The organism is Kitasatospora sp. NPDC056138, from assembly GCF_042264695.1.
Taxonomy (GTDB): domain Bacteria; phylum Actinomycetota; class Actinomycetes; order Streptomycetales; family Streptomycetaceae; genus Kitasatospora.
Map to the genome: position 1 here is coordinate 1 of NZ_JBHJVK010000011.1, position 115343 is coordinate 115343.

At 72.1% G+C, this 115343-nt stretch carries 98 protein-coding genes, 1 rRNA gene, 2 pseudogenes and 1 riboswitch (1 of these 102 running past the window's edge); of the genes and pseudogenes, 58 read left to right on the forward strand and 43 right to left on the reverse strand.

Annotated features, from left to right (window positions below):
• The 12 genes from rrf to ACFC1R_RS10265 all read left to right on the forward strand — a co-directional run.
• A 5S ribosomal RNA gene (gene rrf, locus ACFC1R_RS10210) occupies positions 1–93 on the forward strand; the annotation flags it as partial.
• A gap of 95 nt (positions 94–188) precedes the next feature.
• On the forward strand, positions 189–800 hold the full coding sequence (locus ACFC1R_RS10215) for a CDP-alcohol phosphatidyltransferase family protein (RefSeq protein WP_375935731.1): 612 nt from the start codon (positions 189–191) through the stop codon (positions 798–800).
• Positions 801–1007: 207 nt separating this feature from the next.
• A complete protein-coding gene (locus tag ACFC1R_RS10220; RefSeq protein ID WP_375935734.1) occupies positions 1008–3503 on the forward strand; it encodes a sugar phosphate nucleotidyltransferase in 2496 nt (831 codons plus the stop codon).
• A gap of 171 nt (positions 3504–3674) precedes the next feature.
• Positions 3675–4724, forward strand: coding sequence for a DUF881 domain-containing protein (locus tag ACFC1R_RS10225; protein WP_375935737.1), 1050 nt, complete (start codon positions 3675–3677; stop codon positions 4722–4724).
• Positions 4721–5053, forward strand: coding sequence for a small basic family protein (locus tag ACFC1R_RS10230; RefSeq protein WP_045304011.1), 333 nt, complete (start codon positions 4721–4723; stop codon positions 5051–5053). The genes ACFC1R_RS10225 and ACFC1R_RS10230 overlap by 4 nt, the downstream gene beginning before the upstream one ends.
• 11 nt (positions 5054–5064) lie before the next feature.
• Positions 5065–6018: a DUF881 domain-containing protein gene (locus ACFC1R_RS10235; protein ID WP_375935740.1), complete on the forward strand. Its 954-nt coding sequence runs from the start codon at positions 5065–5067 to the stop codon at positions 6016–6018.
• A 181-nt stretch (positions 6019–6199) separates the two neighbouring features.
• Positions 6200–7063 carry an FHA domain-containing protein gene (locus tag ACFC1R_RS10240; RefSeq protein ID WP_375935742.1) on the forward strand — a complete coding sequence of 288 codons (864 nt, stop codon included), beginning with the start codon at positions 6200–6202 and terminating at the stop codon, positions 7061–7063.
• A gap of 81 nt (positions 7064–7144) precedes the next feature.
• Positions 7145–7894, forward strand: a complete 750-nt coding sequence (locus ACFC1R_RS10245; protein ID WP_375936064.1) for a MerR family transcriptional regulator — start codon at positions 7145–7147, stop codon at positions 7892–7894.
• A 129-nt stretch (positions 7895–8023) separates the two neighbouring features.
• Entirely contained in the window at positions 8024–8497 is a 474-nt protein-coding gene (locus ACFC1R_RS10250) for a bifunctional nuclease family protein (RefSeq protein ID WP_045304014.1), read from the forward strand.
• A gap of 250 nt (positions 8498–8747) precedes the next feature.
• Complete coding sequence (locus ACFC1R_RS10255) at positions 8748–9437, forward strand: MerR family transcriptional regulator (RefSeq protein ID WP_375935744.1); 690 nt, start codon at positions 8748–8750, stop codon at positions 9435–9437.
• A 94-nt stretch (positions 9438–9531) separates the two neighbouring features.
• On the forward strand, positions 9532–10239 hold the full coding sequence (locus tag ACFC1R_RS10260) for a vancomycin high temperature exclusion protein (RefSeq protein ID WP_375935746.1): 708 nt from the start codon (positions 9532–9534) through the stop codon (positions 10237–10239).
• Between the two features lie 87 nt (positions 10240–10326).
• Entirely contained in the window at positions 10327–11739 is a 1413-nt protein-coding gene (locus ACFC1R_RS10265; RefSeq protein WP_375935748.1) for a DNA polymerase IV, read from the forward strand.
• A 169-nt stretch (positions 11740–11908) separates the two neighbouring features.
• Here ACFC1R_RS10265 and ACFC1R_RS10270 read toward each other — a convergent pair whose 3' ends face one another.
• Together ACFC1R_RS10270 and ACFC1R_RS10275 are read right to left on the reverse strand one after the other, a co-directional pair.
• Positions 11909–13390, reverse strand: a complete 1482-nt coding sequence (locus ACFC1R_RS10270; protein ID WP_375935750.1) for an MFS transporter — start codon at positions 13388–13390, stop codon at positions 11909–11911.
• Between the two features lie 188 nt (positions 13391–13578).
• On the reverse strand, positions 13579–14736 hold the full coding sequence (locus ACFC1R_RS10275) for a DUF2382 domain-containing protein (protein ID WP_375935751.1): 1158 nt from the start codon (positions 14734–14736) through the stop codon (positions 13579–13581).
• Positions 14737–14958: 222 nt separating this feature from the next.
• A riboswitch (glycine riboswitch) is annotated at positions 14959–15066 on the forward strand.
• A 234-nt stretch (positions 15067–15300) separates the two neighbouring features.
• On the opposite strand from ACFC1R_RS10275, the gene gcvP reads away from it, so the two are divergent.
• Positions 15301–18174, forward strand: a complete 2874-nt coding sequence (gene gcvP / locus ACFC1R_RS10280; RefSeq protein WP_375935753.1) for an aminomethyl-transferring glycine dehydrogenase — start codon at positions 15301–15303, stop codon at positions 18172–18174.
• Between the two features lie 84 nt (positions 18175–18258).
• Here the strand turns inward: gcvP and ACFC1R_RS10285 are convergent, their stop codons facing one another.
• Both ACFC1R_RS10285 and ACFC1R_RS10290 read right to left on the reverse strand, forming a co-directional pair.
• Positions 18259–18447: a DUF5999 family protein gene (locus ACFC1R_RS10285; protein ID WP_375935755.1), complete on the reverse strand. Its 189-nt coding sequence runs from the start codon at positions 18445–18447 to the stop codon at positions 18259–18261.
• A 325-nt stretch (positions 18448–18772) separates the two neighbouring features.
• Positions 18773–19372, reverse strand: coding sequence for a hypothetical protein (locus ACFC1R_RS10290; protein ID WP_375935757.1), 600 nt, complete (start codon positions 19370–19372; stop codon positions 18773–18775).
• A gap of 348 nt (positions 19373–19720) precedes the next feature.
• Here ACFC1R_RS10290 and ACFC1R_RS10295 point away from each other — a divergent pair, with 348 nt between their 5' ends.
• From ACFC1R_RS10295 to ACFC1R_RS10305, 3 genes are all read left to right on the forward strand, one after another.
• The gene (locus ACFC1R_RS10295; RefSeq protein WP_375935759.1) at positions 19721–21220 is read left to right on the forward strand and encodes a glutamate-cysteine ligase family protein; all 1500 of its coding nucleotides are present in this window, start codon (positions 19721–19723) and stop codon (positions 21218–21220) included.
• A 167-nt stretch (positions 21221–21387) separates the two neighbouring features.
• Positions 21388–22182 (forward strand): CPBP family intramembrane glutamic endopeptidase, encoded by a 795-nt coding sequence (locus tag ACFC1R_RS10300; protein ID WP_375935761.1) that lies wholly within the window; start codon positions 21388–21390, stop codon positions 22180–22182.
• A gap of 160 nt (positions 22183–22342) precedes the next feature.
• The gene (locus tag ACFC1R_RS10305) at positions 22343–23782 is read left to right on the forward strand and encodes a S28 family serine protease (RefSeq protein ID WP_375935763.1); all 1440 of its coding nucleotides are present in this window, start codon (positions 22343–22345) and stop codon (positions 23780–23782) included.
• A gap of 102 nt (positions 23783–23884) precedes the next feature.
• On the opposite strand, the gene ACFC1R_RS10310 is transcribed toward ACFC1R_RS10305, so the two are convergent.
• The 7 genes from ACFC1R_RS10310 to ACFC1R_RS10340 form a co-directional block, all read right to left on the reverse strand.
• Positions 23885–24721: a PhzF family phenazine biosynthesis protein gene (locus ACFC1R_RS10310; protein ID WP_375935765.1), complete on the reverse strand. Its 837-nt coding sequence runs from the start codon at positions 24719–24721 to the stop codon at positions 23885–23887.
• Positions 24722–24800: 79 nt separating this feature from the next.
• Positions 24801–25316 carry an HAD domain-containing protein gene (locus tag ACFC1R_RS10315; RefSeq protein ID WP_375935767.1) on the reverse strand — a complete coding sequence of 172 codons (516 nt, stop codon included), beginning with the start codon at positions 25314–25316 and terminating at the stop codon, positions 24801–24803.
• Between the two features lie 93 nt (positions 25317–25409).
• Positions 25410–26675, reverse strand: a complete 1266-nt coding sequence (locus ACFC1R_RS10320) for an MFS transporter (protein ID WP_375935769.1) — start codon at positions 26673–26675, stop codon at positions 25410–25412.
• An 85-nt stretch (positions 26676–26760) separates the two neighbouring features.
• Positions 26761–27453: a dienelactone hydrolase family protein gene (locus ACFC1R_RS10325; RefSeq protein WP_375935771.1), complete on the reverse strand. Its 693-nt coding sequence runs from the start codon at positions 27451–27453 to the stop codon at positions 26761–26763.
• A gap of 183 nt (positions 27454–27636) precedes the next feature.
• A complete protein-coding gene (locus tag ACFC1R_RS10330) occupies positions 27637–28971 on the reverse strand; it encodes a sugar porter family MFS transporter (protein ID WP_375935772.1) in 1335 nt (444 codons plus the stop codon).
• Positions 28972–29197: 226 nt separating this feature from the next.
• Positions 29198–29830 carry an FMN-binding negative transcriptional regulator gene (locus ACFC1R_RS10335; protein ID WP_375935774.1) on the reverse strand — a complete coding sequence of 211 codons (633 nt, stop codon included), beginning with the start codon at positions 29828–29830 and terminating at the stop codon, positions 29198–29200.
• Positions 29831–29845: 15 nt separating this feature from the next.
• A complete protein-coding gene (locus tag ACFC1R_RS10340; protein WP_375935776.1) occupies positions 29846–30511 on the reverse strand; it encodes a pyridoxamine 5'-phosphate oxidase family protein in 666 nt (221 codons plus the stop codon).
• Positions 30512–30546: 35 nt separating this feature from the next.
• On the opposite strand from ACFC1R_RS10340, the gene ACFC1R_RS10345 reads away from it, so the two are divergent.
• Together ACFC1R_RS10345 and ACFC1R_RS10350 are read left to right on the forward strand one after the other, a co-directional pair.
• A complete protein-coding gene (locus tag ACFC1R_RS10345) occupies positions 30547–31884 on the forward strand; it encodes an aminotransferase class I/II-fold pyridoxal phosphate-dependent enzyme (protein ID WP_375935779.1) in 1338 nt (445 codons plus the stop codon).
• 188 nt (positions 31885–32072) lie between these two features.
• On the forward strand, positions 32073–33242 hold the full coding sequence (locus ACFC1R_RS10350; protein WP_375935781.1) for a GDSL-type esterase/lipase family protein: 1170 nt from the start codon (positions 32073–32075) through the stop codon (positions 33240–33242).
• 6 nt (positions 33243–33248) lie between these two features.
• Here ACFC1R_RS10350 and ACFC1R_RS10355 read toward each other — a convergent pair whose 3' ends face one another.
• Both ACFC1R_RS10355 and ACFC1R_RS10360 read right to left on the reverse strand, forming a co-directional pair.
• The gene (locus ACFC1R_RS10355) at positions 33249–34652 is read right to left on the reverse strand and encodes a glycoside hydrolase family 47 protein (RefSeq protein WP_375935783.1); all 1404 of its coding nucleotides are present in this window, start codon (positions 34650–34652) and stop codon (positions 33249–33251) included.
• A gap of 175 nt (positions 34653–34827) precedes the next feature.
• Positions 34828–36186: an NAD(P)/FAD-dependent oxidoreductase gene (locus tag ACFC1R_RS10360; protein ID WP_375935784.1), complete on the reverse strand. Its 1359-nt coding sequence runs from the start codon at positions 36184–36186 to the stop codon at positions 34828–34830.
• 139 nt (positions 36187–36325) lie between these two features.
• On the opposite strand from ACFC1R_RS10360, the gene ACFC1R_RS10365 reads away from it, so the two are divergent.
• The 5 genes from ACFC1R_RS10365 (at position 36326) to ACFC1R_RS10385 (ending at position 40637) form a co-directional block, all read left to right on the forward strand.
• Positions 36326–37081, forward strand: a complete 756-nt coding sequence (locus tag ACFC1R_RS10365) for a HipA family kinase (RefSeq protein ID WP_375935786.1) — start codon at positions 36326–36328, stop codon at positions 37079–37081.
• Entirely contained in the window at positions 37078–37530 is a 453-nt protein-coding gene (locus ACFC1R_RS10370) for a DUF3037 domain-containing protein (RefSeq protein ID WP_375935789.1), read from the forward strand. Before ACFC1R_RS10365 ends, ACFC1R_RS10370 begins: the two co-directional genes overlap by 4 nt.
• A 196-nt stretch (positions 37531–37726) precedes the next feature.
• Positions 37727–38167: a MarR family winged helix-turn-helix transcriptional regulator gene (locus ACFC1R_RS10375; protein WP_375935792.1), complete on the forward strand. Its 441-nt coding sequence runs from the start codon at positions 37727–37729 to the stop codon at positions 38165–38167.
• Positions 38168–38493: 326 nt separating this feature from the next.
• Entirely contained in the window at positions 38494–39924 is a 1431-nt protein-coding gene (purB, locus tag ACFC1R_RS10380) for an adenylosuccinate lyase (protein ID WP_375935795.1), read from the forward strand.
• A 218-nt stretch (positions 39925–40142) separates the two neighbouring features.
• Positions 40143–40637, forward strand: coding sequence for a hypothetical protein (locus ACFC1R_RS10385; protein WP_375935798.1), 495 nt, complete (start codon positions 40143–40145; stop codon positions 40635–40637).
• 78 nt (positions 40638–40715) lie between these two features.
• Here ACFC1R_RS10385 and ACFC1R_RS10390 read toward each other — a convergent pair whose 3' ends face one another.
• Complete coding sequence (locus ACFC1R_RS10390) at positions 40716–42203, reverse strand: MFS transporter (protein WP_375935801.1); 1488 nt, start codon at positions 42201–42203, stop codon at positions 40716–40718.
• A gap of 166 nt (positions 42204–42369) precedes the next feature.
• Between ACFC1R_RS10390 and ACFC1R_RS10395 the strand changes: the two genes are divergently transcribed.
• Positions 42370–43176, forward strand: coding sequence for a trypsin-like serine protease (locus tag ACFC1R_RS10395; protein ID WP_375935804.1), 807 nt, complete (start codon positions 42370–42372; stop codon positions 43174–43176).
• Between the two features lie 263 nt (positions 43177–43439).
• Here the strand turns inward: ACFC1R_RS10395 and ACFC1R_RS10400 are convergent, their stop codons facing one another.
• Together ACFC1R_RS10400 and ACFC1R_RS10405 are read right to left on the reverse strand one after the other, a co-directional pair.
• Positions 43440–43901 (reverse strand): helix-turn-helix domain-containing protein, encoded by a 462-nt coding sequence (locus ACFC1R_RS10400; RefSeq protein WP_375935807.1) that lies wholly within the window; start codon positions 43899–43901, stop codon positions 43440–43442.
• A 393-nt stretch (positions 43902–44294) separates the two neighbouring features.
• Positions 44295–45089: a tyrosine-protein phosphatase gene (locus ACFC1R_RS10405; protein ID WP_375935810.1), complete on the reverse strand. Its 795-nt coding sequence runs from the start codon at positions 45087–45089 to the stop codon at positions 44295–44297.
• A gap of 335 nt (positions 45090–45424) precedes the next feature.
• On the opposite strand from ACFC1R_RS10405, the gene ACFC1R_RS10410 reads away from it, so the two are divergent.
• Positions 45425–45991 (forward strand): DJ-1/PfpI family protein, encoded by a 567-nt coding sequence (locus tag ACFC1R_RS10410; RefSeq protein ID WP_375935813.1) that lies wholly within the window; start codon positions 45425–45427, stop codon positions 45989–45991.
• Between the two features lie 217 nt (positions 45992–46208).
• On the forward strand, positions 46209–46874 hold the full coding sequence (locus ACFC1R_RS10415) for an SDR family oxidoreductase (protein WP_375935816.1): 666 nt from the start codon (positions 46209–46211) through the stop codon (positions 46872–46874).
• 22 nt (positions 46875–46896) lie between these two features.
• Here ACFC1R_RS10415 and ACFC1R_RS10420 read toward each other — a convergent pair whose 3' ends face one another.
• The 5 genes from ACFC1R_RS10420 to ACFC1R_RS10440 all read right to left on the reverse strand — a co-directional run bounded on the left by ACFC1R_RS10420 (position 46897) and on the right by ACFC1R_RS10440 (position 53075).
• Positions 46897–48369, reverse strand: a complete 1473-nt coding sequence (locus ACFC1R_RS10420) for an MFS transporter (RefSeq protein ID WP_375935819.1) — start codon at positions 48367–48369, stop codon at positions 46897–46899.
• Positions 48370–48598: 229 nt separating this feature from the next.
• On the reverse strand, positions 48599–49114 hold the full coding sequence (locus ACFC1R_RS10425; protein ID WP_375935822.1) for a DinB family protein: 516 nt from the start codon (positions 49112–49114) through the stop codon (positions 48599–48601).
• Positions 49115–49291: 177 nt separating this feature from the next.
• Complete coding sequence (locus ACFC1R_RS10430; RefSeq protein ID WP_375935825.1) at positions 49292–50320, reverse strand: AI-2E family transporter; 1029 nt, start codon at positions 50318–50320, stop codon at positions 49292–49294.
• A gap of 448 nt (positions 50321–50768) precedes the next feature.
• Positions 50769–51662, reverse strand: coding sequence for a polysaccharide deacetylase family protein (locus ACFC1R_RS10435; RefSeq protein WP_375935828.1), 894 nt, complete (start codon positions 51660–51662; stop codon positions 50769–50771).
• A gap of 222 nt (positions 51663–51884) precedes the next feature.
• Complete coding sequence (locus tag ACFC1R_RS10440) at positions 51885–53075, reverse strand: glutamate--cysteine ligase (protein ID WP_375935830.1); 1191 nt, start codon at positions 53073–53075, stop codon at positions 51885–51887.
• 711 nt (positions 53076–53786) lie between these two features.
• On the opposite strand from ACFC1R_RS10440, the gene ACFC1R_RS10445 reads away from it, so the two are divergent.
• On the forward strand, positions 53787–55487 hold the full coding sequence (locus ACFC1R_RS10445; RefSeq protein ID WP_375935833.1) for a cytochrome bc complex cytochrome b subunit: 1701 nt from the start codon (positions 53787–53789) through the stop codon (positions 55485–55487).
• 115 nt (positions 55488–55602) lie between these two features.
• On the opposite strand, the gene ACFC1R_RS10450 is transcribed toward ACFC1R_RS10445, so the two are convergent.
• Positions 55603–56202, reverse strand: coding sequence for a ferritin-like domain-containing protein (locus ACFC1R_RS10450; protein WP_375935836.1), 600 nt, complete (start codon positions 56200–56202; stop codon positions 55603–55605).
• 323 nt (positions 56203–56525) lie between these two features.
• On the opposite strand from ACFC1R_RS10450, the gene ACFC1R_RS10455 reads away from it, so the two are divergent.
• On the forward strand, positions 56526–57092 hold the full coding sequence (locus tag ACFC1R_RS10455; RefSeq protein WP_375935839.1) for a type 1 glutamine amidotransferase domain-containing protein: 567 nt from the start codon (positions 56526–56528) through the stop codon (positions 57090–57092).
• A gap of 136 nt (positions 57093–57228) precedes the next feature.
• On the opposite strand, the gene ACFC1R_RS10460 is transcribed toward ACFC1R_RS10455, so the two are convergent.
• On the reverse strand, positions 57229–57666 hold the full coding sequence (locus ACFC1R_RS10460; protein ID WP_375935842.1) for a MarR family winged helix-turn-helix transcriptional regulator: 438 nt from the start codon (positions 57664–57666) through the stop codon (positions 57229–57231).
• 73 nt (positions 57667–57739) lie between these two features.
• Here ACFC1R_RS10460 and ACFC1R_RS10465 point away from each other — a divergent pair, with 73 nt between their 5' ends.
• Complete coding sequence (locus tag ACFC1R_RS10465; protein ID WP_375935845.1) at positions 57740–58144, forward strand: VOC family protein; 405 nt, start codon at positions 57740–57742, stop codon at positions 58142–58144.
• A 356-nt stretch (positions 58145–58500) separates the two neighbouring features.
• On the forward strand, positions 58501–59217 hold the full coding sequence (locus tag ACFC1R_RS10470; RefSeq protein WP_375935848.1) for a 4'-phosphopantetheinyl transferase family protein: 717 nt from the start codon (positions 58501–58503) through the stop codon (positions 59215–59217).
• A 183-nt stretch (positions 59218–59400) separates the two neighbouring features.
• Here the strand turns inward: ACFC1R_RS10470 and ACFC1R_RS10475 are convergent, their stop codons facing one another.
• From ACFC1R_RS10475 to ACFC1R_RS10485, 3 genes and pseudogenes are all read right to left on the reverse strand, one after another.
• The gene (locus ACFC1R_RS10475; protein ID WP_375935851.1) at positions 59401–60327 is read right to left on the reverse strand and encodes a 1-phosphofructokinase family hexose kinase; all 927 of its coding nucleotides are present in this window, start codon (positions 60325–60327) and stop codon (positions 59401–59403) included.
• Positions 60328–60471: 144 nt separating this feature from the next.
• A pseudogene (locus tag ACFC1R_RS10480) lies at positions 60472–60693 on the reverse strand (aldo/keto reductase); the annotation flags it as partial.
• 22 nt (positions 60694–60715) lie between these two features.
• A complete protein-coding gene (locus ACFC1R_RS10485) occupies positions 60716–61921 on the reverse strand; it encodes a helix-turn-helix domain-containing protein (RefSeq protein WP_375935854.1) in 1206 nt (401 codons plus the stop codon).
• Positions 61922–62414: 493 nt separating this feature from the next.
• Between ACFC1R_RS10485 and ACFC1R_RS10490 the strand changes: the two genes are divergently transcribed.
• The 16 genes from ACFC1R_RS10490 (at position 62415) to ACFC1R_RS10565 (ending at position 78042) form a co-directional block, all read left to right on the forward strand.
• Complete coding sequence (locus tag ACFC1R_RS10490) at positions 62415–63038, forward strand: hypothetical protein (protein WP_375935857.1); 624 nt, start codon at positions 62415–62417, stop codon at positions 63036–63038.
• Positions 63039–63456: 418 nt separating this feature from the next.
• A complete protein-coding gene (locus ACFC1R_RS10495) occupies positions 63457–65049 on the forward strand; it encodes a DUF6801 domain-containing protein (RefSeq protein WP_375935860.1) in 1593 nt (530 codons plus the stop codon).
• A gap of 13 nt (positions 65050–65062) precedes the next feature.
• Positions 65063–66025 (forward strand): ABC transporter ATP-binding protein, encoded by a 963-nt coding sequence (locus ACFC1R_RS10500; protein ID WP_375935863.1) that lies wholly within the window; start codon positions 65063–65065, stop codon positions 66023–66025.
• Positions 66022–66804 (forward strand): MlaE family ABC transporter permease, encoded by a 783-nt coding sequence (locus ACFC1R_RS10505; RefSeq protein WP_375935866.1) that lies wholly within the window; start codon positions 66022–66024, stop codon positions 66802–66804. The genes ACFC1R_RS10500 and ACFC1R_RS10505 overlap by 4 nt, the downstream gene beginning before the upstream one ends.
• Before the next feature lie 4 nt (positions 66805–66808).
• Positions 66809–67651: an MlaE family ABC transporter permease gene (locus ACFC1R_RS10510; protein ID WP_375935869.1), complete on the forward strand. Its 843-nt coding sequence runs from the start codon at positions 66809–66811 to the stop codon at positions 67649–67651.
• A complete protein-coding gene (locus ACFC1R_RS10515; RefSeq protein WP_375935871.1) occupies positions 67648–68889 on the forward strand; it encodes an MCE family protein in 1242 nt (413 codons plus the stop codon). Before ACFC1R_RS10510 ends, ACFC1R_RS10515 begins: the two co-directional genes overlap by 4 nt.
• Positions 68886–69917, forward strand: a complete 1032-nt coding sequence (locus tag ACFC1R_RS10520; protein ID WP_375935874.1) for an MCE family protein — start codon at positions 68886–68888, stop codon at positions 69915–69917. Before ACFC1R_RS10515 ends, ACFC1R_RS10520 begins: the two co-directional genes overlap by 4 nt.
• Positions 69914–70942: an MCE family protein gene (locus ACFC1R_RS10525; RefSeq protein WP_375935877.1), complete on the forward strand. Its 1029-nt coding sequence runs from the start codon at positions 69914–69916 to the stop codon at positions 70940–70942. Before ACFC1R_RS10520 ends, ACFC1R_RS10525 begins: the two co-directional genes overlap by 4 nt.
• Positions 70942–71991 (forward strand): MCE family protein, encoded by a 1050-nt coding sequence (locus ACFC1R_RS10530; protein WP_375935879.1) that lies wholly within the window; start codon positions 70942–70944, stop codon positions 71989–71991. The genes ACFC1R_RS10525 and ACFC1R_RS10530 overlap by 1 nt, the downstream gene beginning before the upstream one ends.
• On the forward strand, positions 71988–73181 hold the full coding sequence (locus ACFC1R_RS10535) for an MCE family protein (RefSeq protein WP_375935882.1): 1194 nt from the start codon (positions 71988–71990) through the stop codon (positions 73179–73181). The genes ACFC1R_RS10530 and ACFC1R_RS10535 overlap by 4 nt, the downstream gene beginning before the upstream one ends.
• Entirely contained in the window at positions 73181–74464 is a 1284-nt protein-coding gene (locus ACFC1R_RS10540; protein WP_375935885.1) for an MlaD family protein, read from the forward strand. Before ACFC1R_RS10535 ends, ACFC1R_RS10540 begins: the two co-directional genes overlap by 1 nt.
• Positions 74461–74973, forward strand: a complete 513-nt coding sequence (locus ACFC1R_RS10545; protein WP_375935888.1) for a hypothetical protein — start codon at positions 74461–74463, stop codon at positions 74971–74973. The genes ACFC1R_RS10540 and ACFC1R_RS10545 overlap by 4 nt, the downstream gene beginning before the upstream one ends.
• A 17-nt stretch (positions 74974–74990) precedes the next feature.
• Positions 74991–75677, forward strand: coding sequence for a hypothetical protein (locus tag ACFC1R_RS10550; RefSeq protein WP_375935890.1), 687 nt, complete (start codon positions 74991–74993; stop codon positions 75675–75677).
• Between the two features lie 23 nt (positions 75678–75700).
• Positions 75701–76243: a nuclear transport factor 2 family protein gene (locus ACFC1R_RS10555; protein WP_375935893.1), complete on the forward strand. Its 543-nt coding sequence runs from the start codon at positions 75701–75703 to the stop codon at positions 76241–76243.
• A 52-nt stretch (positions 76244–76295) separates the two neighbouring features.
• Positions 76296–77087, forward strand: coding sequence for a hypothetical protein (locus ACFC1R_RS10560; protein WP_375935895.1), 792 nt, complete (start codon positions 76296–76298; stop codon positions 77085–77087).
• 211 nt (positions 77088–77298) lie between these two features.
• On the forward strand, positions 77299–78042 hold the full coding sequence (locus ACFC1R_RS10565) for an SDR family oxidoreductase (RefSeq protein WP_375935898.1): 744 nt from the start codon (positions 77299–77301) through the stop codon (positions 78040–78042).
• A gap of 302 nt (positions 78043–78344) precedes the next feature.
• Here the strand turns inward: ACFC1R_RS10565 and ACFC1R_RS10570 are convergent, their stop codons facing one another.
• Positions 78345–79508 (reverse strand): DUF418 domain-containing protein, encoded by a 1164-nt coding sequence (locus ACFC1R_RS10570; protein WP_375935901.1) that lies wholly within the window; start codon positions 79506–79508, stop codon positions 78345–78347.
• A 196-nt stretch (positions 79509–79704) separates the two neighbouring features.
• Between ACFC1R_RS10570 and ACFC1R_RS10575 the strand changes: the two genes are divergently transcribed.
• The 3 genes and pseudogenes from ACFC1R_RS10575 to ACFC1R_RS10585 all read left to right on the forward strand — a co-directional run bounded on the left by ACFC1R_RS10575 (position 79705) and on the right by ACFC1R_RS10585 (position 82512).
• Entirely contained in the window at positions 79705–81726 is a 2022-nt protein-coding gene (locus tag ACFC1R_RS10575; protein WP_375935904.1) for an FAD-dependent oxidoreductase, read from the forward strand.
• Positions 81727–81786: 60 nt separating this feature from the next.
• Positions 81787–82116, forward strand: a pseudogene (locus ACFC1R_RS10580) (PadR family transcriptional regulator); the annotation flags it as partial.
• A gap of 153 nt (positions 82117–82269) precedes the next feature.
• The gene (locus ACFC1R_RS10585; RefSeq protein ID WP_375936067.1) at positions 82270–82512 is read left to right on the forward strand and encodes a hypothetical protein; all 243 of its coding nucleotides are present in this window, start codon (positions 82270–82272) and stop codon (positions 82510–82512) included.
• 40 nt (positions 82513–82552) lie between these two features.
• On the opposite strand, the gene ACFC1R_RS10590 is transcribed toward ACFC1R_RS10585, so the two are convergent.
• A complete protein-coding gene (locus tag ACFC1R_RS10590) occupies positions 82553–83734 on the reverse strand; it encodes an alpha/beta hydrolase (protein ID WP_375935907.1) in 1182 nt (393 codons plus the stop codon).
• Between the two features lie 594 nt (positions 83735–84328).
• Between ACFC1R_RS10590 and ACFC1R_RS10595 the strand changes: the two genes are divergently transcribed.
• Positions 84329–84763: a hypothetical protein gene (locus ACFC1R_RS10595; protein WP_375935910.1), complete on the forward strand. Its 435-nt coding sequence runs from the start codon at positions 84329–84331 to the stop codon at positions 84761–84763.
• A gap of 75 nt (positions 84764–84838) precedes the next feature.
• On the opposite strand, the gene ACFC1R_RS10600 is transcribed toward ACFC1R_RS10595, so the two are convergent.
• Positions 84839–85114, reverse strand: a complete 276-nt coding sequence (locus ACFC1R_RS10600) for a hypothetical protein (protein WP_375935913.1) — start codon at positions 85112–85114, stop codon at positions 84839–84841.
• A 369-nt stretch (positions 85115–85483) separates the two neighbouring features.
• Entirely contained in the window at positions 85484–86374 is an 891-nt protein-coding gene (locus ACFC1R_RS10605) for a LysR family transcriptional regulator (protein ID WP_375935916.1), read from the reverse strand.
• A 1473-nt stretch (positions 86375–87847) separates the two neighbouring features.
• Here ACFC1R_RS10605 and efeO point away from each other — a divergent pair.
• The 4 genes from efeO (at position 87848) to atpF (ending at position 92043) form a co-directional block, all read left to right on the forward strand.
• Complete coding sequence (efeO, locus tag ACFC1R_RS10610; protein WP_375935918.1) at positions 87848–88987, forward strand: iron uptake system protein EfeO; 1140 nt, start codon at positions 87848–87850, stop codon at positions 88985–88987.
• Positions 88988–89042: 55 nt separating this feature from the next.
• Positions 89043–90377 (forward strand): iron uptake transporter deferrochelatase/peroxidase subunit, encoded by a 1335-nt coding sequence (gene efeB, locus ACFC1R_RS10615; RefSeq protein WP_375935921.1) that lies wholly within the window; start codon positions 89043–89045, stop codon positions 90375–90377.
• 34 nt (positions 90378–90411) lie between these two features.
• Entirely contained in the window at positions 90412–91272 is an 861-nt protein-coding gene (gene efeU, locus ACFC1R_RS10620) for an iron uptake transporter permease EfeU (protein WP_375935924.1), read from the forward strand.
• A gap of 261 nt (positions 91273–91533) precedes the next feature.
• The gene (gene atpF, locus ACFC1R_RS10625; RefSeq protein WP_375935927.1) at positions 91534–92043 is read left to right on the forward strand and encodes a F0F1 ATP synthase subunit B; all 510 of its coding nucleotides are present in this window, start codon (positions 91534–91536) and stop codon (positions 92041–92043) included.
• A 284-nt stretch (positions 92044–92327) separates the two neighbouring features.
• Here atpF and ACFC1R_RS10630 read toward each other — a convergent pair whose 3' ends face one another.
• The 7 genes from ACFC1R_RS10630 to ACFC1R_RS10660 all read right to left on the reverse strand — a co-directional run bounded on the left by ACFC1R_RS10630 (position 92328) and on the right by ACFC1R_RS10660 (position 104069).
• Positions 92328–92942 (reverse strand): GNAT family N-acetyltransferase, encoded by a 615-nt coding sequence (locus ACFC1R_RS10630; protein ID WP_375935930.1) that lies wholly within the window; start codon positions 92940–92942, stop codon positions 92328–92330.
• A 394-nt stretch (positions 92943–93336) separates the two neighbouring features.
• On the reverse strand, positions 93337–93573 hold the full coding sequence (locus ACFC1R_RS10635; RefSeq protein WP_375935933.1) for a DUF6296 family protein: 237 nt from the start codon (positions 93571–93573) through the stop codon (positions 93337–93339).
• A gap of 62 nt (positions 93574–93635) precedes the next feature.
• Positions 93636–94574 carry a hypothetical protein gene (locus tag ACFC1R_RS10640; protein ID WP_375935936.1) on the reverse strand — a complete coding sequence of 313 codons (939 nt, stop codon included), beginning with the start codon at positions 94572–94574 and terminating at the stop codon, positions 93636–93638.
• Positions 94571–98809, reverse strand: coding sequence for an NEW3 domain-containing protein (locus ACFC1R_RS10645; RefSeq protein WP_375935938.1), 4239 nt, complete (start codon positions 98807–98809; stop codon positions 94571–94573). Before ACFC1R_RS10645 ends, ACFC1R_RS10640 begins: the two co-directional genes overlap by 4 nt.
• A 150-nt stretch (positions 98810–98959) precedes the next feature.
• Complete coding sequence (locus ACFC1R_RS10650; protein ID WP_375935941.1) at positions 98960–101476, reverse strand: discoidin domain-containing protein; 2517 nt, start codon at positions 101474–101476, stop codon at positions 98960–98962.
• A gap of 218 nt (positions 101477–101694) precedes the next feature.
• The gene (locus ACFC1R_RS10655) at positions 101695–102969 is read right to left on the reverse strand and encodes a glycosyl hydrolase (protein WP_375935944.1); all 1275 of its coding nucleotides are present in this window, start codon (positions 102967–102969) and stop codon (positions 101695–101697) included.
• A 62-nt stretch (positions 102970–103031) separates the two neighbouring features.
• Positions 103032–104069 carry a LacI family DNA-binding transcriptional regulator gene (locus tag ACFC1R_RS10660; RefSeq protein WP_375935947.1) on the reverse strand — a complete coding sequence of 346 codons (1038 nt, stop codon included), beginning with the start codon at positions 104067–104069 and terminating at the stop codon, positions 103032–103034.
• 223 nt (positions 104070–104292) lie between these two features.
• Between ACFC1R_RS10660 and ACFC1R_RS10665 the strand changes: the two genes are divergently transcribed.
• The 3 genes from ACFC1R_RS10665 (at position 104293) to ACFC1R_RS10675 (ending at position 107516) form a co-directional block, all read left to right on the forward strand.
• A complete protein-coding gene (locus ACFC1R_RS10665; protein ID WP_375935950.1) occupies positions 104293–105582 on the forward strand; it encodes an ABC transporter substrate-binding protein in 1290 nt (429 codons plus the stop codon).
• Positions 105583–105595: 13 nt separating this feature from the next.
• Positions 105596–106468, forward strand: coding sequence for a carbohydrate ABC transporter permease (locus tag ACFC1R_RS10670; protein ID WP_375935953.1), 873 nt, complete (start codon positions 105596–105598; stop codon positions 106466–106468).
• A 247-nt stretch (positions 106469–106715) separates the two neighbouring features.
• Positions 106716–107516 (forward strand): carbohydrate ABC transporter permease, encoded by an 801-nt coding sequence (locus tag ACFC1R_RS10675; RefSeq protein ID WP_375935956.1) that lies wholly within the window; start codon positions 106716–106718, stop codon positions 107514–107516.
• A gap of 45 nt (positions 107517–107561) precedes the next feature.
• Here ACFC1R_RS10675 and ACFC1R_RS10680 read toward each other — a convergent pair whose 3' ends face one another.
• The 4 genes from ACFC1R_RS10680 to ACFC1R_RS10695 form a co-directional block, all read right to left on the reverse strand.
• Positions 107562–108635 (reverse strand): hypothetical protein, encoded by a 1074-nt coding sequence (locus ACFC1R_RS10680; RefSeq protein ID WP_375935959.1) that lies wholly within the window; start codon positions 108633–108635, stop codon positions 107562–107564.
• 50 nt (positions 108636–108685) lie between these two features.
• The gene (locus tag ACFC1R_RS10685; protein ID WP_375935962.1) at positions 108686–109057 is read right to left on the reverse strand and encodes a hypothetical protein; all 372 of its coding nucleotides are present in this window, start codon (positions 109055–109057) and stop codon (positions 108686–108688) included.
• Positions 109058–109103: 46 nt separating this feature from the next.
• Positions 109104–110750, reverse strand: coding sequence for a zinc ribbon domain-containing protein (locus tag ACFC1R_RS10690; protein ID WP_375935965.1), 1647 nt, complete (start codon positions 110748–110750; stop codon positions 109104–109106).
• A 276-nt stretch (positions 110751–111026) separates the two neighbouring features.
• On the reverse strand, positions 111027–111932 hold the full coding sequence (locus ACFC1R_RS10695; protein WP_375935968.1) for a LysR family transcriptional regulator: 906 nt from the start codon (positions 111930–111932) through the stop codon (positions 111027–111029).
• 115 nt (positions 111933–112047) lie between these two features.
• Here ACFC1R_RS10695 and ACFC1R_RS10700 point away from each other — a divergent pair, with 115 nt between their 5' ends.
• Complete coding sequence (locus tag ACFC1R_RS10700) at positions 112048–113544, forward strand: MFS transporter (RefSeq protein WP_375935971.1); 1497 nt, start codon at positions 112048–112050, stop codon at positions 113542–113544.
• Positions 113545–113551: 7 nt separating this feature from the next.
• On the opposite strand, the gene ACFC1R_RS10705 is transcribed toward ACFC1R_RS10700, so the two are convergent.
• Positions 113552–114319 carry a lactate utilization protein C gene (locus tag ACFC1R_RS10705; protein ID WP_375935974.1) on the reverse strand — a complete coding sequence of 256 codons (768 nt, stop codon included), beginning with the start codon at positions 114317–114319 and terminating at the stop codon, positions 113552–113554.
• Positions 114316–115343, reverse strand: the 3' portion of a protein-coding gene (locus ACFC1R_RS10710) for a lactate utilization protein B (RefSeq protein WP_375935977.1). The gene runs 460 nt beyond the window's last position; only the last 1028 of its 1488 coding nucleotides appear in the window; its start codon lies off the right edge, out of view; its stop codon occupies positions 114316–114318. The genes ACFC1R_RS10705 and ACFC1R_RS10710 overlap by 4 nt, the downstream gene beginning before the upstream one ends.

Here is a 115343-nt window from a genome sequence, read left to right on the forward strand (position 1 = left end):
ACGCCCGGTTACATTCCGAACCCGGAAGCTAAGCCTCAAAGCGCCGATGGTACTGCAGGGGGGACCCTGTGGGAGAGTAGGACGCCGCCGAACAAATTTTGGAGAAAGCCCCCTCCCGGGTTCGGGAGGGGGCTTCTCTGTTGTAGGGTCAATGCCGCACAGTTGTCGTACCGTCAGGAGGCCCCCCGGTGGAGGTCCAGGAGACGCGCGTTCAGACCGACCGCGTCCTCACCATTCCCAACCTGCTCAGTATGGGGCGGTTGGTCGGGGTGCCGATCTTCCTGTGGCTGATTCTCTGGCCGGTGTTCGGGGGCCCGAGGAACGACGGCTGGGCGATCGTCGTGCTGATGCTGAGTGGGATCAGCGACTATCTTGACGGGAAGTTGGCCCGGCGGTGGGGGCAGATCAGTCGGCTCGGGCAGATTCTGGACCCGGCGGCGGACCGGCTGTACGTGGTCTCGACGTTGGTCGGGCTGACCTGGCGCGGAATCCTGCCCTGGTGGGTGACGGCAATTCTGGCGGCGCGTGAGCTGTTCATCGCTTCGCTGCTGCCGATTCTCAATCGGCATGGCTACGGCCCGCTGCAGACCAGCTTTCTCGGGAAAGCCGCGACCTTCAATCTGATGTACGCGTTCCCGCTGCTGCTGCTCGGTGACGGTACGACCTGGCTCGCGACGCCGGCCGAGATCGTCAGCTGGGCTTTTATCTGGTGGGGTACGACGCTCTACTGGTGGGCCGCCATCATGTACGCCGTACAGGCCAGGCAGATCGTCAAAGCGGATGCTGCGGCGACGGGCTGACACCGCTCCGGCGGCGCATACTGACGGTGTGGTGGACTTGCCCAACCGAGATGTATGCGAGCCGGGACATACGTGTGAGGCATGCCGTGCAGTTGAGACCAGGCACACGCCATCGCGGTGAGTCGGACGTAACCATCCGGGTAGACATGCTCTGAAACGGTTTGATGGATCCCAGGGTCCACCACCGCGAAGGAGGACGCACCCGTAATGAAAGCCGTTGTGATGGCAGGGGGCGAAGGCACCCGCCTCCGGCCGATGACGTCGAGCATGCCAAAGCCGCTGCTGCCGGTCGTCAACAGGCCGATCATGGAACACGTGTTGCGGTTGCTGAAGCGGCACGGCCTTACCGACACCGTTGTGACCGTGCAGTTCCTGGCCTCGTTGGTGAAGAACTATTTCGGTGACGGTGAAGAGTTGGGTATGCACCTCACCTATGCCAACGAGGAGGTCCCCCTCGGTACGGCAGGAAGTGTCAAGAACGCCGAGGACGCACTCCGGGACGACTCGTTCCTGGTGATCTCCGGGGATGCACTCACCGACTTCGACCTCACCGAGCTGATCGCCTTCCACCGTCGCAAGGGCGCGATGGTCACCGTCTGTCTGACCAGGGTGCCCAATCCCCTCGAGTTCGGGATCACCATCACCGACGAGAGCGGGCGGGTCGAGCGTTTCCTGGAGAAGCCGACCTGGGGGCAGGTCTTCTCCGACACCGTGAACACCGGCATCTACGTGATGGAGCCGGAGGTCTTCGACTACGTCGCGGCCGGCGAGTCGGTGGACTGGTCCAGTGACGTCTTCCCGCAACTGCTCAAGGAGGGGAAGCCGGTCTTCGGCTATGTCGCCGAGGGTTACTGGGAGGACGTGGGCACGCACGACAGCTACGGCAAGGCCCAGGCGGACGTCCTGGAGGGCAAGGTCGACGTCGAGCTGGACGGCTTCGAGATCTCGCCCGGTGTCTGGGTGGCCGAGGGCGCCGAGGTGGACCCGGAGGCCGTCCTGCGCGGGCCGCTGTACATCGGCGACTACGCCAAGGTGGAGGCCGGCGTCGAGCTGCGTGAACACACCGTGCTGGGCAGCAACGTGGTCGTGAAGCGCGGGGCGTTCCTGCACAAGGCGGTCATCCACGACAACGTCTACATCGGGCCGCAGTGCAACCTGCGTGGCTGTGTGGTGGGCAAGAACACCGATGTGATGCGGGCGGCCCGGATCGAGGACGGGGCGGTGATCGGGGACGAGTGCCTGATCGGCGAGGAGTCGATCATCTCGGGCAACGTCCGGGTGTACCCGTTCAAGACGATCGAGGCCGGTGCCTTCGTCAACACCTCGGTGATCTGGGAATCCCGCGGCCAGGAGCACCTGTTCGGGGTGCGCGGTGTCTCCGGGATCCTCAACGTCGAGATCACACCGGAGCTGGCCGTGCGGCTGGCCGGGGCGTACGCGACGACGCTCAAGAAGGGGGCCACCGTCACCATTGCGCGTGACCACTCGCGTGGTGCGCGTGCGCTCAAACGGGCGATGATCTCGGCGCTGCAGACCAGCGCGATCGACGTCCGCGACCTGGAGAACGTCCCGATGCCGGTGGCCCGCCAGCACACCGCGCGCGGCGGCGCGGGCGGGATCTTCCTGCGGACCACCCCAGGGGTGCCGGACTCGCTGGACATCCTCTTCTTCGACGAGCGCGGGGCGGACCTCTCCCAGGCCGGGCAGCGCAAGCTCGACCGGGTGTACGCGCGGCAGGAGTACCGACGGGCTTTCCCGGGCGAGATCGGTGATCTGACCTTTCCGTCCAGCGTGTTCGACTCCTACGCGGGGAACCTGCTCAGGGCCGTGGACACCACCGGCGTGCGCGAGGCGGGGCTGAAGGTGGTGGTCGACGCCGCGCACGGCAGCGCGGCGCTGGTGCTGCCCAGCATTCTCGGCCGGCTCGGCGTCGAGGCACTGACGGTCAGCACCGGTCTGGACGAGGCCAGGCCGACCGAGGACGCCGAGGAACGGCGGGCGGGGCTGGCCAGGCTCGGTGAGCTGGTGTCCTCCTCGAAGGCGGCCTTCGGGGTGCGCTTCGATCCGGTCGGCGAGCGGGTGGCCTTCGTGGACGAGCTCGGTCGGGTGATCGAGGACGACCGGGCACTGCTGGTGCTGCTGGACCTGGTCGCGGCCGAGCGGCGGAGCGGCCAGGTGGCGCTCCCGGTGACCACGACCCGGATCGCCGAACAGGTGGCGGCGTACCACGGCACCCAGGTCTGCTGGACGACCACCTCGCCGGACGACCTGGCCAAGGCGGCCGCGGCCGAGGGCACGGTCTTCGGCGGTGACGGTCGGGGCGGCTTCGTGGTCCCGGAGTTCAGCGGTGTGCTGGACGGTGCGGCGGCCTTCGTCCGGCTGGTGGGTCTGGTGGCCCGTACCCAGCTGACGCTCAGCCAGATCGACGCTCGGATTCCGCAAGCGCACATCCAGCGGCGTGACATCGCCACGCCGTGGGCGGCCAAGGGCATGGTGATGCGTTCGGTGGTGGAGGCGGCCGGCAACCGCAGGCTGGACACCACGGACGGGGTCCGGGTGGTGGAGCCGGACGGGCGCTGGACCCTGGTGCTGCCGGATCCGGCCGAGGCGGTCACCCACCTCTGGGCGGAGGGCCCGGACGATGGGGCCACCGAGCAGTTGCTGGAGGAGTGGGCCGCCGTGGTGGACGGCGCTGGACGCTAGCGCAGCGGCCGGTTTCCGGGGTCGAGGGGGCCGGAAGGCTCCCCCGGCCCCGGCAGGCCGTTCAAGGCGTGCTGGAGGGCTCTCGCAGGTGCCCGTGGGCTGCCGGGTGGGTGTCGGGCAGTAGTAGGGGCTGTGCATTCGGCGGATCCACGACGTGGGACGATGTACCGCATGCCAGCACCGACGACGCCGAGTGACCGGGACAGACGCTTTGCGCGCCCCGACGCCTCGATGTCCCTGCTGACCAATGTGATGGACCACAGCCTGGACGACGGCTACGCCGAGGCGGCCAGGGCGCGGGGCGCCGAGGGTTCCAGCAGGCTGCCCGCCTCCGTGCGCGGACGCCTGACGCTGGCGCTGGGCCTGGCCCTGGCCGCGACGGTGGTCACGGTGGGTGCGGTCAACAACGAGGAGGCGGCGCCGACCCTGGCCAAGGAGCGGGACGCGCTGGTCCACCGGGTGAACGACGCCACCGGCGGAGCCGACAAGCTGCAGAAGCAGATCGAGAGCCTGCGGGACAAGGTCGAGCAGGCTCAGGACCATGCCCTGAGGTCGCAGGGCGACGGCGGACTCGCCGCGGTCGCCGGACAGGCGGGCACGGGCGAGGTGTCCGGTCCCGGAGTGAAGCTGGTGATCGAGGACGCCTCGGGCACCGGAGCCGGCGGCTCGGTCAACAACCCGCGTCAGGCCGACGGCTTCCAGAACAGTGGGCGGCTGAAGGACCGTGACCTCCAGCTGGTCGTCAACGGGCTCTGGAGTTCCGGTGCGGAGGGCGTCGCGATCAACGGGCAGCGGCTCACCGTGCTGTCGGCGATCCGGGCGGCGGGCGACGCCGTCCTGGTGGACAACCGGCCGCTGGTGCCGCCCTACACGGTGCTGGCGATCGGGGACGGGCAGCGGTTCGCCACGGCTTTCCAGAACGCGGAGGCCGGGCACTACCTGCGACTGATCCAGGACAGCTACGGGATCAAGTCCAACCTCTCCGTCCAGAAGAAGGTCACGCTGCCGGGGGCGCTGGGCATCACGCTGCGGTATGCGCAGCCGCTCACCACGACTCCCGTGCCCGCGCCCTCGGCGTCCGCCTCCGCCGCTGTCCCGGCGTCCGCCTCGCCGTCGTCGTCCGGTTCGTCCAGGCCGAGCGCCTCGCCGAAGCCCAGCGGGTCGTCCAAGTCCAGCAAGAGTCCGTCCACCCCCACAGGGACAGGAGCAGCTACACCGTGATTGCCGTACTTGGTCTCGTGATCGGGGTGGTCGTCGGCCTCTTCGTACAGCCCGAAGTGCCGGACGCCGTCGTGCCCTATCTGCCGATCGCGGTGGTGGCGGCCCTGGACGCGGTGTTCGGCGGCGTGCGGGCGATGCTGGACGGGATCTTCGACGACAAGGTCTTCGTGGTCTCCTTCCTGTCGAACGTCGTGGTCGCGGCGCTGATCGTCTTCCTGGGTGACAAGCTCGGGGTCGGTTCGCAGCTCTCCACGGGTGTGGTGGTCGTGCTCGGCATCCGGATCTTCTCCAATGCCGCCGCGATCCGACGGCACGTCTTCCGGGCCTGAGAGGGGGAGGGATGAGCGAGGACGGAAAGAAGGAGCCGGAGGCTGCGCAGCCCCAGCCCCAGCCCCAGCCCCAGCCCCAGCCCCAGCCGGAGCCCCAGCCGGAGCCCGAGCCGCAGCCGGAGCAGTCGGAGCAGCCTGAGCGCGAGGTTGAGGCCCTGTCGGGCGCCGGCCTGCCGTCGGCGGGGGAGGTGGCCCGGGAGAGCGGCCCGGACGAGGTGCAGGCTCGCCCGGCCACCCCGCCTGCGGACGCCAGAAGACGGCTGAAGGCGGCGCTGTGGCCGCCGCGCCTCTCGCGGGGGCAGCTGGTGGTGGCGGTGCTGCTGTTCTCGCTCGGCCTGGCGCTGGCGATCCAGGTGCGCTCGACCAGTGACCACAGCCAGCTCCGTGGTGCCCGTCAGGAGGATTTGGTCCGTATCCTCGACGAACTGGACAGCCGTCAGCAGCGTCTCCAGCAGGAGAAGACGCAGCTTGAGCAGTCCCTCACCCAGTTGGAGAACAGTTCCAACCAGGCGAAGGAGGCTCAGGAGCAGACCAGGAAGAAGGCGACGGAGCTCGGAGTGCTCGCCGGCACCGTCAAAGCCACAGGTCCGGGCATCGTACTGACGGTCGATGATCCCCAAGGGCAGGTGAAGGCGGATATGCTGCTGGACACCCTGCAGGAACTTCGAGCGGCAGGGGCGGAGGCGATTCAGATCAACGATGTGCGCGTGGTGGCCGGCACCTACTTCACCGATGCGTCGGCGGGTGGGGTGCAGATCGACGGTAGGAAGGTCTCGCAGCCGTTCCGTTTCACCGTGATCGGGAACCCGCAGGATCTGACGCCTGCCCTCAACATTCCGGGTGGCGTGGTGCGCACCCTGGAGAAGCAGCAGGCGCAGGCCACGATCGCCGCGCAGCAGTCGGTGACGGTGGATGCACTCGTCACCCCGAAGACCTCCCAGTACGCCACGCCGGCGGCCAAGTGACGGCACGAATGCCGTACGGTCCGTCAGCCGTTCTGCGCCCTTGGCAGCGGGTGCACGGCAACTTTCGGCGACAATGGGACGTACCACTCGATCGGCACCGGCCGGGTGCCGGGTCAGCTGCCTGTCCGAGCCTCTCACCCTGCCCCGCGGGCGGGTCTGTCACACGCAAGGAGATTCGCCCGTGAGTCTGTTCTCGAAGCTGTTCGGTCGTAACAAGCACCGGGCCGCGGCCGCTGAGGCGCCCACGGCGCGTCACCGCATGTCCGACGACGACGCCGGGGTCCCCGGGATGCGGCCCGTCCCCGGGCAGGACCAGTACGCCGAGCGTCCGCTGTTCCGCGACGGTGGCGGCAATCAGGAGGGCTACGGCGCGTCGGTTGATTCCTCGGGCGCCACGCGCATAGGTTTCCAGTCGGGACCCTCAACCTCTGATGGAGGGTTTGCTCCGGATCCGTACGCCGGGCACGCCCCGTCGGGCGTGCCGAGCCAGGAGGCTGTGAACATGACTGCCGGTGCTCTTCCCTGTCCCCGGTGCGGGAACCAGAATCCGCCGGCGGCCCGCTTCTGCAACAACTGCGGTACGGCGCTGCGCGGCGGGCTGCTGCCCGAGGGCGCGGCGGAGACCACGTCGACCATCTCGATCTCCGGCCTGGAGTCGTACGACCCCACCGCCACCGGGACGGGTGCCACGCCGGCGCTCTCGGTCGAGGTGCTCTCCGCGATCGACGCGCTGCCGCCGGGCTCGGCCCTGCTGATCGTGCAGCGCGGCCCGAACTCCGGGAGCCGTTTCCTGCTCGACTCCGACGTCACCACGGCGGGCCGCCACCCGGAGGGTGACATCTTCCTGGACGACGTCACCGTCTCCCGTCGGCACGTCGAGTTCCGCCGGACGCAGGGCGGGTTCGCGGTGGCCGACGTGGGCAGCCTCAACGGCACCTACGTCAACCGGGAGCGGATCGACGAGGTGTCGCTCAACAACGGTGACGAGGTGCAGATCGGGAAGTACCGGCTGGTGTTCTTCGCCAGCCCGCAGCGGGGGTACTGAACACACCGGGGGTACTGAACACGACGTCGGCAGGAGCCCCGAGTGACCGCGCATACCCCTTCATCCGTCGAGGCCGTCTCCGTGCCCGGTTCGCGTCGAGCGGTCGGGGTACGGCGGCGCGGTGACGAACTGCTGAGTATCGGTGCGGTGCTGACCTTCCTTCGGGACGACTTCCCGGAGGTCACCATCTCCAAGATCCGCTTCCTGGAGGCGGAGGGGCTGGTGGAGCCGCAGCGGACGCCCTCGGGCTACCGCAAGTTCAGTCCGTCCGACGTCGAGCGGTTGGCGTACGTGCTGCGGATGCAGCGCGATCACTACCTGCCGCTGCGGGTGATCCGGGAGCACCTCGACGCGATGGAGCGCGGCGAGGCGCCCCCGGCCCTGCCGGCTCCGGAGGCCCGGCCCGGTCCGCTGGATGAGGCGGACCGGGAGCTGGTGGCGGCCTCCGGCGCGGCGCCCGGGGTCCGGCTCGGCCGGGCCGAGCTGCTGGCGGCGGCGGAGGCGGGCGAGCCCGAGCTGACGGAGTGGGAGTCTTACGGGCTGGTCGCCGCGGGGCCGGACGGCGGGTACGACGGGGAGGCCCTGCAGGTCGCCCGGCTGGTCGCGGAGCTCGGCCGGTACGGTCTGGAGCCGCGCCATCTGCGTGCCATGAAGGCGGCGGCGGACCGGGAGGTGGCGCTGGTCGACCAGGTGGTCGCACCGCTGCGGCGGCACCGGAACCCGCAGACCCGGGCCCATGCCGAGGCCACCGCGCGCGAGCTGGCCACCCTGTCGGTGCGGCTGCACGCCGCCATGGTGCAGGCGGGACTGAAGGCTAGGCCGGGCCAGTGAGTGCCCGGTGGGCCGGCAGTGCTGCCCGGCCGCCGAAACCCGCCGCCCGGGGGCGTGCGGCTGTCCGCCCGGGAGTGCCCCGACCGGCTGCGCTTTCATATCCGGGGCAGGGGTCATAGGGTTGCCACTGTGAATGAGCTCGACGTCGTGGGTGTCCGGGTGGAGATGCCTTCCAACCAGCCGATCGTGCTGCTTCGGGAGGTAGGGGGAGATCGGTACCTGCCGATCTGGATCGGTCCTGGCGAGGCGACCGCGATCGCTTTCGCCCAGCAGGGCATGACACCGGTGCGGCCGCTGACTCATGACCTGTTCAAGGATGTGCTGGACGCGCTCGGCCAGCAGCTCACCGAGGTGCGGATCAGTGACCTCAGGGAGGGCGTGTTCTACGCCGAGCTGGTGTTCTCCGGTGGTGTCGAGGTCAGTGCGCGCCCGTCGGACGCGATAGCCCTCGCGCTGCGGACCGGTACGCCGATCTACGGGAGCGAGGAGGTGCTCGCCGAGGCGGGTATCGCGATCCCGGACGAGCAGGAGGACGAGGTGGAGAAGTTCCGCGAGTTCCTCGACCAGGTCTCGCCGGAGGACTTCGGCGGTGGCCAGCAGTAGGGCTCCGTCGCGGCTCCGCCGCAGGTCGGTGGAACCATCGGGTGCCGGCCGCAAGTCGGGCTTTGCCAAAGGGCGTCGACCTACCCACACTTAGGGTACGAAAAACCACTCCACCGAGTGACATCGGTGGTGAGCCTCGGCGTGGCGATCGTTGACGGGTCACTGGCGACTGCCTACCGTCAGAAGTGGCTCCGGTGAGTTACTCCAGCCGGGGCCGGACGGCCCACAGGACGAGCGGACGGAGGTTGGCATGAGCGGCTTGGGCGACGAAGCAGCCGTTGGAGGCCCGTGCTCCGTGCACGTCCCGCGCTCCGGGCGGAAGCTGCTGCTGGAGCGGGCCTGGGAGGCCGCGGGCGTCGATCAGCAGGAGCGCGAGCTGCCGAGGGTCGGACGCTTTCCGGCCGTGCAGCCCGGGCAGCCCGCGATCGAGCGGCTGGCGCCGACCTCCGAGCTGGTGGGCTACCGGGGGCCGACGGCCTGCGCCGCCGCCGGGATCACCTACCGGCAGTTGGACTACTGGGCCCGTACCGGGCTGCTGGAACCCAGCGTGCGCAGCGCCTACGCGGCCAGTGCGCACCGGCTCTACAGCTTCCGCGACGTCCTGCTGCTCAAGATCGTCAAGCGTCTGCTGGACGCCGGCGTCTCGCTCCAGAACATCCGGGTCGCCGTCACCCATCTGCAGCGCGCCGAGGTCGCCGACCTGGCCGGGCTGACCCTGATGTGCGACGGCGCCACGGTGTACGAGTGCACCTCGCCGCAGCAGGTGGTGGACCTGCTGAAGGGCGGTCAGGGAGTCTTCGGCATCGCGGTCGGCGCGGTCTGGCACGATCTGGAGGCGACGCTCGGGCGGCTGCACGCCGAGCGGGCGGACACCGGTGAGACGCTGATCGGGCACGACCCGGGGGACGAGCTGGCCCAGCGCCGCAACCGCGCCGGCTGACCGGCGGACGGATTCGAACGAGGGCCCGGACGGGAGGAACCGTCCGGGCCCTCGGCGTCGTCCGGGCAGGTGGAACGATCAAGAGGGGGATCCAGTGGGACGGAAGTCGCGGCCACGACTGCGCCTGCCCCGGGTGCGCCTGCCCCGGACGAGACGGGCTCAGCGGCGAACCTTCCAGGCGGTCACGCTGCTCAGCGTGCTGGCGCTGGCGCCGAGCGGCTGGCTCTGGCTGAGCGAGGAGGGCCGGGTCGGCACCGTGCAGAGTGCGCCGAGCGCGCCCGTCGCCGTGGTCTTCGGGGCCGGGCTGTTCGACGGCGAGCCGTCGCCCTACCTCGCGCACCGGCTGGACGCGGCGCTGGCGCTCTATCAGGACCGCAAGGTGGAGGCGATCCTGGTGACCGGTGACAACAGCCGGAACTCCTACAACGAGCCCGACGCGATGCGCCGCTACCTGGTCGGCCACGGGGTGCCCGACATCCGGGTGGTGGAGGACTACGCGGGCTTCGACACCTGGGACTCCTGCACCCGGGCCAGGCGGATCTTCGGGGTGGACCGGGCGGTGCTGGTCAGCCAGGGCTTCCACGTGCGCCGGGCGCTGGCGCTCTGCCGGGCCGCGGGCATCGAGTCGTACGCCGTCGGGGTGCCCGAACCGGCCGATGCGACCTGGTACTACGGGGGTCTGCGGGAGATCCCCGGCGCGGGCAAGGCGGCGCTGAACGCGTGGTTGCGGCCCGACCCGCAGTTCCTGGGCGCCCGGGAGACCGGGATCGCCCGTGCGCTGGCGGACGCGGGCGGCCACTGACCGTGCGGTCGGCCGGCGGCGACGGCCGAGCGGGGTGGGACGGGTCGCCGAACCGGAATTGTCAGACCCCTGCGAGATGATCAGCAGGTGCGGACAGTGCCGAGCATCATCCACCTCGACATGGACGCCTTCTTCGCCGCGGTGGAGCAGGCGGCCAAGCCCAGCCTGCGCGGCAAACCCGTGGTGGTCGGCGGTCTGGGCGGTCGCGGGGTGGTGTCCACCGCCTCGTACGAAGCGCGGCGGTTCGGGGTGCACTCGGCGATGCCGATGGCGCAGGCCCGGCGGCTCTGCCCGAACGCGGCGTTCCTGGCCGGCCGCTTCCCCGCCTACCGCGAGGTGAGCGACATCGTCATGGGCCTGCTGCGGGAGCTGTCGCCGCTGGTGGAGCCGCTCAGCCTGGACGAGGCGTTCGTGGACCTGGAGGCGGGGCCGTACGGGCCCGCGCTGGCGGCTGCGGGCCCGCAGGAGGGTGCGCAGCTGGTGCTGGCGATCGCGGAGGACCTGCGCGCGGACATCCGGGCGCGGACGGCGCTGACCGGTTCGGTCGGCGCGGCCGGGTCGAAGCTGATGGCGAAGATCGCCTCCGAGCAGGCCAAGCCGGACGGCCTGGTGCTGATCGGGATCGGGTCCGAGCGAGCGGTGCTGAGCCCGCTGCCGGTCCGGGCGCTGCCCGGTGTCGGCCCGGCCACCGAGCAGGTGCTGCGGCGGGCCGGGCTGCTCACGGTGGCGGATCTGGCGGACGCGGGGGAGGGCGAGCTGGTCCAGCTGCTCGGCCGCGCGCACGGGGCGGGGCTGTACGCGACGTCCACCGGTCTGGACGAGCGCCCGGTGGTACCGGACCGGGACGCCAAGTCGGTCTCGGTGGAGGACACCTTCGAAGTGGACCTGGCGGACCGGGACCACATCCTGCACCAGGTCGACGTGCTGTCGGCGCGGTGCGTGCAGCGCCTGCACGCGGCGGGCCGCTCCGGCCGGACGGTCGTGTTGAAGGTGCGCCGTTTCGACTTCTCGACCCTCACCAGGTCCGAGACCCTGCGGGCGCCGACCGACGACGAGGCCGTGATCGCCGAGACGGCGCGGCGGCTGGCGGCGCAGGTGGACACCACGGGCGGGGTGCGGCTGCTCGGCGTCGGCGTCTCCCAGCTGGCCGACTACACCCAGGAGGATCTCTTCGCACAGGCGGCGGCTGAGGCACAGGCGGCGGCCAGGGCCGGGGCGGCCGTCGAGGAGGGGGAGAGCGCCACCGAGCGGGAGGGGCCGCCGGAGCCCGAGCCGACACTGGTGCGTGCGGGGGCCGTCGAGCCGCCGGCCGTCCGGCACTGGCGGCCCGGGCAGGACGTGACGCACGCCCAGTACGGTCCCGGCTGGGTGCAGGGCAGCGGCGTGGGCCGGGTCACCGTACGGTTCGAGACTCCGTACAGCCTGCCGGGCCGGGTCCGGACTTTCGCGATCGACGACCCGGAGCTGGAGGCGGCCGATCCGCTGCCGTTGCGGGCGTAGCGGCGTTCCGTGCCGCCGGCTGGAAAAACGTTGTGGCCCTGTACCCGGAGCTTGTCCGGGTACAGGGCCACTTGTCGAGCTGGGCCTCGGGCGGGTCGCGATGCCCTCACCGCCCGCCGGGGCCCAGTTCCCTCGCGCCCTGTCCCTGAGCGCGAGGTCAGGCGCCTCGTCAGGCGCCGGTCTTGGCCAGCTCCGAGTCGGAGCTGTTCGCCACCGGAACGGCGGTGGCGGGCTTGACGCGACGGATCGCGAACGGCACCACGGCGGCCACCAGGCACATCGCGGCGGCGACCCAGAAGGCGTGCTTGTAGGCGTCCAGGGTGGGCAGCTGGATCGGCATCGGGATCGGGAACTTGATGGTGTCGCCGGTCAGGATCGCGCCCATGACGGCGGTGCCGATGGCGCCACCGACGGTGCGCAGCACGGCGTTCATGCCGTTGGCGATACCGCTCTGCTCGGCCGGGACGGCGCCGTTGATGTAGGCGGGCATCGCAGCGTAGGCGAGGCCGACGCCGAGGCCGAAGACGGCCGAGGCGAGGTAGATGTCACCCTCCGCGCTGTGGCGGACGGCCAGGTAGGCCATCGAGACGGCGCCGAGCAGGCCACCGAGCACCAGCGGCAGGCGCGGGCCGCTGCGGGCGATCAGCAGGGCGCCGACCGGGGCGGCGACCATCGAGCCGAGGGCGGACGGCAGCAGCATCACGCCGGCGTGCAGCACGGTGGCGGTGAAGCCGTAGTGGGCGAACTTCTCGGGGGTCTGGGCGAAGTTGCTGATCACCATGAAGGAGCCGTACATCCCGAAGCCGATGAGCAGGCCGGAGATGTTGGTGAAGGCGACGGCCGGGCGGGCCATCATCTTCATGTCCACCAGCGGGTGGCTGACCTTGACCTCGATGACGCCCCAGATCAGGGCGACCACGGCCGCGACGGCGAACAGGCCGAGCGTCTTGGTGGAGGTCCAGCCCCAGTGGTTGCCCTGGCTGACGGCGATCAGCAGGGCGGAGAGCCAGCCGGCCAGGGTGAGCGCGCCGAGCGGGTCGGCGCCGCCCTCCTTGTCCACGACCGGGTCCTTGGGGACGCGCAGGGCGACCAGGGCGACCGCGATGAGACCGAAGATCAGGCCCATCCAGAAGATGGACTTGTAGCTCCAGTGCTCCAGCAGCAGGCCGGTGGCGACCAGGCCGAGGCCCGAGCCGACGCCCATCGAGGCGGAGATCGCGGCGACGCCGCCGGTGACCTTCTCCTTGGGGAGCTCGTCACGGACGATGCTGATCGCCAGCGGGAGCACGCCACCGCCGGCGCCCTGCAGGACGCGGGCGACGACCAGCCAGCCGAAGGAGTGGGTGCCGACCGCGAGGGCGGAACCCGCGACCAGGCCGGCCAGCGAGATCAGCAGCATCGGCTTGCGACCGCGCAGGTCGCCGAAGCGGCCGAGCAGCGGGGTCAGGACGGCGGCGGAGAGCAGGTTGGCCGTCATCAGCCAGGTGATGTTGGAGCCGGCGACGTGCAGCTCCTTGGCCAGCGACGGCAGGATCGGGACGACCGCGGTCTGCACCACGCTGAACGCCAGCATCGCCAGGATCAGAGCGGGTAGCACCCGTGCGCTGCTCGGCTTCTCGGCCGCGGAGCTGGGCTGTGGTGCCTCACTCACGGTTCTTCCTCCAGTTCAGGTGCCCCGGGCAATCTGTTGCGAGGGGCGAAAGTCAACGAACTGAAGTAACGATGCCGGTAGATACTTCACTATGTCAAATATCTATCGGTGAAAATTAGGCAAAACGATGCCCCCGGAGCCGTCTCGGGGCGGAACCGGGGGCAGCTGCGTACCCGAACCGGCCGGGCTCACGCCTGGCGCAGCGGCTCGGGACGGGCGGGCGGCGGTGCCGACGGTGCGGCGGCCGGTGCGGCGGGGGAGTCCGTGCCGGTGCTGTCGTGGACCTCGACCTGCTCCCGGCGCAGCTCCTCGCGGACCACCTCCTCCTCGGTGTACCGCTCGACCACCAGGCGCACCCGCTCGATCGGGGCCAGGTACTTGCGCACCACCGGCCGCTCCTCGCGCAGCGTCACCTCCTCGACCGCCTCGGCGATCTCCTGGTCGCTCAGTGCGGCCCGCTCGGACTCCGGGACCGGGATCCGTTCGACCCGCACCCGCTCGCGGACCACCGGCACCCGGCGCTCGACCGACTCGGTGGTCACGTACTTGCGCAACCGTGCGGTGCCGAGGACGTGCCACTCGGTGCTGATGTCGAGGCGCTCCTCGCGGCAGGTGATCTCGACCGGTCCGGCCGGCGCGCTGTCGGCCGCGGTCCGCGAGGTCGGCCGGTCCACGGTGGGCTGGTTGACGGTCCGCCCGTTGGCCTCGGTGGCCCTGGGGGCGGGCTTGTCCAGCGCCGTGGGGTTCTTGGTGTGCTCGGTGAGCGGCGGGTTCGGGCCTGCCAGTGGCGCGGCGAACGCGGTCGACGTGCTCTCCGGGGCGGGGTGTGCGGCCGGGGGGGCCGGGGCCGGGTGTGCGGCAGGGCCGGCTGGGGCGGGCTGGGTGGCCGCGTCGGGCCGGGTGACCGGGGCGGCCGGGGGGACCGGGCCGGTCCGGGCGGCCGCAGGACGCGGGCCGGTCGCCGGGACGGCGCCGAAGTCCAGGTCGGCGGCCTTAGAGGTGCCGTTGGCGGTTGCCGCCACCGGGGGAGCGCCCGCCGTGTCCAGGCCGTAGTAGCGGTAGAGCTGGAGTTCCTGTGCGGGCGAGAGGTGCTGTCCGACGCCGAAGTCGGGCGAGTCCTTGATCAGTGACTTGTCGTACGGGACCTTGAGTTCCTCGCCCGAGAACTCGCTGGTGGTCAGCGGGACGAAGGCGTCCCGGCCGAAGATCCCGGTCCGCACCGCGGCCCACTCGGGCTCGCCGGTCGCGTCGTCGAGATAGACCTCGTCGACCGTGCCGATCTTGTCACCGTTCCGGTCGACCGCCTTGTGCCCGATCAGGTCCCGCGGATCGATATCGGTCTGCACGCTGTCCTCCAGTGCACGTGCTCCTGGGACGTTCCGTCAGGGGGCGGTCGGAGGAGCTGTCCATCCGCCACTTCACACGAAAAGCCATCAATCGGGCAGCGGCTACCCGGAGGCACCCGTACGGGAGCGGGCGGGTCGTGCGGGGTCGTTCGCATCCGTTCGGATCGGTCCGGTCCGGCCAGTGATCCGGAGGGCTTCCGCTGGTACCCTGGGCGCGACCGCCGAGCCTGCTCGGGAGAGTCCCCGACCCACCGTGAACTGCGGGAACAGGGGCGCCGAAGGAGCAAACCCTCCCCGGAATCTCTCAGGCATCCGTACCGTGTGGGCTAGGTCACTCTGGAAAGCAGGGCAGGGCTGTTGGCGCGGGAGCCGGCGGCACCACCCTCACCGACGGTGCAAGCCGATGGATGCCCCCGGGCCTCCCGCGCGGCGAAGCTCTCAGGTCCCGATGACAGAGGGGGAGGCCTGTCGGGTTCGCGCGCACTCGGCCCACCGCTCCCACAGCGGCGGAGCCCTACGGCGTGCGTACCCCCGCCGGTCCGTGACCAGGAGGCCTCGACCCCCATGAACGCCCAGCCGACGCTCGCCGAGCTTGAGCAGGCCAGCCCCTTCGAGACCCGCCACATCGGCCCCGACGCCGCCGCCCAGGACAAGATGCTGGCGCAGGTCGGCTACGGCTCGCTGGACGAGCTGTCCGACGCCGCCGTGCCGGACGCCATCCGCAGCCTCACCGCGCTCGGTCTGCCGGCCGGCCGCAGCGAGGCCCAGGTGCTCGCCGAGCTCCGTGAACTCGCCTCGCGCAACCAGGTGCTGCAGCCGATGATCGGCCTCGGCTACTACGGCACCTTCACCCCGCCGGTGATCCTGCGCAACGTGCTGGAGAACCCGGCCTGGTACACCGCCTACACCCCGTACCAGCCGGAGATCTCCCAGGGCCGCCTGGAGGCGCTGCTCAACTTCCAGACCCTGGTCTCCGACCTGACCGGGCTGGCCACCTCCGGCTCCTCGCTGCTGGACGAGGGCACCGCCGCCGCCGAGGCGATGGCGCTGGCCCGCCGGGTCACCAAGGTCAAGGGCGGCGTCTTCCTGGTCGACGCCGAGACCCTGCCGCAGACCATCGCGGTGATCAACACCCGCGCGGTGCCGACCGGTGTCGAGGTGGTCGTCGCCGACCTGTCCGGGGGCATCCCGGCCGAGATCGCCGAGCGCGGCGTCTTCGGTGTGCTGCTCCAGTACCCCGGTGCCTCCGGTGTCGTCCGCGACCTCACCCCGGTGATCGAGCAGGCGCACGGCCTGGGCGCGGTCGTCGCCGTCGCCGCCGACCTGCTCGCGCTCACCCTGCTGAAGTCCCCCGGCTCGCTGGGCGCCGACATCGCCTGCGGCACCTCGCAGCGCTTCGGTGTGCCGATGGGCTTCGGCGGTCCGCACGCCGGCTACCTGGCCGTGCGCGCCGAGTACGCCCGCAACCTGCCCGGCCGCCTGGTCGGCGTCTCGGTGGACGCCGACGGCAACCGGGCCTACCGCCTGGCGCTGCAGACCCGCGAGCAGCACATCCGCCGAGAGAAGGCGACCAGCAACATCTGCACCGCCCAGGTGCTGCTGGCCGTGATGGCCTCGATGTACGCGGTGTACCACGGCCCCGACGGCCTGGCCGACATCGCCCGCCGTACCCACCGCTGTGCCGCCGCCCTGGCCGAGGGCCTGAAGGCCGGGGGCGTCGAGCTGGCGCACGCCGAGTTCTTCGACACCGTGACCGCCCGCGTCCCGGGCCGGGCCACCGCGGTGGTCGACGCCGCCCGTGTCAACGGCATCAACCTGTTCCAGGTCGACGCCGACACCGTCTCGATCTCCTGTGACGAGACCACCACCCGCGAGCACCTGGCCGCGGTCCTCGCCGCCTTCGGCGTCGAGGGCGTCGAGCTGGACGAGAGCGCCGACGCGCTGCCCGCCGCGCTGCTGCGCGAGGACGAGTACCTCACCCACCCGGTCTTCCACAGCCACCGCTCGGAGACCGCGATGCTGCGCTACCTGCGCCGCCTCTCGGACCGGGACTACGCGCTGGACCGCGGCATGATCCCGCTGGGCTCCTGCACCATGAAGCTCAACGCCACCACCGAGATGGAGCCGGTGACCTGGCCGGAGTTCGGCCAGCTGCACCCGTTCGCGCCGATCGACCAGGCGGAGGGCTTCCTCACCCTGATCCGCCAGCTGGAGCAGCAGCTGGTGGAGGTGACCGGCTACGACGCCGTCTCCATCCAGCCGAACGCAGGGTCCCAGGGCGAGCTGGCCGGTCTGCTGGCGGTGCGCGCCTACCACCAGGCCAACGGTGACACCCAGCGCGACGTCTGCCTGATCCCGTCCTCCGCACACGGCACCAACGCGGCCTCGGCCGTGATGGCCGGGATGCGCGTGGTCGTGGTCAAGACCCTGGTCGACGGCGACGTGGACGTCGACGACCTGAAGGCCAAGATCGAGCAGCACCGCGACCAGCTCTCGGTGCTGATGGTCACCTACCCGTCCACCCACGGCGTGTACGAGACCCAGATCACCGACATCTGCGCCATGGTGCACGAGGCCGGCGGCCAGGTGTACGTCGACGGCGCCAACCTGAACGCCCTGGTCGGCCTCGCCAAGCCGGGCAAGTTCGGCGCGGACGTCTCGCACCTGAACCTGCACAAGACCTTCTGCATCCCGCACGGCGGCGGCGGTCCGGGCGTCGGCCCGGTCGCGGTGCGCGCGCACCTCGCGCCGTACCTGCCGAACCACCCGCTGCAGGCGGAGGCGGGCCCGGCCACCGGTGTCGGCCCGATCTCGGCCGCGCCCTGGGGCTCGGCGGCGATCCTGCCGATCTCCTGGTCGTACGTGCGGCTGATGGGCGGCGAGGGCCTCAAGCGCGCCACCCAGGTCGCGGTGCTGAACGCCAACTACATCGCCAAGCGCCTGGCCCCGCACTTCCCGGTGCTCTACACCGGTCCCGGCGGGCTGGTCGCGCACGAGTGCATCATCGACCTGCGGCCGCTCAGCAAGGAGACGGGCGTGACGGTGGACGACATCGCCAAGCGCCTGATCGACTACGGCTTCCACGCCCCGACCATGTCCTTCCCGGTGGCCGGCACGTTGATGATCGAGCCCACCGAGTCCGAGGACCTGTACGAGATCGACCGCTTCTGCGAGGCGATGATCGAGATCCGCGCTGAGATCGACAAGGTCGGCTCGGGCGAGTGGTCGGCCGAGGACAACCCGCTGCGGAACGCCCCGCACACCGCCGCCAACCTGGCCGGTGACTGGGCGCACCCGTACTCCCGCCAGGAGGCGGTCTTCCCGGCGGGCGTCAACCCGGCCGACAAGTACTGGCCGCCGGTGAGCCGGATCGACGGCGCGTACGGCGACCGCAACCTGGTCTGCTCCTGCCCGCCGCTGGACGAGTACGGCGCCTGAGCCCGGACACCGGCGAGGGCCCTTGGGAGGAACGTTCCTCCCAAGGGCCCTCGCCCTGTTCCGGGACGGTGCTCAGGGGATTGCTCAGGCCGCGGCCAGGGCCCGGTGCGGCGCGATCACCTGCCCGTCGGGCAGCAGCTCACCGGTGTCCTCGAAGACCAGGACGCCGTTGCAGAGCAGGCTCCACCCCTGCTCGGGGTGGCAGGCCAGCGGGACGGCCGCCTCACGGTCGGCGGACTCCGCTGACGGGCACTCAGGACGGTGCTGGCACATGACTCGTACCCTCGCTTCGCTCACGACGATCCGGGCCCGCCGCACGGCCACCCCCCTTGGGCGTCCGCCCTGCCGACCGGATCTCCTGCCGGCCCCGGCTCAAGTGTGAACCGGCGCTTCGGTGGGTAGGACTGGTGCCCTCTCCACCCTGGTTCCCAGTGTCGGCATCCCGGGGCCATTGCGCAGCGATTTGGTGACATGCGCCACAACTGGCTGCTCCACATCACCCGTTCAGGGGGAGAAGTCCTCTCCGTACAGCCCGACGGGCCATCCGGGCACTGACTCGGTCGAGTCAGGCCGAGATGGCCCGTTCGGGTGATTCGACTCAGGAGATCCCGGCCGTCAGCCGCGCGGGGACCGCCGCGCGCTCCAGCATCGCCAGCAGCTCGACGGCCGGGTAGACCCGGTGCGCGGTCACGCCGCACGGCGCGGGTGCCAGCGGGATCAGCAGATCGGTCGTCGGGCCCGGCTCGGGGTGGTGCAGCCAGAGCGCGGTGGCGTAGTGCCCGGGCATCGACAGCAGCCGCGGCTGGTGCCGCGACCGCGAGGACTGGGCGAGCTGCCAGGCCTGCCGCAGCGCCCGGACCGTGGAGTCCAGGTAGGGCCCCGCGGTGAAGTGGGAGAAGGCGTGGCCGTCCGCCGTCTCGATCACCTCGGCGGCCGCCGCCACCTCGGCCGCGGGCTCCGCCGAGAGCGTCGCCGATCCGCGCTTGATCAGGAAACGCCATCCGGTGCGCCGGGCGCCGGCCAGCCCGCCGCCCGGCCCCTCCAGGACGTGCACCGCGAGCGGATGGGAGGGCAGCAGCGGGCCGGCGGCGCCGCGCAGGGCGCCGGCGGCGGGCTGGCACAGCGCGGCCTCGGAGTCGAGCGCGGCGAGGACCGCGCGCAGGGCGCTGGGCGGGGGCTGGGGCGTCTGCATAGTCATGGCGGGTCGCCTCTCCGTGCTAGATCGGCGTGCGAGTGCGGCATACCGGCGTGGCGTTGGTGTGACGGGACCTGGCCGTGTCCGGTTGGGCATGATCGCGGTGCGGGCGCGGAACCTGCCGACGATGGAATTCGGAGCGGCATGGCACCGGGTAGGAGCGCAGTGCGAATTCTACTCGAACAGGTGCGCAGGGTGACCTTCTTATCACGTTCCGTGGCCCGTGGCAAGCTGGGAGATGGCTGACGGTCCGTCAGGAACCGTGCCTCGTCAACCTGTTCGGGTGAGCGGCTATCGATCTTCCGGCTGGGCATGATGCAGGGACGATCGACCAAAGGTGAAGGGGCACCCATGGGCGAGAAGGTCGTGGCGACTCGGGCGGAGCTGGCCGACCGGCAGCTGTACCGCCGGAAGCTGCAGTCCTGTCTGGACGCGCTGGAGCGGATGCTGCGGGAGGAACGCTTCGACCGGCCCAAGGCCATGATGGGCCTGGAGATCGAGCTCAACCTGGCCGACGAGCAGGGCAGCCCGCTGATGTACAACGAGGAGGTGCTCGGCTCGATCGCCTCCAGCGACTTCCAGACCGAGCTCGGCCAGTTCAACATCGAGGTCAACATCACGCCGCACCGGCTGAGCGGCCATGTCCTGGAGGACCTGCGGGAGGAGCTCGACACCTGCCTGCGGTACGCCGACCGCAAGGCCGCCGAGGTCGGCGCCCGGATCGTGATGGTCGGCATCCTGCCGACCCTCGACCTGGACCACACCGGCCTGGACGCCATGTCGCACAACGACCGCTACACCCTGCTCAGCGACCAGATCCTGGCCGCCAGGGGAGAGGACATCGCGCTCGACATCCAGGGCGTCGAACAGCTGGCGATCGAGTCGGTCTCGATGGTCGCCGAGGCCGCCGCGACCTCGCTCCAGCTGCACCTCCAGGTCACGCCAGAGCGCTTCGCCTCGGTCTGGAACGCCGCCCAGGCCTTCTGCTCGGTCCAGGTCGCCCTCGGCGCCAACTCGCCGTTCCTGTTCGGCCGGGAGCTGTGGCGGGAGACCCGGCCGGTGCTCTTCCAGCAGGCCTGCGACACCCGTTCGGCCGAGCTCAAGGCCCAGGGAGTGCGCCCCATCACCTGGTTCGGGGAGCGCTGGATCGACTCCGCACTGGACCTCTTCGCCGAGAACCTGCGGTACTTCCCCGCGCTGCTCCCGATCTGCGACGACGAGGACCCGGTCAAGGTGCTCGCCTCCGGCGGCATCCCCAGGCTCGGCGAGATGCGGCTGCACAACGGCACCATCTACCGCTGGAACCGGCCGGTCTACGACGTCGCCGACGGCGTACCGCACCTTCGGGTGGAGAACCGCTGCCTGCCGGCCGGTCCGACGGTGGCCGACACCCTGGCGAACGCCGCCTTCTACTACGGCCTGGTCCGGGTGCTCGCCGAACAGCCGAGGCCGATCTGGACCCGTCTCGCGTTCGCCCAGGCGGACGAGAACTTCCACAACGCCGCCCGGCACGGCATCGAGGCCGTGCTCCAGTGGCCGAAGAGCGGGCGGGGCGCACGCGGTACCGTACCGGTCGCGGCCGGCGAGCTGGTGCTGACCGAGCTGCTCCCGTTGGCGTACCAGGGGCTCAACGAGTGGGGCGTGGCCGCGGCCGACCGGGACCGCTACCTCGGCATCATCGAGCAGCGCTGCCTCCGCCGCACGAACGGTGCCGCGTGGCAGAGCGCCACCGTGCACCGGCTGCGCGAGCAGTACGGGATGGACCGGGCGGCGGCGCTCGCGGCCATGACGCGGCGGTACATGGAGTACTCGCGCACCGGCGAGCCGGTGCACACCTGGCCGGTGGGTTAGCCGCCCGCCGGTCCTGTCGGTCCTGCCGGGCCCCGTGCGCCGGGCCCGGCTCCGCACGCTCCTGGCGCACCGCTCGGCCGGCCGGGCGTCCAAAGGTTGATATGGGAGGATGATCGGCCCGGCGGCAGACCGGTCGCCGGGCCGGAGCTGCGTGCTGGAGAGACCTGGTGACCACCGTTTCGACCGAGCCCGAACCCGGGACCGCGGCGCCGTCCCGACGCCTGCTCGTGGCCGAACTCCTGATCGTGCTCGGTCTCTCGCTCGGCGCCAGCGGGGTCGGCGCGCTGATCAGTTTCCTCGGGTCGCTCACCCAGCCGATCGCCCTCGGCCAGCAGGTCGCGACGCTCAACGGCTCGCACGCGCCCGGCCGGCCCTGGCTGGACCTCGCCTGGCAGGTGTACTACATCCTGCGCGGGCTGATGCCGGTGGCCCTGGTCGGCTACCTGCTGGTCCGTGAGGGCAGCTCACTGCGGCAGCTCGGCTTCGACCTGTCCCGCAAGCTCGGCGACCTCGGGCGCGGCGCGGCGGTGGCCGCCGCGATCGGCGGTTCGGGGCTGCTGCTCTACCTGGGCTCGCAGGCGGTCGGCGCCAACCTGACGGTCGCGCCCTCGGGGCTGCCGGACGTCTGGTGGCGGATCCCCGTACTGGCCGCCTCGGCCTGGCAGAACGCCATCCTGGAGGAGGTGATCGTCGTCGGGTACCTGCTGCGCAGGCTCGGCCAGCTCGGCTGGGGGCTGCCCGCGACGATCGTCACCAGTGCGGTGCTGCGCGGCTCGTACCACCTCTACCAGGGCATCGGCGGGCTGGTCGGCAACATGGTGATGGGGGTGGTCTTCTGCCTGCTGTACCGCCGTTGGGGTCGGGTGATGCCGCTGGTGGTGGCGCACGCGCTGATCGACACCGTTGCCTTCGTCGGGTACGCGCTGCTGGCCGGCCGGGTGAGCTGGCTGCCCAGCGCGTAGCGCCATCCGGGGGAGTCGGCGCTGGGCCGGCCGGGTGGTGTCCGGCCGTGCAGCCGTTTGCTTTACCTGTTGTTGACAATGCGCCATGCTCACGCCAGCGTGGTGGGGTCCGACCGGGACCGTGTGATCCCTCCGACGACCCACCAGGCATGGAGAGTTGATGCGCAATCCGCTCCGCGGGCTGCTGGCGGCAGCCCTGCTCATATCGGCGCCAGGTCTGGGGTCGGCGCTGCCGGCCACCGCGCAGACCCGTACGTCCGTCAGCGCCGCCACGACGGCCGGTGCCGACATCCGGGACCGGCTGGCCGCGATCCCCGGGGTGACCGTCACCGAGGAGGGGCCGGCCCCCGGGTACCGGTACTTCCTGCTGACGTACACCCAGCCGGTCGACCACTTCAAGCCCTGGCTGGGCACCTTCCAGCAGCGGTTCAGCGTGCTGCACCGGGGCGAGGACCGGCCGACGGTCTTCTACACCAACGGGTACACCCTGGGCACCACCCCCTCCCGGACGGAACCGACCCGGCTGCTGGACGGCAACCAGGTCTCCATCGAGTACCGCTACTTCACCCCCTCCCGCCCGGTGCCCACCGACTGGACCAAGGCCGGGATCCGGCAGGGTGCGGCCGACGCACACGCGATCATCACCGCCCTCAAGCGGGTCTACGGGCAGAAGTGGATCTCCACCGGGGCCAGCAAGGGCGGCATGTCCTCGGTCTACCACCGCCGCTTCTACCCGGACGACGTGGACGGCACGGTCGCGTACGTCGCGCCCAACGAGGTGAACGACCGCGACGACTCCGCCTACAGCGCCTTCTTCCGGCAGGTCGGCACCCCCGGGTGCCGGACGGCGCTGCGCACCGCGCAGCGTGAGCTGCTCGTCCGCCGGACCACCCTGGAGCCGCGCTACGCCGCCGACAACGCGGCCAAGGGCAACACCTTCGAGGTGATGGGCAGCGCCGACCGGGGGTACGAGGCCGGGGTGCTGGACGTGGTCTGGAGCTTCTGGCAGTACGCCACCGAGGCGGACTGCGCCACCGTGCCGCCGGTGACCGCCACCGACGACCAGCTCTACACCTGGTTCGACGCCCACTCGGGCATCACCTCGAACTCCGACGGCTCGCTGGCCCGGTACACCGCGTACTACTACCAGGCGGGGACCGAACTCGGTGCGCCGAGCTTCGACGTCTCCTACCTGAAGGGCCTGCTGCACTACGACTACGAGCAGCTGTACGCACCGCGCAGCTACGTGCCGCGCTCGATCCCGATGCACTTCGACCCGGGTGCGATGCGCGACATCGACCACTGGGTGCGGCAGTCCGCGCAGCGGATCCTCTTCGTCTACGGGGCGAACGACCCCTGGGGCGCCGAGCGCTTCGCGCTCGGGCGGGGCAGCCGGGACAGCTACGTCTACACCGTGCCCGGCGGCAACCACGGTTCGAAGATCGCCGGACTGAAGGCGGACGAGTCCGCGGCGGCGACGGCGAAGCTGCTCACCTGGGCGGGGCTGCCGTCCGGACCGGCCCTGACCCACGGACACCAGGCTCCGTCGTTCGGCGAACTGGATGCGGAGGGCCTGCGGCTGGAGCGCAACCGGCTCTGAGGCCGATCGGCTCAGGTCCGGAATCGTCCGGCGGCCGGTCCGCTCCGGCACCGAGCCGTTCGGTGCCGGAGCGGACCGGCGTGCGACCGGCTCCGGGTGCGATCAGTTCCGCGGCGGCCCGGGCCGGCTGAGCAGGGTGCCGTCCAGCACGGTGACCGCCCGGCCGGAGAGCCGGACCCGGTCGCCCGCGAGTTCGCAGACCACCAGGCCGCCCCGGCGGGAGGCCTGGTACCCGGTCAGCCGGGTGCGGCCGAGCCGCGCCGCCCAGTAGGGGGCCAGTGCGGTGTGGGCGCTGCCGGTGACCGGGTCCTCCGGGATGCCGGAGGCCGGGCCGAAGAACCGGGAGACGAACTGGTACGCCCCCGAGGGGTCGTCGGCCGGTGCCGTGACCAGCACGCCCCGGGTGGGCAGCGCGGCGACCGCGGTGAGGTCGGGGGTGAGCGAGCGGACGGTCTTCTCGTCCGGGAGCAGCACCAGCAGATCGGCGAGCGCTCCGGTGTCGAAGCTGCCGAGCACCGGGGTGCCCAGGGCCTCGGCGAGCCCGTCCGGGTCGGGGACCGGCGTGTGCGGGTTGGCCGGGAAGTCCAGGGTGTAGCTGCCGTCCTGCTCGGGCCGGGCCAGCAGGACGCCGCTGCGGCTGGAGAACCTGACCCAGTCCCGGTCGAGCAGGCCGTCGGAGTGCAGGGCGTGCAGGGTGGCCAGGGTGGCGTGCCCGCAGAGGTCGACCTCGTGGGCGGGGGTGAACCAGCGCAGCCACCAGTCGGCTTCGCCGCCCGTGGGCAGCGGCAGGGCGAAGGCGGTCTCCGAGAGGTTCATCTCGACGGCGACCTGCTGCATCCAGCCCTCGTCGGGCCAGTCGGGGCCGTCCAGCAGGCAGACGGCGGCAGGGTTTCCGGCGAAGGGCCGGTCGGTGAAGGCATCGACGACTCTGATCCGCATGCTGCCAACCGTACGGGCTGCGGGCGGCTTCGACCAAGGCCAATTGATGGTAAGTGGACTGGTATATCTCCGGCAGGGCTCAGTTTGTGCGCGGCCACCGCCGGGCTGTCGGCGGCCGTTTCAGCAGCCGGTCCACGTGGTGGCGCTGGAGCCCCTGGCCGCTTTCGACGGGGAGCAGCAGCCGGTCCCGGCGCAGCAGGGAGTTGCGGACCAGCCGGCCCGGGATCAGGTCGTCGATCCAGGCGAACGGCCGCCCGTCGGCGAAGCGCAGCAGCGGTGCCCACTTGAACGCCCGGAAGAGGTCCATCAACGGCACCTTCGGGTCGTCCGGCTGCGGGACGTACCCCGCGAAGTGCACCACCGGTAGCTCGGGGAGGCCGAGCAGGGGCGAGATGTGGAGGTTGGCCTGGTCCTCCCAGGTGGTGGCCCAGCAGAGCCGGTAGTGCTCGGAGAGTTCGCGCAGCCAGTCGCCGTGGCGGGGGGAGAGCAGGACGCGGTAACCGAGCAGGGTGTGGGTGTCGAATCCGGCCTCGGGGTGCGGGCGGGCCGGGTTGAGCACGCCGTCGACGTCCAGGAACAGCAGTGGTGCGGGCATGTGGTTCTCCCCGGGTGGCAACTCCGTCAGCTGGGGGGGGACGAGCGGCGACCGGTTGCGGTTGCCCCCGGGCGGTCCGTCCGGCGCGGCCGGTCATCCGACGGTGACCGTCTCCCGGACGGGGGCCTCGGCCGGGGTGGTGCGGGAGAGCCGGCGGACCTCGGGGACCACCAGGGCCGTTGCGGCGAGCAGCAGGGTGACGGCGGCGCAGGTCCAGGTCGCGCCGTCGAGGCCGAGCGCGTCGGCGGCGGGCCCGGCCAGTGCGGTGCCGACCGGGGTGAGTGCGAGCGAGCCGAGGGCGTCGTACGCGGACACCCTGGACATCAGCTCGGTGGGGATCTCCTGCTGGAGGGCGACCATCCAGTTCACCCCGAAGACGGTGACCCCGGCGCCGCTGGCGAACATCGCGCCGCAGACCGCTGGCAGCGGGGCGTGCAGTGCCAGCGCCAGGCCGGGCAGGGCGAACAGGAAGACGCCGTAGTTGCCGGCCAGCAGGATCCGGCGCGGTTGCCAGCGGGCCATCAGGACGCCGGTGGAGAGCAGCCCGACGCCGAAGGCGGCCATCGCGACGCCCCAGCTGCGCGCGCCGCCCAGCCGCTGCTGGGCGATCACCGGGCCGTACACCGCCTCGACCGCGGTGATGCAGGTCATCACCACCGAGAACTGGAGCACCACGGCCCACAGCCAGCGTCGGCCGACGAACTCCCGCCAGCCCTCGTGCAGTTCGTGTGCCAGGCTGGAGCGGTCAGGGCCGGCCTGGGCCGCCGGGAGGCGCAGGAGGACCCGCAGTCCGGCGGCGGCCGCGTAGGCGAGGGCGTCGATGCCCAGCACCCAGCCCGGTCCGACCGCGGCGACCAGGGCACCGCCGAGGGCGGCACCGCCGATCTGGGCGCCGTTCAGCGCCATCCGGAAGACCGAGAAGGCCTTGGCGGCGCTCTCCTTGGGCACGCTCTGCATCAGCAGCCCCTCGGCGGCGGGGCCGTAGAACGCCTGGCCCGCGCCGCCGGCGGCCGCGAGCACGGCCAGCTGCCAGAGCCGGACACCGCCGGCCAGCACCAGCGCGGCCAGCGTCAGTTGGGAGAGTGCGTTGAACAGGTTGGCGGCGACCATCACCCGGTGCCGCGGCAGCCGGTCGGCGAGGGTGCCGCCGACCAGCAGCAGGAGCACCAGCGGCACCAGCCGGGCGGCCGTGACGTACCCGACGTCGGTGGTGTTCCCGCCGCTCTCCAGCACCGCGAAGGCGGTGGCGATCGGGGCGCCCGCGTTGCCGAGGCCGCTGACCACCGTCGCGGCGGTCTGGATCCGGTAGTTGCGGTCGGCCCAGCCGAAGGGGCCGCGGGGTTCCTGCTGGCTGCTCACCGTCGAGACTATGGTGGCCGCGGCGCGGTGGTGTCCATCCGATTACCGGTGGCCGGGCCGGTGCGGGCGGGTCCGGTCGGCCGGGTCACCCGAGGTGGCCCCAGAGGAAGCTGAGCGTGCGCCGCCAGGCGACCCGTGCCTGGAGCGCGTCGTAGGTGCCCAGCAGGTTCTCCTCGTTCATGAAGGCGTGGCCGGCCGGGTAGAAGTGGATTTCGGGGCGGCGGTCGGTGGCCTCGCCGATCCGGATCGCGGCCTCGTCCACGGCGGCCACCGGGATCGAGCTGTCCCGCTCGCCGTAGTGGCCGAGCACATGGGCGGTCAGACCCCGGTAGTCGTAGTCCGGATCCCTCGGCAGTCCGTAGAACGGCACCACGGCCGCGATCCGGTCGCCCTCCTGGGCGGCCAGGACCAGTGCGAAGCCGCCGCCCATGCAGAAGCCGACCGCGCCCAGGGCGTCGCCGACCACCTGCGGGTGGCCGAGCAGGAAGTCCACCGCGCCCCCGAGGTCCCGGGCGGCCTGCTCGACCGGCAGCTGCCGCAGCAGACGGGCGGCTTCGTCCTTGTCGTGGGTGGTCTCGCCGCCGTACAGGTCCGGGGCGAGGGCGACGAACCCCTCGGCGGCGAACCGGTCGACGGTGTCGGCCAGTTGGGAGGTGATGCCCCACCACTCCTGGACGACCACCAGCCCCGGGCCGACTCCCTGGGGCGGCAGGGCGAGGTACCCGTGTGCCGTCCGCCCGTTGCTGGGGAAGGTGACGTTCTGGCGGGAACCGCCCATGGCCTCTCTCCGTCGGGTGGGCCGCGTGAGCGGCGGGCAGCGCGCTCGGGTCGGGCCCGAGGGCAGCATGATGCAATGCAGGGGTACGGCTTGGCCAGGTACCGGCGCCGGGCCGATCGGGTGAGCGGCACGGCGGGTCCTGCGCCGGCGACGGCCCCGGTGCCCGAGGGAACCGGGGCCGGATCAGCCCATCTCCTCCAGTGGACGGCCCTTGGTCTCCCTGATGCAGTAGGCCACGAAGGGGATGGAGAGCAGCGCGAAGCAGGCGTAGATCACGTACGTCGCCGACAGGTTCCAGTCGGAGAGGCTCGGGAAGCTCACGGTGATGGCCCAGTTGGCGATCCACTGGGCCGAGGCGGCGACCGACAGGGCCAGCGCCCGGATCCGGTTGGGGAACATCTCGCCCAGCAGGACCCAGACCACCACGCCCCAGGAGAAGGCGAAGCAGAGCACGAAGACGTGTGCGGCGACCAGCGCCGTCGTCGCGTAGGCGTGCGCCAGGGTCGCGGTGGAGCCGGTGCCGACCCGGTGCGAGAAGGACCAGGCCGCCGTGCCGAGCGCGAGCGCCATGCCCGCCGAACCGGCCAGCGCCAGCGGCTTGCGGCCGATCCGGTCCACCAGGACCATCGCGATCAGCGTACCGATCACGTTGATGATCGAGGTGGAGAGGCTGATCAGCAGGGAGTTGCTCTCGTTGATGCCGACCGACTGCCACAGGAACGACGAGTAGTAGAAGATCACGTTGATGCCGACGAACTGCTGGAACACCGAGGCGCCGATCCCGACCCAGACGATCGGCAGCAGGCCGAACCGGCCGCCCATCAGGTCCTTGGCCCGGGGCTTGTGGGTGGAGGCGAGCACCGCGCGGATCTCCGCCACCCGGGAGTCCAGGTCGACGTTCGGGCCCTCCACCTCGGCCAGGACCTCGCGGGCCCTGTCCTCCCGCTGGTCGGCGATCAGGAAACGCGGGGACTCGGGGATGGCGAGCGCCATCAGCCCGTAGACGATCGCCGGGATGGCCTCCACCCCGAGCATCCACTGCCAGGCCTGGATCCCGCCCAGGTGGCCGGTGGACTCGCCGCCGGCGGCCTGGTTCAGGGCCCAGTTGGCCAGCTGGGAGATGGTGATGCCGAGCACGATGGCCAGCTGCTGGAAGGAGGCCAGGCGGCCGCGGTAGGCGGTCGGGGCGACCTCGGCGATGTAGGTGGGGGCGATCACCGAGGCGATGCCGATCGCGACGCCGCCGACCACCCGCCAGAAGGCCAGCAGTTCGATCGAGGGCGGGAACATCGAACCGACCCCGCTGACCGCGAAGAGCAGCGCGGCCAGCAGCATGGTCCTGACCCGGCCGAGGTGGTCGGCCAGCCGTCCGGCGATCACCGCGCCGGCGGCCGAGCCGAGCAGGGCGATCGCGACCACGAACGCGGTCTCGGCGTGCCCGACCCCGAAGTGCTTCTGGATGCCCGTCACCGCGCCGTTGATGACGGCGCTGTCGTAGCCGAACAGGAAGCCGCCCATCGCGGCGGCCGCCGAGATGAAGATGACGTGGCCGAGATGGGCCTGGTCGGCCTGCTGGGTGGGAGAGGTGCTGGACAGGACGGGCTCCCGGGGTTCGGCGGCCCGCCCGCTCGGCCGGATGGAAGATATCCACCGCTCATTCCATCAGCCGGGACCGCCGATTGCGCGTTGTGCGACTCCGCGGGTGAACCGCCCAGGGCCCGGCCACGCCCGTCCGGTGCCCGGGTCAGCCCTCGGCCGGGCAGCCGGTCCGCAGGGCGTTGCGCCGCAGCACCTGCGCCCGTACGGCCGCGTCCAGGCCCTGTGCCCGCTCGGCCAGCCGGTCGGCGAGGGCAGCCTGTGCCTCGACGGGCTTCTTGTCGTCGTACTTGAACTTCGCCCTGACCTCGCGCACGGTGAGCCGCAGGCCGCGCAGCCCGGAGAGCTGCGGACCGTACGGCTCCTGGCCGGGCGTCACCCGGACCTCGGGGGACTCCGGCTGGAAGTGGGCGAGCTGGCGGTTCAGGATCTCCGCCTTGCCCGCCGCGTCCTCGACGATCTCCGCCGTGCAGGCGAACTGGACCGAGGCGTAGAAGCTGGTCGGCACGCCGGCGCGCCAGTGGCCCGGGGCGAAGGCGTAGTCGTCGGTGACCGAGAGGGTCACCTGCGGATCGGCGCGGACGGCGGCCCACAGCGGGTTGGGCGCGGCGAGGTGCAGCACGATCTCGCCCCGGTCGGCGTCCAGCAGGAAGTGGGTGGGCACCAGGACCGGGCCGCTGCCCGCCGGTCCGTTGGCCGCCAGTGTGCCGAAGTCGCGGCCGGCTGCGAGCCAGGCGCGCCACTCGGCCCCGGTGCCCCGGTCCCAGGATCTGATCAGCATCGAAGTCCCCTCCCGTCAGCGGAAGTCGTGCAGGTAGTCCGGCAGCGGCACGGAGGCCGAGGGGTGCGGCTGCGGGGCACCGTGCACCGTGCGGACCGGGACGACCCCGGACCAGTGGGGCAGGTCGAGGTCCTCCTCGTCGTCGTGCGCGTCGTCGTCGCGGGTCTTCGCCGAGACCTCGTCGAGCACCAGGCGCACCACCGCGGTCGCGGCCAGCTCCTTGGCGTTCGGCCGGCGGACGTCGCCCGAGCGGCCCGGTACCGCGTGGTCGACCAGGGCGTCCAGGGCGATCGCCAGCTCGTCGGGGTCGGTCACCTGGTGGGCGGTGCCGTGGGCCACCACCGAGCGGAAGTTGACGGAGTGGTTGAAGGCCGACTTGGTCAGCACCAGGCCGTCCACCAGGGTCACCGTGACGCAGACCGGCAGCCCCTGGTCGGGCCCGGCGCCGCGCATCGGGCGGCTGCCCGTCGAGCCGTGCACGTAGAGGCGGTCGCCGACCCGGGCGTAGATGGTCGGCAGCACCACCGGGGCGCCGTCGGCGACGAAGCCCAGGTGGCAGATGTACGAGCTGTCCAGGATCGCGTGGATGGCCTCGCGCTCCCAGGTGGCCCGGTCGCGGTAGCGGGTCGGCGTGGTCCGCTCGTTGCGGGTGTACGCGGCGTCCGAGGTGCCGTCCGACATGACATCCCCCTATGTACTAGTGCATAATCATGTTTGTGCTAGGAGACTATCGGATCAAGGGGCGCCGCGCCAACGACATCGCGGCCGACATCGAACACGCGGTCGACACCGGCGAGCTGGCGCCGGGCGCCGCCCTCCCGCCCCTGCGCGACCTGGCCGGAGAGCTGGGCGTCAACCCCAACACCGTCGCCGCCGCCTACCGGCTGCTGCGCGACCGGGGCGTGATCGAGACCGCCGGGCGCAGGGGCAGCCGGGTCAGGCCCCGGCCCGTCACCACCCCGCGCGACCAGATCCGCATCCCCGTCCCGCCCGGTGCCAGTGACCTCTCCGCCGGGAACCCGGACCCGGCACTGCTCCCCGCCCTCGGCCCGGCCCTCGCCGTCGCCGCGGCCCGGGCCGACCGCGACCCCGTCCTCTACGGGCACTCCTCCGCCGACCAGGGGCTGCTCGACCTGGCCCGCGCCGCCTTCCTCGCCGACGGCGTCCCCGACGGCCGGCTCGCCGTCTGCTCCGGCTCGCTGGACGCGATCGAGCGCATCCTCACCACCCAGCTGCGCCCCGGTGACCCGGTCGCCACCGAGGACCCTGGCTGGGGCAGCCTGCTCGACCTGCTGCCCGCACTCGGGCTGCGCCCCGTGCCCGTGCGCCTGGACGACGAGGGGCCGCTGCCCGACTCGCTCGCCGAGGCGCTGGCCGCCGGTGCCCGCGCGGTGATCGTCACGGTCCGGGCGCAGAATCCGACGGGCGCCGCGCTCACCCCCGCCCGCGCCACCGCGTTGCGGGCCGTGCTCGCCGAGCATCCCGGTGCGCTGCTGATCGAGGACGACCACGGCCACGGCATGGTCGACCAGCCCTATCTGCCGCTCGTCGGGTCCGGTGCGACGCGCTGGGCCGTGGTGCGCTCGGCCGCCAAGGCGTACGGCCCGGACCTGCGGGTCTCGCTGGCCATCGGGGACCAGGAGACGATCGGCCTGGTGCTGGGCCGCCAGCGGCTGGACACCGGCTGGGTCAGCCTGCTGCTCCAGCGCACCGTCGCCGAGCTGTGGCGTACCGGCGCCGCGCCCGTCTCCCGGGTGGCCGCCGTGTACCGGACGCGACGCGACGCCCTGCTGGCCGCCCTGGCGGCGTACGGGATCGAGGCGCACGGTGCCAGCGGGCTCAACGTCTGGGTGCCGGTGCCGGACGAGCCCGGGGTGGTCGCGGCCCTGGTGCAGTCGGGCTGGGTGGTGGCGCCCGGCGCGCGCTACCGCATGCAGTCGCCGCCCGGGATCCGGATCACCACCGCGGGTCTCGACCCGGCCGAGGCGCCCCGCCTGGCGGCCGATCTGGCGGGCGTCCTGCGCTCCTCGGGCGGTCGCTCACGGCTGATCTGACGGTGCGCCGGCGCTCGGGGCCGGCCTGCCGAGGGCCCCGTACGTCCGCCCGTCAGAAGAAAGTCACGTCCGATACCTAGCGGTAACAACCGTGGGCATGCCACATTTTGGGCGCCCCCGGCCGGCGGCACACCCTCACCCGCGCCTCGCGTCCCCACGTACCCGAGGCCGTCCGCAGGAGTTCCGCCGTGCTCGATAGGCTCTGTACGACCGAAGGTTCCCGCACCGCCAGACGACTGGCCGCCGTACTGTCAGCAGCGGCTCTCGCCGTGCCGCTGCTGACCCTGGCCACACCGGCCGAGGCCGCCACCGGGCCCACCGCGAGCGTCTCGCTGGGGGACAGCTACATCTCCGGCGAAGCCGGTCGCTGGCAGGGCAGCAGCGACACCACCGGCGGCAGCCGGGACGGCACCGACCGGGCCTGGACCGGCAGTGGCTACGACGCCACCCGGGTCTACGGCAGCACGTTCGCGAGCGGCTGCGACCGCTCCGACAGCGCCGAGATCCGCACCGCCAGGATCGCCCAGACCCAGATCAACCTCGCCTGCTCCGGTGCCACCACCGCGAACATCTTCCGCGCCGCCAACGGCGGCCAGTCGCTCAAGGGCGAGGCGCCGCAGGCCGATCAGCTCGCCACCGTCGCCGCGCAGAACAACGTCAAGCTGATCACGCTCTCGATCGGCGGCAACGACCTGGGCTTCGCCGACGTGATCACGACCTGCGCGGAGGACTACCTGATCTGGGGCTCCTCCTGCCGCGACGACGAGCAGTCCGCGATCGACTCGGCGATGCCGGACGCGATGGCGGGCGTGGCGAAGTCGATCGACGAGATCCGCGCGGTGATGTCGGCGGCGGGCTACGCCCAGGGGGACTACCGGCTGGTGCTCCAGTCCTACCCGTCACCGATCCCGCGCAGCAGCGAGATGCGCTACCCGGAGAGCGGCTGGACCCGCGCGAACACCGGTGGCTGCCCGTTCTGGGACACCGACGCCGACTGGGCCAGGGACTCGATGACCGCTCAGGTGTCGAGTGCGCTCGCCCGGGTCGCGGCGGACAAGGGCGTGCAGTTCCTCGACCTGCGCGACACCCTGCAGGGCCGGGAGGTCTGCTCCACGTCGACCAGCCTCGCCTCGCCGTCCCACAAGCCCTCCGCGACCACCAGCGAGTGGGCCCGCTTCGTGGACGCCGGACTGAGCGCCTCGCAGGGCACCACCCAGGAGTCGATGCACCCGAACTACTACGGCCAGCTCGCCCTGGGCCGCTGCCTGGCCCTGCTCTACGCCACGTCCGGCGGCAACTACGCCTGCGGCAACACCGCGGGCCGGGACGCCTCCGGGATGTACCTGACGGCCGAGTAGCCGTCGTCAGGGGCGGACGGCGCCGCGCAGCAGCTTCCCCTCGGTCGACAGCAGGCCGGTGCGGTAGTCGAAGCGCGGCGCCGCCGCGAAGATCAGGTAGAGGTACTTGAGGTTCTCCGCGAACCAGTACCCGGGCGTCAGGTCCCCGAGCCGGACCGGTGCGGCGGTGACGTCCTCGGTGACCGTGTACCCGCCCGAGACGCGCTGCCTGGACTGCACCGCCTGGAAGTAGCGGTACGCGGTCTGCCGGTACTCGTCCGCGCCGGTCAGCCGCCACAGGTCGAAGGCGGAGTTGGCGTACTCGGGCCGCAGGTCGTTGCGGGGGCTGCGGACCCGGCCGGTCGCGTAGTCCACCAGCTCGGGCAGCAGCTGGTAGCGGTCCAGCAGGGTGGTCCAGGAACGGTAGTAGGCGCGGCCGGTCTCCAGGTCGCCGCCCTTGCCGAGCAGCCCGGCGTAGAACGAACCGAGCTCGGACTGCTCGTGCCCGGTGACCTTCCCGGTGATGAAGTCCACCTGGCGGAACCACAGGTGGCCGCCCCGCTGCTCGGCCTGGTGCCTGAGCGCGGCATCGGTCAGCAGCCGGTACCAGCCGCGCAGTTCGGCGTCGCCGAAGAGCTCGCCGCCGGCCCAGAGGTACTCGTAGAAGGAGTCCACCGGCGGGTTGGGCAGCTCGGAGGTGCCGTCCGTCCAGCGCCCCGACTCGATGTCCAGCGAGGTGCCGAGGAGGTCGAGTGAGGAGCGCCTGGCGACCACCGCGCGGGCGGCCGCCTTCGCCGCGCTCCAGTACCGGTCGTCGTTGGTGAGCCGGCTGAGCAGGCCGAACTCCAGCAGGTTGGTGCCGACTTCGGCCAGCGGGCTGGTGGCGCCGGAGACCGCTCCGGTGCGCAGGTTGACGTAGCGGTAGGGGAGCCGGCTGGGGGAGCGGGTGAAGGCGGGCAGCAGCCGGTCGGCCAACTCCCGGCAGCGGGCGAGCAGTCCGGGCCGTCCGGTGCACAGGTAGCCCGCGAGCAGACCGCCGACCAGCCGGATCACCGCCTCGAAGACCTGGACCTCGGCGTCGGCGGCGGGGTCGAAGTGCGCCTCGATCCAGTCGGCGGCCAGCGCCACCTCCTGGTCCTGTTCCATCAGCCACAGGGTGTCCAGCGCCTCGACGATGGAGAGGCCGAAGCTGTGCCCCTTGGCGAAGAAGTCGTTCCGGCCGCCCGAGACCGGCCGCACCTCGTCGTAGCCCCAGGCCGCCCGCTTGTACCCCTCCCAGCTGTGCAGGTACTCGGTGCGGACCTCCTCGGCGACCTCGGCATCGGACGGCAGTCCGGCCGCCCCGGCGGAGCGGGGGAGGGCGGCGGTCGCGGTGGCCAGGGCGGCGGCACCGAGAACGGTGCGGCGGCGGGGCAGCGGGGCAGATCGCATGCCGCAGGACGCTAGTGGCCCGGCGGTCTGCGGCCGCCCAGGTACTCGGCCCGCGTGTCGGCGCTCCCGCGCAGGTCAGGGCGGGAGCGCTGGTGTCAGGGCGGTGCGCCGGTTTCACTCGTACGGGTGGCGGGCTCGGGCCGGACCCGGATCGGGACCGCCCGGCCGCCCGTGGTCAGCCCTTGGCCAGCAGGGACTGGGCGTGTTCGCGGACCTGGTCCCTGGTCAGGTACGAGTCCGTGTACTCGAAGTCGCGCAGCCGGGCGGGTTGGCGGGCCAGGAAGCCGGTCCGGACGAAGTCGTCGCCGGCGGTCGCGTTGAGCAGCCAGTTGGCGCCGACCCGGAACTTGGCGACGTTGGTCCGCATCGCCATGATGTGGTAGCCACGAGCGACCAACTGGGCCGTGATGCCCTTGAGTTCGACGCCCAGTGGCTTGGAGACCGCATCCTTGCCGCCGAGGTCCACCACCAGTCCGAGGTCCCGGTGGAAGTACGGCTGCAACGGCTCGTTGTGCAGCGCCGCGACCAGGTTGTCGGCCACCAGCCGCCCCTGGCGGGCGGAGTGCTGGGCGGTCGGCGGGCAGACCGCGCCGTCGCCCTTGGCGAGGTCGGGCACGGCGGCGGCGTCGCCCAGCGCGAAGACGGAGTCGAACTGGGGTACCCGCATCTCGGCGGTGACCGCGATCCGGCCGCGGACCGTCTCGGCGTCCAGCGTCCCGATCAGCGGGCTGGCGGTGACCCCGGCGGTCCAGATCAGGGTGCGGCACGGCAGTACCCGGCCATCGGTGAACTTCACCGTCTCCGCTCCGACTTCGGCCACCGAGACACCGAGCGAGACCTCGATGCCCCGGGCCCGCAGCACCTGGAGCGCGGTGGTGCCCAGCTTGTCGCCCAGCTCGGGCATCAGCTTCGGGGCGATGTCGATCAGATGCCACTTGATCAGGCCGGGGTCCAGCCGGGGGTAGCGTCTGGTCGCGGCGGTGGTCAGCCGCTGGAGGCAGGCGGCCGTCTCGGTGCCCGCGTAGCCGCCGCCGACCACCACGAACTGCAACCGGGACTCCCGTTCGCGCTGGTCCAGGGTGGTCGAGGCGAGGTCGAGCTGGGCGATCACGTGGTCGCGCACGTAGGCCGCCTCGGCCAGCGACTTCATGCCGCGCGCGTAGTCGCTCAGGCCCGGGATGTCGAAGGACCGGGTGATGCTGCCGGGCGCCAGGACCAGGTGGTCGTACCTGAGCGCCGTCACCTCGTCGGTGATCTTGCGGACCACGCAGACCTTGGCGACCGGGTCCACCCCGATCGCCCCGCCCGGGACGATGTGGGTGCGGTGCAGGGTGCGGCGCAGCGAGACCGCCACCGACTGCGGGGTGAGCACCCCGGCCGCCACGTGCGGCAACAGGGGCAGGTAGAGCTGGTAGCTGAACGGCGTGACCAGGGAGATCTCCGCCTCCGAGGCCGCGAGTCTGTGTTCCAGGCGGCGCGCGCACTCAAGCCCGGCGAAGCCGCCGCCGACTATCAGGATCCGAGGTCGCTCCATCGTCCATCCCTTGCCTGCCGGGTCCGTGCGATACCAGGACAACTTGTGACAACTGCTCGCCACGGTCCCACGACCGTTCGAGCCCTGCCACCGCAGCAGGCTGGGCGGGGTACGGCCGACGGGTCGGTAGGCTGGCGGGATGCTCTCCGAGGTGACGGCGGTCCGCTATGTGACGCCACTGCGAGAAGGCGGCTCGATGCCGGGCCTGGTCGAGGCCGACGACCGTCGGCTCTACGTGCTCAAGTGGTCCGGCGCGGCCCAGGGGCGCAAGGCGCTGGTCGCCGAGGTGCTGGCCGGTGAACTGGGCCGGCGGCTCGGGCTGCCGGTGCCCGAGCTGGTGCGGCTGGACCTCGACCCGGTGCTCGCCCGCAGCGAGCCCGAGCAGCAGATCCAGGAGCAGATGCGCGCCAGTGGCGGCGTCAACCTCGGGATGGCCTTCGTCAGCGGTGCGCTCAACTTCGACCCGCTGTGCTTCGAGGTCGACCCCGAACTGGCCGGTCGGGTGCTCTGGTTCGACGCCCTGATCGGCAACGTGGACCGGTCCTGGCGCAACCCCAACCTGCTGATGGCCACCGGCGGCCTGCGGCTGATCGACCACGGTGCCAGCCTGATCTTCCACCACCACTGGGCGGGTTCGGCGAACTGGCCGCGCAAGCCGTACGACGCCTCGGACCACGCGCTGCTGCGCTCCGCCGGTGACCTCAAGGCCGTCGACGAGGAGCTGGCGGCGCTGGCCGAGACGGCGCTGCCGCCGGCCGTCGAGGCGATCCCGGAGGAGTGGCTGACCGACGAACCGGGCTTCGACGACGCCCGGGCCGTCCGGGAGGCGTACCTGGAACGGCTGACCGCCCGGCTGGCGGGACCGCGCGACTGGCTGCCGGAGACGGCCGGATGAACACGAACGAGGGGCTGGACCGGACCGTGGACCCGTACCGGACGACGAGCGTGGACGAAAGCGTGGACGTCGAGCTGCACGACTACGAGTACGCGGTGATCCGCGCCGTCCCCCGGGTCGAGCGGGGCGAGTGCGTCAACATTGGCGTACTGCTCTACTGCCGCCACGCCGGGCACCTGGCGGCCCGCACCCACCTCGACCAGGGGCGGCTGCTCGCGCTGGACCCGGTGGCGGACGTGGCGGGCGTGCGGCGGGCGCTGCGCGGGATCGAGGCGGTCTGCGAGGGCGGGCCCGAGGCCGGTCCGGCTGCGGCGGACAGTCCCGGGCAGCGGTTCCGGTGGCTGACCGCGCCGCGCAGCGCGATCGTCCAGCCGGGGCCGGTGCACACCGGGCTGACCAGGGATCCGGAGGGGGAACTTCGGAGGCTGTTCGAGCAGTTGGTGCTCTGACAGCGGGTGCCGGGTGCCGGGACGCGGACGTCGGGAACCGGGACCGGGCGGCCCTGCCTGCGGACGCGCTGCGGTCGGTTGCGCGGCCCCGCAGCTCGGGGGCACCGACCGCGCAAAAGAACGATCTGGTTGCGGAGAGTCGCTTGTGGTGATCAAAGCTGGAGTAACTGAAGCATGTGTGCGTAACCTGACCACCATGGGCTCCACAGCGACCAGCAGCGCACCGACCACCGCCGATCTGATGGAGGTGGTGGCCGCCGTCGGCGCCGCGTACTTCCAGGACTTCGCAGCCGCCGCTGCCAAGCACGGTCTCAACTCCTCGCAGGCGAAGGCGCTCAAGTCGGTCCAGGAGCCGGTGCCGATGCGGGCGCTGGCCGGACGGCTCGGCTGTGACGCCTCCAACGTCACCGGGATCGTGGACCGGTTGGAGGCGCTGGGGCTGGCGCACCGCGAGGCGGCGGCCGCCGACCGGCGGGTGAAGATCGTCGCGATCACCGAGCAGGGGCGTGCGGTGCTGGGCCGGATCCGCGACGACATGAGCCGCGCCCGTGCCGCCTTCGCCAGCCTGGACGACGAGCAGCGGGCCTCGCTGGAGTCGCTCTGCCGCCAGGTGCTTCCGCTGCTCTCCGGCCAGTAGCCGCCGGATCGAGGAGCCCGAGGCCGGACAGGCGGAGCCGGAGCACCCGGCGCCGGTCCTCCACCTCACCGCCGCCGCCGGGGGCGCACCGGGCCGAAGCGTGCGGCAACTGCCTTGCGGCGCGGGCGGATCGGGGTCGTCGCCGGCTTCGCTGCGATCGGCCTGACGAACGGGCGGAGACCGGCACCGCTGCGGTGGCGCTCGACGGGGCGGAGGTGGCCGGGCGAGCCGTCGTGGAGGCCGTCCGGCTGTTCGGGGCTCGCCCGGCCCGGTCGGCCCGAGTGCGCCGACGATCCGGCTGACCTCGGCTGTTAGGCTTGCGAAGCGTGAGCGCGAAGCCCCAGATTCCCAATGTCCTGGCCTCTCGGTACGCCTCGGCGACCCTGGCCCAGCTGTGGTCCCCCGAGCACAAGGTGGTTCTTGAGCGCCACCTCTGGCTCGCCGTCCTGAAGGCCCAGCAGGACCTGGGCATCGAGGTGCCGGCCACCGCCGTCGCCGACTACGAGCGCGTGGTCGACCAGGTCGACCTCGACTCCATCGCCGCCCGTGAGCGGGTCACCCGGCACGACGTCAAGGCCCGGATCGAGGAGTTCAGCGAGCTCGCCGGGCACGAGCAGATCCACAAGGGCATGACCTCTCGGGACCTCACCGAGAACGTCGAGCAGCTGCAGATCCGGCAGTCCCTGGAGCACGTCCGCGACCGTACGGTGGCCGTCCTGGTCCGCCTCGGCAGCCTCTCCGCCCAGCACGCCGAGCTCGTGATGGCCGGCCGTTCGCACAACGTGGCCGCCCAGGCCACCACCCTCGGCAAGCGGTTCGCGACCGTCGCGGACGAGCTGCTGGTCGCCTTCCACCGCCTGGAGGAGCTGATCGCCCGCTACCCGCTGCGCGGGATCAAGGGCCCGGTCGGCACCGCCCAGGACATGCTGGACCTGCTCGGCGGCGACGCCGAGAAGCTCGCCGAGCTGGAGCGCCGGGTGGCGGGCCACCTCGGCTTCGACAACGTGCTCACCAGCGTCGGCCAGGTCTACCCGCGCTCGCTGGACTTCGAGGTGGTCACCGCCCTGGTCCAGCTCGCTGCCGCGCCGTCCAGCCTGGCCAAGACGATCCGCCTGATGGCCGGTCACGAGCTGGTCACCGAGGGCTTCAAGGCCGGCCAGGTCGGCTCCTCGGCCATGCCGCACAAGATGAACACCCGCTCCTGCGAGCGCGTCAACGGCCTGGCCGTCATCCTGCGCGGCTACGCGTCGATGACCGCCGAGCTGGGCGGCGACCAGTGGAACGAGGGCGACGTCTCCTGCTCGGTGGTCCGCCGGGTCGCGCTGCCGGACGCCTTCTTCGCCTTCGACGGTCTGCTGGAGACCTTCCTGACCGTCCTCGACGAGTTCGGTGCCTTCCCGGCCGTGGTCGAGGCCGAGCTGGACCGCTACCTGCCGTTCCTGGCCACCACCAAGGTACTGATGGGTGCGGTGCGGGCCGGCGTCGGCCGCGAGACCGCGCACGAGGTCATCAAGGAGCACGCCGTCGCCTCCGCGCTGGCGATGCGCGAGGGCGCCCGCGAGAACGCGCTGCTGGACCGGCTCGCCACCGACGGCCGGATCCCGCTGGACCGGGCCGAGCTGGACGCGCTGCTCGCCGACCGGCTCTCCTTCACCGGTGCGGCCGGTGCACAGGTCGCCGAGGTCGTGCGCCGGATCGAGGCCGTCGCGGCCGCCCACCCCGCAGCGGCGAAGTACGCGCCGGGTGACATCCTCTGACACCTCCGGCGACGGATTCGAGGTGACGAGGGCCCCGCTCCGGCGGGGCCCTCGTCCGTGGTGCCGGTGGGTCGCGGCCGCATAAGGGCGCCTACGATGCATTGGACCGGACAGATGCACTGGACCGGACAAAAGGGGAGAGATTCATGCGGGCGCAGCTCACGCGTTGGTGGCAGCAGCCGGGGGAACGGAGGACCGTGTCGGCGAGGACGGCACGGGTGGCCGCCCTGTTGGCGGTCGGCGCGCTGGTCACCACCGGCTGCTCGGACGGCGACAAGGCCGGGCCGGTGCCGACGCGTGCGGTGAGCGAGTCCTCCGCTCCCGGGCAGCTGACCGTCAAGGTCGGCAGCACGGAGGACATGCCCGCGGTCACGATCACCGGTGCTACCGTCCGGCCGGGTGCCGACGGCGAGGGCGAGCTGGCGATGGTGGTGCACAACGACAGCACCATCCCCGAGCACCTGGTGATGGTCTCCTCCAGCCAGACGGGCGGCGCGGTGCTCAAGTCGCCCGGCAACGGCGGTACCGTCCCGCCGGTGGGTGTGCTGCTGGCGCCGGGCAGCTCCGTCACGTTCGGGACGCAGGACGGCTACCACGTGGTGCTGCAGCACCTGAACGTTCCGAGCGGTGCCAAGGAGGTGCCGGTGTCGGTGCTCTTCGCCCGCCTCGGCATGGTGCAGCTGAAGGCGATCGCCGGCGAGAAGCAGGGCTGACCGCCCCCGGGACGGCGGTCGGCCGAAGGCACCGTCCTTCGGCGTCCGCCCTCCCGCCGGGCGCGCCTCCGTCCGTCCTCAGTCGGGGCGGGCCTGGTGGCCGGGATCGAGCGGGGGAGTGGTCGGCCCGCAGTACCACTCGCAGTCGGGCTCGGCGGTCGGGTGGTCCGGCGCGAGGGCGTCGCCGCGGACGGTGGCCAGGGCGAGCAGACCGCCCGCGGTGAGCAGCCCGGCGCAGATCAGCATCGCGGTACGGAAGGCACTGTCGACCTCGCTCGGTACCCGGTACGCCTCGCCGGTCAGGCCGGAGAGCGCGGGCAGCGCGGCGACCGCGAACAGTCCGGCCGCCCGGGCCGCCGCGTTGTTGACGCCGCTGGCGATGCCCGCGCGGCGTACCTCGACGGCGGCCAGCACCGTCGCCGTCAGCGGTGCCACCAGCACGGTCATCCCGGCGCCCAGCACCACCACGGCAGGCAGGACGTCATGCCAGTACGAGGCGCCGGGGCCGATCCGCAGCATCAGCAGCACACCGCCCGCACACAGCAGCGGGCCGACGAAGAGCGGTACCCGCGGGCCGATCCGGCGGCTCAGCTTCCCGGCCTGGCCGGAGAACGCCAGCATCAGCAGGGTGGTCGGCAGCAGCGAGACGCCCGCCTTCAGCGGTTCGAACCCGGCCACCGTCTGCAGCTGGACCATCAGCAGCAGGAAGACCCCGCTGAACGCCCCGTACACGCAGAGCGTCACCAGGTTGACCGCCGTGAACAGGCGGGAGGAGAACAGCTCCAGCGGCAGCATCGGATCGGGGCTGCGCCGCTCCGCCAGGACGAAGAGCACCGCGAACAGCAGACCGAGCACCCCGGCCACGGCGGACAGGCCCCGCCCGCCCTCGGTCAGCGCGTAGGTGACCCCGCCGAGGGCGAGTGCGGCGAGCACCGCGCCCCGGACGTCGAACCGGCCGGTGGCGCGCTCGTCGCGGCTCTCCGGGACGTGACGGAGAGCCACCCAGCTGACGATCACGGCGAGCGGCACGTTCAGCAGGAAGATCCAGCGCCAGCCGGGACCGTCCACCAGCCAGCCGCCGAGGAAGGGCCCGACGGCGGCCGACACCCCGCCCAGGCCCGACCAGACGCCGACCGCCCCCGACCGGTCGTCCGGCCGGAAGGAGGCCTGGAGCATCGCGAGCGAGCCGGGGGTCAGCAGGGCGCCGCCGATGCCCTGCAGGGCGCGGGCGATGATCAGGACCTCGATCCCGGGCGCGACGGCGCAGGCCGCCGAGGCGGTGGCGAACCAGCAGACCCCGATCAGGAAGACCTTGCGCCGGCCGTAGCGGTCGCCGAGCGAGCCGCCGAGCAGGATCAGGCCGGCCAGGGTGAGCAGATAGGCGTTGACCGTCCACTGGAGCGCGGCCATCGGGGCGCCGAGGTCGGTGCCGATGCGGGGGAGGGCGACGTTCACCACCGTGCCGTCGAGCATCGCCATGCCGGATCCGAGGGCCGTCGCGAGCAGTACCCAGCGGCCCTGTGCGGTCCCCAGGCGCAGGGTGCCGGCGGTGTCATCCGTGGTCACGTCCCGATCCTCCGCCTGGACCGGGGCGGACGCACCCCCTGATCCGGACCTTTCTCCGACTTCTGCCAGTCACGGGTGGCAGGGTCCCGGCCCTGTCGGACGGCCGGGCCCGGACCCGATGCTGGGCCTTCGGACGACCGGCCCCTGGTCTGTGGTGGAGGAGAAGATGAGACGTCAGCTTGCTCGATGGTTCACGGTGGCGGCGAGTGCGGTGTTCGCCGTCGGTGCGCTGGTGCTCCCGGCGCATGCTTCCTCGTCGCCGTCGCCGTCGCCGTCGCCGTCGCAGGGCGTGGTCGGTGGTACGCGGGCGGGCCAGGGTGAATTCCCGTTCATGGTGCGGCTCTCGATGGGCTGCGGCGGCGCGCTCTACACCCGGCAGATCGTGCTGACCGCCGCGCACTGCGTCGACGGCACCGGCAGCAACAGCGGCATCACCGCCACCGTCGGCGCGGTGGATCTGCAGAGCAGCAGCGCGGTCAAGGTGCGGTCGTCCTACGTCTACCAGGCGCCCTCCTTCACGGGAGCGGAGAACGGCAACGACTGGGCGCTGATCAAGCTGGCCTCGCCCGTCACCGGCAGCGCGGTCACCACCCTGCCGATCGCGGGCAGCACGGCGTACGACAACGGGACCTTCACCATCGCCGGGTGGGGTGCCACCTCGGAGGGCGGGGGCCAGCAGCGGTACCTGCAGAAGGCGTCCGTACCGTTCGTCGACGACGCCGCCTGCAGCTCGGCCTACCCCGGCCTGGTCACCGGTGCCTCGATCTGCGCCGGGTACAAGGCCACGGGCGGAGTGGACACCTGCCAGGGCGACTCCGGCGGGCCGATGTTCCGCCGGGACGCGGCCGGGGCCTGGATCCAGGTCGGCATCACCAGCTGGGGCCAGGGCTGCGCCGAAGCCGGTTACCCCGGCGTGTACACCCAGGTGAGCACATACGCCTCGGCCATCGCGGCGGCGGCGGCCGGACTCTGAGCACCGCCGCTGAACGCCGTCGCCGAGCACCGCCCCTCAGTACCACCGCTGCGCCTCCCCCGGTGCCTCCCGCCGATCGCGGGAGGTACCGGGGGCGCGGTCATCGGGTCGGACCGGGCTGCGTCGGCCCTGCGCGGCACAGCCCGACGGGCGGTGGCGCTGGTGGCGGTGCCGATGGGGTCGACCGGAGGACCGGAGGACCGGCAGGGCGGGCGCTCGACCCGGCCGGTCGCGGCTGCCACGCGGACTGCTCTGCGGGGCTGCTACGCGGGCGCCCCCGGCCGGCCGCCGTCATTGAGCAACTCCATGACGGTGCACAGTACTTGATCGTATGCGGCCTCGTTCGTGCCGAGCGGCGACCAGCCGGCCAGGCGTGCGGCGCCGAGCAGTTGCTGCAGCGCCTCCGGCGCGACGCGGTCGGCGCTCCGGCGCCTGCGCAGGGCCCGCCGCTCTCGGTCCACGGCGGGCCAGAGGAAGCTCAACTCCCCTCCGGTGTCGAGGAGCCGGTCGGTGCGTTCGGCCATCCCGACCGGCGGCCAGCGCCGGGTGGTCTCGACCCTGCTGATGTGCGAGTCGTGGTAGCCGAGGCGGCGGCCGAGTTCCGCCTGGCTCAGCCCGCGCAGGCGCCGCCAGTGCCGCAGCCGGTCGCCGAATCTGGCGCGTGCGGAAGCCGCCGAGTGCCGCTGGTGGGGCAGGACTTCGGGCGTGTCGGGGCCGAGGGACACGGGACCTCCAGTGGGGTGGACGGACCGTCAGGAACCTCGCATTTTCTTGTCATGGACAGGTATCCCCGGGATTCCGAGCCGGCCAAACCGCCCTGACCGCACGGGGGTTCGAGAGTTGACCGGCAGTACGGCAGAACGGGCCGCCCGAAGCGCCCCTCGGCCGGGAGCGGTGGGCCGCCGGCCGACCCGGTGGAGCGGCGGGCGGCCGCAGCCGACCACGACCGGCCGGTGCTCGCTGTGGAACGAGCGCCGGCCGGGGCGCAGCGGTGGCGGGCGGCGCGAAGGGCCGCGGCACGCCGCTGGGCGGGAACCGGGAAGTGGGAAGCGGGTGTTGGGAAGCGGGCGCGGGTCGCGGGCCCGGTGCGGTGAGGAGGGGCCCGGTCGGCGGGCCCGTCAGGCGGTGAGCCGGGTGCGCAGCGCGTCCACGGTCTCGTCCTTGAGGCCGAGACCGGCCCGGGCGTAGCTCTCGGCGTCGCCCCACATCTCGGTCATGGTCTCGATCGCCGCCGCCAGATAGGACGGGTGGACACCCAGTACGGCGTCCGCGATCTCCGGGTCGCCGCCCGCACTGGTGAAGGCCGCGACCTGCGGGGCGAAGGCCGCGCGCACCGCCGGGCCGACCGCCAGGTACTCGTTCCGGACGGTCGGCTCGTCCGCGCCGAGCAGCATCAGGATCAGGCTGACACCCCACCCGGTACGGTCCTTGCCGGCCGTGCAGTGGAAGAGCAGCGGGCCGCCCTCGCGCCGGGCCAGCGCGGTCACCAGCTGCTTGTAGGCGGCGCGGGCGGAGGCGGAGGTGACGAAGGCGCGGTAGTCCTTCTCCAGCGCCTGCCGGGCCCGGCCGCCGCCGAGGGTCCGGTTGGCCTTGGCCGGGTCGGCCATGGCGGCGCCGAGCCGGTTGGCGGCTCCCGCGCAGGAGGTGTCGGCCATCACGTCCGCGACCAGCAGGGTGGCGCCGCCCGGGACGCGGTCGGGCCGGGAAGTGCGTTCGAAGGCGGTCCTGAGGTCTACCACGGTGCGGATGCCGAGGGCCGCGACCGCCGGGTCGCTGCGCAGATCGAGCCGGTCCAGCTGACCGGAGCGGAAGGCGGTGCCGGGGCGCACCCGGGCGCCGTCGGGCAGGGATATACCGCCGAGGTCCCGAAGGCTGGCGACGGTGGTGGACTCGACGACCTGGGAGTTCGGCATGACAACCTCCTGTGCGCGATGGTCTCGATGCGCACGATAGGTGGGGAAACTGGTCGGTGAGGGGGCGGCGCCGGTCCGGGGCGGTGCCCGGCGGGGCGGCGATGAGCCTCTTCAGCACCGTAGGCCGACCGTGGCGCGGACGCTCGCGGAGTTCGCCCGGTCGGTCCGATCCGGGTACGCCGGCAGACGGGTGGGGGAGCACACCGGCGCACAGTGGCACGGCAGGGGCGCACAACCGGCGCGAGTGCGGTGGTGGATTGCCCGGACGGCCTGTCGGACGGCAGGGTGTGCAGGGCCCCACAGCAGGTGGGCGGACGGAGGGGAAGCAACCCGTTATGGCACCCAAGATCCTGATCGTCACCGGCGACGCGGCGGAGTCGCTGGAGGTCTTCTACCCCTACCAGCGGCTGCTGGAAGAGGGCTACGAGGTCCACGTGGCCGCGCCGACGCGCAAGAAGCTGCAGTTCGTGGTGCACGACTTCGTCGACGGCTTCGACACCTACACCGAGAAGCCCGGCTACACCTGGCCGGCCGACCTCGCCTTCGCGGACGTCGACCCGGCGGAGTACGCCGCCCTGGTGCTGCCCGGCGGCCGGGCGCCCGAGTACCTGCGCAACGACGCGGAGGTCAAGCGGATCGTCGGTCACTTCTTCGACGCCGACAAGCCGGTCGCGCAGATCTGCCACGGGCCGCTGATCACCCTGGCCACCGGTTCGCTGACGGGCCGTCGCAGTGCCGCCTACCCGGCGCTGGAGCCGGACGTGAAGGCGGGCGGGGCCGACTACCAGGACGGCGACGCGGTCGTGGACGGTGTCGTGGTCTCCGCCCGGGCCTGGCCGGACCACCCGGGCTGGATGCGGGCCTTCGTCGAGGTCCTGCGCGACAAGGCACCGGTCGACTGACCATCCGTGGACGGTCGGTCGGCTGACGGGGGCGCCGACCGGGCTGCCGACCGGGGCGCGGGGCACCACGACCGGCCGCGCGCTTCGGTGCGGCGCGCGGCTCGACCACTTCCCCGCAGCCGCACCCCGCAGCCGTACCCCGGGGGTCGTCCCGGGCGGTCGATCCGGGCGGTGTCGGTCAGCGGAGCGCCCCGCGCGCGGCGGTACCGTCGCCGCTATGCATGTCGTCATCGCCGGTGGACACGGTCAGATCGCCCTTCGCCTGGAACGGCTGCTCGCCGAGCGCGGGGACACCGCGACCGGGTTGATCCGCAGGCCCGAACAGGCCCACGACCTGGAGTCGCGCGGCGCCCGGGCAGTCGTCTGCGACCTGGAGTGGACCCCGGTGGCCGAACTCGCCGAGCACCTGCGCGGCGCGGACGCGGTGGTCTTCGCCGCGGGTGCGGGCCCCGCCAGCGGCAGCGCGCGCAAGGAGAGCGTCGACCGGGCCGCCGCCGTCCTGCTGGCAGACGCCGCCGGGCTGGCCGGGGTCGGCCGCTATCTGATGATCAGCACCATGGGCCTCGACCGCGCGGACGACCCCGCCACGGACCCGGAGTTCGCCGCCTACCTCCGGGCCAAGGCCGTCGCCGAGGACGAGCTCCGCCACCGCGACCTGGCCTGGACGATCCTGCGCCCCGGCCGGCTGACGGACGATCAGGGCAGCGGACTGATCCGGCTGGGCGCACCGCCGCTGCCCATGGGCTCCGTGCCGCGCGACGACGTCGCCCAGGTCCTGCTCGCCCTGCTCGACACCCCGTCCTCCACCGGGCGCACGCTCGAACTCACCTCGGGCGGCGGGTCGGTGGCCGACGCGCTCCGGGCCGTACTGTCCGCACCCTGAGCGGAGCGGCCCCCGGGCCCGCTCAGACCTCGGCCCCTTCCGAGGCGGCACGGGCAGTGCCCGCGGCGGTGCCCGGGCCGGTCCGTGCGGACGGGGTGCGGGAGCCGGTCGGCAGTGGGGTGCGGCGGCCGGTGAGGACGGCGAGCGTGAGGGAGAGGGCTACCAGGGCCGTGCAGGCGAGCACGGCGTGCCAGTACGCGCTCCGCGGGTCGGCCCCCGGTCCGGCTGCGCCGTGCAGGTAGACGCCGGAGACCGCGGAGACCGCCACCGCACCCGCTATCCGCTGCGACATCTGCAGGATCCCGCCCGCGACGCCGGCCGCCTCCGCGGGTGCGTGCCGCAGTACCGCGGCCTGGTTCGGCGAGACGGACAGCCCGGAGGCCGCGCCCGAGCAGAGCTGCCCCACCGCCAGCACCAGCGGCAGCCAGCCCACCGGGGCGTACCGCCCGGCCAGTCCGCTCAGCAGCAGTGCGAGGACGGCGAGTGCCAGGCCGAGCGCCACCACGTGCCGTCCGATCCGCTGCACCACCCGCCAGGCCACCGCCGAGACCCCGGCCATCGCCAGGGCCGAGGGCAGGGTGACGGCCGCCGCGGCGAGCGGTGACAGCCCGAGCCCGTCCTGCAGGAACATCACCAGCACCAGTGCGGAGGCGAGCGAGGCGCCGAACTGGCCCATCGCCACCACCGTGCCGAGCGCGTACGGCGCCGAGCGGGCCAACGCGGGGTGCAGCAGCGGCCGGTGTCCCGTGGCCGCGTACCGGCGCTGCCAGAGCAGGAACAGTCCGGCGAGCGCGCAGGCTGCCAGTGCCCACAGCAACTTGCGGGTGCCACTGGACGGTTGGATGAACGGGAGCATCACCGCCAGCGTCATCGCGCCGACCAGCAGCAGGCCGACCGGGTCGAGGTCGGCCCGGCCCGCCGAGCGCCTGGCCGGTGGCAGGTGGCGCACCGCCAGGATCAGCGTGGCCAGGCCCGAGGGCGCGCTCACCAGGAACGCCAGCCGCCAGCCCCAGTCGGGCCCGGCGGCCGCGATCAGCGCGCCGCCGATCGGCGGCCCGAGGGCGATCCCCACCGCACAGGTCACCTGGTACAGGCCGAGTGCCCGGGTGCGTTCCGGGCCGGTGAAGACGTCCTGGATGGTCCCGATCATCTGCGAGTTGACCAGTCCCGCCCCGGCGCCCTGCAACAGCCTCAGCAGGACCAGCAGTTCGGGTACGCGCACGGTGCTCGCCAGCAGGCCCGCCGCGAAGAACAACGCGATACCGGCGACGAAGAAGGGTTTGCGGCCGCGCTCGTCACCGAGCCGGCCGCCGGGTATCAGGGCCAGTCCGAAGGCCAGCGAGTAGCCCGCGACCAGCCACTGCACCTGGGTCGCACCGGCGTGCAGGGAGCTCCGCAGGGCCGGTACCGCGATGTTGAGCACCGAGTTGTCCAGCATGGTGGTGAGCCCGCCGGCCAGACAGACCGCCAACACCCTGCTGCGGGCGCCTTTCACGGCAGCACCGCCGCGGTCGCGCACCGCACCGGCCCGGCACCCGGCTCGGCGGGCCGGCCGGCCGGCGGGGCGTCGACACTCTCGGGAACTCTCATGTCCGAGAGGGTATCCCCGATCGGGGGAGGCGCTCCGGGACAGTTCGGGACCGGTCGGGACGGCTCCTGGCCGGTACCGGGCGGCCGAGGCCGTGCCCCGCGTCGTCGGCCATCCGGTACCGGCCCGGGCGCGCTCAGCCGCCGGTGACGCCGTCGACCTGCTCGCGCAGCAGATCGGCGTGCCCGAGGTGACGGGCGTACTCGGTGATCATGTGGAAGTAGACCAGGCGGAGCGAGTGGACCTCGCCGTCGTGGCTGAAGGTGTCGTCCAGCGCCGCGTTCGCGACGGCGGCATCGGACCGGCGGCACTCCTCGACCAGGAGGGCGTAGTCCTCGGCGGCACGGGCCGGATCGAGCTCGGCGAAGTCGGCGGCCTTCGAGTCCGCGGTGTCGTGCAGCCGCTCCACCTGCTCACCGGCGAACCGCTCGCGGAACCAGATCCGTTCGACCTTGGCCAGGTGCCGCAGCAGTCCCAGGAGGGAGAGACCGGACGGCGGTACGGTGCGTCCGGCGAGCTGTTCGCCCGTCAGCCCGGCGCACTTGTGCAGCAGGGAGCTGCGCTGCCAGGCGAGGAAGCCTTCGAGCATCTCGCGCTCGCCCGCGACGAGTGAGCCTGTGGTGCGAGCGACTTCGGGAGCGGTCCAGGTCATCCGTCGATCATCCTGGCCCCGGGGCCCACCGCGCGACCGGTTTTCCGGCCCGCCGTCGGTTGAGGAGTTCCCCTGCCGGGGGTGTTCCTGTCAGGAGTCTCCCCGCCGGGGGTGTGCACGCGGGAGGTCCTGCACCGGTGCGGCGGGGGCCGGGTGCCCGGTTTCCCTCTCGTCCGGTCAGCCGCGGTTGCGGAGTTCGCTGATCACCGCCCAGGCGACCGAGACCAGGGGGACCGCCACGACCGCGCCGATCACGCCCGCGAGCACCGCACCGGCGGTCACCGAGAGGGCCACGGTGACCGGGTGGATCCGCACCGCCCAGCTCATCACCAGCGGATGCAGCAGGTGCCCCTCGATCTGGCCGATCACCACGATCAGTCCCAGGACGATCAGCGCCGTGACCGGCCCCCGGGTCGCCAGCGCCACCACCGAGGCGATCGCCATCGCGATCGGCGACCCGACCAGCGGGATCAGCGTGGCGAAGAACTCCAGCAGCGTCAGCGGAAGCGCCAGCGGCACCTGGAGCAGCCACAGCGCCAGCCCGACCAGGACCGCGTTGCTGGCGGCCACGATGACGATCCCCCGGGTGTAGCCGGCGAAGGTCCGCCAGGCGACCCGGCCGGCCCGGTCACAGGTCGAGCGGCTGCCGGTGGGCAGTTGTTGCAGGCCCCACTGCCACATCCGGTCCCCCGAGTGGATGAAGAAGACCGACAGGAACAGCGCCAGCGCGGCCACCGTGGCCGCCTCCACCACCCGGCTCGCGCCGGTGACCGCCGTGCTGATCAGCATGGACCGGTGGCTGGCGAGAAAGCTGCCGATCTTCCCCTGCAGGCCGGCGACGGTGCCGGAAGGGACATGGAACGGCGCACCCTCCAGCCACCGTTCGATCCGCCCGAGGCCGCCGCGGAACTCCATGCCGAGCCGGGCCGACCCGCTCGCCACCACCTCACCGACCAGCGTGAACAGACCGGCCAGCAGCAGGACGGCACTCAGCAGGGTGATCAGCACAGCCAGCGGCCGGGGCATCACCCGGTCCAGCAGATCGGCCACCGGCCGCAGGACCGAGGTCACCACCAGGGCCAGGAAGACCGCGACGGCCGGAAGCTGCAGCCGCTCCAGCACGGTGAACGCGGCGTACCCGGCCACGCCGAGGAGCAGCAGCCGCCAGGCGTATCCGGCGGCCCGCCGCAGCCCGGGGGAGACCACTCCTTCGCCCCGGACGTACGGGGCCGGCGCGGCTGCCCGGCGGATCCGCCCGGTCGAGGCCCGCTGTTCGCGGCTGCCGGACGGTGTACGGCGGCGCGGTCGGGCGGGACGTGCTCCGGCGCCCCTCGTTCCGGTGGCTCTCGTTCCGGTGGTTCCTGCTCCGGCGGTTCGGCGGTGGTCCGGCGGCGGACCGGCCGGACGGCCGTGGTCCGCGTTCACCGTGCCGCGCCGGAATGCGGACGGCCGCTCCCCGGGGCAGGGCCCGGTCCGGTCTGCGGCTCCGCCACTCCGGGCCCGCGCGCCGGGCCCACCGCCCGGCGCGCTTCCGGCTGCCGACGGGCCGGCCGTCGCGCCTGGACGTGGTCCCGCCAGCGGGCGGTGCGGCCATACCGGGCCGGGTTCGCACCGGGGACTGTCGGTTCTGCTGCCCGGACGGTCATCGGGACACTCACCCCACGGGGTCGGAGAGACGGACGAAACGGTGGCCCGCGTCGAGCAGCTGCGGCACGGCTGCGGCGATACCGGCTGCCGTCCCGCCGGTGGGCCGGTTCATGTGGCAGATGACGATCGACCCCGGCCGCACGGCGGAGACCTCCTGCCGGACCTGGGCCGCGCTGAAGGTCGCCCCCGCGTCGCCGTTGACGGTGAATCCGGCGATCCGTTCGCCCAGGTCGGCCACGATCCGGGCGGCGACGTCGTCGCAGTAGGCGGTGCCGGGCCGGAAGAAGCGCGGCGGACGGCCGAGCAGCGCGGTGAGCTTGTCGCGGTTGCCCGCGACCTCGTCGAAGACCTCCCCGGCGTCCCGGGTACCGGGGATGCCGTAGGCGGAGCGCCCGGACACGGACAGCGGCAGGTGGCGGGTCCCGTGGTTGGCGATCTCGAACAGCGGGTCGGCGGCCAGTTGGTGGAAGGTCGCGAGGTTGGCGTCGATCCAGCGCGAGTTCAGGAACAGTGTCGCGGGCACCGAACGCTCCTGGAGGAACCCGACCAGCGCCTGGTCGTAGCCGCTGCCGCCCGGTCCGCCGCAGGCATCGAAGGTCAGGGCGACGACCCGGTCGGCGGTGGGCAGCCGGCTGACCACACCGGGGGCCTCGAACCCCCAACTGGTCGGGGTGGCCGTCCCGTAGCGGGCGACCACCTCCGCTCGGGTCGCCGTCGCGGGCGGATGGGACGCCTGCGCGCTCACCCCGGCCCGGCCGTGGTCGGCGGGAGACGGCACGGCGCCGGCGCCGGACGGCCCCGATGCGCCCGGTCCGCCGGGCGCGCCGGTCGTCCGTGGTGGGCCGGCGCAGCCTGCCAGCACACCGCCTGTCACGGCGGCCAGCAGCCGTCGGCGAGCCATCGGCATCCGATCCTCCCAGCCTCCGAACGAGCCCCGAACGGCCGTGACCGGCGCAGGGGCCTGCCCCTGACACGTCGCCACGGTTCCGATGAGATCACCGCCATCCGCGATTCGCCCGGCCACAGCCGTCCGCCCGGCCCGCTTCATCCGGCCGGACCCACCCCGAGACCGTGCGGGAGCCACGGAGGGGCCTGTCGAGAGGGGCCCGAGACCTTCCGGGACTCAGTCGAGGGTCCCGTTCGAGGTCTGCGCCGCCAGGAAGTCCACCACGTCGGTCAGGCTCCTCCTGCGGGCGTGGACGGCGCGCTGCCGCTCGGCGCCCGTGCCGGCCGCGGCGAGCCGTCGCAGTCCCTCGGTCACCGCCGGGAGATCGCCCAGTTCCTCCAGGGCGGGCCGGACGTGGTCGAGGAGCGAGTCGACGGTCTGCCCGGCCGGGACCAGGCGCCCCGAGCGGGGATCGATGCCGGAGCCCGACAGCCCGTCACGGGCTGCCCGCCAGCAGGCCGCCCGCAGCTGCTCCGCCGAGACCGGCGGCCCCGGATCGCCGTGCTCCACCGCCGTCAGCGCCGTCACCGCCAGGGCCCGGACCAGGCCGGCGAGCAGAGCGCTCTCCTCGGCGGTCACCGGCATGTCGGCCACCCGGATCTCCAGCGTCGGGTAGCGCGTGGAGAGCCGGATGTCCCAGTAGACGGCCCGTTGGTCGAGCAGCGCACCGGTGACCGCCAGGGACTCCAGACAGCGGTCGTGGTCGGCGAGGTCGGAGAAGTACGGCGGCGGTCCGGCAACGGGCCAGCGGTCCCACATCAGCCGGCGCCAGCTCGCGTAGCCCGTGTCGCGCCCTGCCCAGAACGGGGAGTTGGCCATGAGTGCGACGAGGACCGACATCCAGGGCCGGAGATGGTTCACCGTCAGTAGCGCCTGCTCGCGGTCGGGCACGCAGACGTGCACCTGGCAGGCGCAGATCGCGTGCTCGCTGACCAGCCCTCGGTAGGTGTCCAGCTGGGCCCGGTAGCGGGGGAGCTCCGAGACCTGCGTCGGGACGGCGTCGCCCAGGACGGCCGAGCCGGTGGCGATCGCCCGGACACCCTCCGCCTCGGCGGCGGCTGCGACGACCTCCCGCATCCGTCGCAACTGGCGGTGGAGCTCGTCGAGACCGACGCACGGCAGGGTCTTCGCCTCGATCTGGAACTGGGCGAGCTCCGGGGACACCTGGTCCCCGAGTTCCACGGCCGCGCGCTTGACCACGGCGGCCGCACACGGACGGACCTCACGGCTGCCGGGGTCGACGAGCAGGTACTCCTCCTCGACACCGACCGACGGGACGCCGCCGGGCGCGGGCGTCCGTCCGGCCGGGGGGACCTCGCCGACCGCGGGTCCGGCCGGGCCCCGGGTCTGCTCGGAGCTGTCACTCATCGCTGCACCCCGACCGGGTGGGGAGGAGAACCGGCGCCTTGTTGGTCTCGGCTGGCTGCTCAGTCACGGGACCAAGCTAGGCAGGTCCCACGGCATCCGCACCCGCTGGCCCGGGGCACGTGTACCCGGCGGCCGGCGGCACCCGTACTGCCGGCGCACGGCACCCGGGGCTGCGCCCCACGGCACCCGCGTCCCGCGGCCGGGGTGCCGCCGCCCGGGTGGCCGTCCGGTCCGCCCGGTGGTGGCGGCGGTGCCTCCATCGGCCTAACGACACGTCCCCGCAGGCCGGATGGACGTGCATGGCGGCCGGCCGCCCGGCAGCATGGTCCAGCAGCGCCGTGCCCGGAGCCGGTCCGGGAGGCCCGTCTCCGAAGTCCGTCCCTGCGGAGGTCGGTCTCAGCGGAGGTTCGTCTTCGTGGAGGTCGGTCCCGGTGGAGGTTCGTCCCTGCGGAGATCCGTCCCGGTGGAAGGGCGGGCAGCGCGGTCCGCGTCGAGAATTCGGGATCGAGGGCACCACCGCGACCCCGCACCCGCCCCGTCCGGCGGTCGAAGGCCGCCTTCCACCACGACCCGGCCGCCGAGCCAGTCGGTTCACTCTCGCCGGCCCTTGCGCACCTGACCGCCCAATACCGAGAGAGCCCCGATGATCCCTGTGCCAGTCCTCCGCCTCGTCCCCCGAATCCCGGCCGCAGCCGTCCGGGGGTGCGGGGCATGAGCGCCGACACCAGCTCCTCACCGAGCGCGCGCACGACGGCCGGCGCGGGTCCGCGTACGAGTACGAGTGCGGACGCGCCGAGCAGTTCGAGGGCCAGACCCGCCAACAAGGTGGAGGCGCTCGCCGACTGGGCCGACGGCCGGGCCGGCATCTACTCACTCGGTAAGGCCAATCTCCGCAAGATCTTTCCGGACCACTGGTCCTTCATGCTCGGCGAGATCGCGCTCTACACCTTCGTCATCATCATCCTGACGGGCGTATGGCTGACGTTCTTCTTCGTCCCGAGCATGACCGAGGTCGTCTACCACGGGAGGTTCGCGCCGCTGAACGGCATCCGGATGTCGGAGGCGTACTCCTCGACGCTGGACATCAGCTTCGACATCCGCGGCGGTCTGCTGATCCGCCAGATCCACCACTGGGCGGCGATCGTCTTCGTCGCGTCGATGTTCGTCCACATGATGCGGGTCTTCTTCACCGGGGCGTTCCGCAAGCCGCGCGAGCTCAACTGGCTGTTCGGTGCCGGGCTGCTGATCCTCGGGATGTTCGACGGCTTCATGGGCTACTCGCTGCCCGACGACCTGCTCTCCGGCACCGGTATCAGGTTCATGGAGGGCGCGATCCTGTCCGTGCCGATCGTGGGCACGTACCTGATGTTCTTCCTGTTCGGCGGGCAGTTCCCGGGGTTCGCGATCATCCCCCGGCTGTTCACCGTCCACATCCTGCTCATCCCGGGCATCATGCTGGGCCTGCTGGTGGCCCACCTGATCCTGGTCTTCTACCACAAGCACACCCAGTGGGCCGGACCCGGACGGACCGAGGAGAACGTCGTCGGCATGCCGCTGCTGCCGGTCTACATGGCCAAGGCCGGCGGCTTCTTCTTCCTGGTCTTCGGGGTGGTCTCGGCCATGGCGGCGATCGCCACGGTCAACCCCATCTGGGCGTACGGCCCGTACCGCCCCGACCAGGTGTCCACCGACGCCCAGCCGGACTGGTACATGGGGTACTCCGAGGGTCTGGTCCGGATCATGCCGGGCTCGGAGATCCGGGCCTGGGGACACACGCTGAACCTCGGGGTGTTCGTCCCGCTGGTGGTCTTCCCGCTCGTTCTGCTGGCCATCTGGATGTACCCGTTCGTCGAGAACTGGGTGACCGGTGACAAGCGCGAGCACCACATCCTGGACAAGCCGCGCAACGCCCCGACCCGGACCGCGTTCGGCGCCGCCTGGATCGGGCTGTACCTGGTGCTGCTGGCCGGCGGCGGCAACGACCTGATCGCCACGCACTTCCACCTGTCGCTCAACGCGATCACCTGGTTCTGCCGGATCGGCTTCTTCGTCGTCCCGGTCGTGTTCTTCTACGTCACCAAGCGCTGGTGCCTGGGCCTGCAGCGCCGGGACAGGGACAAGGTCCTGCACGGCCGCGAGAGCGGCATCATCAGGCGGAAGCCGCACGGAGAGTTCATCGAGGTGCACGAGGCGCTGACGCCCGCCCAGCTGCACACGTACACCGCGCACGAGCAGTACGAACCGGTCGAGCTGCCCCCCGAGGTGGACGAGAACGGTGTCGCCCGCAAGCCGAGCCGGACGAAGCGGTTGCGGGCCAAGCTCTCGAATTTCTACTTCGGCCGGAACAGCCAGATCCCCAAGCCGACCGCCGAGGAGCACCAGGAGGTCACCAGCGGCCACGGACACCACTGACGGTCGGTACGCACGATCGAGGGCCCGCCGTTCGCGGCGGGCCCTCGTGTCGGTGCGGGTCACGCGTGTCGGTGCGGGAGGGCGGGGTGCTCGGTGCCCGGTGTTTGCGCGGGGTTCAGCGGTCGGGCGTTCCCCGGTGCAGGGGGCGTCCGGGGGAAGGAGCCGGGGCCGGCGCGTTCGACGAGGCGCTGAGCAGGGCCGTCAGGTCGCGGGCGTTCTGCTTCTCGTCGATGAGGACGGACTCGATCAGGTGCCGACTGGCCGGGTCGCGGTCGCCGAGCCAGTGGGCGATCTGCCGGTAGGTGGGGACGACGATGCGAGCGGCCAGCAGGTTCTGTTCCAGCATCGCCCGCAGCGCGGCGTCGTCGGCGGTGGAGTAGTCGGTGCGGGCGCGCTGGGCGAGGGTCGCCGGGTCGAAGTTCGGCTGGCCGCCGAGCTGGACGATGCGGTCGGCCACCGCCACGGCGTGCCGCATCTTCCGGTCGGCCTGTGCCTCGAACAGTTTGCTCGTCGGGGTCGGGGCGGTGCCGTGCGCCAGGATCGCCTGCCGGGTGCAGCGCAGCCAGCCGACCACCTCGGCGGCCACCACGTTGTTGAGGACGCTGATCACCCGTTCGATGTCCGGCCCGTATGCGCTTCGCACCGGTCCGGCGTCGATGGTCCGCTGGGCTTCCCTGCGGATCCGGTCCACGTCCAGGGCCAGGCTGCCGGTCATGGGCGTCCTTCCTTCGGGGGATGCGTGTTCGGGGCGTGTGTGCTCGGGGCGTGCGCCGGCGGGAGGCACGTGCTCGGGAGGTGCGTGCTCGGGAGGTGCGTGGGCGGGGCGTGCCTGTTCGGGGCGTGCGTCGCGAGGCCGTGTCTGGCCGTCGGCCGTCCTGGTCATGGCAGAAGGTATGTCCGGGCGTTCGCCGCCGAAACCGGACGACGCCGGACGGGTGGGCCCGTCGGCGGGGTCACCGCCGGCGCGGGGGTGCGTGCGCACTCTTGGTACAGGCACCCCTCGCGAAGGAGCAGGGGCTCGGAAAGGACTGGACCGCCATGGTCACGCTGCAAGGACTCACCGTCGCCTTCCTGGTCGCCCGGCAGGGAGTGGAGCAGGTCGAGCTGACCGGCCCGTGGCAGGCCGTCCGGGAGGCGGGCGGCACGCCACGGCTGATCTCGACCGGGCCGGGACGGATCCAGGCCTTCAGGCACCTGGACCGGGCGGACACCTTCGCGGTGGACGAAACGGTCGAGGAGGCCGATGTCGAGCGCTATGCCGGACTGGTGCTGCCGGGCGGCGTCGCCAACCCGGACTTCCTCCGTCTGGACCGTGCCGCCGTCGACCTGGTACGGGAGTTCGTCCACCGGGGGAAGCCGATCGCGGCGATCTGTCACGCTCCATGGCTGCTGGTGGAGGCGGACGTGGTGCGGGGCCGTACCCTCACCTCCTGGCCCAGCCTGCGGACCGACCTGGTCAACGCCGGGGCCGACTGGGTGGACGAGGAACTCCGGAGCTGTGCCGAGGGGCCGAACACCCTGATCACCAGCCGGAAACCGGCCGACCTGCCGCTGTTCGAGGACGCCCTGGTGACCGAGTTCGCGAAGGGCCGCCGATCCGGCTGAGGCGTGTCCGGCCGCAATGTGTCCGACTGCGGTGGGCCCGGCGGTGGTCGGGTTCCGCCCGGTTTCCCTGGTCGGCCGCCCCGGTCTCCTGGCCCGGTCGCCTGCTCCGGTTGCCTGATCCGTTCGGCCGCCTTGCTCAGATGCCCTGGTGGACGCGGGCCAGCAGGGCGTGCAGTTGTGCGCGCTCCGGTGCGGTGAGCGGTGCCAGGACGGCGTCCTGGACGGCCGTGGCCTCGGCGGTGAGGGCGGTCAGTGCGGCACGTCCGGCGGGGGTGAGGGTCACCGAGACGCGGCGGCGGTCGGCCGTGTCGCGGTTCCGCTCGACCTGTCCGGCACGGGCCAGCTCGTCGATGACCTTGACCACGTCGCTCGGGTCGATGGCCAGCCGGGCGGCGAGATCGCGTTGCGCGTGCGGGCCGAAGTCGGCGAGGGCGGCGAGCACCGCCATGTGCCACAGCCGTACGCCGTGGTCGGCCAGCCGCTCGGCGAGACGGGTGCGGGCGCTCCTGCCGACCTTGGAGAGCAGATAGGTCGTCAGTGCGGTAAGGCTCGGCGGTGTCTCGTTCTCGCTCACGGAGATATTGTAGGCTCGGCCCAATGGTGGGTAGCGACCCACTAAATCTTCCACTGGACGACGGGAGCCGAAGATGGACGTCCTGCATGCGCGCCTGCTGGTGAGCCGGTTCGCCGAGTGCTTCCGGTTCTACGACGCCGTCCTGCCGCCGTTGGCCGGCGCGATCCTGACCGGCGGTACCGAGGCCGGGCCGTACGCCGGTTGGGACGTCGGCGGGGAAGGCATGCTGCGGCTGTTCGACCGGGGTGCACTGGCCGCCGCCGTCGGCACCGCCGCGCTGCCCGCCGATGCGCCGGCGCAGGACCGGGCGATGCTGGTCAGCCGGGTCGCCGATGTCGATGCCGGGTTCGAGCTCTGTCTGCGGCACGGCGGCCGGGCGGCTGTCCCGCCCACCAGCCGGCCCGAATGGGGCCCCGGCATGCGGACCGCGCACCTGCGCGACCCGGACGGCAATCTGATCGAACTGCAGTCGTACTGAGGTGATTCGAGCCGGGCTCCGTCGCCGACCGGAGGAGGCCGGGAGCGGATGTGAACGGCGAGGACCTGGCCGGTGGCACGGCGGACGCCGACGCCGACTCCCGGCGTGGTGCGGTGGTCGGGCGGCGCTCGCCGTCGTACGGGTTCCGACGGTGCACCGAGCCCGGTGGGGGGAGCCCGTACCGGCCGCGAGCGTCCACTGCGGGTACGGCGGCACGGTCACCGCCCCGGGGATGCAGGGGCGTTGCCCCGACCGCCGGGGGAGTCGGGGGCGATCAGGCGGTGGTGGGACCCACGGTAGGTTGGTTCCTCGGCCCCTCGGCAGAGGGCAGGGGCAGACGGGGAAAGGCGGCGGGGATGCACGACGACACGGAGGCGGGCCGCAGGGGAGGCGGTCCGCTGGCTGTGGTTGCGGCGAGCGCGGAGGTGCTGCGGCACCCCGGGGTGGACGAGCGCCTGCTCACCGACGGTGAACGGGAGCGCGCCGCGCGCTTCCGGCAGGAGTCCACCCGGCAGGACTTCGTCGCGGCGCACGTCCTGGTGCGGCTCTGCGCCGCGCAGTTGATCGGGACCACGGCCGACGGTGTGACCTTGGCTCAGTCCTGCCCCGGTTGCGGGAAGGCCGACCACGGCAAGCCGTACCTGCCGGACCACCCCGGTGTCCACGTCAGCCTCTCGCACACCAAGGGTGTGGTCGCCGCAGCTGCGGGCCACCGTGCGGTCGGCGTGGACGTGGAGCGGGCGGAGCGGACCGGTCCGCACTCCGAGGTGATGGAACGGGTGCTCACCGGGGCCGAGTTGAGGCTGGTCGAGAAGCACGCGGATCCGCAGCGGGCGTTCCTGCGGCAGTGGGTGCGCAAGGAGGCGCTGATCAAGATCGGGCGGATCACGCTGGACAGCATGGGTGCGGTCGACCTCTCCGCCCTGCCGCTGGAGACTGTCGACGGCGTGCCGCTGAGCAGTCGTTTCGAGGACCTGCACGTGCTCGACTGGGACGACGAGAAGCACGAAGCGACGGCTGCCGTGGTCAGCCCGGACGCGCCTCGGGTGGTCGGTCTGACGGACCTGGGGTAATTCCCCGGCGGACGTGGGGTGTTGTGGTGGTCGTGGTGGTGCCCGAGGCGGGTCGGGCGGTGCGGGTCGCACGCCGGTGACTGCCGTGCGGTGATGCCGCTGCCGGGGTGGGGGCCGAGTTCCGGCGGGGTGGTTGCAAGGCGGACTCCGCTGAGCGATGCGGAGCCGGGGCGGCCTCGCGGCTCAGCTCCGGGGTGCTGTCCGCTCGGTCTCGACCAGGGGGAGCATCCGGTGGTAGGCCTCGGCGTCGAAGCTGCCCGCCAGTGGGGCCAGGACGGTCGCGGCGGACAGCGCGACGGCCTGCGCCAGTCGGTCGGGCCAGGGTGCCCCGGCGACCAGGCCGACCGTGAGGGCGGCCACCACGGCGTCCCCCGCTCCGGTGGGATTGCCGGTCACCGTCCGTGGCGGACGGGCTCGCCAACTCCCCTGCGGGGTCGTGGCGATGAGGCCGTCGGGGCCGAGCGAGGCGACCACGGCCCCGGCCCCGGCGGCGCGCAGAGCCTCGGCTCCGGCGGACGGGTCCGGGCTGCCGGTGGCCGTTGCCAGCTCGTCGGCGTTCGGCTTGATCAGGGCCGGTCCGGCGGGGAGGGCGGCGAGCAGGGCCGGGCCGTCGGTGTCCAGGACCGCCGGTACCCGGTGGGCGGTCGCGAGGGCGATCAGGACCCCGTACGCGTCCAGTGGCAGCCCGGCGGGGAGACTCCCGGAGAGTGCGACGGCCGCCGAGCCGGTGAGCAACCGCTCGTAGCGGGCGAGGAATCGGGACCACTCGGCAGCGGTGACCACCGGGCCGGGTTCGAGCAGCATGGTGGTCCGGTTGGTGTCCTGTTCGACGAGTGCCACCGTGCGGCGGGTCTCCCCGGCGATCGGGACCAGGTGGTCGTTCAGCCCGGCTGCGGCGAGGTCGGCCCGGAGCACCTGCCCGTTGGCACCGCCTGCCAGCCCGGTGAGCACGGTTTCGTGACCGAGGGCCGCGAGCACGCGCGCCACGTTCACCCCCTTGCCGCCGGCCCGCTGGGCGACGTCGCAGACCCGGTTGCTGGCGTTGCGGCGCACGGCGGGCAGGCGGTAGGTGACATCGACGGCGGTGTTGAGCGTGACGGTGAGGATCACGGGTGCTGCTCCGCTCTCGGCCGGAGGGCTGGTGAGTGGGTGAGTGGTGGATGGTGATGCTCGATAGTGCTCATTGGTAGCTGTTGCGCTCAGTTCTGCGCAACTCATGGCTGTGGCGGCAGGGAGGGTCCGGTCGGCGGGTGGCTACTCGCCGCCCTGCTGACGGGGGTGGAGGGACCGGAGGTGCGCGATGTCGTCGTCCGAGAGCCGTACCGCGCCGGCAGCCACGTTCTGGGCGAGGTGGTCCGGACTGCCGGTGCCCGGGATGGCCGGCACGTGCGGCCCTTGCCGCAGCGTCCGGGCCGGCAGGACCTGTGCGGTCGTCACGTCGTGCGCGCGGGCGACGGCGAGCACCGCTTCGCTGACGGCGGTGCGGTGTGAGCGGACGTCAGACCGGGCCGCCGTTGTGGAGGTGGAGGGCGCGGAGGGCCACCTCGGTGGCGAAGCGGTTGTCCGGGTCGGCGAGTTGGTCGCCGAAGGCGCGGTCGATCAGGCGCATCCGGTAGCGGACGGTCTGGGGGTGGACACCGAGGATCTCGGCGACCTGGCTCGCGGTGCCCCGGGTGGTGAGCCAGGTCCGCAGGGTGTCGATCAGGCGGGTGCGCTGGGTGGGGGTGAGCCCGGCGAGCGGACTGAGGTACTTCTTCGCCAGCTGGCGGACCAGTCCGGTGTCGCCCAGCAGCCAGAGCGGGAGCAGATGGTCCTCGCTGCGGGCGAGCGACTGGGGCGGGATGATGCCGGCCTCGGCCAGTGCCAGCGTCTGGCGGGCCCAGCGCAGCGAGTCGGCGGCGTCGCTGAGCGGCGTGGTGAGCCCGACCGCGGCCCGGCAGCCGACGAGGGCTCCGGTCAGGGAGGCGATCCTGGCCTCGTCCAGCGGGCCGGGGACCAGCAGGTGCGGCTCCGGGTCGGCGAGGTCGACCAGGATGTCCCGGTCGAGTGCCGCGCGGGCGGGCTTGGCGCCCGGGCCGAGCGCGATCATGGTGACGTCCTCGGGTAACGGCCAGGCGGCGTGCTCGGCGAGTTCGGCGAGCGCGCTGCGGGCGACCGAGGAGCCGGTGAGGATCCGGCGCAGCAGCCGTCGCCGCCGGTTGTCGGGCTCCTCGCCGAGTTCGGCCATCGCCTGCAGGTAGCCCTCACGGGACAGTTCGGCGATGTCGCCCATGTAGGCGAAGAGTGCGTCGGCGAAGGCCATCAGTACGGTGGCGGAGAGGTTGTAGCGCTTTCCGACGCTGCGGGCCCGGCGCAGCGCGACCTGGCAGCCGATCCGGTAGGCGTCCTGGAGCATGTCCAGGCTGCGCCCCTCGTACGCCTCGTAGCGGCCGAAGCGGCGGCACATCTCGTCGCGCAGCGCGGTGGTGGCGGTGGGGGCGGCGATCCGGTCGACGAAGGTGGCGATGTTCTGTTCGATGCCGACCCGGATCACCTTGGCGCTGGGGCCGCTGAGGAGCTCGGCGTACTCCGGGATGGCGGCGACGATCTCGGAGGCCATCTCCTTGAGCAGGCTCGGCATTTCGGGGCGCATGATGGCGGCCAGCTCGCGCGGCACCGGTCCCAGCGGCTCGGCCAGCCGAGAGGTCTGCCGCACTCCGGCCATGGATGTCCCCCTGACTGTTCGGGTCCACGTGCGGGGCATCGGCCGGTCCGGGAGTGGGGAGCGCGGACCTGATCGGGCGCGTGCTTACAACGTGGGGTGGTTCGTTGAAACATAGACCACAGCGACCCGGAAGCGCAGTACCCGTGCCACGGAAAGATGGTGCCCGATGTGGACCGGACGCGGTTCGTCCGGGCGGCTCGCACCCGGATGGCGCGTGCTCACCCGCGGACAACGTTGCTCCGCTTCTTTGTTGCTGTGGAGACAAGAAAATACCGGGCAGTAAGGACTGGCTGAGAATCTCTGCCGGGACAGTTGCAGGCCGGGTTACCCGTGCGTAGCGTCCCCCATCAGCGAGTGCGGCCGACGGAATCGCCGCCGCGTTCCGGAAAGAGCGATTTTCTGACCCGCAGCCGGTTTTCTTCGGGTAAACCACTGATCGAGATTTGGCAAGCGGGTCGACTTGAGCACGTCAACTCCAAGAAGGGAACGGCCCGTGCACAGGATTGGCAAGACCACCATCGCAGTCGCAGGCGCGCTCGTCGCGGCGGTCGGATTCTCGGCGGGCCCGGCCGCGGCGGCCGGGACGTGGACCGTGACCCCGGGCGGTGCGTGGACGGCGAAGGCGACCTCCCCGGTGCTGACCGACAACTCCACCGGCACCCAGCTGAACTGTTCCTCCTCCAGCGCTGCGGGCACTCTGCAGAGCGGTTCGGGCCTCTCCGGCACCGGAATATCCTCCATCACCTCGGTGACCTGGGCCAGCTGCACCGGTCCGATCGGCATCACCTTCAGCGTCACCTCCCAGGGCACGCCGTGGGCGCTCAACGCCGTCAGCTACAACGCCACGACCGGTGTCACCACCGGAACGATCACCGGCGTGAAGGCCCACATCAGCGGCGCCGGCTGCACCGCGGACTTCGGCGGTGCGACGGCGGGCAGCACGGCCACCCTCAACGCCACCTACACCAACTCCACCAGGTCGCTGGCCATCAGCGGCGGCAACCTGCACGCCTACAACGTCTCCGGCAGCTGCCTCGGCCTGCTGAACAGCGGCGACTCGGCCACCTACACCGCCAAGTACGTCCTCGGCTCGGCCCAGACCATCACCTCGCCGTGACGCGAGGGGTGGCGTGAGGGGCGGCGTGGGCCGGCCCGCGTGTTGGGCCACGTGTCGGGCCGGTCCGGTGCACGGCTCGTGACGCGAGTCGTTACCGAGTCGTGAGCCCGGCCGGAAGGCCGGCCGAGGAGTGCGACCTCACCCGCAGGGCCCTGTGGTCCGGATCGCCGGGCTGCAGGGCCCTGTCGGAATGCTCAGCGGAGGACAATCCTCCGCAGCGGATTTGTCATCGGTTGACAAAGAACAGCGGTCTCGGCGAGTCCGCCGCACATTCCGGTGTGAGATCACTTGCCGCCGCTTGTTACCCGGACGTAGTGTCCGGCCTCCCGAACGAGTTCGCCCCCGATTCCTTTCTCCCGCCGTACGGTGCGGCGATTTTCCGCGCCCGTGCGGCGAACCTGTCCGAGGAGTACGGCACATGAGGCATGCAGTCGGCCGGCGCCGCACCGCGCGGCCCGCAGTGGTCGCAGCGGCGATGCTGGCGGCGGGGCTCGTGCTGGCGCAGGTCGCGGTGGGGGAGCAGGACGGGAAGGTGTCCGCGCCGTACAGCTGCTCCCTGCCCTCCGGGGCGCAGCGGGTCACGGTCGGGTTTAGCCAGGCGTATCCGGCCGCGGTCTTCGGCCAACAGCAGCTGCAGCCGGGGAAGTTGACGGTCACGGTGAGCCTCCCCCGGGAGGCGGTGGCGGCGCTGCTGCCCGCCGGGGCCCCGGCGGTGGCGGCCTCGGGTGCGCTCACCGTGCGGATCTCGCAGGGGAGTTCGGTCCGCGAGGTGTCCTGGGGCGAACTGGCGGCGGCCGAGGTTCCGGTGGCGGGCAAGGGGGAACTGACGTTCACGCTGAGCGGTCCGGTGCCCTCGGTGACGGCGGCGGACGGTGCGGGGGCGGTGAGTTTCACGACGGGTGAGCTCCGGCTGGAACTGCGGGCCGGGCAGGCCGGAAGCGGGATTCCGGTCACCTGCGCGCCGCCTGCGGGTGCGGCGGCCGTGCTCGGGACGGTACCGGTCGGCCCGCCGTCGGGGGATCCGTCGTCCGGCCCGTCGGCGGGTGCGGGCGCGGGGGCGAACGGAGCGGCCGGCCGGAGCCCGAGCCCGGGGCTGAGCTCGGGCCCGGGAGCGGCCGCGCCGCCCGGTCCGACGCCGGCCCCGGGCGCGGCTCGCGGGGCGGCACCGGTCCGGCCGGCGGACGCGGCACCGGAGGACTGCCAGCCGGTGCCGACCGCCTCGCTGGACCCGGAGTTCCTGCCGCCGCTGCCCGACCCCGAGCACGACAAGGTCTTCCCGGCGCCGGGGGCTCCGCCGATGCCCGACAACGCGGCCTGCGGCTACGCGGTCGGCTACGCCAACATCACCAAGCTCGGCCAGGCCTCGCTCATCAACGATCCGACGGCCTCCCCGGCCCTGGTCCGGGTCAACGCGAGCCGCCGGCTGGCGTTCCAGAACCTGGACGACTACCCGCACTACATGGAGGTCGACTCGGTCGGGTCGCTCCAACTGCCTGCGGCCCGGGCGACGTTCCTCACCTACGGGTTCATCCCGACCACCGCGAAGCTGGAGTTGAAACCGGTCGGCGGGCTGACCATCGTCGCGATCGGGAACGCCTTCTGGAACGAGCCGATCGAGTTCGCCATCTACGGCTACCAGTCGATGCGGATCTCCGATGTGAAGATCAACGGGACGCCGCTGGACGTGGGTCCCGACTGCACGACGGCCGAGCCGATCAAACTGGCCCTGCGCGGACGGCAGGACAGCTTCCTGCCGGGCGGTGGGGACGGCAAGCCGGACTACTCGTTGCAGGGCGGCGGCCCGATCTCCCAGAAGGACCTCTACATTCCGCCCTTCACCGGTTGCGGCACGGGCGGTGACAACCTCGACGCCCTGTTCACGGCGGCGGTTTCGGGGCCGGACAACTCGCTGAACCTGGAGCAGGGCCCGCTCTGCTTCCCGTCGACCGATGATCCGTCGGACCCCAAGTGCGCGCCGGTCGTGATGCCGTCGCTGCCCCATCGCCGGTGACCAGGGAGGTGCCATGGGAATCGAAGTCGTCGTCGAGGGCCTGACGAAGTCCTTCGGCGGACAGACCGTCTGGCAGGACGTGACGCTCACCCTGCCGCCCGGTGAGGTCAGCGTGATGCTCGGCCCCTCGGGCACCGGCAAGACCGTGTTCCTGAAGTCGGTGATCGGCCTGCTCAAGCCCGAGCGGGGCCGGGTGCTGGTCAACGGTGTGGACATGGTGCGCAGCCCCGAGCGGGACATCTTCGAGGCGCGCAAGCTGTTCGGGCTGATGTTCCAGGACGGCGCGCTGTTCGGGTCGATGAACCTCTTCGACAACGTCGCCTTCCCGCTGCGGGAGCACACCCGCAGGAAGGAGACGGAGATCCGCCGGATCGTGATGGAGCGGATGGAGATGGTCGGCCTGGTCGGCGCGGAGGCCAAGCTGCCCGGGGAGATCTCCGGCGGCATGCGCAAACGCGCGGGGCTGGCACGGGCGCTGGTACTCGACCCGCAGATCGTGCTGTGCGACGAGCCGGACTCGGGGCTCGACCCGGTGCGCACCTCCTACCTGTCGCAGCTGCTGATCGACCTGAACGCGCAGACCGACGCCACCATGCTGATCGTCACCCACAACCTGGACATCGCCGCCACCGTGCCCGACAACCTGGGCATGCTGTTCCGGCGGAACCTGGTCGGGTTCGGGCCCCGGGAACTGCTGCTGACCAGCGAGGAACCGGTGGTGCAGCAGTTCCTCAGCGGACGCCGGGCCGGACCGATCGGGATGTCGGAGGAGAAGGACCAGGCGACGCTCGCGCTGGAGCGGCGCAGCGGGGAGCCCGCGATCGAGGTCCGCCCGGTCGCCGCCCAGCTGCAGCCCTCGCCGGGACTGCCCGAGCGCCGGGCGGTGCAGCAGCGGCGGCAGCGCGTCCTGTCGATGTGGGACCAGCTCACCCCCGCCGCCCGCCGCGCGGTCGAGGCACAGGGGGAACCGGTATGAGCCTGCCCGGAATCCCGGTGACCGGCGCGCTGCGCGAGACCGGACGGCTGTTCGCGCTCTCCGCGACCACCGTCCGGGACACCTTCCGGCGGCCGTTCCAGGTGCGCGAGCTGATCGAGCAGTTCTGGTTCATCGCCAGCGTGACCATCCTGCCGGCCGCACTGGTGTCGATCCCGTTCGGTGCCGTGATCGCCCTCCAGGTCGGTTCGCTGGCCCAGCAGCTGGGTGCGCAGTCGTTCACCGGCGGTGCCAGTGTGCTGGCGGTGATCCAGCAGGCCAGCCCGCTGATCGTGGCGCTGCTGATCGCGGGCGCGGGCGGCTCGGCGATCTGTGCCGACCTCGGCTCCCGGAAGATCCGCGAGGAACTGGACGCGATGGAGGTGATGGGCGTCTCGCCGGTCCAACGGCTCATCGTGCCGCGGGTGCTGGCGACCATGCTGGTCGCCGTCCTGCTCAACGGCCTGGTCTCGGTGGTCGGCACGCTCGGCGGCTACTTCTTCAACGTGATCCTCCAGCACGGCACCCCGGGCGCGTACCTGTCCAGCTTCTCGGCCCTCGCCCAGCTGCCCGACCTGTACATCAGCGAGTTCAAGGCCCTGGTCTTCGGCTTCATCGCGGGTGTGGTCGCGGCCTACCGGGGCCTCAACCCCAAGGGCGGCCCGAAGGGCGTCGGGGACGCGGTCAACCAGTCTGTGGTGATCACCTTCCTGCTGCTCTTCCTGGTGAACACCGTGCTGACCGCGGTCTACCTGCAACTCGTCCCGCAGAAGGGGGCATGAGCCGATGAGCCTGCTCGACCGCGACAAGCCTGCGGCCCGGGTGCGCCGGCCACTGGCCTGGCTGGACGAGACCGGTGACCACCTGCTCTTCCACCTCGCCGCGGTGCTCTGGATCCCGCGCACCCTGCGCCGGTACCTCAAGGAGGTGCAACGCCTGCTCGCCGAGGTCGCGTTCGGCAGCGGCGGCCTCGGCGTCATCGGCGGCACCGTCGGCGTGATGATCGGGATGACCGCCGCCACCGGCACCGTGGTCGGCCTCCAGGGCTACGCGGCGATGAACCAGCTCGGCACCACCGCGTTCACCGGTTTCATCTCCGCCTACTTCAACACCCGTGAGATCGCCCCGCTGGTCGCCGGGCTCGCCCTCTCCGCCACCGTCGGCGCGGGCTTCACCGCGCAGCTCGGCGCGATGCGGATCAACGAGGAGGTGGACGCCCTGGAGGGGATGGGCATCCGCAGCCTGCCGTACCTGGTCAGCACCAGGATCATCGCGGGCGTCGTCGCGCTCGTCCCGCTGTACGGGGTGGGGCTGCTCAGTTCGTACGTCGCCTCGCGCTTCGTCACCGTCTTCGTCAACGGCCAGTCGCAGGGCACCTACGACCACTACTTCAACCTCTTCCTCTCCCCGTCCGACGTGCTGCTCTCCACCCTCAAGGTGCTGGTCTTCAGCGTGATCGTGATCCTGGCGCACTGCTACTACGGCTACCACGCCAAGGGCGGTCCGGCCGGGGTCGGCGTCGCCGTCGGAAGGTCCGTGCGGAACGCGATCGTGATCATCAGCATCACCGACTTCCTGCTCAGCCTGGCCATCTGGGGCGCCACCACCACCGTGCGGGTGGCCGGATGAACGCCCCCCGGGGCGGCGTCGCACGCCGCAGAACGGCCGGGGTGGCGTTCCTGATGGCACCCGTCCTGCTGGCCTGGCTGGCCGTCGCCGTCTACGACAAGGACTTCACCGCCGGTGACACCGTCGTGGTGGAGACCGGCAGCACCGGCAACGAGATGCACCTGGATGCCGACGTGAAGCTGCGCGGCGTCGTGGTCGGCCAGGTCCGGAAGATCAGTGCGGACGGCGACGGCGCACGGCTCACCCTCGCCATCGACCCCGCCAGGATCGGGCAGATACCCGCCGACGTCAGCGCCCAGATGCTGCCAACCACCCTGTTCGGCGAGCGCTTCGTCGCTCTCGTCCCGGGCGGGACCTCCGGTGGCCGCGCGCTCACGGCGGGCGCCACCATCGGACAGGACCGCTCCTCCAACGCCGTCGAACTCCAGCAGGTGCTCGACCACCTGCTGCCGCTGCTCACCGCCGTCCAGCCGCAGAAGCTGGCCGCCACGCTGAACGCCGTCGCCACCGCACTCGACGGCCGGGGCGGCCAACTGGGCCGGACCCTGGCGCAGTTGGACTCCTACCTGAAGAAGCTCAACCCCGAGCTGCCCGCCCTCACCGACGACGTCCGGCAGCTGGTCAAGGTCAGCCAGGTGTACGGCGACGCCGCGCCCGAGATCGTCCAGGCACTCACCGACCTCACCCGCACCAGCAGCACCATCGCGGAACAGCAGGCGAACCTCGACACCCTGTACGGCCGGACCACCGGCACCGCGCAGGAGCTGACCTCCTTCCTGCAACGCAACAAGGACAACCTGATCCGCCTGACCACCGACAGCAGGGACACCCTCCAACTCCTCGCCCGGTACGCGCCGTCCTTCCCCTGCACCCTGCAGACCCTCGCCGACTTCGTCCCCGTCATGGACAAGGCCCTCGGCAAGGGCACCGACCAGCCGGGACTGCACGTCACCGTCAGCACCGTCGCCTCGCGCGGCGCGTACCAGGCCGGCCGGGACACCCCCGTCTACCGGGCGACCGGCGGACCGCACTGCTACGCCCTGCCCTACACCGGGCGCACCGTCGCACCCACCCCGGCGGCCGACCAGACCCTCGGACTGCCCAACTCCCCGCAGGAGAACCAGCTGGTGAACGAGCTCCTGGCCCCCGGGATGAACGCGAAGGCACCGGACCTGCCCGACTGGAGCAGCCTGCTGCTCGGGCCCGTGCTGCGCGGCGCGGAGGTGACCCTGAAGTGAAGCGCCGCAGCCTCGCCGGGCCGCTCGCCAAATCGCTGGCCTTCGTCCTGGTCACCACCCTCTCCACCGCCGTGCTGGCCCTCGGCATCGCCAACACCGCGATCGGCGACACCGTCGGCTACGACGCCAGGTTCACCGACACCACCGGACTCGCCACCGGTGACAGCATCCGCATCGCCGGGGTCAAGGTCGGCCAGGTGGACAGCATCAGCGTGGTCGACCGCCGGATCGCCGAGGTGCACTTCTCGGTCCGCCGGGACCGGCCGCTGCCCGCCTCGGTCACCGCCTCCGTCAAGTACCTCAACCTGGTGGGCCAGCGCTACATCGACCTCCAGCAGGGCCCCGGGAAGCCCGGTGAGACCCTGAAGCCCGGCGGCACCATCCCGCTGGACCGCACCACCCCGGCGCTCGACCTCACGCAGCTGTTCAACGGCTTCCAGCCGCTGTTCCAGGGCCTGTCACCCAACGACGTCAACCAGCTGGCCGGGGAGATCGTCCAGGTCCTCCAGGGCGAGGGCGGCACCGTGCAGAGCCTGCTGCGCAGCGTCGGCTCGCTGACCACCACCCTGGCCGGCAAGGACCAGGTGATCGGACAGGTCATCGACAACCTCAACTCCGTGCTGAGCACCGTGAACTCGCACGAGACCGGCCTCACCGACCTGGTGACCACCCTGCAGGAGCTGGTCACCGGCTTCAACGCCGACCGGCAGCCGATCGGCCGGTCCATCAGCGCCATCGCCGACCTCACCACCAGCACCGCCGGACTGCTCCAGGACGGCCGCGCACCGTTGAAGGACTCCATCGCCCAGCTCGGCGCCCTGTCCGCCAACCTCGCCGACGGCACGCCGCAGCTGGAGGACTTCCTGCAGAAGACCCCCCAGAAGCTGCGTGCGGTCGGCCGGATCGCCTCCTACGGCTCCTGGCTCAACCTCTACCTCTGCGAGGCCACGGTGTCCGGCGTCACCACCTCGGACGGCAGCAAGCCACCCACCGGCATCGCCGTCACCGAGCCGAGGTGCCGAGGATGAGGAGCCCGCTCTTCACCCCGCTGCGCCACCGCAACCCCGTCGCCGTCGGAGCGGTCGGACTGCTGCTGATCGCACTGCTCGGGGCCGGTGTCACCTACGCCGACGACCTGCCGCTGATCGGCGGCGGCACCGACTACAGCGCCGACTTCACCGAGGCGGCCGGGCTGCGCCCCGGCAACGAGGTGCGGATCGCCGGGGTCAAGGTCGGCAAGGTGACCACCGTCGCCCTGGACGGTGCCAAGGTCGAGGTCGGCTTCCGGGTCGAGAACGCCTGGATCGGCGATGCCAGCACCGCCGCGATCGGCATCAAGACCCTGCTCGGCGAGAAGTACCTGGCCGTCGACCCGCTCGGCAGCGGCAGACAGGACCCCGCCAGCCGGATCCCGGCCAGCCGCACCACCTCGCCCTACGACGTCAACAAGGCCTTCGACGGTCTCGGACAGACCCTCGGCGCGCTGGACACCGAGCAGCTCGCGCAGAGCTTCGAGACCATCGCCGACACCTTCAAGGACACCCCCGCCTCCGTGCGCAGTGCCGCCGACGGCCTCTCCGCCCTGTCCAGGACCATCGCGAGCCGCGACAGCCAGCTCGCCGAACTGCTCTCCGGCAGCCGGAAGCTGACCACCACCCTGGCCGACCAGAACGGGCGCTTCGAGCAGCTGCTCGCCGACGGGGACCAGCTGCTCGGCGAACTCCAGCGGCGCCGCGACGCCATCCACCAACTGCTGCTCGGCACCCGGAGCCTGAGCACCCAGCTCAGCGGGCTGGTCACCGACAACGAGCGGCAGCTGGCGCCCACCCTGACGGCGCTCGACCGGGTCACCACCGTGCTGCTCGCCAACCGGGACAGCCTCGACCAGGCACTCGCCCTGGTCGGACCGTACTACCGGCTGGTGGGCAACACGGTCGGCAGCGGCCGCTGGTTCGACGGCTACCTCTGCGGGGTCGTTCCCAGGAGCTACCTGCCCGCCGGCTCCCAGCCCGCCACCGGCTGCATGCCGCCCAAGCCGAAAGGGGGCAACTAGTGCTCACCGTACGGCAGCGCCTGACCGCCGCCGGGGCCGCGGCCGTGGTCGCCGTCGGCGCCGTGGTCCTCGTCCTGCCCGGCGACGACGGCAAGCACCTCACCGCGTACTTCGACCACACCGTCGGCGTCTACGCCGGGTCCGACCTGCGGGTGCTCGGGGTGAAGGTCGGCACGGTGGACTCCGTCCAGCCGCAGGGCACGCGGGTCAGGGTCACCATGACCCTCGACCGGGGCGTGCCCGTTCCCGCCGACGCGCACGCCCTGGTGGTGGCACCGAGCGTGGTCTCCGACCGCTACGTCCAGCTCACCCCCGCCTGGACCGGCGGACCGCAGATCCGGGACCGCGCCGAGATCCCCGCCGACCGCACCGGGACCCCCGTCGAGATCGACCAGCTCTACCAGAGCATCACCCGGCTCTCCGACGCCCTCGGTCCGAACGGAGCCAACGCCACCGGGGCGCTCTCCCGGCTGCTCGACGTCGGCGCGCAGAACCTCGACGGCAACGGGCAGGCGATGGGGCAGGCGATCGACCGGCTCGGCCAGGCCACCCGCACACTGTCCGACCACCGCGACGACCTGTTCGCCATGCTGACCGAACTCCAGTCCTTCACCACCATGCTGAAGAACAACGACGACAAGGTGCGCTCGGCCACCGACCGGCTCGCCGCCGTCAGCGGCTTCCTGGCCGACGACAAGGAGAACCTCGGAGCCGCGCTCCAGCAGCTCGCCACCGCGCTGGGCCAGGTGAAGACCTTCATCCAGTCCAACCGCAGCAGGCTGAAGACGAGCGTGGACAGGCTCGCACCGATCACCCAGACCCTGGTCGACCAGCGGGCGTCGCTCGCCGAACTCCTCGACACCGCGCCGCTCGCCGCCGACAACGTCCTGAACGCCTACGACCCGGCGCACGGCACCCTCGACGGCCGGGCCGACCTCAACGAGCTCAGCATGGGACTGCCGCTGCCGTTCCCGGCGACCGGGAGCACCACGACCGGCGCCACGGCGGGAACCACGACCGGGACCAGCACGCAGGAGGCCGGCCGATGAGACCAGCAGTCGCCGCAGCCACCGCGCTCGTCCTGGGAGCGGTCCTGACCGGCTGCTCGGCGGGCTTCAGCGGCGGCATCCAGGACCTGCCGCTGCCCGGCGGCGCCGACCTCGGCAGCCACCCGTACGAGGTCAAGGCGCAGTTCGCCGACGTCCTCAGCCTAGTGCCGCAGGCCTCGGTCAAGGTCAACGACGTCGCCGTCGGCCGGGTCACCGGGATCACGCTCGCAGCCGACAACTGGACCGCCGTGGTCACCATGCGGATCAACGGCTCGGTCCGGCTGCCCGCCAACGCCTACGCCCAGCTGGAACAGTCCAGCCTGCTGGGCGAGAAGTACGTCCAGCTCTCCACACCGCCGCGCGGCGAGAGCGCGCAGGGCGAGCTCCGCAGCGGCGCGGTCATCCCGCTCGACCGGACCAATCGCAACGCCGAGGTCGAGGAGGTCTTCGGGGCACTGTCGATGCTCCTCAACGGTGGCGGCATCCAGCAACTGCACACCATCAACGTCGAGTTGAACAAGGCGCTGACCGGCAACGAGCCGCAGCTGCGCTCGATGCTCGGGCAGCTCGACACCCTGGCCGGCCAGCTGGACGCGCACCGCAAGGACATCACCGACGCCCTCGACGGCATCGACCGGCTCTCCGCCACCCTGGCCGGCCGCAACCAGCAGATCGGCACCGTGCTCACCGACCTCAGCCCCGGGCTCAAGGTGCTCGAACAGCAGCGCGGTTCACTGGTCACCATGCTCCGGTCGCTGGACACCCTCTCCGGAGTCGCCGTCGACACCGTCAACCGCAGCAAGGACGACATGGTGGCCGACCTCAAGGCACTCGCACCGACCCTGCAACGGCTCGCCGACGCCGGAAGGGCGCTGCCGGACTCACTGCAGGTGCTGGCCACCTACCCCTTCACCGACGAGGTGTTGCGCGGTGTCAAGGGCGACTACCTGAACGTCTACCTCTCGATGACCGCCGCACCCGGGACGCAGATCATCCCGGCCCTCGACCCCGACGACAACGCCGACCCGCCCGCCCCACCACCGCCACCCGCCGACAGCCTGGCCCACCTGCCGCTGCCGCTGCCCCCGCTCGCCGCCGGTCAGCCGACCGCCACACCGACGGGTCAGCCGGGCGCCACACCGACGGGTCGGCCGAGCCCAGGCGGTACGCCCGCCGGAACGGGGCAGTGATGCTCACCCTCGCCACCCGGCTGAAGAACCTCGCCTTCCTGCTCATCGCGGTGCTCGTGCTGGGCTTCATCGCGGTCCGCTACGCCGACCTCGGACGGTACGTGGGCCTGCGCGGCTACTACTCCGTCCAGGTCCGACTCGCCCAGACCGGCGGCCTGTTCGAGCACGCCAACGTCACCTACCGGGGGGTCTCGGTCGGCCGGGTCGGGCCGATCCGGCTCACCCCGGACGGTGTCGAGGCCGAGCTGCGGATCTCCGACTCCGCGCCGCGCATCCCGGCCCGGCTCCAGGCGGTGGTGGCCAACCTCTCCGCCGTCGGCGAGCAGTACATCGACCTGCGGCCGAGCACCGACGCCGGGCCCTATCTGGAGAACGGTTCGATCGTCGCGCGCCAGGACACCAGCACCCCCGCGCCCGTCACCAACCTGCTGACCAGCCTGGACACCCTGACCACCTCGGTCCCGCTCCAGTCGCTGCGCACGGTGGTGGACGAACTCGGCAGGACCTTCGCCGGGCAGGGCGCCAACCTCCAGACGCTGCTGGACAACAGCAACAGCTTCCTGAAGGCCGCCGACCAGGCGCTGCCCGGCAACACCGTCCTGATCGACGACGGGCGCACCGTGCTGCACACCCAGGCCGACGAGGCCGACGCGATCCGCTCCTTCGCCGACGGGGCGAGCCAACTCGCCGCCCAGCTCGGCAAGTCCGACACCGACCTGCGCCGCGTGATCGCCAACGCGCCGCTCGCCGCCGGACAGGTCACCGCCCTGGTCAAGGACCTCGACCCGAGCCTCAGCGTGGTGCTCGCCAACCTGCTCACCACCTCCGACCTCGCGGTCACCCGCCAGCACGGCATCGAGGAACTCCTGGTCCGGCTGCCGCAGGTGGCCGCCGCCGGAGCGACCGCCGTGGACGACCAGGGCGCCCACCTCGGGATGGCGCTGACCTTCTTCTCCCCGCTGCCCTGCACCGCCGGATACGGCGGCACCGGCTACCGCAACGGCCTCGACACCGCTACCGGCCCTGCCCTCAACACCGCCGCCCGCTGCACCAGTCCGCCCGGCACCGGGATCGGCGTACGCGGCTCCGCCAACGCACCCACCGGCGGCGTACCGACACCGGCGAGGCCGGGCACCGCAGCGGCCGCAGGCACCGCCGGTACGGGCGGCCCGGACCTGACCCCTGCCACTGCACTGCCCGGCGCGCTCGCGCTGCCCGCACTGCCGGGCGCTGCGCCGGACGGCCTCGCCGGACTGCTCGCACTGGAGGACACCGCCCGATGAGCCACCGCATCCGGTGGGCGGCCGCGATCGTCGCCGTCCTGTTCTGCGCCGCCTCCGGCTGGTGGTGCGCGCAGACCCGGGACGACCCCCGACTCCGCCGTGCCGAGGCCCGGGACACCGCACTGGCCGACGGCCGGGCGGAGCTGGCCCGGCTGAACAGCATCGACGCCAAGGACTTTGCCGCCGGCCTGCGGCAGTGGCTGGACGCGACCACCGGCGCGCTCCACGACCAGCTGCGCGGCAGCAGCGGCGCGGACGGCGCGGCGGTGGCCAAGGCCGGCACCTCGGCCCGGGGGACCGTCACGGACGCCGCCGTCACCGAGCTCGACACCCGTGCGGGAACGGCGCGCCTGATCGCCACCGTGCAGGTCGAGTTGACGCCGTCGTCGGGCGGGACGGCGACCGGCACCACCGGTACCGATCGCAAGCGATTCGAGGCGGGCCTGGCCCGCACCCCCGACGGCTGGAAGGTCAGCTCGCTCACCGCCGTACCCATCGGTGCGAGCTGACCCGGGAGGACCCGCAGATGACCACCGAAGTTCCGGCCGACGAGGCCCCGGCCACCGAGGCCCGGGCCGACGAGGCCCCGACACCCCGGGTCCCGGCCGCCGAAGGCCCGGACCCCGAACCGTCGCCTGCCGACGAGGCGTCCGGCGGCGAGCTGCCTGCCGACGAGCTGCCTGTCGACGAGCCCGGTGACGAGGTGTCCGGCGGTGTCCGGTGGCGCCGCCGGCTTGCCTGGGCCGCGATCGGCGCCCTGCTGCTCGGCGGCGGCGGCTTCCTGTACGCGGGCGTCCAGAACCGTGACGCCCCGGCGGCCGCCAACCGGGCACTCACCGATCCCGTCGCCACCGATGCCGTGACAGCGGAGGTGGGCAGTGCGCTCGCCAAGGTCTTCTCCTACAGCACCGGGGACACGGCGGCCACCGCACAGGCGGCCCGCACGTTGCTGGACGGGCCGGCCGCCACCCAGTACCAGCAGCTGTTTGCGCAGGTGCAGCAGCGGGCGCCGGAGCAGCAGCTGATCCTCAGTACCCGGGTGGTACGGGTCGGGGTGGTGCAACTGGAAGGCGATCAGGCGCAGTTGCTGGTGTTCCTCGACCAGACCGCGCAGCGCAAGGAACGGCAGGCCACCATGGTGGCCGCCCAGCTCTCGGTGACGGCCAACCGCAAGGACGGCCACTGGCGGATCACCGATCTCAAGTCCCGTTGATTCCGGTGTGGGGGAGACGAATGATGGCAGTACGCAGGCCGGGCGCGCCGAGGAGTCCGCTGGCGGCGGTGGCCACCGGGCTGGCCGCGCTGGCGGCGGCCGTGGCGGCCTGGTCGGGCTGGTCCTGGTACGCGGCGGCGCACGACGGCACCGCCGCGTACGCGCAGGACCGGGACCGGGTGCTCGCGGTGGGCGAGCAGGCCGTGCAGAACATGAACACCCTCGACCACGCCGACCTCTCCCACGGCCTGGACATCTGGGAGAGCTCGACCACCGGCGACCTGCACAGCCAACTGGTGCAGGGACGGGCCGAGTTCACCAAGCAGGTGCAGCAGGCGCAGACGGTCACCACCGCCAAGGTGCTGTCCGGCGCGGTGACCGAGCTGGACGACCGGGCGGGCCGGGCGAGCGTGATGGTGGCACTACGGATCACCGTCGCGGCACCGAAGAACACCCCGGCCACCAAGGAGGCCAGGATGCTCGCCGAACTCACCCGTACCGGCGACGGCTGGAAGCTCAGCGCCCTCGGCCAGGCGCCGATGGGCGACAGCGCCGTCAATCCGTAGCCCCGTCGAGAAGTTCCGGTGCGCGCCGCCGCCTGTGAGAGGACCAGTGCAGATGTCCACCACCCGTCACCTGATCAACCGTCAGCGTCGCCTGGCGGCTGCCGCCGCCGCGCCGGCCCGTCCCGTCGCTGCCGCGCCGAACCGTCCCGCCCGTGAGCCCGGGGCACCCGAGCGCCGCGCGGCCGTCGACCCCGGCCACGCCGTCGGCCCCGAACCCGCCGTCGACCCCGACGGGATGGCCGAGCCCGGCTCGGTGACGGAGGTGGCCGACGCCCCCGGGCGGCGTCGCGGCCGGATGCGCTGGCCGGCCGCACTCGCCGTGCTCACCCTGCTGCTGGGCGGTCTCGCCGCCTGGTCGGCCGCCCGTGCGGCCGACCTGCGGGACGGCTCGCCGGCCCGGAACGCGGCGCTCGCCGACGCCGCCCGGACCAGCGAGGTCAAGGGCACCGTCTCGCAGGCGGTCAACACCCTGTTCTCGTACAACTACGCCGACACCGCGCGCACCGACGACGCGGTCAAGCGGCTGCTGATCGGCCAGGCCGTCCAGCAGTACGCGACCATGCTCGCCGAGGTCCGCAAGCAGGGGCCGCAGCAGAAGATGGTCCTGACCACGACCGTCACCAATGCCGGGGTGGTCGCGATCGACGGGGACCGGGCGCGTCTGCTGATCTACGCGGACCAGCGCAACACCGGCACCGCCGAACCGGCCGAGTCCGCTGCGGCCACTGCCGATCCGTCGAAGTCCGACACCGGCACCGCCTACTCGCCCGCGATGTTCGCGGTGGACGTGGTCCACCAGGACGGCACCTGGAAGATCTCCGACATCGACACCTTCGGCCGCTGAGCGGCCGTCCGCCGCCTGCTGTCCATCGTCCGTCGCCGGTCGCCCGTCGCCCGTCGGGCGGTCCAACAGGGCCGTTACTAGGGGGATTCAGGGGGATCGGCAGGACCGGCCCCTGCCGTAGTCTGCGAACCGTCCGGCCCGGTCGGCCGTGTCGCCACCGGTACGCCCCGGCCGCGGCTCACCCCCGGGATCCACGAACAGGGAGGTCCGCGTGGCAGCGGTACTCATCACCGGTTGCAGCAGCGGGATCGGTCTGGAAACGGCACTCGCGTTCGCCGGACGAGGGGACCGCACCTACGCCACGATGCGGAACCCGGCCAAGGCCGACCGGCTCAGGGAGCGCGCCCGCGCTGCGGGCCTCGACATCGAGGTGCTGGCCCTGGACGTCACCGACGACGCCTCCGTGGCGGCGGCGGTACGGACCGTGGAGGAGCGGCACGGGGCGATCGACGTCCTGGTGAACAATGCCGGGATCGACTACCACGGGGCCGTCGAGGCCACCCCCATCGAGCAGGCCAGGGCGGTGCTGGAGACCAACTTCTGGGGGCCGCTGCGCACCATCCGCGCGGCCCTGCCGGCCATGCGGGCCCACGGTGGCGGGGTCATCGTCAACGTCAGCTCGCTGGCGGGCCGGATCTGGGCGGTGCCCTACGGCGGGTTCTACGCGGCCAGCAAGTCCGGGCTCGGCTCCGTCAGCGAGGCCCTCGCCGGAGAGGTGGCGCAGTTCGGCATCCGCGTGGTCTCCGTCGAGCCGGGCAGCTTCGCCACGGACGTCCACGCGAACGCGTCCACCCGGGAGGCGTCCGAGGGCGACCCGTACGCGGCGGACGAGGCCTGGCTGGCCCGGTTCATGGAGCGCATCGGCGAGGGGGCCGGGGAGCCCGGCGTGGTCGCGGACGCCATCGTCGCCGCCGTGGAGGACCCCGGCACTCCGCTGCACACGCTGGTCGGCTAGGAGGCCGCGATGGCGGTGGAGCTCGTCGCCGAGGCCGGTTTCGACGAGTGGCTGCCGCAGTTCGTCCAGGCGGCCGAGAGCATCGCCGGCCCCCGGCCCGTCTGACCCGGCCCCCGGCCCGTCTGACCCGGCCCGCCTGCCCGCCTGACCCTGTCTGTCTGCCTGCCTGCCTCGACTCGGCCGGAGCCCGCCCCGTCAGGCCCGGTCGCTCCGCCACTGCGCCCCGGATCCCCGTGGCTCTCGGCGCAGGCCCGGTGCGCCGAAACCGCGCAGCCGCCCGGGAGCGGCTGCGCGGCCGGCCGTCAGCGGATGAAACGGGCCAGCAGCGTGGCCCGGTGCAGCGCCGTCTCCAGCGGCCCGCGCCGGAACCGGCGGGTCCAGCACCAGGCCAGTGCCAGGGCCAGCACGCTGAATCCTGCCAGCAGCAGCGCCGGTGAGCCGGGCAGGTCCTCCCCGCCCAGGGCCTCGATGAGCACGATGTGCCCGACGTACGCGGACAGCGAGAGCGCGCCGACGGCAACGACCGAGGCCACCGGCAGGCTGGCGCCGACCGAGGGCCGCCGCGCCAGCAGCGCGGTGCAGGCGATGAGGATGCTCAGCGCGACGCCGAGGGCACCGAGGATCTCGAAGGTGGTCCCGCTGTGCGGGGCGGCGGTCAGCAGCCCGGCCGGCCGGGAGGTGTCCACGGTGCCGTTCTCGGGGCCGTCCCACCAGTTCACGTCCACCGGGACGAACCGGCAGGCCAGCCAGGCGCCGCCGTAGCCGACGGCGACCAGTACCGCTCCCGTGACGGCCAGTCGGGAGCGTACCCGGGGCGATGTCAGGTCGAGCCGTCCGAGAGCCATGCCCGCGAGGACGAACGGCATCCAGGTGAGTGCCGGGTAGCTCCCGGTGAGCAGCAGGGCGAGCAGCCCCTCGCCGCTGAGGTGGGCGATCGGGTCGACAGTGGTGAGCGGGGCCGTCCAGTCCCGGGCCTCGAGACCGGCCCGGAGCACGAAGGAGAGCTGCGGTCCGATCAGGGCCCAGCCCAGTGCGGCGGCGGCCAGTGGTCCGGCCGCCAGCCGGGTCAGCGGCAGGGCCAGCAGGAAGTAGACGCCGTAGTAGGCGAGGATGACCGCGACGGGGGTGTTCAGCGCGGTCAGCGCGCTGCCGGCGGCCAGCAGCACGAGCGCCCGCAGCGCGATCCTGGCGGCGGCCTGCCGGCCGGCCCGGCCGACGCGCGGGCTGCGCCCGGCGATCAGCGCCAGGGAGACGCCGGCCAGCATCGCGAACAGGGCGGAGGCCCGCCCGTGCGCGAACTGTGCGGCCAGGCCGATCGGCCCGTCCTCGCCCGGGACCGGCCCGACATGGGCGGCGAACATGCCGAGCACGGCCAGGCCGCGCGCCAGATCGAGGCCGAGCAGACGTCCCGGGGAGGCCGAACCGGGCTGCCCGGCCGGGTGGTTGGTGACAGTGTCAGCGGACATGAACCAAGTCTTGGGCTGTTGTGGGCCGATACGTACGCCGCAAGGAGGGGAAGTGCCCCTGTCGATCGACGGGGCGCGCGGGGTGGCGGCGTGCGCCGTCGAGCACGGTCGACGCTCCGAAGGCATGTGCAACTAGTTGCATAACCGAACTCGCCCGGCCTACCGTGAGGTGACACTTCGCGCGAGGAGGCGCTGGATGACCGCGTACCCCCACCTGCTGAGCCCGCTCGACCTGGGGTTCACCACACTGCCCAACCGGGTGCTGATGGGATCGATGCACGTCGGCCTGGAGGAGGCGCCCGGCGGTTTCGAGCGGATGGGCGAGTTCTACGCCGCCCGGGTCCGGGGTGGTGTCGGGCTGATCGTCACCGGCGGGATCGCCCCGAACGAGGAGGGCCGGCCGTGGGGCGGCGGCGCCAAGCTGACCACCGAGGAGGAGGTGGCGCAGCACGCCGTCGTCACCGCGGCCGTGCACCGCGAGGGCGGCCGGATCGCCATGCAGATCCTGCACTTCGGCCGCTACGCCCACCATCCCGACCTGGTGGCGCCCAGCGCGCTCCAGGCGCCGATCAGCCCGTTCACCCCGCGCGCGCTCACCGACGAGGAGGTGGAGCGGACCATCGGGGACTTCGTCCGGGCCGCCGAACTCGCCCGGCGGGCCGGGTACGACGGCGTCGAGATCATGGGCTCCGAGGGCTACCTGATCAACGAGTTCATCGCCGCCGCCACCAACCGGCGCGAGGACCGCTGGGGCGGCTCCTACGAGAACCGGATGCGCTTCCCGGTCGAGATCGTCCGCCGGGTCCGCGAGCGGCTCGGGCCGGACTTCATCGTCATCTACCGGCTCTCCATGCTCGACCTGGTGCCCGGCGGCTCCACCCTGGACGAGGTGATCACCCTCGCCAAGGCGATCGAGGCGGCCGGCGCCACCATCATCAACACCGGCATCGGCTGGCACGAGGCGCGCATCCCCACCATCGCCACCTCCGTTCCGCGCGGCTCGTTCGCCTGGGTCACCAAGAAGGTGATGGGCGCCGTCCGGATCCCGCTGGTCACCAGCAACCGGATCAACACGCCCGAGATCGCCGAGCAGTTGCTCGCCGACGGCCACGCCGACATGGTCGCCCTCGCCCGTCCGCTGCTCGCCGACCCGGACTTCGTCGCCAAGACCGAGCGCGGCCGGGCCGAGACCATCAACACCTGCATCGGCTGCAACCAGGCCTGCCTGGACCACACCTTCAGCGGCAGGATCACCTCCTGCCTGGTCAACCCCCGCGCCTGCCACGAGACCGAGCTGGTGCTCAGTCCCACCCGCCGCTGCAAGCGGATCGCCGTCGTCGGTGCCGGACCCGCCGGCCTCGCGCTCGCGGTCGGCGCCGCCGAGCGCGGCCACGCCGTCACCCTGTACGACGCGGCCGGCGAGATCGGCGGGCAGCTCAACATCGCCCGTCAGGTGCCCGGCAAGGAGGAGTTCGACGAGACCCTGCGGTACTTCCGCCACCGGCTCGAAGCCGAGCAGGTCGAGCTGCGGCTCGGCACCCTCGTCACCGCCGACATCCTCGCCGCCGGGGGCTTCGACGAGATCGTGCTCGCCACCGGGGTCACCCCGCGCACGCCCGACCTCCCCGGCATCGACCACCCCAGCGTGGTGAGCTACCTCGACGTGCTCCGCGACAAGGCCGAGGTCGGCCGGCGGGTGGCGATCCTCGGCGCCGGCGGCATCGGCTTCGACGTCGCCGCGTACCTCACGGACCCCGGCGACGGCGCCGCGCTCGACCGGGCCGCCTTCCACCGGCAGTGGGGCATCGACACCGACTTCCGCGCCCCCGGCGGCCTGCGGGAACCGGCCAGGGCCGCCGCGCCGCGCAGCGTCCACCTGCTCCAGCGCAAGACCAGCAAGGTCGGTGCTGGGCTCGGCAAGACCACCGGCTGGATCCACCGCACCGAACTGCGTCACCGTGGCGTCACCATGCTCTCCGGCGTCACCTACCGGCGGATCGACGACGCCGGACTGCACATCACCGTGGACGGCCGTGAGGAGACCGTCCCCGTCGACACCGTGGTGGTCTGCACCGGACAGGAACCCCGGCGCGAGCTGTACGAGGCCCTGCTCGCCCTGGGGGCCCGGCCGCACCTGATCGGCGGCGCCGACCTGGCCGCCGAGCTCGACGCCAAGCGCGCCATCGACCAGGGCACCCGGCTCGCGGCCACGCTCTGACCCCGCGCGTCCGTAGGATGCCTCCTGACCGCCGTAGGTACCTGCCGGAGGCCACCGACCATGTCGCTGCCGCACGCCATCCTCACCGCCCTGCTGGAGAAGCCGTCCTCGGGGCTGGAGCTGACGCGCCGGTTCGACAAGTCGATCGGCTTCTTCTGGCCCGCCACCCATCAGCAGATCTACCGGGAGCTGGGCAGACTGGAAGAGGCCGGGCTGATCCGCGAGCTGCCCCAGCAGCAGCCGGCGCGCGGCGGCCGCAAGGAGTACGAGGTGCTGCCCGAGGGCCGTGCCGCGCTGATCGCTTGGGTCGGTGAGAGCCAGGATCCCAAGCCCGTCCGCGACGCGCTGGTCCTGCGGCTGCGCGCGGCGGCGGTGGTCGGTACGAGGGGTTCCGACGGCGGGCCCGGCAACGGATCCGGCGGGGTGCCGGACGATGCTCCCGGTGCCGACCCGGGTGCCGGTGTCGATCTCGGCCCCGCTGTCGGTCCCGGTGCAGGTGTCGGACTCGGCGTAAGCCTCGGTGTCGGTGACGGTCTCGGCAGTGTGCTTGGCGCCGAACTCTGCCGCCACCGTGAGCTGCACCGGCGTCAGCTCGCCGAGTACCGGGCGATCGAGGAGCGCGACTTCGCCTCGATGTCGGACGACCGGGCCCGCCTGCAGCACCTGGTGCTGCAGGCGGGCATCGGCCTGGAGACGTTCTGGCTCGACTGGCTCGACCGGGCACTCGCCCAACTCGCCGACGGGGAGTTCGACGAGGAGCTGGACGCGGACCTGGGGGAGACCTGACCGGTGACCCGGCCCCGACGCTCGGGCGGGACTCGGTCGCTCAGTGCTCGGGCGGGATGATCCCGGTGAGCCACTTGAACGAGGGATCGACGAGCGGCTTCCAGGTCGAGCTCAGGTGCGGGCCGTTGGTCTCGAACGGCGTCACCGTGGTCGGGGACTTCGCCGCCTTCTGCAGCGCCACCGCGTCCTCCAGGCCGTCGCCCTTGTTGCCGGTCTCGTAGAGCGCCACGTTCGGCGGGGTGGTGGCGTGGGTCAGGAGGTACAGCGGGTTGGAGGTCTCCCGCAGGTGCGCGTCCGTGGCGGTGAGCGAGTCGGACTCGCCCATCGGGTCGTTGTAGCCGGACATGCTGATCGCGGCGCGGTAGCGGTTGGGGTGGGCGAGGGCGAGGCGGGTGGCGCAGTGCGCGCCCGCCGAGTAGCCGGCCAGTGCCCACCGGTCGGGCGACGCGTCGACCCGGAAGTTGTCCAGGACCATCTGCGGGACGTCGCGCGACAGCCAGGTCTCCGCATTGACCTTGCCCGCGACGTCCGCACAGCCCGTGTCGGTGTGCTGGCCCAGCAGCGTGACCCGGGGCGAGACCAGGATGAACGGCGACACCTGGCCGGACCTCATCAGCGGTGCGAGCTGCCTGGAGACGTCCATGGTGCCGAACCAGGTGCTGGAGGAACCGGGGAAGCCGGCCAGCAGCTCGACCACGGGGAAGGTCCTGTCCTTGTTGGCGGGGTCGTCGTACTGCGGTGGCGTCCACACCAGGACCTCGCCGTCGACGCCGGAGAGCTGCCCCTTGAGGTCGGTCTCCTTCACGTCCTTGGGGACCGCGCTGTCGTCCACCGGGTGGAAGGACTGGATCACCTTGGGCCTGGCCGAGCCGGAGTCCGCCGCGATGCCGCTGTCCTTCGGCGGCACCGGGACCGCCCGGACGTGGTTGCCGGTGCCCAGCAGGTCGCCCCAGCTGTCGTAGATCAGGTTCGAGTTGTTGACCATCACGAACACCATCAGCACCGCGCTGGACTGGCAGAACAGGATCGTCGCCAGGTGGCCGACGAACCGCAGTGGTCCACGGCCGCCGCCCTCCGGGGCCCGGCTCCGCGAGCCTCCCCGCCGCCCTCGACGGTTGCTGTCGCCTCTCCTGCCCCTTCCCCACTGAGCCATGGCCACCGCTATCGAGACCAGGAAGAGGACGATCGTGAGGATGTAGAAGGGAGTACCGGTCAGATTCATCGCGTCCCCGTATCCAGCTCCTGTGCCGACCGGGTCACTGCCCGGCTCTGCCCCGTCCGTGGAGAGACCACCGGGGGCGGGCGTTCGGTTGCCCGTGCCCCTTGGTCATCTGCACCGCCCCCGTGCTCACCCTGCTGACGAACGCTGGAGAACGCTGCTGACGGGCACGTTCTCCGCCGCCTCGAAGTGACCGGCGGGACAATCTCCCACACCCGAACCCTTCGCTCAGGATCGGGTCGGCGATCGCGCCCACAGCCGTCACGCGGGCACTCGGCGGGCGCGGGGGCGGGTCCGGGGGCAGTTCCTGCTCCGTCGGCGCCCGAAGTTCCGTGTGAGTACTGACGGTTGGTCAAAGTGCTTGGAGGAATGCCGGTTTGGCGATGCTCGCGTCGAGCCGGCGGCGGCTCCGCAGTCGCTGTGGTGCGCGGGTGCCCTGCGGCCCGGACCGGCCTGTCGGAGGGCGGCCAGGAGGGTGCGGCGAGGAGGGCGAGCGATTCGCGAAATGGGGTGAATCAGGCGAGAACGGCGACGGTGGGCCGCCGCCGGGGTGTAGGACGTCTACAGACGAGTTCGTCCGCCCCCAGGAGGTAACCCGTGAAAACCGCGAAGCTCGTGACCGTTCCGCTGGCCCTGGGTCTGGCGCTAACCGCGACGACGGTCTGCGCCACGACGACGGCGTCCGCTGCCTCCGACCATTCCCGGAGCCGGACCACCCGTGCCGTCACGCTCACCAACGGCGACAACGGCCGCGCCGTGGCCGTGACCGCCGGTGACGTGATCACGGTCAGGCTGACCCATCTCCGCGACCAGGGCGACACCTGGGTGTGGAGCGCGCCGACAGCCTCGGCCTCCGCCGTCCTGCGGCGGATCCGGGGCGGCACCTCACCCGACGGGGACGCGACCGCGACCTTCCGCGCGGACACCGACGGCACGAGTGACATCACCGCGTCCCGGCGCTGCGTCCCCGATCCCGGGTCCGTGTGCCCACGGGTCGTCATCCCCTGGAGGGTCACGGTCACCGTCACGTGACCGATCGCCCCGCCCCGCCCCTGCACCGGCAGGGGCGGGGTCCGGCTGCGGCGCGCTCGGCCGCAGCGCCTCCCGTCACAGGGCCCTGAGCGCGGCCTCGCAGCTCCGGCAGCGGCGGGTCCGCTGGGACGGCGGGTACCAGGGCGCGCCCGGCTCCGTCGGGCTGTACGGCTCCCGCTCCAGGTCACTCGTCGCGATGCCGCAGAAGGTGGCCGGGCCAGGGTCCTCGGGGACCTCCGGGTCGGACGGTGCCGCGTGCACCCAGCGGATTCTGGCGCCCACGTCGACCTCGCCGGCGTCCAGGACCTCCGTGGAGGGTTCCAGCTCCAGCAGTACGATCACACCACTCATGTCTCCGACCGTGCGCCAGGACGCCGTCGGCCGCATCTCGACGCGCTCCCGAGCGTTCGGTGCGTCGCGCCGTCCGTGCCGTCCGTACCCGCTGTGCTCCGGGTGGTCGCCGGGTCTGGGCCCGGGGCCGGGCGGTCCCAGCGAGTGGTCAGTGCACCGTGCAGGGACGAGGGGACCGCGATCCCGCCCGGCTGCATCCGGACGGAGCCCGGGTCGACGAGCCGCACCTCGTGGCGGACGAGGAGCAGCCGGGCGAGCAGGATCAGTTGGGTGGTGCCGAGCCGCGAGCCCGGGCAGGCCCGGGGCGACCGGTCGAACGGGACGTGGTGTGCCGCCCGAAGGGCCGGGCGGCACACCGGCGGTGCCGGTTCAGCCGAGCGCCTCGGCGACGGTCTCGGCGAAGGCGCGGATGCGGGCGGTCTCGTGGTCCTGATGCCATATCAGGCCGAGAGCCGAGTCGGGGAGGCCGGTCACCGGGACGTAGCTGATGTCGCGCCGCTGGTAGTACTCGCTGGTGGGGCGGTACAACAGCATGGCGCCCCGGTTGCCCGCGGCCAGGGAGATCCCCTCCTGCAAGGTCCGGACGGCGGGGCCGAGCGGGACGGGGAGGCCGCCGGGGGTGCGGGTGGGGGCCTGGGCCTGGCGCCAGTAGCCGGGCGCGGGCTCGGCGATGGAGATGAGCGGGGTGTCGGCGAGCGCCTCGGCGGTCACCGAGGCGCTGGCCGACAAGGGGTGTTGCCGGGAGACCGCGAGGTACTGCGGCTGCCGGGAGAACACCGGGCCGAGGACGAGGTGGTCCTCCGCCATCGGGAGCAGCACGGCGGCGGTGTCCACCTCGCCGCGCCGCACGGCACCGAACGGATCGGAGAGCGGGATCTCGGTGAACTCCGTGACACAGCCGGGGAAGCGGTTCTGGAACGCGGTGACGGCGGCCATGAACGGGGCGTCGGCGCTGCCCTGGAAGCCGATCCGCAGCTGCCCCTGGAAACCGCGGGCCGTGGCTGCGGCGTCGTCGAGGGTGGCGCGCAGCGTCGCGTAGGCGGGGCGGAGGGAGGCGAGGAACTCGTGGCCGAGCGGGGTGAGGCTCACCTGACGGCTGGTGCGTTCCAGCAGCCGGGCACCGATGCGGCTCTCCAGGGACCGGATGAGCTGGCTGACCCGGCTCTGCGAGACGAACAGCCGTTCTCCCGTCCGGCCGAAGTGCAGTTCCTCGGCGAGGGTGAGGAAGCACTCCAGCTCACGGAGGTCCAGGCCGCCCATGGCTTTCCTTTCGGTTCGGCGCCTTCCGGTGTCGGGGCCGCAGGGACGGAGCCGCGGAGCGAGGGTCGGATGTGTCCTGGAGCCCGGCCCTGAAGGCGAGTTCGGCGGATTGATCCACCCCATGAACGCGTGAGGCTTTCGTTCTTGTTCCCGGTTCCACCGGGAAGTCGGCCGGGGCTGTGGCAGAACTTGATCAAACGGCCGGAGCGGCCTCGGCCGGGAGTCGGCCGACTCCGGGACCTCGCGTTCGACCCACCGCAAGGGCCGGCTGCCCTGCTCGTCGAAGCGCAGTGACAACGCCTCGTGGCGCCGCACGATCCGGGCGAGGCAGTCACGCAGGGGCTCCGGATCGACGGATCCGCCCAGTTGTTCCGGAAGGACGATGCCGAGTCGGTGATCGTCGGACGTCCTCGATCCGGCGGCCCGGATGTCGCGCTGACACGAACTCGGGGGAATTCCTGGCGGGGCGTCACGGGCCCTCCTCTCCGCGTACGAGCGGGAATCGGATTCACTGACTCCCACCTCGGACTTTACCTGCGCGTGACCGAAGCGCTCCACTACTCGTCCGGGTAGGACGGCGCTACTCGTTCGCGCAGTCGCGTTGCTCAAATGCCCCTGGACGCTTGGCTTCCCGGCTGCCGTTACGCGGTCGTCGGGCCGGACTTCCCCGGCTCCGGGAACACCCGATGCCGATCGGTCCGCTGACACCGGACGGTCCGGCCGATTTTCTCTTCGACAGTGCCGCGCGATCGGGATTTCGTTCTTTCGTCATTTCCGGTTTGTCGAGGGGGACGGCGGTCGCGGGCCGAGCCGAGGCCCGTCATCCCGACCGGGTGACCGCACTCGTTCTCTCGGCGGGCCTCGCCCACCCGAACGCCCGGCTGCGGATGGCCGTCGAAGCGTGGTGGGCGCTGGGTGCCCCGGTGGCGACGGTCGTGCACCGGCCGCCTGCCTCTCGCTCCTCGTCGGCAGCGCTGACGGCATGCGCTGAAGGCATGCACCGGCGGCACGCGCCGAGGGTGGCGGTCGGGTGCCGGTCGGTTCACGGGCGGGCGGGCGGGCCGGAGCCGTCCTGTCCGTCCAGGGGCATCCTCGGGGCGCCGCCGAGCGCCCGGCGGCCCGTCCGGGAGTGGCTCGCTCCGGCTGAGCACGCCGACCCCGATGCCCCGGTCATGCAGTTCCGTGGCCACGGACCGCCCCGGGAACCTCCGTGGCGCCGACCGCCGGAACCTCGCCGCAGCCACCCGGAGAGGGCGCCGCGAGGTGAATCACCAGCGGGGGAAAGCCGGTGATGCGGAATCAGTGACGGCGGGCAATGGGCGTCGGCAGGTGGGGGGAGGGTGGTGTGGACGTTAAAGAAATGGTTAATCTAAGGTATGCCTTAGCTAACTGGGCGTGCCCGGATCGGAGACCCGACCCCGCAGTCCAGTTCTCGCCATGCCCTGCACCGACCCCGCCCACCGTGGAGCCCTCATGCCTGCCCGTCGATCCACCGCAGCCGCGCTGCTCACCCTCGCCGTGGCCACCGCCGTCCTGACCGGCTGCACGGAGAAGAAGAACGACGCGGACTCGGCCGACGCGGTCCAGGTGAACGCCTCCGACAGCGCCTGCGAGCTCTCGAAGACGTCCTTCCCGGGCGGCCATGTCCAGCTGGCGGTCCACAACAAGGGCTCCAAGAGCACCGAGGTCTACGTCTACGCCCCCGGCGACCGGATCGTCACCGAGCGCGAGAACATCGGCCCCGGCACCAAGGTGACCATCTCCGCCGAGATCAAGGCCGGTTCGTACGAGGTCGCCTGCAAGCCCGGCATGGTCGGGGACGGCATCCGGCAGAAGATCACCGTGACCGGCGACGGCGCGCCGGTCAAGAGCGACCCCCGTCTGGACGCCGCCGTCGCCGGGTACCGCAAGTACGCGCAGGAGCAGGCCGACCAGACCATCCCGGTGGTCGAGCAGTTCGCCGCCGCGATCAAGGCGGGCGAACTGGACAAGGCCAAGTCGCTGTTCGCCCCGTCCCGGGTCGGCTGGGAGCGCACCGAGCCGGTCGCCGAGAGCTTCGGCGACATCGACCCGAAGACCGACGCCCGCGAGGACGGTCTGGAGCAGGGCCAGGAGTGGACCGGCTGGCACCGCCTGGAGAAGTCCCTCTGGGCGGACGACCGGATCGGCGACGACGAGAAGAAGCTCGCCGACCAGCTGGTCGCCGACCTCAAGGACTGGCAGAAGCGCGTCGGCAGCGCCGAGATCTCCCCGACCAGCATGGCCAACGGCGCCAAGGAACTGCTGGACGAGGTCGCCAAGAACAAGGTCACCGGTGAGGAGGACCGCTACAGCCACACCGACCTGTCCGACTTCGTCGGCAACGTCGAGGGCGCGAAGAAGGCGTACGAGCTGCTGAAGCCGGTCGCGGCCGAGAAGGACGCGGACCTGGCGAAGACGCTGGACGGCGAGTTCGCCGCGATCGAGGCGCTGCTGGCCAAGTACAAGCAGGCCGACGGCACCTACACCTCCTACGACAAGGTCGGCCAGTCCGAGCAGAAGGCGTTCTCGGACGCGGTGAACGCCCTGGCCGAGCCGCTGTCCAAGCTGGCCGCCGCCGTGGTCGTCAAGTAGCCAGCGCCGCCGAGCAGACACCAGCAGCACCAGCACCGGAAGGGCCCCGATCGCGATGGACTCCGAGAGAGACTCCCAGCAGGCCGAGCAGCAGGCCGAGCAGCAGTACGGGCAGCAGCCCGGCCGGCCGCTGCCCGGCAGCGCGCCCAGCCGACGCTCCGTCATCGGCTGGGCGGGCGCCGGGGTGGCGCTGGGCGCGGCCGTCACCGGTTCGGTCGCGGCGGCCGTGCGCAGCGAGAGCAAGCCGGTCCAACTGACCGGCTCTACCGTGGACATCCCGTTCTACGGCGACCACCAGGCCGGGATCGCCACCCCCGTCCAGGACCGGCTGCACTTCGCCGCCTTCGACGTCACCACCACCAGCCGGGACGCCCTGGTGCGGATGCTGAAGGAGTGGACCAAGGCGGCCGCCGCGATGACCGGCGGCCGCGAGGTCGGTACGGGCACCGCCGGTGCGCTACCGGAGGCCCCGCCGGACGACACCGGCGAGGCGCTCGGCCTGCCCGCCTCCCGGCTGACGCTCACCATCGGCTTCGGGCCCTCCCTGTTCGAGAAGCCCGGCCCGGACGGGCAGCCCGTCGACCGCTTCGGGCTGGCGGCCAGACGCCCCGAGGCCCTGGTCGAGCTGCCCAGGTTCGCGGGCGACAGCCTCGACCCGGCCCGCAGCGGCGGCGACCTCTGCATCCAGGCCTGCGCCGACGACCCGCAGGTCGCCGTGCACGCGATCCGCAACCTGGCCCGGATCGCCATGGGCACGGCGAGCATCCGCTGGTCGCAGCTGGGCTTCGGCAAGACATCCTCCACCACTCCCGAGGCGCAGACCCCGCGCAACATGATGGGTTTCAAGGACGGCACCCACAACATCGCGGGCACCGACACGGCGGCCCTGGACAGGCACGTCTGGGTCGCCCCCGGCGAGGGGCCGGAGTGGATGACCGGCGGCTCCTACCTGGTCGCCCGCCGGATCCGGATGCACATCGAGACCTGGGACCGCGCCTCGCTCAAGGACCAGGAGGACACCTTCGGCCGCACCAAGGCGGAGGGCGCCCCCTACGGCGGCCAGAAGGAGCGGGACACCCCGAACCTGACCGCGATGCCGGAGAAGTCGCACGTCCGGCTCGCCCACCCGGACAGCAACGACGGCCTGATGATCCTGCGTCGCGGCTTCTCCTTCACCGACGGGACGGACGGCCTCGGCCGCCTGGACGCTGGTCTGTTCTTCCTCGCGTACCAGCGCGACACCCGGAAGGCGTTCGTGCCGCTCCAGCAGCGACTGGCCTCGCACGACGCACTGAACGAGTACATCCAGCACGTCGGCTCCGCCCACTTCGCCTGCCCGCCCGGGATCCGCAAGCCGGGCGAGTGGTGGGGCCAGGCCCTGTTCGGCTGACGACCTCGACCACCACCGACCCCAGGAGCCCTTTGTGTTCGGCAACTACCTGATCGGCCTGCGGGAGGGCCTCGAAGCCAGCCTCGTGGTCTGCATCCTGATCGCCTACCTGGTGAAGACCGGCCGCCGTGACCGGCTCGCCCCGGTCTGGGCGGGCATCGCCGCGGCCGTGCTGCTCAGCCTGGCGTTCGGTGCGGTCCTCCAGTACGGATCCACCCAGCTGACCTTCGAGGCGCAGGAGGCCCTCGGCGGGTCACTGTCGATCGTCGCGGTCGGCCTGGTCACCTGGATGGTCTTCTGGATGCGCCGCACCGCCCGGCACCTGAAGGCCGAGCTGCACGGCAAGTTGGACGCCGCGCTCGCCATGGGCGGCTTCGCGCTGGTGGTCACCGCCTTCCTCGCGGTCGGCCGGGAGGGGCTGGAGACGGCGCTGTTCATCTGGACCGCCGTGCAGGCGACCAGCGACGGTGTCCGTCCGCTGCTCGGCGCGCTGTTCGGGCTGGCCACCTCGGTGGTGCTCGGCTGGCTGTTCTACCGGGGCGCGCTGCGGATCAACCTGGCCAAGTTCTTCACCTGGACCGGCGCGATGCTGGTCGTGGTCGCGGCCGGCGTCCTCGCCTACGGCGTGCACGACCTGCAGGAGGCGGGCTGGATCCCCGGCCTGCACGACCAGCTCTTCGACATCAGCAGCACCATCCCCAAGGACAGCTGGTACGGCACCCTGCTCAAGGGCGTGTTCAACTTCCAACCGGACCCGACGGTGCTTCAGGTGGTGGTCTGGGCGGCGTACCTCCTCCCGACGCTGCTGCTCTTCCTGCGCACCTCCGGTTCGGGCCCGGCACCGAAGCCGGTCAAGGCCGAGGCCGAGGCCGAGGCAGCGGCGAAGGCCGCCTGACCTCCGCACGCCCAGGAGCGCCCCGTCCCGCCGCACGGCCGGGACGGGGCGCTCCGCCGTCTCCGGTTCCGGGGCGCCGGGAGTCCCGCCCCCGACGGAACTCGCGCCCGGATCGCGCCTGACGGGACCTGCGTTCCGGCCGGGCCCGGTCCGAGCGGGCCGGTGACCGGGCCCGGCCGGGGCCTGGACGGGACGCGTTCTGACGGAAGGTCAGGCAACCCTGAGTGAGGGGGCCGAAGGCGCCGTGCCTATCATGCGCTCATGGGACCTTTGCAACCGAACGCAGCTGAACTTGTCCTCGGCCTGGTCGTGTTCTTCCTGATCTTCGGGATTCTCGGCAAGGCCGTACTGCCGCGGATCGAGAAGACCCTCGCAGCTCGCGAGGATGCGATCGGCGGAGGCATGGAGCGCGCGGAGACCGCCCGCTCCGAGGCGCAGCGCATCTACGAGGAGTACCAGGCCGAGCTCCAGGCGGCGCGCCACGAGGCGGCGCGGCTCCGTCAGGCCGCCGCGGAGGAGGGCACGGCGCTGATCGCGGCGATCCGCGCCGAGGGCCAGCAGCAGCGTGACCGGCTGGTCGCGGAGGCCAAGGTGCAGCTGGCCGCCGACCGGATCATCGCCGAGGCCGAACTGCGCGAGGACGTCATCTCCGTCGCCACCGAGCTCGCCGGCCGGGTCGTCGGCGAACCGCTGGCGGACCTGCCGAGGACGCGTGCCATCGCGGACGCGTTCTTCGCCGAGCTGGACGCCAAGGCGACCGCGGAGTCCTGACCACACCGCGCAGGACACGGCCGACCGCCGGACCCACGGGTCCGGCGGTCGACTGCTGTCCGGGCCCGGAGACCGTTGCCCGGGCCCGTCGGCTGCTCCGGGAGCGGGCTGCTCGACGGCACGGAGCCGAACCCTCGACCGCCTCCGGCCCGGCAGCGGCCGGCGGGGCCGAACTCGGCCTGAGCAGGCACGACTTGGTCCGAGCGGGCGGGGCCCGGCTCGAACGAGCGTGACTCGGCCCGAGCGGGTGCGGCTCGGGTGTCGTGCGGTCGGGCTCGTGGCGGTCAGACCAGCTCCGGGTGTCCGCGGTGGCGCTGCCACTCGGGGGCCAGGATCGACATCACCACCTCGTCCACCCACTCCCCGTCGTAGCACAGCGAGTCACGCAGGACGCCCTCCGCCACGAAGCCGGCCTTCTCGTAGCTGCGGCGGGCGCGCGGGTTGAACGCGAACATCCCCAGCGAGATCCGGTGCAGGCCGAGTTGCTCGAAGCCGTAGCCCACGATCAGTCGCAGTGCCTCGGTGCCGAGCCCGCGGTTCTGTCCCGAAGGGGCCAGCAGGATACGGAAGTTGCAGCTCCGGTTGGCGCTGTCCCACCTGTTCAGCACCACCTCGCCCACGCAGGCGCCGGTGGCCCGATCGACGACGGCCAGGTCGAGCCGGTCCGGCTGCTCGTTCCGGGTGCCGTACCAACTCCGCATCTGCTGTTCGGCCTTGTCGTCCCAGGGCTCGGGATCGCTCGGTCCGCTGTCGCTTCCGGTCAACCGGCCGATCTCCGGGTCCTGGAGGAACGTGCGGATGGTCTCGGCGTCCTCGTCCAGGAGGAACGGGCGCAGGATCACGTTCTCGCCGACGAGCGTCGGCTTGACGGAGAAGTCGGCCCGGTGATGATCGTTCATGGGCCGATTGTGGGCAGGGCCCTCACACCGGCGCAAAGGGTTTAGCCGGACCGTACGCAGCCTCCCGGCCACCTGCGGTCGGGGCTCGGGCCGTCGGGGGTGGGTGCGGGAGGAGCGGGCTCCGCTGCGGCCCGGGCCGGGGCGTGGCACTGCGGTGTGGATGCGCCCGAACGGGTGAACGGCACCGTGCCGCGGCTGCTCGGTCCACCGAAGCGGACCTGTCGCCGGGCGCGGGAACGCACGGACCGTCACCGCCGAGGCCCGCCACTCCCCGCCGGGCCCGGCCGGGCCGGGAGACCGGGGTGCGGAGAGTCACGTGAGGCCGTGCACCGTTGTGGCAGGCCGGACGGGCCTACCCGAGCGGTCCTGGTGGGCCGTGTGACCGCTCGGGTGCTCAGGGAAGCGCCTCGGCCTGCATCGGTGTGCGGGGTGTCTGGTGCCCGCCGCTCGCCAGCATCCGGACCTCGCCGCGATCGCTGATCTCGGCTCTGACGATCCCGGAGTCGTCCGCATAGACGGGATGGCCGCCGGGGCCGTCCACGCCCGTGTCCTTGACGACGACCACGTCCTGCGGTCCGTGGCTGCCCGGATCGCCGGGGAATGTCAGTGCGTACCGTCGTACTCGACCCATGACCGGCCTCCTCAGCGGGCCCCATCGTCCATCGTACGGACGGTGGGGCCCGGCGGAGCGGGTCAGTGCCGGTGGTGATTGTCCGGCTGGGCCGGGTCGCCGGGGTGTTCCAGACCCGGCACCAGGTGCAGACGGTGCGCGCGGGCGTGGTCGAGCCAGCGGACGAAGGCGATCCGGCGGGCGGCCGCGAGCAGCTCCGGGGCCGGGTCGGCCGGGGAGAGCGGATCGTCGCGTTCGGTGAGCAGGGTGGCCGTCCAGCCGTCGACGGTGACCGCGGTGCCGGGCCCGGCGGTGCGCAATGCGGCCGCCAGGGCGAGCGGCAGCGTCTGCGGCCGGGCGTCGAACTCGCCGTCCGGTGTGGCGATCCGCCAGACCGGACCGCCCTCGGCCGGCCGCTGCTCGACGGCGGCCCGGTAGCGGGCGACCTCGTCGGGGGAGAGGACCACCTCGGCGGTCACGGCCCGGTAGACCGCCCGCACGGCGGCGCTGCCCTCGAACGCGGCGGCGGCGATCGAGCCGAGCTCGACGGCGGCGCGCTGGTCGAGCCGGGCGGGCGGCGCCTGCCCGCCGCCCGGACCGGAGCCCTCGGTGTCCAGCCCGCGGGCGGCGGCCTCGGCGGCACAGAGCTCCTCGGTCAGCACCACCTGCGCGACCCAGCGGGTCAGCTGTCGGTCCTCGGGGCTCCCGGGGACGGGCAGTGCCGAGGACCGGGACCCGCCGCGCAGGGCGGCGAGACGGCGGTCGAGTTCGGCCCGGGGCAGCGGTCGGCCGTCGAGCAGACCGAGGACCCCGGGCGCGGGGTGATCGCACGAGAGTCCGGGCCCGGGCCCGGGCCCGGGCCCGGGCCCGTGACCGTGACCTTGACTGTGCCCGTGGCCGTGCGCCTGCTCGTGCCCCTGCGGGTGCGGGTGCGGGTGCGGGTGCGGGTGCGGGTGCGGGTGCGATTGTGCGTGCCCGTGCTGCCCGTGCTGCCCGTGCTGCCCGTGCGTCGCGGTGCTCACGGGGCGACCACCAGCTCCACGGTCGGCGCGTACTGGCAGCGGCCGAACCACATCACCTTCGCCAGCGCCCAGTACGCCCCGGCCTCGGCATCGCGCGGGACGGCCAGCGCGAACGCGACCGTCCGCTCGGTACCGGCGGGCAGGACGAAACCACGGACCGGATCGGCGACCGCCGCCCACGTCCCCCAGGGGGAGACCAGCTGCAGCTCGCCCCGGATCTCACCCTGCGTACGGTTGGTCAGGACCACCGCCAGCTCGGCCCGTCCGCCCGGCGAGAGCCGCAGCGAGGACGAGGTGACGTCCACCGAGAGGCCGGTGTCCCGGCCGGTCGAGGCCTTGGTCCCCTGCGCTGCGGCCCAGTCCTCGGGGAGCTCGCCGGGCACCGGCAGCAGCGCGGGCAGCTCGCCGACCGCGATCGTGGCCACGTCCTCGACGGACTGCCCGGCGTGTTCCACCCGGGCGGCCGCGAAGTACAGGCCGGGCGCCGTACCCGCCGACGGGCGGAGCGTCACCGGGAAGCGGAGATGGCCCCCGGCCTCCAGCCGGTACGGGCGCTGCCCGCCGCTGACCTCCCACCCGTCCGGCGCCAGCAGGCTCACCGTGCCCTCGACCGCCGCATCGCGCAGGTGCGAGGCCAGCACCACCGAGACCTCCACCGGCCCGCCGTCGGTGCGCAGCAGCCCCGGCGAGACACCGACCGAGACCGGCAGGTACCCCATCGGCGCAGGGCCCCGGTTGTGCAGCCAGTACCGGGCGTGCACGGGCTGCGCCACCTCCGTGACCGGTCCGAGGGCCGACCTGTCGGCGTCCGGTCCGGGAGCCGACCCTTCGGCGGCCCGCTGAGGTGCCTGCTCCGGTACGCCGATCACGGTCGCGACCTCCGAACCGTGCAGCTCGGGGTGGCCGGTGAGCGGCTCGCCGGGCCGCTCCAGCAGGTCGGCCGTCCGCAGTCCGGTGAACCGCAGGGCGCCCTCCAGCCGTGCGGTCCGGCCGAAGCCGGTGGACTCGACCAGGCGCAGCGTGACCCCGGCGGCCGGGTCGGTGGTGGCCGCCGAGCCCTGGGCGATCGGGTTGCCGGTGGGCTTGAGCGCGCCGAGCAGTACCTCGCGCTCCGGCTGGACCCGCAGGTTGGCCAGCGTGGCCGGCAGCGGGCCCGGGTGTGCGGGGGCGAGCCGGGTGTACAGCGGGTGGTTGAACTCCTGGCCCCGGGCGGGCAGCGTCAGCGCCCGCCAGTCGCCGTCGCCGGACACCAGTGAGTAGCTGAACTCGTGTGTCCAGTGCTGGAGTTGGAAGGAGGATCCGTCGGGCAGGGTGCGCTGCGGCGGGTCGATCCAGACCCCGGACGGCCAGCCGGTGCAACTGCGCATCAGCGACAGGTGCAGTGCGCCGCCCGGGTCCACGGCGAAGCCGGGCAGGCCGAAGGTGAGCAGGGCGACCGTGTGGTCGGTGAGCAGTTCGCTCTCGGCCACCGGGCCGGGGCAGGTGGCGGAGATCCGGGCGTCCCCCAGGTCCTCGGCGAGTGCGTCGGTGTCGGTCACCACCAGGGCGGGCAGTGCGCGCAGGTCGCGCAGGTCGGCGCCCGGCTGCCACATCTCGTGCAGCGGCTTGTCGGCGGGTACCCAAACCCGGCCGTGCGTCCTGAGTGCGGCGGAGTACTCGGCGCCCGCGCGTTCCAGCAACTCCCGTGCCGCGTCGTTGACTTCGGGGCCGCCGAGCACGATGCGGAAGTCCGGCAGGTTGGAGTCGACGTCCAGCCAGCCGTAGCGGGACCAGTCGGCGCTCGCGGTGGTCGCGGTGACGCCCACCCGGGCCAGGGCGACGAGGAGTCCGCGTGCCTCGGCGGCGGCCTCCAGTGCCGGGACGACCACCTCGGCGACGCCGAGCGCCCGGTCCCCGATCGCCGCTCCGGTGAGGCCGCGGAGGCCGATCCGGGCCGTGGCGCCGAGCCCGAACCAGGTGTTGGCCGGGTTGTCCAGGGTCCACGGCGACTCGGCCGCGTCGACGTCCGGCAGGGCGAAGCCGCGGCCCACCACGGCGTCCGCCACCTCGCTGACCGGCAGTGCGCCGGGCAGGTCGACCGGGAAGCGCAGCCGCAGCAGCCGGTCCGCTCCGGCGTAGTCCAGTACCCGGGTCCGGCAGTCGACCCGCTCGATGCCGTGCCAGAGCGTGACCGTCTGCTCGTACCCGATGCCCTCGACCGTGCCCGCGATCACCAGGCGTTCGCCGAGCGGGCCGCTCTCCCGGCGGACGCTCGCGGGTCCGGTGGAGGCACCGACCACCGGGCCCTTCGGGACCAGGTGCCAGGGGCCCTCGCCGAAGTCCGGGTGCTGCGGGTACTCCTCGTAGACCCGCAGCTCGTTGCCGACCTGGCCGTCCTGGATCAACTCCCGCCCGTGGCGCAGGTCGTGGATGCCGGACAGGCCGCCGCCCCGGGCCGGATCGGCGGTGACCCGGTAGCGCTCGTTGGCGATGACCCGGCCTTCGGCGGGGTGCCACGCGGTGTCCGGCTCGCCCTCCACCAGGCGCCAGGTCCGCCAGCCGAGTGCCGGGACGTCGGTGGCCAGGAAGCGCAGCGTGCCCCGGTCCACCGTGCAGGGCACCTCGGTGCCCGTGTCGTCCAGCACCCGGCCGCCGTCGGTGCCGTCCGGCAGCGGGAGTTCCACCAGGGCCGAGCGGTCGAAGGAGAGGGTGTTGGTGACGACCAGGGCGGTGCCCTCGCCCGTCGTGTCGATCCGGCCGGTCAGCGCGTCGAGCGCGGTGTCGCGGACGGCGGCGGCCAGGTCGTGCGCCTCGCGCCAGCCGGAGAGCAGGTCGATGTACACCTGGTCGGACTCGGAACCGGTGATCGCGTCGTGGTGTGCGCCGTAGGCGAGGTGGCGCCATGCCTTGTCGAGTGCGGCGTCGGGGTAGCCGCCCAGGCCGTGGAGTGCGGCGAGGGTGGCGAGCTTCTCGGCGTCCACGGCGGCCACCTCGCCGGCCCGCTGGGCCTGCTTGGTGTCGATGTAGGAGACGTCCTTGCCGGTGTAGACCGGGTTCATGTCGCGGGTCTGGGGGCTGGGCCGCCGTCCGGAGGCGGCGAGTTCGGCGCGGACCGCGGTGAGGAAGTCGTGCGGTGTGCCGCAGCTGAAGCGCGGCCAGACGTACTTGGCGGCCCAGGAGCGGTGGATCTCGGTGACCCACTTGTTCGGCGGGGTGTAGTCGGTGCCGACCGGGAGCAGCAGGTTCCTGGTCGCGCCGACCGGCTTGAGCTTGCGGTACAGCTCGTAGACGGCCTGCTCGGCCGTCGCCAGATCGGGGGAGGAGTCCATCCACCAGCCGGCGGAGTAGTGGTGCGGCATGAAGTGGGTGAGCACGCCGCGTCCCGAGGGCGAGATCCACTCGAACTCGCTCGGGAACTGCATCACCGTGGCGTCGTCCTTGGCCTCCCGGAAGTTCTTCTGGATCGGCCCCCACTGGTGGAACGGGCCGCGGGCCCAGGCGCTCCCGGTCAGCCCGGCCGCGTCCAGGTAGCCGGGGAACTGCGGGTCGTGGCCGAAGACGTCCAGCTGCCAGGCGGTCTGCGGGTCGCCGCCGAGGATCTCGCGCTGGTAGCCGATGCCGTAGACGATGTTGCGGATGGTGGTCTCGGCACCGGTCAGATTGGTGTTGGGCTCGTTGTAGGTGCCGCCGACCAGCTCGACCTGGCCGCGCTCCAGCAGCCGCCGCAGGTCGGCGCGGCGCTCCGGGTGCTGGTCGAAGTACGGCTTCAGGTAGTCGATCTCGGCGAGCACGAACTTGTACACCGGGTCGCGCAGCGCCAGGTCCAGGTGGGCGTCGACCAGTGCGAAGCCGTTGCGCTCCCACAGCGGCCGGGTGGTGGCGTCGCCGGAGAGCAGTTCCCACGGAGAGGTGTACGCGGCCTGGGTGTTCCACCAGACCGGGTCGTAGTGGAAGTGCGAGACCAGGTACATGGTCCAGCCGGGCTCGGCGACGACGACGCTCGCCTGCGTCCGGGCGTCCTGGGCCAGGACCGTGACCGGCAGCCGGGCACCGACGACCGGATCGTCGATGGTGAGCGGGACTTCGACCACGCCCGTGCCGGTCGCCTCGCCGCTGACGCCGGGGCCGGCGACGGTGACCCGGACGGCCGGGCCGTCGGCGGTGCCGTCCAGGGTGACGCGTAGCACCTGGCGGGGGGCGTCCTCGGTGCCGACGAACAGGTCGGTGTTCTCAACGGCGGTGATGGCGACCGGCACAGGGGGTCCTTCCTGGTGGGAGGGTGGTTCGCGATGGTGCTGACTGCTGACTGCTGGGTGCTGCCTTGCTGCCTTTCCGGCGGTCGGCTGTCGGTTGCCAGCCCTCGGTGGCCGATCCGGGGTGGCCGACTGCCGGTCCTCGTGACGCTGCTACGAGCCCCAGGCCTCGAACTCGTAGATCCGGGCGGCGGGGTCGGAGTTCTGGGTGGGTCTGGTGATGTTCAGGCGGACGTACCTGGCCGTGACGTCCACCGGATGGGTGGTGGTGCCTGCGGTGTTGCCGGTGACCGTGACGGCGGTGGTCCACGGGTCGGCGGTGGAGGAACGGACCTGGACGGTGAAGTCACGGGTGTTCCAGGCGGCACTCTCCCCGCCCGCCCCGGCGTGCCGGACCACGAACCGGGTGAGCGGATGTGCCGAACCCAGGTCCACCTCGAGCCACTTGGTGCGGGTCAGGGTGCACCACTTGTCTCCGGTTCCGCCGCGCACGCTGCCGTTGACGGCCTTCGCCGGACCCTCGTCGGCGTTGCACTGCCCGGATGCGGTGGCCGGACGGTTCAGCGCCAGGTCGGTTGCGGCGGGCGGCGCATCGGACCAGCGCACCTCGGCGGTCGCGGCGTGGGAGCGCCCGTAGGCCGTCGAGACCGCGTCGACCTCGATGACGGTCGCGCTCTCCTGCCCCACCCGGTCCAGCTGCGGGACGAAGTACGCGTCGTCGGGCGTGCCGCCGAGGAAGGTCCGGCTGCCGTCCGGGTTGCGCCGGTACACCTCGTAGTGGTGCACGGCGCCGCTCCCCGGCGGGGACCAGGCCAGCCGCAGCGACTTGCGGCTCGCCGAGACATCGGTGGCGCCGAGCACCGTGAGGCCGGTGGGCGCGGCTGTGGCGGCCACCGGTCCGTCGTACACCGCGAGCTGGCCGATCCTCACATCGTAGGAGGCGACGGGGCTCGGCGCGGAGACCTGGAGGCCGATCTGCGCGATGGTCCGCCCGGCGTACGCCGAAAGGTCCAGCGTCCGTCGTTCCCAGCCGCTGCCGCCGGTCGCGCCGAGGTCGATGGTGGTGAAGGTGGTGGGGTCGTCGGTGAAGGAGACCGCCGCGCCGAGGCGGGACGCCCCGGCGGAGGCTGTCCTGAACACCACGGACAGCCTGGTGTCGGTGTTCACCGGCAGCCGGGACTCGTACAGCCGCACGGTGTTGGTCGCGTCCAGGCGCCCGGTCAGCCGCAGCGACGAGCCGCCCTCGTAGGCATCGGTGAAGTCGATCGACGGGCTGAGTCTGCTGCCGCCCGAAGCGACCAGCCAGCGGTAGGTGGGCAGGACGTCCTGGAGCGAGAGGTTGTTCCAGCCTCCGGTGCTCACCCGTTTCCCGGCGGAGTTGTAGAAGTCGCCCTGACCGGTGTCGAAGGAGGTGACGAAGGGCTTGGCGGTGACGGGGGAGGACTCGCCGACGTAGGTCGACAGGCCCTTCCAGGAGTCCGGGGTGCCGGTGTCGGACGGATCGCCGTTGGCGCCGACCCAGTAGCGGGAGTCCTTGGCGTAGAAGTCGGCGCGGTCGGTGGCCGACTTCCAGGTCCACTCGGGGCGGTACAGGCCGAGCGAGGTGACCTGCGGCCTGCCGGGCGGGAAGATCGCGTCCCAGGCGACGGAGGTCCGGTAGCCGGCCGCCTCGGTGTCGACACCCGAGTACAGGTCGTACTCGCTGCGGCCGAGCGACCTCGCCACGCTGCGCGAGGAGTCCAGCCCGGCGGCGGTCCAGTCGAAGTTGAGGAACATCGAGTCGGCGACGCGGCTCGAACCCTTTTGCAGGAAGCCGTCGTTGGCGGAGTTCAGCGCGTTCTGCCAGCCGACGTCGCCGGACTCGGTCATCGCGTCGTACCACTGGAACTCGACCGGTCCCTGCGCCCGCGCGTAGGTCATGGTGTCGCGCAGTTCGGTGGCGAGGGCCGAGTCGCCGCCGGCGGTCTCCTGGTTGATGAACCAGCCGTCGAAGCCGTAGTACCTGGCCACCTGCACCAGCTTGTCCGCCACCGGGTAGCGGGAACCGGACTTCTGCACGAAGTCGCGCACCCACTGCAGCTGTCCGCCGTAGGCGGTGGGCGGGAAGAACACCGTGCCGTAGACCTTGACCCCGTTGCGGTGCGCGGCGTCGACGACCGTCGGGTTGGGGGCCAGGATCAGCCCTTCGCCCGCCGAACCGCCCCAGAACACCAGGGTGTTCACGTACTGCCAGTAGCCGAAGGCGTAGTAGTTGGGGTCGGCCGAACCCTGTGAGGGGTTGGCGGAGGTCGGACCGAAGGAGACCAGTGAGGAGATCCGGGTCTGGTCGGTACGGGCGTTGGCGTTGGCCCGCAGCGCCGGGTCGGCGGTGCGCGGCTGGAGCGGGACCCGGGAGCGGTTGAACCTGGCATCGGGGTCGTTCGCCGGGTCCCAGCCGAGCAGGGTGTCGGGGTACCAGTACGAGGCGTACGGCTGGCTGCCGTTGGCGTTTGCATTCGCGTTGGCCTTGGCCTTGGCGTTGGCATTTGCGTTGGCGGCGGACGGGGGAGCGGCCGCGCTCCTCGCTTCGGCGGCGGGGCCGGCTCGGGTGCCCGCCGTCGCGGGGACCGTGCCGAGGACGGCGGTGGCGAGGGCCGCGCACAGTAAAAGGGACAGCTGTCTGAGTCTCATCCGGGTCTCCGATCCAGCGCGGGGCGAGTGGTCGGGTGCGGTGGGTCCGGCGGTCGCGGTGGCTCCGTCGGGTGTTCAGGTCAGCGGGTGCAACTGGTGTGCCGGGTTCAGCGGGTCAGGGAGGGCCGTAGCGGTTCACGGCGGTTTGCGGCTGTTTGTGGCGGGTGTGGCGGGTGTGGCGGGTCCGGCGCGTGTGGTGGGTGCGGCGGGTCCGGCGGTCAGGGCCGGCCGCCGGGTTCGATGAGCCCGCCGACGCCGCGCGCGGCCAGGTACCCGGAGTCGGCGGCGCGTGCGGCGGGGACGATGGCGAGCGGGCCCGAGGCGCGCAGCCGTACCCACTCGGTGTGGAAGGCACTGCCGGGGGCGACCTCGGCGCGGCGGTCGGGGCGCTCGCGCAGATCGACCGCGCAGACCAGGCCGGGGCGGTCGGACGCCATGCTCCGCCGGCCGGAGTGCTGTGCGGTGCGCTCGTCGGCGCGCCGCTCGGCGATGACGGCGGAGAGCTCGGCGGCGAGCGGCTTGCGGCGGTGGTCGGTGGTGAACAGGCCGAGGTCGTACTCGCGTTCGGGGAAGTCGGCGAGCGAGCGGTCCAGGTCGTGCGAGCACCACCAGGTGACACCCCAGAGCGCGGGATTGGGGAGGAGCTGGTCGAGGGTGCGGCGGACGAAGGCGGGAGCGTCCGCGTCGGGTACGTCCGGGCGGGGCGAGCCGATCTCCTGGAGCCAGACCGGGCGGGTGGGGTCGGAGGCGGTCGCGGCAGCGAGTTCGACCAGGTAGTCGGCGTGCGAGACGGTGGCCGGGCCGAGCGGGCCGTCGAGGGCCGAGACGCCGTTGAAGACCCAGGAGTGGACGGTGGTCAGATCACCGAGCTCGGCAGCGTCGGCGGGGTGGAACGGGTGCTCGGGGTCGTACCAGGCGGCGTCGTACAGCGAGTACAGGCCGAGCACGTACGGTGCGGCCGCGTCGACCGTCCGGAGCAGCTCGGCGGCCCACTGGGAGGACTCCTTGGCGTCGGTCGGGTTGGCCGGCCAGAGGTTGTTGACCTCGTTGCCCAGGGTGATCGCGAAGACGTTCGACCGGCTGGAGGCGGCCCGGCTCACCCGGTCCACGTAGCGGGTGATGCCCTCGCGGACGGCGGGGTCGGTGAACAGACTCCGCCGGTGCCAGGTGAGCACCCAGGAGGGCAGGAAGTCGTAGCTGGACAGGTGGCCCTGGAGCAGGTCGACGGCCACGTCCAGGTCGAACTCCGCGGCGATGTCGATCAGTTCGAGCAGATCGTCGATGCCGCGACGGCGGATCAGTGAACGGTTCGGCTGGATCCACGGCCAGATCGGGAAGACCCGGACATGGTCCAGACCGAGGCCGGCCAGATCCTCGAAGTCGCGCCGCACGGCATCGGCCGAGAAGTCCAGCCAGCTGTAGAACCAGCCCGCCGAGGGTACGTAGTTGACGCCGAATCGGACTCGGTCGGGGCTTGGGTGCTGCGTGGTCACGCGCGTCCTCCGGCTGCCGGGTAGGGCGGACCCCTGGTCGGGCGAGCCTAAACCGCTTTAGGTCATCTGCCAAGACCGCCGTCGAGCGCCGGACGGCCCGTGCTCTCCCGCACGGTGAGCAGCGGGGTTGGCGTCTGCAGGTCGCGGACCGTCCCCGGAGCGTCGATGGCGGCGAGCAGCTGGCGGGCCACCTGCTCGCCGAGGGCGAAGGTGTCCCGGGAGAGCGCGGTCAGGGCGGGGTGGACGATCCGGGCCAGCACCGAGTCGTCGAAGGACACGATGGAGAGCTCGCCGGGGACCGGGACACCCATCTCGGCGGCCACGCCGAGCCCGGCGACCGCCATCACGTCGCTGTCGTAGACGATCGCGGTCGGCCGTTGCGGCCGGGCGAGCAGGTGGCGGGTGGCGGCGGCGCCCTCGGAGTCACTGAAGTCGGTCGGCACCGAAACCGCCTCGATCAGCCCGAGGTCGCGGGCCGAGTCGCGCAGGGCGCGGATCCGCCGCTGGGTGTGCCGGAAGCTGGGCAGCCCGGCCAGGTGGGCGATCCGGCGGTGGCCGAGCGCGGCCAGGTAGTGCACGATCGACAGCATCGCCTCCCGGTCGTCCGCCCACACGCTGGGCAGACTGCCGTGCCGGCCGGGACCGCCGAGTACGACGGCGGGGACCTCGAGCTGCTCCAGCACTTCGATCCGCTCGTCGCGCACCTTGAGGTCCACCACGATGAAGCCGTCCACCCGGTGCTCGGAGGCCCAGTGCCGGTAGACCGCGATCTCGGCCGCGGTGTCCTCGACCACCAGCAGCTGCAGTGCCACCGCCCTGGCCGAGAGCCCGGCCTGCAGCCCGGAGAGCAGCTGGGCGAAGAACGGCTCCACCCCGATGGTCCGCGCGGGCCTGGCGATCACCAGCCCGACGGCTCCGCTGCGGGCCCCGCCGAGTGCCCGCGCGGCGCTGTGCGGACGCCAGTTCATCTCCTTGGCGACCAGCAGGATCCGCTCCCTGGTGGCCTCGCTCACCCCCGGCCGGCCGTTGAGCGCGAACGACACCGCGCCCTTCGACACCCCGGCCTGTCGCGCGATGTCGGCAATCGTCGGTCGCCCCACGGCCCCGACTCCTCTCTCTTGACAGGGAGTGTAGCCCGGAGGATAGTCCCGGGCACTAGAGCGGTTTAGTACACGCGATCGATGCGCGCAATCGATATATGCGATCGGTACGGCAGTGCGACACGCAGCAGCACGTGACCACACGCAATGCACGCAGACTCACACAGGCTGATGGGCGGGCGGGCGGCCGGAGCGCCGGCGCCAGGGCAGGCCGGGAGACCTCATGCGAAAGTACTGGGCAAGGCTGGCAGTGGCCGCGGTCGTGGCAACGACGGTGGCGGGATGCGGACTCGGCGGCGGCTCGTCGTCACCCGGTGGCGAAACGGCGCCCGCCGCCGTCACCGGAGAGATCAAGGGCAAGGTGACGCTTCAGACCTGGGCGCTGAAGCCGAAGTTCACCGACTACATGCAGGGCGTGATCGACTCCTTCCAGCGCAAGTACCCAGGCGTCCAGGTCAGTTGGCTGGACCAGCCGGCCGACGGCTACGCCGACAAGGTGCTCAGCCAGGCAGCCGGCGACGGTCTCCCCGACGTGGTCAACCTGCCACCCGACTTCGCCCTGCCCCTGGTCAAGCAGGGACTGCTGCTGGACATCGGCTCGGCGGACCCGGCCCTCGCCCGGGACTACGTGGCCGGCGGGATCGACGCCTACCGCTACGCGGGCCGGTCCGGGGCCTACGGCTACCCCTGGTACCTGAACACCGATGTCGACTACTGGAACGCCGACCTTCTCACCAAGTACGGCCTCGACCCCGGCAAGCCGCCCACCAACCTGGACGAACTCATCGCGCAGGCCAAGGTGTTCAAGGAGAAGTCCGGTGGCCAGGCCTACCTGATGAGCCGGAAGCCCGGCCTCGGTGACCTCGCCAACGCGGGCGTGCGGATCATGGCGGAGGACGGCAGGAGCTTCACCTTCAACACCCCCCAAGCCGCCGCCCTGCTCGACCGCTACCGCGAGGCGTACCAGCAGGGACTGCTGCCCAAGGACGTGCTGACCGACAAGTACGCCGGAAACGCCAAGCTGTTCTCCACCGGCACGGCGGCCTGGACCACCGGCGGCGGCAACTACATCACCAGCCTTGCCACCGACAACCCCACGCTCGCCCCCAAGGTCGTTCCCTCACCGGCCATGGGCACCCCTCCGCTGTACGTCCAGGGCCTGTCCGTCGCCAGGAGCAGCAAGAACCTGCCCACCTCCCTCGCCCTCGCCCGCTGGGTCACCAACGCCGAGAACCAGGCCGCCTTCGCCCACCTCACCAGCATCTTCCCCAGCACGAAGGCGTCGGCGAGCGACCCCTACTTCAGCAAGAGCGACGGCACCAACGCGAGCACCGCCAAGGTGATCGCCTTCAGCTCGCTCGCCAAGGCCACCGTGCTCCAACCCGTCCAGGTGGACCAGGCGATGAGCGACATCGTCAACCAGCAGATCGCCCTCGCGATCAGTGGCGGCACCACCTCCGAGAAAGCACTGGACGACGCCGTCGCCCGGTGCGACCAACTCCTCAAGAACTGACAGCGCCCCGGCCATGACGCACCGACGCTGGTACACCCCCTGGCTGCTCATCGCGCCCGCACTGGTCTGGCTCCTGGTCTTCACCGTGTGGCCCTCCGTCAACACGGTGATCCTCTCCTTCACCAACGCCCGCCCGCTCGGCGGCGGACACTTCGTCGGCCTGGACAACTTCGATCGCGCGCTGAGCGATGACCAGTTGGGCGACGCGCTGCTGAACAGCGTGATCTACATGCTGGTCTGTCTGCCGCTGCTGACCGTGCTGCCGCTGCTCATGGCGTTGCTCGTGCAGAAGCGCCTGCCCGGCATCACCTTCTTCCGCACCGCCTTCTACACCCCCGTGATCGCCTCAGCCGTCGTGGTGGCGCTCATCTGGGGCTGGGTCCTGGACGAGCGCGGCCTGGTCAACGGCTTCGCCCAGCGCCTCGGCGTCCTCAGCCAGCCGCTGCCCTTCCTCACCGACCGCTGGCTGCTGCTGCTCAGCGCCATCGGCCTGACGGTCTGGAAGGGGCTCGGCTACTACATGGTCATCTACCTCTCCGCCCTCGGGAACGTCGGCCGCGAACTCCACGAGGCGGCGGCCGTGGACGGTGCCGGCGCCGTCCGGCGCTTCCTGCACGTCACCCTCCCCGGCGTGCGCAACACCATGCTGCTGGTCTCCGTGCTGATCTCGGTCTCGGCGCTGCGGGTCTTCTCCGAGCTCTACATCCTCTCCGACGGCACCGGGGGGCCGGGCGGCCGGGACATGTCGGTGGTCATGCTCATCCAGATGTACAGCCGAGGCTTCACCGGACATCTCGGTTACGCCTCCGCGCTCAGCCTGCTGCTGTTCGTCATCACCGTCTGCCCGCTGCTCCTGCTGCTGCGCCTCGACCGGAAGGCGGCCTGAGAATCCGATGGCCCGACAGCACCCGACACAGCCGCAGCACCCGACAGGACCGGAGCACCTGACAGCTCCGGAGCAGCCGGCGGCTCGCCGGCATTCGGCGGCCGACGACTGCTCCGAGGTCCGTGCGCACTCAACGGACCGACGGAACCGCTCGACCCGAACGCCTCCGAGGGGCCGTACGGGACGTACGGGCCGGACCGCCGGACGGGTCAGAGGCTTCAACTCCACCTCGACCGCCGAAAAATCGGTGCGCTATCTCCTGCTGCTCCTGGTCCTCCTCCTCACCGTCGGCCCGTTCCTCTGGGAGCTCTCCACCTCCCTCAAGGCCCCCACCGAGGACATCTTCACCCGCACGCCCGGCTTCCTGCCCCGCAAGCCCACCCTCGGCAACTACGCCGAGGTCGTCAGGGCCGTCCCGGTCTGGACGTACGCCGCCAACTCCCTGGTGGTGGCTGCGATCACCGTCGGAGGCAACGTGGTCGGGGCCACCCTCGCGGGCTTCGCCCTCGCCCGGCTGCGGTTCCGGGGCGCACGGCTGGTCCTCGGGATCTTCCTGGCGACCCTGGTGCTGCCGGGGGAGGTCACCATCGTCTCGCAGTACGTGACGGTCCGCAGTCTCGGCCTCGCCGACACGCTGCTCGGTGTCGCGTTGCCCGGTGCGATCGGGATGCTGAACGTGCTGCTGATGCGCACCGCGTTCCGTGCCATTCCCGGGGAGATGGACGACGCTGCGATCGTGGACGGCGCCGACGTCTGGCAGCGGCTGATCCACATCGGGCTGCCGAGCGTGCGCGGGATGCTGAGCGTCATCGCCATCTTCGCCTTCATCGGCGCCTGGGACGACTTCCTCTGGCCCCTCATCGTCCTCACGGACCCCGACAAGTACACCCTCACCGTCGGCATCCAGTACCTCAACGGCACCTTCAGCGCCAACCCCCGTATGATCGCGGCCGGCACCATGATCGCGTTCCTGCCGATCGTCGTGGTCTTCGCCGCCCTCCAGCGCTTCTTCTTCCGGGGCGTCGAGGAGGGAGCGATCAAGGGATAGCCCGCTCCCGGCGCCCCGGGAGCCGGAGCCGGAGCCGATGTGCCGCTACAGGCGGCGGAAACAGACGGTGTAGGAGAGCGTCGGGTAGTCGTTCTGGCGCCAGGTGGCCCATCCGTCGTTGCCGCAGAACGACGTGTCGTCGTAGGCACTGGTGCGCCCCGTCACCACGACGTTGCCCTCGCCACAGGATCCGACGGTCCTGAAGACCATGGCGTTGTCCGGTCCGCTCGCGTAGAGGCACTCGTTCTTGGTCGCATGGCCCATGGCGTCCGGGTAGTTCATCGTGAGGCAGAGCAGCACGTTGAGCGAGGGCCACCGGGAGACCGTGAAGTACTCGCTCCGGTCGTAGCCCGTCCAGGAGTTGCACTTGCTCGTGTCGGTGGTGCCGGAATACCGTGCCAGCACCGTGAAGTTGCCTTTCTGGCAGGTGACCTGGTTCCAGTCGGACTGCCCGGTGGTTCCGTAGACGCAGTTGCCCTGCGTCGCGTAGTAGGCGGTGCTGTGCGGGTACTGGTAGCTGAGGCAGAGCACGAGGTAGTACCCGTCGTAGGACACGGCCCACGAGGTGCGGGGCACACTGTCGCAGCTGCTCCGGTCCGTCGTTCCCCGGAAGACCCGCACGACCTGGAACCCGCCGCTTCCGCACTCCGTCGGCTTCAGCGCGACCTGCTGTTCCGTCCCGGTGTTGCCGAAACACTGGCCGACCTGAGCGGCCTGGACGGGGTCGGTGGTCGGTGTGGGTGTGGGCGTCGGCGCGGTGAAGGTGGTGACGTGGCTCGGGGAGCGGGAGCCGGCCGGGGACGAGGAGTCGGCCGGGGGCACCGAGTCCGGGTAGGTGCTCCACGGCGAGGGGGGCAGCGGGCTGTCGGCGATCGAACGGGCCGGTCCGGTCGAGGACGGCTTGACGAGCGCGGCGGTGACCCCGCCTCCGGCCAGCAGGAGCACCATCAGGCAGACCAGCCACAGTGGCAGGGCGGCGGAGCCGACGCGCACGCGACGGGCGCCGAGGGGCCGCGCCGGGCCGGTCTGCGCGACGGCCTGGCGCGGGTTGCCGCAACGGGTGCAGAAGCGGGTGACTGCGTCCTCGAAGCGCTGACCGCAGTGGATGCAGAAGCGCATGACCTTCTCAATCTCGCTGGACTTCGGCGCGTCCCGGGCCTGGCCAGGCCTCAGAGGCCCTGGATCGCCTGTTCGATCGCCACCGCCAGGGCGGCCAGGGGTGTCAGCCCGGCCACCGCACGTGTCAGCGCCCCGGCCAGCACGGCCAGCTTGCTCCTTCGCGGGGTGGGGGCGTCGAGTTCCTCCCGTGCGTCCCGTGCCACGTCGATCAGGCCCTCGCGGTCGGGGTGGTCCGACCGGCCGAGCTCGTCGATCAGCCGGGCGAGCAGGTCGCGGATCTCCTGCGGCGACTGCTGCCGCCCTTCCGGGGGCTGGGACACGGTGATGTCGCGAGCCACGGCCCTCGACTGCTTTCCGCTGGCAACGGCGCTGCCGACGACGTTGGCGCCCCCGCTCGCGATGATCCCGTCGTTCCTGTCCATCATGGCTCCCTTCCGGTCCGGCCGGCTGCGTCCGCCTGCGTCTGCCTCAGTCCAGCTTCAGGCGCGGCAGTTTGAGCGGAATGTCGATGGAGATCGACGCCTTCTTGCCCGAGGCCACCGAACTGGACTCCACCGTGGCACCGCTGGTCGCGATGATGCCGTTGTTGATGATGGTCTCCTGTCGTTGGACCAAGTCCCCGACGTCGATGCCGTTCTTCTCGGCGAACTCCACGAGTGCGTCGAGGACGCGCCTCTCGGCCACCTTCAACGCCATTTTGGTGTCGAGCTTCTGGAAGTAGCGGTGGTAGTTGGTGTCCGAGGCCTGCTGCCGGACGCTCAGCCGCGCCCCGTAGTCGAACCGGTGCAGCCTGGTGATCATCCTGTTCTGGCGCCGGACCCGCCGGGTCATCCCGAAGTCGGGTGCGAAGCCCATGACGGCACGCGCCGGTGACGCCAGAAGCATGAAGAAGGTACTGACCATGGTCTCGGACGTCTTCTTCGCGAAGTCGCCCACGCTCGGGCTCGGCAGCAGCGTGTCGATGATCCGGTAGCGCTCCAGGAGCGGGCACAGCACCGTGTGCACGGCCTCCACGGAGAGATTGGACTCCGAGCGGTAGAACCGCACGAAGAGCGAGGTGACCAGTTCACCGCCCCAACCGGTGGAGTGCACGGCCAGGTAGGGCCGGGCCCGGTCCTCCGGCGCCCGCTTCAGCGCGTCCAACTGCTCCTGGGAGACCTCGGCGACGGGCCGGCCGAGCGAGTCGGGCAGGAACCGCTGGTCGCCGACGATGTCCGAACCGTCGACGAAGAGCCGCTCCTCGATTCTCAGGTCGGGCAGGACCAAGGGTCCGAGGCGGTCGGCGACATGGGCGTAGAGGTCCGTCACGTCGAAGTCCCGGGGGATGTCTCCGGAGCCGCCCGGCTTGGTGACATCGAGCGCGAAGGACCACGAGTCCAGCTCCACTCCGTACCCGACGAACGGTGAGTAGCCGCTGTACACGGTGACGTTGCCCGTGGCGTATGCGCCGACCTGCTGGAGACGGGCCTCGGCGTCCTGGTGGGGAGCCGTGGGTGCGGCCTCGGGATCGAAGCTCTCCGGACGCAAGTCCTGCAGGTGACTGCCGAACATGGTCGAGAGCTCGAAGGCGAGCACCGTCCCCCAGGCCAGGAGCAGGGTCAGCAGGGTCAGCAGGGGCCCGGAGGCACTGACGGTGAAGACGAACACCAGCAGCAGCAGGACGGCGAGGAGGAGATCGCGCTGATGGCGACGGGCGTTCGCCGCGTAGGCGTGCCGGAGCACCACCGGAACGTCGCAGGCCGGGGCTGCCGCCACCGCGAGATGGGGCTCGGCCGCGATCTGCTTGACCAGCAGCTTGGCGTACTCCCGGTCCAGGTACGCGGCGGCGCAGAGGTACCGGGTCAGGTCGCCGTCGGCGGCCCGGTGCGGCGCCACCTCGCTCGGCTGCGTCGCCGGGCCGGCGGGCCGCCCGTCGTCGGGCCCGACTGCGGCGGATCGGGCTGCGGTGTATCGAACAGGGGTGGATCGAACGGCTTCGGCACCGCGACCTTTCGCGGCGTCGACCTGGCGGTCGGCCTCGGGCTCGCCGCAGTCACTCTCGTCGACGGCGGCACCGCAGGCCCCGCAGAACGCTGCTCCCGGCACGGTGGTCGCGCCGCATCCGACACAGGGCATCGATCAGCCCATCCCTTCCCCCGGAATGTGATGACCTCTCACTCTCAGTGCACCACTCGCCGATTCTGACGCCGAGTCATCAAACGAGGTTGGTATCAAGCCGTTACGGAGCCAGGGGATTTGGCGCCGGACGGGCGCTGCAGGTCGGAACGCGACCACGGCCGGCTCGACCGGAGGGAGGACCGGCAAGTCCCCTGCCTCGGCGGGCTTCCGGCCGACGACCGAGGCCCTTCAGCGTGTCCTCGTCCTCGGTGCTGCCGCTCGACCGACAAGGCGTCAGGCCAGGACGTTCGCGTCCGCCACGATCCGGGTCAGGGTCGTGCGCAGCCATCGGTGTGCGGGGTCGGCGTCGACCCGGGCGTGCCAGGCCATGCCCACGTCGACGCCGGGCAGCTCCAGCGGGATGTCCTGGACCGTCAGCGGCATCGTGCGGGCCAGCTTGGCCGCGACCAGCGACGGCACCAGGGCGAGCGCCTCGGACTCCAGCGCGAGGTGGCAGGCGCTGACGAAGGTCGGTACGGTCGCCAGAACGCTTCGCTGAAGCCCGAGTTCGGCCAGTCGGTCGTCCACCACGCTGCGCACGCGGCCCCGGCGGGAGACCGTGATGTGCGGCAGGGCTGCGAACTGGCGGGGGGTCAGGGCGCGCTGGGCCCATGGCGCGCCGGTCGGGCCGACGGCGACGTACCGGTGGCGGCAGAGCAGGCTGCTGCGGACGTCGTGCGGGAGCTCGGGCAGTGAGCCGAGGTCGAGGTCGATCCGGTCCCGCAGGTCGGCCGGGTCCTCGTCGCCCTCGGGCAGGATCCGCAGCCGCACTCCCGGTGCCTCGCGGGCGGCCCGCGTGATGAGTGCGGAGCCGACCACCGCGGTGAGTCCGTCGTCGGCGCGGATCGCGAACTCGCGCTCGATCACGGCGAGTTCGATCGGCTGCGGGGGCTGCAGCGCGGCCAGTGCGGCGGCCAGCGCCGCCTCCACCTGCGGCTGGAGCTCGTGGGCGCGCGGGGTCAGCACCAGCCCGCGGCCCGCCGGTACCAGCAGGGGATCGCCGACCACCCGGCGCAGCCGTCCGAGCGTGCGGCTCATCGCGGAGGCGGAGACGTTCAACTCCAGCGCTGCGCCGGTCACGCTGCCCTCGCGCAGCAGCGCATCGAGCGCGGGCAGCAGGTTCATGTCCGGGAGCTGCAAGGGGTCACCTCGTCCGATACTTGCGTTGAATGCATGCCTGGGTTAACCACTCGGAACTTGTGGTCAAGAGTGTAGCCGTCGAACATGAGAGGAGTTCACGGAAGCGACGGAGATAATGATCGACACACATCAGCGCAACACGGCGCTCCTGGTTGCGGGTTGCTTCTTCATGGAGAACCTCGACGGCACCATCGTGGCCACCGCGGCGCCCCGGATGGCCGCCTCCCTGCACATCGAGCCGACCGCGGTGGGCCTGGTCATCACGGCGTACCTGCTCACCCTCGCCGTCCTGATACCGCTCAGCGGCTGGCTCGCCGCCCGGTACGGGGTCCGCCGGATCTTCCTCACGGCGATCTCGCTGTTCACCCTCGCCTCGCTGGCCTGCGCGTTGAGCACGAATCTCTGGCAACTGGTCGCCATGCGCGTCCTGCAGGGCATCGGAGGAGCGATGATGGTCCCGGTCGGGCGGCTGACGGTGATGGCCCGGACGGCGAAGCCGGACATCCCGAAGACGATGGCCTACATCGTCTGGCCCGGCCTGGTCGCACCCGTCATCGCGCCGCTGCTCGGCGGGTTCATCACCACGTACGCGGACTGGCGCTGGATGTTCCTCGTCAACCTGCCACTCGGCCTGGTCGCCCTCCTGGTGGCCCGCCGCCTCCTGGACTCCACGAGCACCACGGGCACCATACCCACCACGAACACCACACCTGCCACGAACACCATTGACACCACGAACACCAAAAGCACCACACCTTCCCTCGACCGGATCGGCGTCCTGCTCACCGCCACCGGCCTCGGCGCCTTCACCTGGGCCGCCCATCTGCTCTCCGAACCGGCCGAGCCCTGGGCGCCGGTCCTGCTCGCCCTCGGGCTCTCGGCGGTCCTGCTCACCGCCGCCGTCCGGCACCTGCTGCGCACCGAACATCCCCTGATCAGCCTGCGCACCCTGAAGGTGCCGACCTTCCGCGCCTCGGTGACCGGAGGAACGGCGTTCTGGATCGCGGTCGGCGCCGTGCCGTTCCTGCTGCCGCTGCTGTTCCAGGAGGTCTTCGGCTGGAGCGCGATCAAGTCCGGGACGGTGGTGCTGTTCGTGTTCGTCGGCAACATCGGCATCAAGCCGGCCACCACCTACCTGCTGAACCGGTTCGGGTTCCGCAGGCTGCTGCTCGGTGCCACCCTCGGCGTGACGGCCACCCTGGTCGCCTCGGCCTTCCTCACCTCGGCCACGCCGCTGGCACTGGTCGTCGTCCTCACCGTGATCAGCGGTGCCGCCCGGTCGGTGGGTCTCACCGGCTACATGACCATCGCCTTCAGCGAGGTCACGCCGGAGCAGCTGCGCCACGCCAACACGCTCTCCGCCACCGCCCAGCAGCTCGCCGCCGGCCTCGGAGTCGCCGCGGCCACCGTGGCCCTGCGGGCCGGCGGGGCGATCGGCGAGCTGCTGCCGGGCACGCCCACCGCGGGGACCGCGTACGCGGTCGCCTTCGGCCTGCTGGCACTGGTGACGCTGACGGCCGTGGTCGGCGCGTACCGGCTCCACCCGGGTGCGGGGGACGCCGTGCGGCGGAGCCCGGTGACGGCCGGGAAGCGCCCGGTCGCCCAGAGCTGAGCGGGTCTCAGCCCCCGGTCACCAGGACGACCTCCAGGGTGCGCGGTCCGTGGACGCCCTCCACCCGGTCGAGTTCGATGTCGCTGGTGGCGGACGGTCCGGAGATCCAGGTCTGCGGACGGGTGGGGTCCAGGCGGGGGAGCGCCCGGGGGAGCGAGGCGACGATCTGCCCGGGGGCGTGGACCACACAGATGTGGTGGTCGGGTACCAGGGTGAGCAGCCGTCGACCCTGGGCGGGGCCGGTGTCCAGGACCAGGGTGCCCGTCTCGGCCACGGCCAGCGCGCAACCGGTCAGGACGCTGTCGACCGCGTCCAGCCGGACGGCGGTGAGAGTGCCGTCGTCCACCACCGCGGAGGCCCCCGCGGCAGCGCTCAGCCAACCGGGCGGCAGGTCGGCGGGGACGGCCACGGTGCGGGAGCCGCGTGCGGCGAGCAGACGGGCGACGGTGGCGGGCAGGTCGGCCGGGGTACTGCGGTGCACCAGGGCTCGGTAGTCGGCCAGGTTCTCGTGCAGCAGGTCGAGCAGCGCCGCCGGGTCCTCGTCCCGGTGCACCGGCAGGTAGTCGCGCGGGATGTCCTCGTGCCGTCGGCCCGCCAGTCGGTCGGTGGCGACGTCTGCCGGGGACGAGTCCGTCCCGGCACCGGCACCGGCACCGGCACCGGGATCCGGCGAGGACGGGCCGGTCCCAGGGCCCGGGCCCGTTGCGGGCGGGCCCTGTTCGGTGCCGATCGCGGCTCGGATCCGGGCCAGCACGGTCTCTCGGCCGGTGCTCATCGGCTGTCCTTCCGGGAACGGGAACGGGAACTCGAACCGGCACTGGAACCGGCACTTGAACCGGAACGGTTCTTCTTCCACCAGTCGCGGAAGGGCTGGTCGGGCAGGTCGGGCAGATCACGGCTGTCGGTCCAGGCGCGGCCGGGGCCGGGCAGCCGCTCCGGCAGTACTCCCCGCGCCCTTCCCGCGAGCCGCTCCCCGGCCGCCAGGACGCCCGGGTGGTCCAGCACGAACCCGGCGGCCTTCACCGCGGCCCGCTCCAGCCGGTGCCCGCCCTGCCCGGCGACCTGCTCGCGCAGGTGGACCAGTACCTCGGGAATGTCGATGGCCACCGGGCAGACGTCGTAGCAGGCCCCGCAGAGCGACGAGGCGAACGGCAGCGAGGCGTCGATCTCGCTGGTGGTGCCGCGGAGTTGGGGCGTCAGGATGGCCCCGATCGGCCCGGGGTAGACCGACCCGTACGCGTGCCCGCCGGCCCGCTCGTACACCGGGCAGACGTTGAGGCAGGCGGAACAGCGGATGCAGCGCAGTGCCTGCCGTCCGACCCGGTCGGCGAGGGCGGTGGTACGGCCGTTGTCGAGCAGGACGAGGTGGAAGGCCGAGGGGCCGTCACCCTCCGGTCCGAGCGTGCCGGTCCAGATCGAGGTGTACGGGTTCATCCGCTCGGCGGTGGACGAACGCGGCAGCGTCTGCAGGAAGACCTCCAGGTCACGCCAGCTCGGGACCACCTTCTCGATGCCCACCACCGAGATCAGCGTCTCCGGCAGGGTCAGGCACATCCGTCCGTTGCCCTCGGACTCCACCACCACCAGGGTGCCGGTCTCCGCGACCATGAAGTTGGCCCCGGAGACGGCGACCTTGGCACGCAGGAACTTCTCCCGCAGGTGCAGCCGTGCGGCCTCGGCCAGTTGAGCGGGGTCGTCGGTCAGGTCCTCGGGCGCGGGCCGGCCCCAGGCGGCCATTCGCCCGGCGAAGATCTCGCGGATCTCCTCCCGGTTCCGGTGGATCGCGGGCACCAGGATGT

What these genes read in the sequence shown, in the direction of transcription:
- ACFC1R_RS10435 (WP_375935828.1), bottom strand. Translation starts at nt 51,662, where the DNA reads ATGGCTCGCCGACGGCTGCTGGCCGCCGTGACAGGCGGTGTGCTGGCA.
- ACFC1R_RS10470 (WP_375935848.1), top strand. Translation starts at nt 58,501, where the DNA reads ATGCACGACGACACGGAGGCGGGCCGCAGGGGAGGCGGTCCGCTGGCT.
- ACFC1R_RS10570 (WP_375935901.1), bottom strand. Translation starts at nt 79,508, where the DNA reads ATGTCCGCTGACACTGTCACCAACCACCCGGCCGGGCAGCCCGGTTCG.
- ACFC1R_RS10365 (WP_375935786.1), top strand. Translation starts at nt 36,326, where the DNA reads ATGCTCTCCGAGGTGACGGCGGTCCGCTATGTGACGCCACTGCGAGAA.
- efeB (WP_375935921.1), top strand. Translation starts at nt 89,043, where the DNA reads ATGGACTCCGAGAGAGACTCCCAGCAGGCCGAGCAGCAGGCCGAGCAG.
- ACFC1R_RS10315 (WP_375935767.1), bottom strand. Translation starts at nt 25,316, where the DNA reads ATGCCCGCACCACTGCTGTTCCTGGACGTCGACGGCGTGCTCAACCCG.
- ACFC1R_RS10510 (WP_375935869.1), top strand. Translation starts at nt 66,809, where the DNA reads ATGAGCCTGCTCGACCGCGACAAGCCTGCGGCCCGGGTGCGCCGGCCA.
- ACFC1R_RS10255 (WP_375935744.1), top strand. Translation starts at nt 8,748, where the DNA reads ATGAGCGGCTTGGGCGACGAAGCAGCCGTTGGAGGCCCGTGCTCCGTG.
- ACFC1R_RS10485 (WP_375935854.1), bottom strand. Translation starts at nt 61,921, where the DNA reads ATGGCCGGAGTGCGGCAGACCTCTCGGCTGGCCGAGCCGCTGGGACCG.
- ACFC1R_RS10600 (WP_375935913.1), bottom strand. Translation starts at nt 85,114, where the DNA reads ATGAGTGGTGTGATCGTACTGCTGGAGCTGGAACCCTCCACGGAGGTC.
- ACFC1R_RS10560 (WP_375935895.1), top strand. Translation starts at nt 76,296, where the DNA reads ATGTCCACCACCCGTCACCTGATCAACCGTCAGCGTCGCCTGGCGGCT.
- ACFC1R_RS10375 (WP_375935792.1), top strand. Translation starts at nt 37,727, where the DNA reads ATGGGCTCCACAGCGACCAGCAGCGCACCGACCACCGCCGATCTGATG.
- ACFC1R_RS10505 (WP_375935866.1), top strand. Translation starts at nt 66,022, where the DNA reads ATGAGCCTGCCCGGAATCCCGGTGACCGGCGCGCTGCGCGAGACCGGA.
- ACFC1R_RS10545 (WP_375935888.1), top strand. Translation starts at nt 74,461, where the DNA reads ATGAGCCACCGCATCCGGTGGGCGGCCGCGATCGTCGCCGTCCTGTTC.
- ACFC1R_RS10445 (WP_375935833.1), top strand. Translation starts at nt 53,787, where the DNA reads ATGAGCGCCGACACCAGCTCCTCACCGAGCGCGCGCACGACGGCCGGC.
- ACFC1R_RS10340 (WP_375935776.1), bottom strand. Translation starts at nt 30,511, where the DNA reads ATGTCGGACGGCACCTCGGACGCCGCGTACACCCGCAACGAGCGGACC.
- ACFC1R_RS10550 (WP_375935890.1), top strand. Translation starts at nt 74,991, where the DNA reads ATGACCACCGAAGTTCCGGCCGACGAGGCCCCGGCCACCGAGGCCCGG.
- ACFC1R_RS10465 (WP_375935845.1), top strand. Translation starts at nt 57,740, where the DNA reads ATGGACGTCCTGCATGCGCGCCTGCTGGTGAGCCGGTTCGCCGAGTGC.
- ACFC1R_RS10290 (WP_375935757.1), bottom strand. Translation starts at nt 19,372, where the DNA reads ATGACTATGCAGACGCCCCAGCCCCCGCCCAGCGCCCTGCGCGCGGTC.
- ACFC1R_RS10525 (WP_375935877.1), top strand. Translation starts at nt 69,914, where the DNA reads ATGAGGAGCCCGCTCTTCACCCCGCTGCGCCACCGCAACCCCGTCGCC.
- ACFC1R_RS10455 (WP_375935839.1), top strand. Translation starts at nt 56,526, where the DNA reads ATGGTCACGCTGCAAGGACTCACCGTCGCCTTCCTGGTCGCCCGGCAG.
- atpF (WP_375935927.1), top strand. Translation starts at nt 91,534, where the DNA reads ATGGGACCTTTGCAACCGAACGCAGCTGAACTTGTCCTCGGCCTGGTC.
- ACFC1R_RS10410 (WP_375935813.1), top strand. Translation starts at nt 45,425, where the DNA reads ATGGCACCCAAGATCCTGATCGTCACCGGCGACGCGGCGGAGTCGCTG.
- ACFC1R_RS10335 (WP_375935774.1), bottom strand. Translation starts at nt 29,830, where the DNA reads ATGCTGATCAGATCCTGGGACCGGGGCACCGGGGCCGAGTGGCGCGCC.
- ACFC1R_RS10405 (WP_375935810.1), bottom strand. Translation starts at nt 45,089, where the DNA reads ATGCCGAACTCCCAGGTCGTCGAGTCCACCACCGTCGCCAGCCTTCGG.
- ACFC1R_RS10685 (WP_375935962.1), bottom strand. Translation starts at nt 109,057, where the DNA reads ATGGACAGGAACGACGGGATCATCGCGAGCGGGGGCGCCAACGTCGTC.
- ACFC1R_RS10225 (WP_375935737.1), top strand. Translation starts at nt 3,675, where the DNA reads ATGCCAGCACCGACGACGCCGAGTGACCGGGACAGACGCTTTGCGCGC.
- ACFC1R_RS10360 (WP_375935784.1), bottom strand. Translation starts at nt 36,186, where the DNA reads ATGGAGCGACCTCGGATCCTGATAGTCGGCGGCGGCTTCGCCGGGCTT.
- ACFC1R_RS10535 (WP_375935882.1), top strand. Translation starts at nt 71,988, where the DNA reads ATGAGACCAGCAGTCGCCGCAGCCACCGCGCTCGTCCTGGGAGCGGTC.
- ACFC1R_RS10515 (WP_375935871.1), top strand. Translation starts at nt 67,648, where the DNA reads ATGAACGCCCCCCGGGGCGGCGTCGCACGCCGCAGAACGGCCGGGGTG.
- ACFC1R_RS10235 (WP_375935740.1), top strand. Translation starts at nt 5,065, where the DNA reads ATGAGCGAGGACGGAAAGAAGGAGCCGGAGGCTGCGCAGCCCCAGCCC.
- ACFC1R_RS10220 (WP_375935734.1), top strand. Translation starts at nt 1,008, where the DNA reads ATGAAAGCCGTTGTGATGGCAGGGGGCGAAGGCACCCGCCTCCGGCCG.
- ACFC1R_RS10540 (WP_375935885.1), top strand. Translation starts at nt 73,181, where the DNA reads ATGCTCACCCTCGCCACCCGGCTGAAGAACCTCGCCTTCCTGCTCATC.
- ACFC1R_RS10285 (WP_375935755.1), bottom strand. Translation starts at nt 18,447, where the DNA reads ATGTGCCAGCACCGTCCTGAGTGCCCGTCAGCGGAGTCCGCCGACCGT.
- ACFC1R_RS10330 (WP_375935772.1), bottom strand. Translation starts at nt 28,971, where the DNA reads ATGGGCGGCTTCCTGTTCGGCTACGACAGCGCCGTCATCAACGGCGCG.
- ACFC1R_RS10305 (WP_375935763.1), top strand. Translation starts at nt 22,343, where the DNA reads ATGCGCAATCCGCTCCGCGGGCTGCTGGCGGCAGCCCTGCTCATATCG.
- ACFC1R_RS10325 (WP_375935771.1), bottom strand. Translation starts at nt 27,453, where the DNA reads ATGGGCGGTTCCCGCCAGAACGTCACCTTCCCCAGCAACGGGCGGACG.
- ACFC1R_RS10500 (WP_375935863.1), top strand. Translation starts at nt 65,063, where the DNA reads ATGGGAATCGAAGTCGTCGTCGAGGGCCTGACGAAGTCCTTCGGCGGA.
- ACFC1R_RS10555 (WP_375935893.1), top strand. Translation starts at nt 75,701, where the DNA reads ATGGCAGTACGCAGGCCGGGCGCGCCGAGGAGTCCGCTGGCGGCGGTG.
- ACFC1R_RS10590 (WP_375935907.1), bottom strand. Translation starts at nt 83,734, where the DNA reads ATGAATCTGACCGGTACTCCCTTCTACATCCTCACGATCGTCCTCTTC.
- ACFC1R_RS10415 (WP_375935816.1), top strand. Translation starts at nt 46,209, where the DNA reads ATGCATGTCGTCATCGCCGGTGGACACGGTCAGATCGCCCTTCGCCTG.
- ACFC1R_RS10355 (WP_375935783.1), bottom strand. Translation starts at nt 34,652, where the DNA reads ATGCGATCTGCCCCGCTGCCCCGCCGCCGCACCGTTCTCGGTGCCGCC.
- ACFC1R_RS10395 (WP_375935804.1), top strand. Translation starts at nt 42,370, where the DNA reads ATGAGACGTCAGCTTGCTCGATGGTTCACGGTGGCGGCGAGTGCGGTG.
- ACFC1R_RS10690 (WP_375935965.1), bottom strand. Translation starts at nt 110,750, where the DNA reads ATGCCCTGTGTCGGATGCGGCGCGACCACCGTGCCGGGAGCAGCGTTC.
- ACFC1R_RS10700 (WP_375935971.1), top strand. Translation starts at nt 112,048, where the DNA reads ATGATCGACACACATCAGCGCAACACGGCGCTCCTGGTTGCGGGTTGC.
- ACFC1R_RS10575 (WP_375935904.1), top strand. Translation starts at nt 79,705, where the DNA reads ATGACCGCGTACCCCCACCTGCTGAGCCCGCTCGACCTGGGGTTCACC.
- ACFC1R_RS10630 (WP_375935930.1), bottom strand. Translation starts at nt 92,942, where the DNA reads ATGAACGATCATCACCGGGCCGACTTCTCCGTCAAGCCGACGCTCGTC.
- ACFC1R_RS10635 (WP_375935933.1), bottom strand. Translation starts at nt 93,573, where the DNA reads ATGGGTCGAGTACGACGGTACGCACTGACATTCCCCGGCGATCCGGGC.
- ACFC1R_RS10495 (WP_375935860.1), top strand. Translation starts at nt 63,457, where the DNA reads ATGAGGCATGCAGTCGGCCGGCGCCGCACCGCGCGGCCCGCAGTGGTC.
- ACFC1R_RS10450 (WP_375935836.1), bottom strand. Translation starts at nt 56,202, where the DNA reads ATGACCGGCAGCCTGGCCCTGGACGTGGACCGGATCCGCAGGGAAGCC.
- ACFC1R_RS10680 (WP_375935959.1), bottom strand. Translation starts at nt 108,635, where the DNA reads ATGCGCTTCTGCATCCACTGCGGTCAGCGCTTCGAGGACGCAGTCACC.
- gcvP (WP_375935753.1), top strand. Translation starts at nt 15,301, where the DNA reads ATGAACGCCCAGCCGACGCTCGCCGAGCTTGAGCAGGCCAGCCCCTTC.
- ACFC1R_RS10295 (WP_375935759.1), top strand. Translation starts at nt 19,721, where the DNA reads ATGGGCGAGAAGGTCGTGGCGACTCGGGCGGAGCTGGCCGACCGGCAG.
- ACFC1R_RS10670 (WP_375935953.1), top strand. Translation starts at nt 105,596, where the DNA reads ATGACGCACCGACGCTGGTACACCCCCTGGCTGCTCATCGCGCCCGCA.
- efeO (WP_375935918.1), top strand. Translation starts at nt 87,848, where the DNA reads ATGCCTGCCCGTCGATCCACCGCAGCCGCGCTGCTCACCCTCGCCGTG.
- ACFC1R_RS10650 (WP_375935941.1), bottom strand. Translation starts at nt 101,476, where the DNA reads ATGAGACTCAGACAGCTGTCCCTTTTACTGTGCGCGGCCCTCGCCACC.
- ACFC1R_RS10665 (WP_375935950.1), top strand. Translation starts at nt 104,293, where the DNA reads ATGCGAAAGTACTGGGCAAGGCTGGCAGTGGCCGCGGTCGTGGCAACG.
- ACFC1R_RS10310 (WP_375935765.1), bottom strand. Translation starts at nt 24,721, where the DNA reads ATGCGGATCAGAGTCGTCGATGCCTTCACCGACCGGCCCTTCGCCGGA.
- ACFC1R_RS10370 (WP_375935789.1), top strand. Translation starts at nt 37,078, where the DNA reads ATGAACACGAACGAGGGGCTGGACCGGACCGTGGACCCGTACCGGACG.
- ACFC1R_RS10440 (WP_375935830.1), bottom strand. Translation starts at nt 53,075, where the DNA reads ATGAGTGACAGCTCCGAGCAGACCCGGGGCCCGGCCGGACCCGCGGTC.
- ACFC1R_RS10425 (WP_375935822.1), bottom strand. Translation starts at nt 49,114, where the DNA reads ATGACCTGGACCGCTCCCGAAGTCGCTCGCACCACAGGCTCACTCGTC.
- ACFC1R_RS10605 (WP_375935916.1), bottom strand. Translation starts at nt 86,374, where the DNA reads ATGGGCGGCCTGGACCTCCGTGAGCTGGAGTGCTTCCTCACCCTCGCC.
- ACFC1R_RS10705 (WP_375935974.1), bottom strand. Translation starts at nt 114,319, where the DNA reads ATGAGCACCGGCCGAGAGACCGTGCTGGCCCGGATCCGAGCCGCGATC.